Origin of the sequence: Streptomyces ochraceiscleroticus, from assembly GCF_000720485.1 — a bacterium.
GTDB lineage: Bacteria > Actinomycetota > Actinomycetes > Streptomycetales > Streptomycetaceae > Streptomyces > Streptomyces ochraceiscleroticus.
The window spans coordinates 1-114,152 of the sequence record NZ_JOAX01000016.1 but is presented as its reverse complement, the minus strand read 5'-3'; the positions used below and the strand labels follow the sequence as shown (position 1 = coordinate 114,152).

The 114,152-nt window shown below is 71.7% G+C and carries 104 protein-coding genes and 1 riboswitch (1 of these 105 running past the window's edge); of the genes, 49 read left to right on the top strand and 55 right to left on the bottom strand.

Annotated elements, in window-relative coordinates:
* A protein-coding gene (locus tag IG84_RS0120895; protein ID WP_031059330.1) for a DUF6421 family protein crosses the window boundary here: on the bottom strand, nt 1-863 show its 5' portion. 535 nt of this gene lie to the left of the window's left edge; 863 of the gene's 1,398 nt are visible here — the first part of the coding sequence; it begins with the start codon at nt 861-863; the stop codon falls past the left edge of the window.
* A gap of 370 nt (nt 864-1,233) precedes the next feature.
* On the opposite strand from IG84_RS0120895, the gene IG84_RS0120890 reads away from it, so the two are divergent.
* Both IG84_RS0120890 and IG84_RS0120885 read left to right on the top strand, forming a co-directional pair.
* Nucleotides 1,234-1,788, top strand: a complete 555-nt coding sequence (locus IG84_RS0120890; RefSeq protein ID WP_031059327.1) for a helix-turn-helix transcriptional regulator — start codon at nt 1,234-1,236, stop codon at nt 1,786-1,788.
* 190 nt (nt 1,789-1,978) lie between these two features.
* Complete coding sequence (locus IG84_RS0120885) at nt 1,979-2,662, top strand: glycerophosphodiester phosphodiesterase (RefSeq protein ID WP_031059325.1); 684 nt, start codon at nt 1,979-1,981, stop codon at nt 2,660-2,662.
* A 51-nt stretch (nt 2,663-2,713) separates the two neighbouring features.
* Here the strand turns inward: IG84_RS0120885 and IG84_RS0120880 are convergent, their stop codons facing one another.
* Nucleotides 2,714-3,250 carry a GNAT family N-acetyltransferase gene (locus IG84_RS0120880; RefSeq protein WP_031059323.1) on the bottom strand — a complete coding sequence of 179 codons (537 nt, stop codon included), beginning with the start codon at nt 3,248-3,250 and terminating at the stop codon, nt 2,714-2,716.
* Nucleotides 3,251-3,362: 112 nt separating this feature from the next.
* On the opposite strand from IG84_RS0120880, the gene IG84_RS0120875 reads away from it, so the two are divergent.
* The 8 genes from IG84_RS0120875 (at nt 3,363) to IG84_RS0120835 (ending at nt 11,707) form a co-directional block, all read left to right on the top strand.
* Nucleotides 3,363-3,755, top strand: a complete 393-nt coding sequence (locus IG84_RS0120875) for a VOC family protein (RefSeq protein WP_031059322.1) — start codon at nt 3,363-3,365, stop codon at nt 3,753-3,755.
* 162 nt (nt 3,756-3,917) lie between these two features.
* Entirely contained in the window at nt 3,918-4,475 is a 558-nt protein-coding gene (locus tag IG84_RS0120870) for a DUF5134 domain-containing protein (RefSeq protein WP_031059320.1), read from the top strand.
* A gap of 141 nt (nt 4,476-4,616) precedes the next feature.
* Entirely contained in the window at nt 4,617-5,552 is a 936-nt protein-coding gene (locus tag IG84_RS0120865) for a M56 family metallopeptidase (protein WP_031059318.1), read from the top strand.
* 93 nt (nt 5,553-5,645) lie between these two features.
* A complete protein-coding gene (locus IG84_RS0120860) occupies nt 5,646-6,449 on the top strand; it encodes a phosphatase PAP2 family protein (protein ID WP_063761824.1) in 804 nt (267 codons plus the stop codon).
* 82 nt (nt 6,450-6,531) lie between these two features.
* Complete coding sequence (locus IG84_RS0120855) at nt 6,532-7,227, top strand: HAD family hydrolase (RefSeq protein ID WP_031059315.1); 696 nt, start codon at nt 6,532-6,534, stop codon at nt 7,225-7,227.
* A 782-nt stretch (nt 7,228-8,009) separates the two neighbouring features.
* Nucleotides 8,010-9,020 (top strand): chitinase, encoded by a 1,011-nt coding sequence (locus tag IG84_RS0120845; RefSeq protein WP_245659463.1) that lies wholly within the window; start codon nt 8,010-8,012, stop codon nt 9,018-9,020.
* A 144-nt stretch (nt 9,021-9,164) separates the two neighbouring features.
* The gene (locus IG84_RS0120840; protein ID WP_031059310.1) at nt 9,165-9,380 is read left to right on the top strand and encodes a hypothetical protein; all 216 of its coding nucleotides are present in this window, start codon (nt 9,165-9,167) and stop codon (nt 9,378-9,380) included.
* A 119-nt stretch (nt 9,381-9,499) separates the two neighbouring features.
* Nucleotides 9,500-11,707, top strand: a complete 2,208-nt coding sequence (locus tag IG84_RS0120835) for a bifunctional polysaccharide deacetylase/glycosyltransferase family 2 protein (protein WP_078649136.1) — start codon at nt 9,500-9,502, stop codon at nt 11,705-11,707.
* Between the two features lie 307 nt (nt 11,708-12,014).
* Here the strand turns inward: IG84_RS0120835 and IG84_RS0120830 are convergent, their stop codons facing one another.
* The gene (locus IG84_RS0120830) at nt 12,015-13,691 is read right to left on the bottom strand and encodes an MFS transporter (RefSeq protein WP_031059307.1); all 1,677 of its coding nucleotides are present in this window, start codon (nt 13,689-13,691) and stop codon (nt 12,015-12,017) included.
* Nucleotides 13,692-13,921: 230 nt separating this feature from the next.
* Here IG84_RS0120830 and IG84_RS0120825 point away from each other — a divergent pair, with 230 nt between their 5' ends.
* Complete coding sequence (locus IG84_RS0120825) at nt 13,922-14,521, top strand: TetR/AcrR family transcriptional regulator (protein WP_031059305.1); 600 nt, start codon at nt 13,922-13,924, stop codon at nt 14,519-14,521.
* Here the strand turns inward: IG84_RS0120825 and IG84_RS38120 are convergent.
* Nucleotides 14,510-14,710 (bottom strand): hypothetical protein, encoded by a 201-nt coding sequence (locus IG84_RS38120; RefSeq protein ID WP_037800672.1) that lies wholly within the window; start codon nt 14,708-14,710, stop codon nt 14,510-14,512. The genes IG84_RS0120825 and IG84_RS38120 overlap by 12 nt on opposite strands.
* 390 nt (nt 14,711-15,100) lie before the next feature.
* Here IG84_RS38120 and IG84_RS0120815 point away from each other — a divergent pair, with 390 nt between their 5' ends.
* Nucleotides 15,101-15,541, top strand: coding sequence for an ATP-binding protein (locus IG84_RS0120815; RefSeq protein WP_031059303.1), 441 nt, complete (start codon nt 15,101-15,103; stop codon nt 15,539-15,541).
* 40 nt (nt 15,542-15,581) lie between these two features.
* Here the strand turns inward: IG84_RS0120815 and IG84_RS0120810 are convergent, their stop codons facing one another.
* The 3 genes from IG84_RS0120810 to IG84_RS0120800 form a co-directional block, all read right to left on the bottom strand.
* Nucleotides 15,582-16,475, bottom strand: coding sequence for an RNA polymerase sigma factor SigF (locus IG84_RS0120810; protein ID WP_031059300.1), 894 nt, complete (start codon nt 16,473-16,475; stop codon nt 15,582-15,584).
* 122 nt (nt 16,476-16,597) lie between these two features.
* Nucleotides 16,598-17,692, bottom strand: a complete 1,095-nt coding sequence (locus tag IG84_RS0120805; protein WP_031059298.1) for a sugar ABC transporter substrate-binding protein — start codon at nt 17,690-17,692, stop codon at nt 16,598-16,600.
* Between the two features lie 305 nt (nt 17,693-17,997).
* Nucleotides 17,998-20,616 (bottom strand): MGH1-like glycoside hydrolase domain-containing protein, encoded by a 2,619-nt coding sequence (locus IG84_RS0120800; protein WP_169749889.1) that lies wholly within the window; start codon nt 20,614-20,616, stop codon nt 17,998-18,000.
* Between the two features lie 303 nt (nt 20,617-20,919).
* Between IG84_RS0120800 and IG84_RS0120795 the strand changes: the two genes are divergently transcribed.
* Entirely contained in the window at nt 20,920-22,146 is a 1,227-nt protein-coding gene (locus IG84_RS0120795; protein WP_157848922.1) for an ROK family transcriptional regulator, read from the top strand.
* A 41-nt stretch (nt 22,147-22,187) separates the two neighbouring features.
* On the opposite strand, the gene IG84_RS0120790 is transcribed toward IG84_RS0120795, so the two are convergent.
* On the bottom strand, nt 22,188-22,712 hold the full coding sequence (locus tag IG84_RS0120790; protein ID WP_031059292.1) for a hypothetical protein: 525 nt from the start codon (nt 22,710-22,712) through the stop codon (nt 22,188-22,190).
* A 315-nt stretch (nt 22,713-23,027) separates the two neighbouring features.
* On the opposite strand from IG84_RS0120790, the gene IG84_RS0120785 reads away from it, so the two are divergent.
* The 3 genes from IG84_RS0120785 (at nt 23,028) to IG84_RS0120775 (ending at nt 25,355) form a co-directional block, all read left to right on the top strand.
* Nucleotides 23,028-23,900 (top strand): MEDS domain-containing protein, encoded by an 873-nt coding sequence (locus tag IG84_RS0120785; RefSeq protein WP_031059289.1) that lies wholly within the window; start codon nt 23,028-23,030, stop codon nt 23,898-23,900.
* Between the two features lie 190 nt (nt 23,901-24,090).
* Complete coding sequence (locus tag IG84_RS0120780) at nt 24,091-24,699, top strand: sigma-70 family RNA polymerase sigma factor (protein ID WP_245659461.1); 609 nt, start codon at nt 24,091-24,093, stop codon at nt 24,697-24,699.
* Entirely contained in the window at nt 24,684-25,355 is a 672-nt protein-coding gene (locus tag IG84_RS0120775) for a hypothetical protein (protein ID WP_157848921.1), read from the top strand. Before IG84_RS0120780 ends, IG84_RS0120775 begins: the two co-directional genes overlap by 16 nt.
* A 61-nt stretch (nt 25,356-25,416) precedes the next feature.
* On the opposite strand, the gene IG84_RS0120770 is transcribed toward IG84_RS0120775, so the two are convergent.
* Nucleotides 25,417-26,337 (bottom strand): dihydrodipicolinate synthase family protein, encoded by a 921-nt coding sequence (locus tag IG84_RS0120770; RefSeq protein WP_031059281.1) that lies wholly within the window; start codon nt 26,335-26,337, stop codon nt 25,417-25,419.
* Nucleotides 26,338-26,607: 270 nt separating this feature from the next.
* On the opposite strand from IG84_RS0120770, the gene IG84_RS0120765 reads away from it, so the two are divergent.
* The 3 genes from IG84_RS0120765 to IG84_RS0120755 all read left to right on the top strand — a co-directional run bounded on the left by IG84_RS0120765 (nt 26,608) and on the right by IG84_RS0120755 (nt 30,394).
* The gene (locus tag IG84_RS0120765) at nt 26,608-28,146 is read left to right on the top strand and encodes a UxaA family hydrolase (protein ID WP_031059279.1); all 1,539 of its coding nucleotides are present in this window, start codon (nt 26,608-26,610) and stop codon (nt 28,144-28,146) included.
* A gap of 180 nt (nt 28,147-28,326) precedes the next feature.
* Entirely contained in the window at nt 28,327-29,799 is a 1,473-nt protein-coding gene (locus tag IG84_RS0120760; protein WP_031059276.1) for an amino acid permease, read from the top strand.
* Between the two features lie 49 nt (nt 29,800-29,848).
* Nucleotides 29,849-30,394, top strand: a complete 546-nt coding sequence (locus tag IG84_RS0120755) for a DinB family protein (RefSeq protein ID WP_245659459.1) — start codon at nt 29,849-29,851, stop codon at nt 30,392-30,394.
* 11 nt (nt 30,395-30,405) lie between these two features.
* Here the strand turns inward: IG84_RS0120755 and IG84_RS0120750 are convergent, their stop codons facing one another.
* The 5 genes from IG84_RS0120750 to IG84_RS0120730 form a co-directional block, all read right to left on the bottom strand.
* Nucleotides 30,406-31,464 (bottom strand): LLM class flavin-dependent oxidoreductase, encoded by a 1,059-nt coding sequence (locus tag IG84_RS0120750; RefSeq protein ID WP_031059272.1) that lies wholly within the window; start codon nt 31,462-31,464, stop codon nt 30,406-30,408.
* Nucleotides 31,464-32,003 (bottom strand): SRPBCC family protein, encoded by a 540-nt coding sequence (locus IG84_RS0120745; RefSeq protein ID WP_031059271.1) that lies wholly within the window; start codon nt 32,001-32,003, stop codon nt 31,464-31,466. Before IG84_RS0120745 ends, IG84_RS0120750 begins: the two co-directional genes overlap by 1 nt.
* 104 nt (nt 32,004-32,107) lie before the next feature.
* Nucleotides 32,108-32,605, bottom strand: a complete 498-nt coding sequence (locus IG84_RS0120740) for a winged helix-turn-helix transcriptional regulator (RefSeq protein ID WP_031059268.1) — start codon at nt 32,603-32,605, stop codon at nt 32,108-32,110.
* 74 nt (nt 32,606-32,679) lie between these two features.
* A complete protein-coding gene (locus tag IG84_RS0120735) occupies nt 32,680-33,078 on the bottom strand; it encodes a hypothetical protein (protein WP_031059266.1) in 399 nt (132 codons plus the stop codon).
* 117 nt (nt 33,079-33,195) lie between these two features.
* Nucleotides 33,196-34,746, bottom strand: coding sequence for a long-chain-fatty-acid--CoA ligase (locus IG84_RS0120730; protein WP_031059264.1), 1,551 nt, complete (start codon nt 34,744-34,746; stop codon nt 33,196-33,198).
* Between the two features lie 184 nt (nt 34,747-34,930).
* On the opposite strand from IG84_RS0120730, the gene IG84_RS0120725 reads away from it, so the two are divergent.
* Nucleotides 34,931-35,593, top strand: a complete 663-nt coding sequence (locus tag IG84_RS0120725; protein ID WP_031059262.1) for a TetR/AcrR family transcriptional regulator — start codon at nt 34,931-34,933, stop codon at nt 35,591-35,593.
* A gap of 15 nt (nt 35,594-35,608) precedes the next feature.
* Nucleotides 35,609-36,343, top strand: a complete 735-nt coding sequence (locus tag IG84_RS0120720) for a Mut7-C RNAse domain-containing protein (RefSeq protein ID WP_031059260.1) — start codon at nt 35,609-35,611, stop codon at nt 36,341-36,343.
* Nucleotides 36,344-36,390: 47 nt separating this feature from the next.
* On the opposite strand, the gene xylB is transcribed toward IG84_RS0120720, so the two are convergent.
* Nucleotides 36,391-37,869 carry a xylulokinase gene (xylB, locus tag IG84_RS0120715; protein ID WP_031059257.1) on the bottom strand — a complete coding sequence of 493 codons (1,479 nt, stop codon included), beginning with the start codon at nt 37,867-37,869 and terminating at the stop codon, nt 36,391-36,393.
* Between the two features lie 116 nt (nt 37,870-37,985).
* Between xylB and xylA the strand changes: the two genes are divergently transcribed.
* Entirely contained in the window at nt 37,986-39,149 is a 1,164-nt protein-coding gene (xylA, locus tag IG84_RS0120710) for a xylose isomerase (RefSeq protein WP_031059255.1), read from the top strand.
* 9 nt (nt 39,150-39,158) lie between these two features.
* Here the strand turns inward: xylA and IG84_RS0120705 are convergent, their stop codons facing one another.
* Complete coding sequence (locus IG84_RS0120705) at nt 39,159-40,400, bottom strand: ROK family transcriptional regulator (RefSeq protein ID WP_031059253.1); 1,242 nt, start codon at nt 40,398-40,400, stop codon at nt 39,159-39,161.
* Nucleotides 40,401-40,481: 81 nt separating this feature from the next.
* Between IG84_RS0120705 and IG84_RS0120700 the strand changes: the two genes are divergently transcribed.
* From IG84_RS0120700 to IG84_RS0120685, 4 genes are all read left to right on the top strand, one after another.
* Nucleotides 40,482-40,985: a metallophosphoesterase family protein gene (locus IG84_RS0120700; RefSeq protein WP_031059251.1), complete on the top strand. Its 504-nt coding sequence runs from the start codon at nt 40,482-40,484 to the stop codon at nt 40,983-40,985.
* Between the two features lie 63 nt (nt 40,986-41,048).
* Complete coding sequence (locus IG84_RS0120695) at nt 41,049-41,825, top strand: 2OG-Fe dioxygenase family protein (protein ID WP_031059250.1); 777 nt, start codon at nt 41,049-41,051, stop codon at nt 41,823-41,825.
* 74 nt (nt 41,826-41,899) lie between these two features.
* On the top strand, nt 41,900-42,094 hold the full coding sequence (locus IG84_RS0120690) for a DUF2795 domain-containing protein (protein ID WP_031059248.1): 195 nt from the start codon (nt 41,900-41,902) through the stop codon (nt 42,092-42,094).
* Between the two features lie 215 nt (nt 42,095-42,309).
* On the top strand, nt 42,310-44,079 hold the full coding sequence (locus IG84_RS0120685; protein ID WP_031059246.1) for a hypothetical protein: 1,770 nt from the start codon (nt 42,310-42,312) through the stop codon (nt 44,077-44,079).
* A 19-nt stretch (nt 44,080-44,098) separates the two neighbouring features.
* On the opposite strand, the gene IG84_RS0120680 is transcribed toward IG84_RS0120685, so the two are convergent.
* From IG84_RS0120680 to IG84_RS0120665, 4 genes are all read right to left on the bottom strand, one after another.
* On the bottom strand, nt 44,099-44,326 hold the full coding sequence (locus IG84_RS0120680; protein WP_031059244.1) for a DUF6480 family protein: 228 nt from the start codon (nt 44,324-44,326) through the stop codon (nt 44,099-44,101).
* Nucleotides 44,327-44,406: 80 nt separating this feature from the next.
* Nucleotides 44,407-44,634, bottom strand: coding sequence for a DUF5133 domain-containing protein (locus IG84_RS0120675; RefSeq protein ID WP_030251405.1), 228 nt, complete (start codon nt 44,632-44,634; stop codon nt 44,407-44,409).
* 142 nt (nt 44,635-44,776) lie between these two features.
* Nucleotides 44,777-46,255 (bottom strand): FGGY-family carbohydrate kinase, encoded by a 1,479-nt coding sequence (locus tag IG84_RS0120670; RefSeq protein WP_031059242.1) that lies wholly within the window; start codon nt 46,253-46,255, stop codon nt 44,777-44,779.
* 48 nt (nt 46,256-46,303) lie between these two features.
* Nucleotides 46,304-47,839 carry an MFS transporter gene (locus tag IG84_RS0120665; protein WP_051862099.1) on the bottom strand — a complete coding sequence of 512 codons (1,536 nt, stop codon included), beginning with the start codon at nt 47,837-47,839 and terminating at the stop codon, nt 46,304-46,306.
* Nucleotides 47,840-48,206: 367 nt separating this feature from the next.
* Between IG84_RS0120665 and IG84_RS0120660 the strand changes: the two genes are divergently transcribed.
* The gene (locus tag IG84_RS0120660; RefSeq protein WP_031059237.1) at nt 48,207-48,968 is read left to right on the top strand and encodes a GntR family transcriptional regulator; all 762 of its coding nucleotides are present in this window, start codon (nt 48,207-48,209) and stop codon (nt 48,966-48,968) included.
* A gap of 162 nt (nt 48,969-49,130) precedes the next feature.
* Entirely contained in the window at nt 49,131-50,306 is a 1,176-nt protein-coding gene (locus IG84_RS0120655) for an adenosine deaminase (RefSeq protein WP_031059235.1), read from the top strand.
* A 139-nt stretch (nt 50,307-50,445) separates the two neighbouring features.
* On the opposite strand, the gene IG84_RS0120650 is transcribed toward IG84_RS0120655, so the two are convergent.
* A complete protein-coding gene (locus tag IG84_RS0120650; RefSeq protein WP_051862112.1) occupies nt 50,446-51,318 on the bottom strand; it encodes a D-alanyl-D-alanine carboxypeptidase family protein in 873 nt (290 codons plus the stop codon).
* Between the two features lie 249 nt (nt 51,319-51,567).
* Between IG84_RS0120650 and IG84_RS0120645 the strand changes: the two genes are divergently transcribed.
* From IG84_RS0120645 to IG84_RS0120635, 3 genes are all read left to right on the top strand, one after another.
* Nucleotides 51,568-51,786: a hypothetical protein gene (locus tag IG84_RS0120645; protein WP_245659457.1), complete on the top strand. Its 219-nt coding sequence runs from the start codon at nt 51,568-51,570 to the stop codon at nt 51,784-51,786.
* Between the two features lie 109 nt (nt 51,787-51,895).
* The gene (locus IG84_RS0120640) at nt 51,896-52,252 is read left to right on the top strand and encodes an effector-associated constant component EACC1 (RefSeq protein WP_031059230.1); all 357 of its coding nucleotides are present in this window, start codon (nt 51,896-51,898) and stop codon (nt 52,250-52,252) included.
* On the top strand, nt 52,249-57,261 hold the full coding sequence (locus IG84_RS0120635) for a caspase family protein (protein WP_031059229.1): 5,013 nt from the start codon (nt 52,249-52,251) through the stop codon (nt 57,259-57,261). The genes IG84_RS0120640 and IG84_RS0120635 overlap by 4 nt, the downstream gene beginning before the upstream one ends.
* A gap of 22 nt (nt 57,262-57,283) precedes the next feature.
* Here the strand turns inward: IG84_RS0120635 and IG84_RS0120630 are convergent, their stop codons facing one another.
* Nucleotides 57,284-58,204 (bottom strand): LysR family transcriptional regulator, encoded by a 921-nt coding sequence (locus IG84_RS0120630; protein WP_031059228.1) that lies wholly within the window; start codon nt 58,202-58,204, stop codon nt 57,284-57,286.
* A 66-nt stretch (nt 58,205-58,270) separates the two neighbouring features.
* Here IG84_RS0120630 and IG84_RS0120625 point away from each other — a divergent pair, with 66 nt between their 5' ends.
* Together IG84_RS0120625 and IG84_RS0120620 are read left to right on the top strand one after the other, a co-directional pair.
* Nucleotides 58,271-59,485 carry an MFS transporter gene (locus tag IG84_RS0120625; RefSeq protein WP_211266497.1) on the top strand — a complete coding sequence of 405 codons (1,215 nt, stop codon included), beginning with the start codon at nt 58,271-58,273 and terminating at the stop codon, nt 59,483-59,485.
* A gap of 65 nt (nt 59,486-59,550) precedes the next feature.
* Nucleotides 59,551-60,975: an MFS transporter gene (locus tag IG84_RS0120620; protein ID WP_037800670.1), complete on the top strand. Its 1,425-nt coding sequence runs from the start codon at nt 59,551-59,553 to the stop codon at nt 60,973-60,975.
* 502 nt (nt 60,976-61,477) lie between these two features.
* Here IG84_RS0120620 and IG84_RS0120615 read toward each other — a convergent pair.
* Nucleotides 61,478-62,014, bottom strand: a complete 537-nt coding sequence (locus IG84_RS0120615; RefSeq protein ID WP_031059223.1) for a SixA phosphatase family protein — start codon at nt 62,012-62,014, stop codon at nt 61,478-61,480.
* A gap of 301 nt (nt 62,015-62,315) precedes the next feature.
* On the opposite strand from IG84_RS0120615, the gene IG84_RS42330 reads away from it, so the two are divergent.
* Both IG84_RS42330 and IG84_RS0120600 read left to right on the top strand, forming a co-directional pair.
* Nucleotides 62,316-63,419, top strand: a complete 1,104-nt coding sequence (locus IG84_RS42330; protein WP_245659455.1) for a DUF1269 domain-containing protein — start codon at nt 62,316-62,318, stop codon at nt 63,417-63,419.
* Nucleotides 63,420-63,506: 87 nt separating this feature from the next.
* Nucleotides 63,507-64,472: a S8 family serine peptidase gene (locus tag IG84_RS0120600; protein WP_031059221.1), complete on the top strand. Its 966-nt coding sequence runs from the start codon at nt 63,507-63,509 to the stop codon at nt 64,470-64,472.
* 72 nt (nt 64,473-64,544) lie between these two features.
* On the opposite strand, the gene IG84_RS0120595 is transcribed toward IG84_RS0120600, so the two are convergent.
* On the bottom strand, nt 64,545-65,903 hold the full coding sequence (locus IG84_RS0120595) for a diacylglycerol/lipid kinase family protein (RefSeq protein WP_051862098.1): 1,359 nt from the start codon (nt 65,901-65,903) through the stop codon (nt 64,545-64,547).
* A 295-nt stretch (nt 65,904-66,198) separates the two neighbouring features.
* Here IG84_RS0120595 and IG84_RS0120590 point away from each other — a divergent pair, with 295 nt between their 5' ends.
* Both IG84_RS0120590 and IG84_RS0120585 read left to right on the top strand, forming a co-directional pair.
* On the top strand, nt 66,199-66,618 hold the full coding sequence (locus tag IG84_RS0120590) for an SHOCT domain-containing protein (RefSeq protein WP_031059217.1): 420 nt from the start codon (nt 66,199-66,201) through the stop codon (nt 66,616-66,618).
* Between the two features lie 63 nt (nt 66,619-66,681).
* Nucleotides 66,682-68,406: an alpha/beta hydrolase gene (locus tag IG84_RS0120585; protein ID WP_211266496.1), complete on the top strand. Its 1,725-nt coding sequence runs from the start codon at nt 66,682-66,684 to the stop codon at nt 68,404-68,406.
* 61 nt (nt 68,407-68,467) lie between these two features.
* Here IG84_RS0120585 and IG84_RS0120580 read toward each other — a convergent pair whose 3' ends face one another.
* On the bottom strand, nt 68,468-69,223 hold the full coding sequence (locus IG84_RS0120580; protein WP_245659453.1) for a CPBP family intramembrane glutamic endopeptidase: 756 nt from the start codon (nt 69,221-69,223) through the stop codon (nt 68,468-68,470).
* Between the two features lie 174 nt (nt 69,224-69,397).
* On the opposite strand from IG84_RS0120580, the gene IG84_RS0120575 reads away from it, so the two are divergent.
* Entirely contained in the window at nt 69,398-69,877 is a 480-nt protein-coding gene (locus IG84_RS0120575) for a DUF7144 family membrane protein (protein WP_031059211.1), read from the top strand.
* Nucleotides 69,878-70,100: 223 nt separating this feature from the next.
* Here the strand turns inward: IG84_RS0120575 and IG84_RS0120570 are convergent, their stop codons facing one another.
* Entirely contained in the window at nt 70,101-71,486 is a 1,386-nt protein-coding gene (locus IG84_RS0120570) for a peptidase C39 family protein (RefSeq protein ID WP_031059209.1), read from the bottom strand.
* Between the two features lie 145 nt (nt 71,487-71,631).
* On the opposite strand from IG84_RS0120570, the gene IG84_RS0120565 reads away from it, so the two are divergent.
* A complete protein-coding gene (locus IG84_RS0120565; protein WP_382467480.1) occupies nt 71,632-72,306 on the top strand; it encodes a uridine kinase family protein in 675 nt (224 codons plus the stop codon).
* 468 nt (nt 72,307-72,774) lie between these two features.
* Nucleotides 72,775-74,658 carry an AAA family ATPase gene (locus tag IG84_RS0120560; protein WP_031059204.1) on the top strand — a complete coding sequence of 628 codons (1,884 nt, stop codon included), beginning with the start codon at nt 72,775-72,777 and terminating at the stop codon, nt 74,656-74,658.
* Nucleotides 74,659-74,698: 40 nt separating this feature from the next.
* On the opposite strand, the gene IG84_RS0120555 is transcribed toward IG84_RS0120560, so the two are convergent.
* The 10 genes from IG84_RS0120555 to ribD form a co-directional block, all read right to left on the bottom strand.
* The gene (locus IG84_RS0120555) at nt 74,699-75,805 is read right to left on the bottom strand and encodes a hemolysin family protein (RefSeq protein WP_031059202.1); all 1,107 of its coding nucleotides are present in this window, start codon (nt 75,803-75,805) and stop codon (nt 74,699-74,701) included.
* Nucleotides 75,802-77,157, bottom strand: coding sequence for a hemolysin family protein (locus IG84_RS0120550; protein WP_031059200.1), 1,356 nt, complete (start codon nt 77,155-77,157; stop codon nt 75,802-75,804). Before IG84_RS0120550 ends, IG84_RS0120555 begins: the two co-directional genes overlap by 4 nt.
* Before the next feature lie 257 nt (nt 77,158-77,414).
* Nucleotides 77,415-77,864, bottom strand: coding sequence for a PH domain-containing protein (locus IG84_RS0120545; RefSeq protein ID WP_031059198.1), 450 nt, complete (start codon nt 77,862-77,864; stop codon nt 77,415-77,417).
* 79 nt (nt 77,865-77,943) lie between these two features.
* Nucleotides 77,944-78,792: an ATP phosphoribosyltransferase gene (gene hisG / locus IG84_RS0120540; RefSeq protein WP_031059197.1), complete on the bottom strand. Its 849-nt coding sequence runs from the start codon at nt 78,790-78,792 to the stop codon at nt 77,944-77,946.
* A 50-nt stretch (nt 78,793-78,842) separates the two neighbouring features.
* Complete coding sequence (locus IG84_RS0120535; protein WP_030251465.1) at nt 78,843-79,115, bottom strand: phosphoribosyl-ATP diphosphatase; 273 nt, start codon at nt 79,113-79,115, stop codon at nt 78,843-78,845.
* 34 nt (nt 79,116-79,149) lie between these two features.
* Complete coding sequence (gene ribH, locus IG84_RS0120530) at nt 79,150-79,635, bottom strand: 6,7-dimethyl-8-ribityllumazine synthase (RefSeq protein ID WP_031059195.1); 486 nt, start codon at nt 79,633-79,635, stop codon at nt 79,150-79,152.
* Between the two features lie 57 nt (nt 79,636-79,692).
* Complete coding sequence (locus IG84_RS0120525; protein WP_031059193.1) at nt 79,693-80,985, bottom strand: bifunctional 3,4-dihydroxy-2-butanone-4-phosphate synthase/GTP cyclohydrolase II; 1,293 nt, start codon at nt 80,983-80,985, stop codon at nt 79,693-79,695.
* The gene (locus IG84_RS0120520; RefSeq protein WP_031059191.1) at nt 80,982-81,635 is read right to left on the bottom strand and encodes a nicotinamide mononucleotide transporter family protein; all 654 of its coding nucleotides are present in this window, start codon (nt 81,633-81,635) and stop codon (nt 80,982-80,984) included. Before IG84_RS0120520 ends, IG84_RS0120525 begins: the two co-directional genes overlap by 4 nt.
* Entirely contained in the window at nt 81,632-82,240 is a 609-nt protein-coding gene (locus IG84_RS0120515; protein ID WP_031059189.1) for a riboflavin synthase, read from the bottom strand. The genes IG84_RS0120520 and IG84_RS0120515 overlap by 4 nt, the downstream gene beginning before the upstream one ends.
* Nucleotide 82,241: 1 nt before the next feature.
* Entirely contained in the window at nt 82,242-83,318 is a 1,077-nt protein-coding gene (gene ribD, locus IG84_RS0120510; RefSeq protein ID WP_031059187.1) for a bifunctional diaminohydroxyphosphoribosylaminopyrimidine deaminase/5-amino-6-(5-phosphoribosylamino)uracil reductase RibD, read from the bottom strand.
* Nucleotides 83,319-83,498: 180 nt separating this feature from the next.
* Nucleotides 83,499-83,629, bottom strand: a riboswitch (FMN riboswitch).
* Between the two features lie 200 nt (nt 83,630-83,829).
* Here ribD and IG84_RS0120505 point away from each other — a divergent pair.
* Nucleotides 83,830-84,642: an SDR family oxidoreductase gene (locus IG84_RS0120505; RefSeq protein ID WP_051862093.1), complete on the top strand. Its 813-nt coding sequence runs from the start codon at nt 83,830-83,832 to the stop codon at nt 84,640-84,642.
* Nucleotides 84,643-84,662: 20 nt separating this feature from the next.
* Here IG84_RS0120505 and IG84_RS0120500 read toward each other — a convergent pair whose 3' ends face one another.
* The gene (locus IG84_RS0120500) at nt 84,663-85,451 is read right to left on the bottom strand and encodes a GAF and ANTAR domain-containing protein (protein ID WP_078649116.1); all 789 of its coding nucleotides are present in this window, start codon (nt 85,449-85,451) and stop codon (nt 84,663-84,665) included.
* Nucleotides 85,452-85,784: 333 nt separating this feature from the next.
* Here IG84_RS0120500 and IG84_RS0120495 point away from each other — a divergent pair, with 333 nt between their 5' ends.
* Nucleotides 85,785-86,489: a response regulator transcription factor gene (locus IG84_RS0120495; RefSeq protein ID WP_031059179.1), complete on the top strand. Its 705-nt coding sequence runs from the start codon at nt 85,785-85,787 to the stop codon at nt 86,487-86,489.
* Nucleotides 86,490-86,534: 45 nt separating this feature from the next.
* The gene (locus IG84_RS0120490) at nt 86,535-88,319 is read left to right on the top strand and encodes an ATP-binding protein (protein WP_051862091.1); all 1,785 of its coding nucleotides are present in this window, start codon (nt 86,535-86,537) and stop codon (nt 88,317-88,319) included.
* A gap of 63 nt (nt 88,320-88,382) precedes the next feature.
* On the opposite strand, the gene IG84_RS0120485 is transcribed toward IG84_RS0120490, so the two are convergent.
* Complete coding sequence (locus tag IG84_RS0120485) at nt 88,383-89,618, bottom strand: ROK family transcriptional regulator (RefSeq protein WP_031059177.1); 1,236 nt, start codon at nt 89,616-89,618, stop codon at nt 88,383-88,385.
* A 76-nt stretch (nt 89,619-89,694) separates the two neighbouring features.
* On the opposite strand from IG84_RS0120485, the gene IG84_RS0120480 reads away from it, so the two are divergent.
* Nucleotides 89,695-90,912 (top strand): MFS transporter, encoded by a 1,218-nt coding sequence (locus IG84_RS0120480; RefSeq protein ID WP_031059176.1) that lies wholly within the window; start codon nt 89,695-89,697, stop codon nt 90,910-90,912.
* Nucleotides 90,913-90,963: 51 nt separating this feature from the next.
* Here the strand turns inward: IG84_RS0120480 and IG84_RS0120475 are convergent, their stop codons facing one another.
* Nucleotides 90,964-91,440: an acyl-CoA thioesterase gene (locus IG84_RS0120475; RefSeq protein ID WP_031059175.1), complete on the bottom strand. Its 477-nt coding sequence runs from the start codon at nt 91,438-91,440 to the stop codon at nt 90,964-90,966.
* A gap of 266 nt (nt 91,441-91,706) precedes the next feature.
* On the opposite strand from IG84_RS0120475, the gene IG84_RS0120470 reads away from it, so the two are divergent.
* On the top strand, nt 91,707-93,113 hold the full coding sequence (locus IG84_RS0120470; protein WP_037800668.1) for a uracil-xanthine permease family protein: 1,407 nt from the start codon (nt 91,707-91,709) through the stop codon (nt 93,111-93,113).
* Between the two features lie 330 nt (nt 93,114-93,443).
* Here IG84_RS0120470 and IG84_RS0120465 read toward each other — a convergent pair whose 3' ends face one another.
* A complete protein-coding gene (locus IG84_RS0120465) occupies nt 93,444-94,136 on the bottom strand; it encodes a DUF5995 family protein (RefSeq protein ID WP_031059173.1) in 693 nt (230 codons plus the stop codon).
* Between the two features lie 186 nt (nt 94,137-94,322).
* Here IG84_RS0120465 and IG84_RS0120460 point away from each other — a divergent pair, with 186 nt between their 5' ends.
* The gene (locus IG84_RS0120460; RefSeq protein WP_031059172.1) at nt 94,323-95,252 is read left to right on the top strand and encodes an LLM class F420-dependent oxidoreductase; all 930 of its coding nucleotides are present in this window, start codon (nt 94,323-94,325) and stop codon (nt 95,250-95,252) included.
* Nucleotides 95,253-95,392: 140 nt separating this feature from the next.
* Here the strand turns inward: IG84_RS0120460 and IG84_RS0120455 are convergent, their stop codons facing one another.
* The 5 genes from IG84_RS0120455 to IG84_RS0120435 form a co-directional block, all read right to left on the bottom strand.
* On the bottom strand, nt 95,393-97,084 hold the full coding sequence (locus IG84_RS0120455; RefSeq protein ID WP_031059171.1) for a flavin monoamine oxidase family protein: 1,692 nt from the start codon (nt 97,082-97,084) through the stop codon (nt 95,393-95,395).
* A 115-nt stretch (nt 97,085-97,199) separates the two neighbouring features.
* The gene (locus IG84_RS0120450; protein ID WP_031059170.1) at nt 97,200-97,997 is read right to left on the bottom strand and encodes a carbon-nitrogen hydrolase family protein; all 798 of its coding nucleotides are present in this window, start codon (nt 97,995-97,997) and stop codon (nt 97,200-97,202) included.
* Between the two features lie 225 nt (nt 97,998-98,222).
* Entirely contained in the window at nt 98,223-98,678 is a 456-nt protein-coding gene (locus IG84_RS0120445; protein ID WP_030251514.1) for an Lrp/AsnC family transcriptional regulator, read from the bottom strand.
* A 10-nt stretch (nt 98,679-98,688) separates the two neighbouring features.
* On the bottom strand, nt 98,689-100,170 hold the full coding sequence (locus IG84_RS0120440; protein WP_031059169.1) for an amino acid permease: 1,482 nt from the start codon (nt 100,168-100,170) through the stop codon (nt 98,689-98,691).
* A gap of 423 nt (nt 100,171-100,593) precedes the next feature.
* The gene (locus tag IG84_RS0120435; protein ID WP_031059168.1) at nt 100,594-102,030 is read right to left on the bottom strand and encodes a GuaB1 family IMP dehydrogenase-related protein; all 1,437 of its coding nucleotides are present in this window, start codon (nt 102,028-102,030) and stop codon (nt 100,594-100,596) included.
* Nucleotides 102,031-102,315: 285 nt separating this feature from the next.
* Here IG84_RS0120435 and IG84_RS0120430 point away from each other — a divergent pair, with 285 nt between their 5' ends.
* Nucleotides 102,316-103,299, top strand: a complete 984-nt coding sequence (locus IG84_RS0120430; protein WP_157848920.1) for a hypothetical protein — start codon at nt 102,316-102,318, stop codon at nt 103,297-103,299.
* Nucleotides 103,300-103,432: 133 nt separating this feature from the next.
* Here the strand turns inward: IG84_RS0120430 and IG84_RS0120425 are convergent, their stop codons facing one another.
* Nucleotides 103,433-103,849: a hypothetical protein gene (locus tag IG84_RS0120425; RefSeq protein WP_031059162.1), complete on the bottom strand. Its 417-nt coding sequence runs from the start codon at nt 103,847-103,849 to the stop codon at nt 103,433-103,435.
* Nucleotides 103,850-103,952: 103 nt separating this feature from the next.
* Between IG84_RS0120425 and IG84_RS0120420 the strand changes: the two genes are divergently transcribed.
* Nucleotides 103,953-104,402: a GNAT family N-acetyltransferase gene (locus tag IG84_RS0120420; RefSeq protein WP_031059160.1), complete on the top strand. Its 450-nt coding sequence runs from the start codon at nt 103,953-103,955 to the stop codon at nt 104,400-104,402.
* Nucleotides 104,403-104,434: 32 nt separating this feature from the next.
* Here IG84_RS0120420 and IG84_RS0120415 read toward each other — a convergent pair whose 3' ends face one another.
* The 9 genes from IG84_RS0120415 to fmt form a co-directional block, all read right to left on the bottom strand.
* A complete protein-coding gene (locus IG84_RS0120415) occupies nt 104,435-104,956 on the bottom strand; it encodes a barstar family protein (RefSeq protein ID WP_078649113.1) in 522 nt (173 codons plus the stop codon).
* A gap of 77 nt (nt 104,957-105,033) precedes the next feature.
* Nucleotides 105,034-106,017: a sugar-binding transcriptional regulator gene (locus IG84_RS0120410; protein ID WP_030251537.1), complete on the bottom strand. Its 984-nt coding sequence runs from the start codon at nt 106,015-106,017 to the stop codon at nt 105,034-105,036.
* A 235-nt stretch (nt 106,018-106,252) separates the two neighbouring features.
* The gene (rpe, locus tag IG84_RS0120405) at nt 106,253-106,936 is read right to left on the bottom strand and encodes a ribulose-phosphate 3-epimerase (protein ID WP_030251539.1); all 684 of its coding nucleotides are present in this window, start codon (nt 106,934-106,936) and stop codon (nt 106,253-106,255) included.
* Between the two features lie 41 nt (nt 106,937-106,977).
* On the bottom strand, nt 106,978-108,189 hold the full coding sequence (locus IG84_RS0120400) for a M20 family metallopeptidase (RefSeq protein WP_037800666.1): 1,212 nt from the start codon (nt 108,187-108,189) through the stop codon (nt 106,978-106,980).
* Nucleotides 108,186-109,613 carry an MFS transporter gene (locus tag IG84_RS0120395; protein ID WP_078649111.1) on the bottom strand — a complete coding sequence of 476 codons (1,428 nt, stop codon included), beginning with the start codon at nt 109,611-109,613 and terminating at the stop codon, nt 108,186-108,188. Before IG84_RS0120395 ends, IG84_RS0120400 begins: the two co-directional genes overlap by 4 nt.
* 99 nt (nt 109,614-109,712) lie before the next feature.
* Entirely contained in the window at nt 109,713-110,345 is a 633-nt protein-coding gene (locus tag IG84_RS0120390; RefSeq protein WP_051862083.1) for a TetR/AcrR family transcriptional regulator, read from the bottom strand.
* A gap of 198 nt (nt 110,346-110,543) precedes the next feature.
* Nucleotides 110,544-111,971, bottom strand: a complete 1,428-nt coding sequence (locus IG84_RS0120385) for an RsmB/NOP family class I SAM-dependent RNA methyltransferase (RefSeq protein ID WP_031059149.1) — start codon at nt 111,969-111,971, stop codon at nt 110,544-110,546.
* 43 nt (nt 111,972-112,014) lie between these two features.
* On the bottom strand, nt 112,015-112,455 hold the full coding sequence (locus IG84_RS0120380; RefSeq protein ID WP_031059146.1) for a hypothetical protein: 441 nt from the start codon (nt 112,453-112,455) through the stop codon (nt 112,015-112,017).
* A 91-nt stretch (nt 112,456-112,546) separates the two neighbouring features.
* A complete protein-coding gene (gene fmt / locus IG84_RS0120375; RefSeq protein ID WP_031059144.1) occupies nt 112,547-113,485 on the bottom strand; it encodes a methionyl-tRNA formyltransferase in 939 nt (312 codons plus the stop codon).
* A gap of 230 nt (nt 113,486-113,715) precedes the next feature.
* On the opposite strand from fmt, the gene IG84_RS0120370 reads away from it, so the two are divergent.
* Nucleotides 113,716-114,152 (top strand): hypothetical protein (locus IG84_RS0120370; RefSeq protein ID WP_031059142.1); only part of this gene is annotated, 437 nt, incomplete at its 3' end.

Below are 114,152 nucleotides of genomic sequence, written 5' to 3'. Positions count from 1 at the left end.
GTGAGGTCGCAGCGCAGCTCCTCCAGGCCGTACATCCAGAACGGCTGCCGCTGCTTGATCATGAACGGGTCGAAGGGCAGGTCACCGTGGCTGTGCGTACGGTCGTGCACCATGTCCCACAGGACGAACGCCTGCTGGCAGCGGTCCTGGTCGGCGAGCATCGCGCGCACGTCGTCCGGGAGGTCGATGCCGAGGACGTCCACGGCGGCCTCGCTGACCCGGCGGAAGCGCGCGGCCTCGCGGTCGCAGAAGATGCCGCCCCAGCTGAAGCGCTCGGGGGCCTCGCGCACGGCGATGGTCTCGGGGAAGAGCACCGCGGAGTTCGTGTCGTAGCCGGCGGTGAAGTCCTCGAAGGTGATGCCGCAGAACAGCGGGTTGTCGTAGCGGGTGCGCTCCAGCTCCGCGAGCCACTCGGGCCAGACCATGCGCAGCACGACCGCTTCGAAGTTGCGGTCCGGGTTCCCGTTCTGCGTGTACATCGGGAAGACGACCAGGTGCTGCAGGCCGTCCGCGCGGTCCCGGGCCGGCTGGAAGGCGAGCAGCGAGTCCAGGAAGTCCGGCACGGCGAAGCCGCCGTCGGCCCAGCGGCGCAGGTCGGCGACGAGCGTGCGGTGGTACGCGGCGTCGTGCGGCAGCAGCGGGGAGAGCGCCTCGACCGCGGATATCGCGCGGTCCACCGCGCCCCGGACCGTGGCGGCGTCGGGCGCGCCCTCGGCGTCCAGGTCGATGGAGCCGTCCGCGGACTGCCAGGGCCTGATGGCCTCGATGGCGTCCTTCAGTACGGGCCAGGCCGCGTGCTCGACCACGCGCTCTGCGGTCGAGGTGCCCGCCTGGACACTCACAGGCGAAAGAATTTCCGTCATGACTGCCCTCCGGCAGGAGATCGTTCGGTGGGTACACCGTAACCGGCAGGCCCCCGTCCCTCAAGAGGGATCAACGTAAATCATCCTGCTCAACCCCCATCAACGAAGATGTTTTTCCTGCGGACGTAGCGGGAATCGGCGTTTTCTGCCGCACCGGCCATACGAGTGGCGTACCTACGGTGACCGACCGAATCCGGTCACCAGCCGGCGTTCGTACGATCACCGACCGATCAGGAACGTCCCGGATCGCGAGATGTTCGGGCACCGTGACCGCGCTCCCCTGCCGCGCCCCGAAGATGGCCGGGCAAGCACGCCGTACCGCCGCCAGGGGGCCATCACGTACCCGCGACTCCCCGTCACCGCCTGGGCCGTGCTCGGGCTGCTCTCCTTCCGTGACGGCCGCACCGGCTACGACCTCAAGAAGTGGGCCGACGCCTCGCTCCGCTTCTTCTACTGGTCACCGGCCATCAGCCAGATCTACGCCGAGCTGCGCCGCCTGGAGGAGCTGGGCCTGGTCACCTCGCGGCGCTCGGGCCCGGACGAGCCACGGGCCAAGCGCCGCTACACGATCACCGAGGACGGGCGCGCCGCGCTGGCCGCCTGGGCGGACGGCACACAGGACTGCGGCCCGGCGGTCCTCAAGCACCCGCTCCTGCTGCGCGTCTGGCTGGGACACCTCGCCGTACCGGACACGCTGCGCGCCCTCGTGGAGCGGCACCGGGAGCGCACCCGGGCCGGGCTGCGGGAGGTACGGGAGGCGCTGGCCGACGCCGGCGCGGAGCCGGAGTGGGACTTCCCGCGCGTCGCGCTGGGCTGGAGCGAACGGCAGCACCTGGCGGAGCTGGAGCTGGCCGAGGCGATGCTCGCCGACCTGGAGCGGCTGGGCGGCCGTCAGCACGCGCAGGACGCGCCCACGCACGGGTGAGCGGATTCGGGTACCCGTGCCCCGCACGGGTCGCGAGCGCCCGCACAGGGCACGCCGCGACGACATCCGGCGTTCCCTTCGTGGTCAGCGTGGCCCGTTAGGCTGGCCGCCGTTTCCGGCAGCCGTGCCACAGCCGGTGGCCGGTGCCGCAACGCCAGCCACAGCCGACAGCCACAGAAGCGAGGCAGCCTTGTCCTTCCTGACCATCGGACACCGCGGGGTCATGGGTGTGGAGCCGGAGAACACCCTGCGTTCCTTCCGCCGCGCCGAACACGAAGGGCTCGACCTCATCGAGCTGGACCTGCACCTCAGCAAGGACGGCGCGCTCGTCGTCATGCACGACGCGGAGGTGGACCGCACGACCGACGGACACGGGCCGATCGCCGACCACACCCTCGCCGCGCTGCGCGAGATGGACGCGGGCAAGGGCGAGCGCATCCCGGTCTTCGAAGAGGTCGTCGAGGCGGTGCGGGCGCCGCTGCAGGCCGAGATCAAGGACGTGGCGGCGGCCCGCGCGCTGGCCGACGTGCTGCGCGAGCGCGACCTCGTCGACCGGGTCGACGTGATCTCCTTCCACGACGACGCGCTGGCGGCCGTCCGCACGCTGCTGCCGGGCGTCCGCACGGGCCTGGTGGCGAGCCGGTACGGCGCGGACGTGGTGGACCGGGCGCGCACCGTGGGAGCGGAGTACCTCTCGCTGAACATCCGCCGGCTCACCCTGGAGCTGGTCGAACGCGCGCACGCGGCCGACCTGCGGGTGCTCGCCTGGACCGTGAACACCCACGACCAGCTCCGGATCGCCCGCGGGATGGGCCTGGACGGCGTGGTCACCGACTTCCCCGAGATCCGCCGGGCGACGCGGTTCACGGCGTAGCCGCCGCGCTGGGCCCCGTACCGAGCACCCGGTTTTTCAGGCCGGTCGGCTTCAGGCCAGCTTCTTGACCAGCAGCTCGAATTCCAGGTCGTCGCGCTGCGGGATGCCGAAGCGCTCGTCGCCGTACGGGAAGGGCGTCATCCGGCCGGTGCGCGCGTAGCCGCGGCGCTCGTACCAGGCGATCAGCTCGGCGCGCTGCCGGATCACCGTCATGTGCATCTCGCGGGCGCCCCACTCGGCGCGTACGGTGCGCTCGGCCTCGGCGATGATCACCTTGCCCAGGCCGCCGCCCTGCAGCGTGGGGCGCACCGCGAACATGCCGAAGTAGGCGTGCTCACCGCGGTGTTCGAGCTGGCAGCAGGCGACCGGCTCGCCGTCCCGCTCGGCCACCACGAGCCGGCTGCCCTCGGCGGCGACCACCGCGGCGACGCCTTCGGGGTCCGTGCGCTGCCCCGCCAGCAGGTCCGCCTCCGTGGTCCAGCCCGCGCGGCTGACGTCCCCCCGGTACGCCGACTCGATGAGCTCGACGAGCGCGGGGACGTCGGCGTCGGTGGCGGCGCGGAAGGTCAGCTCGGGCGTGGTGGCCATGGCGGGCGGGGGTCCTCTCGGGCGGGCGGGGCCGGCGAGCACGAGGCTAACAAGGGCGCGGGGCCGCACGTCGCGGTGTTCCGGAAGCCGGGCAGCCCGTAGGGTCCATGGCATGGTGCAGGTACTGAGCAGCAGAGTTCTGGTGCGGCCGGCCGATCCCGAGCGGTCGCGGGAGTTCTACGGAAAGGCACTGGGCCTCCCGGTGTACCGGGAGTTCGGCACGGGGCCCGAGCGCGGCGTCGTGTACTTCCTGGGCGGCGGCTTCCTGGAGGTCTCGGGCCGCTCCGAGCAGCCGCCCACCGCGACGCTCCAGCTCTGGCTCCAGGTCGCGGACGCGGCGGCGGCGCACGAGGAACTGGCGGCGCACGGCGTGGAGATCCTGCGGCCGCCGGTCAAGGAGCCGTGGGGGCTGATCGAGATGTGGATCGCCGACCCGGACGGCCACCGGATCGTCCTCACGGAGGTCCCGGCGGACCATCCGCTGCGGTACCGGCCGGGGATCTGAGAGGCGGATCCGAGAGGCCGCCGCACGGGAATCGGACGGTATCGCGCGGTAATCGCACACGCGCTCCCTAGTGCGCCTGTGCGCTCCCGTGAAGCGGGGCCCCGGCGGGCATCCTGCGAGCGGAAGAGATCGTTTCGCGTCGGAGCACCGGGGAGGTCCGCCGTGCACGGACCGACGATGGTCGGCTGGCTGCTGGTCACGCTGTGCTCAGCGGCGAGCGCGTACTGCCTCATGCGCTCGCGCGCGGGGGCGGAGCGGGACCCGGCCCGCCGCGGGCAGGCCCGCGGCGAGGGGCTGATGGCGCTGGGCATGGCGGCGATGGCGCTGCCGGCCGCCGTCGTGCCGATGCCCGGCTGGTCGGCGTGGGCCTTCGTGGCGGTCTTCGGCGCGACCGGCCTGTGGGCCCTCGCGGCGCGCCACCGGCATCACGCGGTGGGCTCGCTCGCCATGGTGTACATGGCGCTGGTGATGACGACGGCGCAGGCCGGTGCCGGGCCCGCGGGCCATGCGGGGCACGGCGGCGCGGGCGGGATACCCGTACTGACGGGCCTGCTGCTCGCGTACTTCGCGGTGCACGCCGTCGCATCCGGCATACGCCTGATACCGGCCCCCGCCGTGGTCCCCGCCGGCGGCCTGCCCGCCGTGCCGCGGCCCGAGTTGCTGAGCGCCTGCCGCACGGCGATGAGCGTCGGCATGTTCACGATGCTGCTGACGGTGTGAGAACCAGGAAGCCGAGGAGCCGGCGTCCGGACATGGGTGGGGAGCGCTTCTGAGCGCCCCACACCTCGTCCGTCGGTGTCATGCGTCACTTCCGTGGCAAGACCGTACCTCTCAGTAGCCTCCCGCCATAAGGTGACGGCCATGATGGTCCCCTTCGCGCTGATCCTCCTCGGCGCGCTGGCGGCGGCAATGGCGCCGCGCCTGATGGCCCGCGCCGACTGGCCCGACCGCGAGCCGGTGCTCGCCCTGTGGGTCTGGCAGTGCGTGGTCGCCGGTGTGTTGCTGTGTTGTGTGCTGGCCATGTCCCTGAGCGCCGCAGCGGCCTGGGAGGCGGTACGGGGCAACGTCTTCGCGCTGGCCCCGCACGACGTCATCGAGGCGTACGCGCTCGGCGCCTACGGCTTCTGGGCGGCCCCGCTGGCCGTCCTCCTCGCGTGCGGTGGCGCGTGGACCGCCGTCGTGCTGACGCGGGAGGTACGGAGTTCTCGGGCGCGCCGCAAGCAGCGCCGCGCCGACGTGGCGCTGCGCTCTCCGCTGCTGCCCGGCGAGGAGCGGACCGACGATTCGCTCTTGGTACTGGAGGGCGACCGCGCCGAGGCGTGGTGGCTGCCCGGCCTGTCGCCCCAGCTCGTCGTCACCACGGCCGCGCTGCGCCGGCTGAACGGGGATCAGCTCGACGCGGTGATCGCGCACGAGAAGGGCCACGCCCGGGCGCGCCACCATCTGCTGCTGCACTGCGCGACGGCGCTGGCCGTGGGGTTTCCGCAGGTGCCGGTCTTCGCGGCATTCCAGGACCAGGTGCACCGGCTCGTCGAACTGTGCGCCGACGACATGGCGTCGCGCCGCTTCGGGCGGCTGACGACCGCCCTGGCGCTGGTGGAACTGAACGAGGACCGCGGGGTCTTCGGCCCCTGCCCGGCGCAGTGCGCGCAGGTTCCGGCGCGGGTCGACCGGCTGCTCGCCCCGGCCGCCCGCCTCACGCCGGTCCGCCGGCTCGGCATGACCGCCGTGGCCGCGCTGGTACCGGTCGTCCCCCTGCTGATCACCTTCGTACCGGGGCTGAGCGCCCTCGCCTGACGGCGGCGCGGTCCCCACGCGGCCGGTCCGGCGCGCGACATGGGCGTGGCTGCGAGGTGGCCGGGGCCGGGGTCGTTCGGCCAGGATCAAGGCATGGGTACTCCGTCCTCCTCCGGCACCGGCAGCGCACCCGGGACGGCCACGCCGCCCGGCACCACGGCAGGCGCGCGGGCGCTGTGCACGGCGGGGTGGCTCGCCGTCGCGGCCGTGGCGCTCGGTCTCCTCGTGGCCGTCCGCTGGCCACCACTGGTGCACACGGACCGGACCGTCGCCGGGGACCTGCACCGGATGGCGCGCGCGTCGCCGGACTGGACCGAGGCGAACCGCATCCTCACCGACTGGGCCTGGGACCCCTGGACGATGCGTGCGGTGCTGGTGGTGTTCGTGGGGTGGCTGGTGTGGCGCGGGGTGCGCGTGCTCGCCGCGTGGGTGGCGGCCACGTCCGTCGTCGGCACGCTGCTCCAGCAGGGCCTCAAGGCGCTGCTGGACCGGCCGCGCCCGGTCTGGCCGGACCCGGTCGACTCCGCGCACTACGCCTCGTTCCCCTCGGGCCACGCGATGACCGCCACGGTCGCGGGCGGGCTGGCGCTGTGGGTACTGGCCGAGCGCGGCGCGCCCGTGGTGTGGCGCCGGGTGGTGGCCACCCTGGCCGTGGTGTCCGTGCTCGGCGTCGGCTGCACCCGCCTCTATCTCGGCGTGCACTGGCTCTCCGACGTACTGGCCGGCTGGCTGCTGGGCGCGGCGCTGGTGGCCGCCGCGGCCGGCCTCTACACCCGCCTCGCCTCGGCCGCGGCCACCACGCCGCCCGACGCCGAGAAGCCCTCCGGCCCGGCCACCGCACCGCCGGAGGCCGGAAAGCCCGCGGGCCCGGCCTCCACGCCACCCAACGCCGAATGAGTGCCCCTGGCCCCGGCCGCCACGCCCGCCCCTCCCCCGCATGCCCTTGGCCCGCACCGCCGTACAGGACAGGATGGTGACCATGGCGTACAAGGGCGTGCTCTTCGACTTCTCCGGGACGCTGCTGCGGATCGAGCCGGTCGCCACCTGGCTGCGCGCGGCGCTCGACGCGACCGGGACCACCATGACCGAGGCCGAATTCGACCACGCGGCACGGGAGTTGGACCGCGCCGGCGCGCTGCCCGGCGGCTCCTCGCCCGAGCGGCTGCCCGCCGGCCTGGAGGAGCTGTGGCGGATCCGGGACCGCACGGCCGAGCACCACCGCGAGCTGTACACCTCGCTCGCCCGCCAAGTACCGCTCCCCAGCGAGGAGTTGTACGACGCGCTGTACGTCCGCCACAAGTCGCCGGCCGCGTGGGCGCCGTATCCGGACGCCACCGAGGTACTGGGCGCGCTGCGCGACCGCGGCGTGGCGACCGGCGTGGTCAGCAACATCGGCTGGGACCTGCGCCCCGTGCTGCGGGAACACGGCCTGGACCCGCTGATCAGCACGTATGCCCTGTCCTTCGAGCACGGCATCCAGAAGCCGGACCCGCGGATCTTCGAACTGGCCTGCCGCGAGCTGGGGCTGCCCCCGCAGGACGTCCTGATGGTCGGCGACGACCAGCGCGCGGACGGCGGCGCGCAGGCCCTCGGCTGCGGCTACTTCCCCGTCGACCATCTCCCGGCCACCGACCGCCCGAACGGCCTCGGCCCGGTGCTCACCCTGGTCGACTGAGGGGCCCGTACTGCTGTGCGCGCGGTTTTCACCGGACTGCACCCGGGACGCAACCGCCACCGCCAGGGCGCGAGGGGGCGCTGGCCGAACCGGTCGAGCAGCGCGTCCAGCACGGCCGTCAGCCCTTCCGGGCCGCCCCGGTCGGCCGTCGGCTGGGTGATCCCCTTCGGGACCTTCTGGTCGTGGTGTGGGTTCTACCGCTCGTAGCGGCACCGCGCTGACCAGCCGCTTTGCACCAGCGGGTGGGACTCGACGGAGCAGAACGAGAAAAACTTGAGGCTCATGCTTGAGACCCCTGTAAAAGGTGTATAACGGGAGAAAGTAGTCGAGTCCGAATGGGCCAGTCGTAGGAAGAGGCTGATCGTGACCTCTGTCCAGAACAGCCGGGCGCCAATACCCGCGCCGCACCCACTGCGGCGCGCAACCGACTGGCCGGCCGCGGGCCCCAGGCGCCGTTCGGGCGGCATGCTGCGCGGCCCCGACTCTCACCTCAGGCGGCGGGCATCCGACCGCGTGACCACTACCGCACCCGTGCGCCGCGCCACCGTGCGCAGGATCGCCGCCCCGCGGAGCAGGCGGACCCGCTCGACGTCATCGCGCGCCACGGCCGGACGTCGAACAGCGGACTCCGAAGGCGGCCCAGGCGGCCCAGGCAGCGACACCCCCCGGCCCTCGCGGGCCACATCTTCCGCATGCCCTGCGCGGCCCCAGCACCTGGGGCCGCGCAGGGCATGCCGTGCATCCGGGGGAGGTGGCTCATGATGCGCCGCGGGCTCGCAGGTGTGACCACACGACTGACGCTGGCGCTGGGCGTCGCGGCGCTGCTCGCCTGGCTGATCCCGGCCTACCTGAACAACGGGCGGGACGGCCGTGCCGCATCCGCGCAGCCCTCCTTCGCGCCGTACGCCCTCACCTCCATCGACTCGACGTCGGATGTACTCCGTGCCGCGACGAAGATGGGGGTCAAGCAGTTCAATCTCGGCTTCGTGATCGCCGACGGTGGCCGCTGCGGACCGGAGTGGGGCGCCGACGAGAAGCTGCGGTCCGCCGCCATTGCCCAGCGGATCGATGACCTGCGCGACGGGGGCGGAGACGTCCGGGTCTCCTTCGGCGGCCAGGCGGGCACGGAACTGGCCCTCGCCTGCCCATCGGCAACCGCGCTGGAGAAGGCGTACGCGAAGGTGGTCGACGCCTATGGGCTGACCAAGGTCGACTTCGACCTGGAGGGGGCTGCGGCGGCGAACACGGAAGTCAATGCGCGGCGCGCCCAGGCCGTCGCCCGACTGCAGAAGGCCCACCCGGATCTCGACGTATCCATCACGCTCGCGGTGGAACCGCAAGGAATGGCCCAGAAGGAAGTGAGGCTGCTGACCGATGCGAGGAAGCGCGGCGTTGACATCTCCGCGGTGAACATCCTGGCGATGCACTACGGCAACTCGTACAACGGTGACATGGGGGAATACGCCATCCAGGCCGCCACCGCGTCCCAGCGGCAGATCAAAAAGGCGCTGGCGATCGAGGATGACGCCACGGCGTGGCGGACACTCGCCGTCACCCCGATGGTCGGCGTCAATGACGCAAAGACCGAGGTGTTCACGGTCGAGGACGCCAAGCAGTTGAAGCGATTCGCCGACAGCAAGGGGCTCGCCTGGCTGTCGATGTGGTCGTCCGACCGTGACCAGCAGTGCGCCGAGGGAGCGACGAAGAAACCCCGGCCCACCTGTTCCGGAATCCTCCAGGACGAGCTGGCCTTTACGCGCATGTTCGCGCCCGAATCTGACGCAAACTCATAATTCAAACCCGAATTCCTCCACCGAATTCTGCGATGCGCTGAGGAAATCGGGCTGGTGAGCCAGTGTGTCCCGATAGAAGGTCAAAAGAGCTGTTTCCCGGTATCACATCCGGGAGGCCCGGACGATGTGAATGGAAACTCTGTGATGAATCTGCAGCTCAAGCAGGGCGACGAACACCCGGTATTCGTCGCCTCCTCCGGCCGCCGGGCTCACCTCCTCTGGGCCCTCGGAATTTTCGTAGCCCTCGCTTGCCTTGCCTATGCCGTTCTGATCGGCATTTCCTTCATGGGTGATTCCGGCCGCGCCCCGGATCCGGTGTCCGCGTCGTCCGCCGCATACCGGAGTGTGAGCGTCCCGTGATCGCACGACACCGTTTTCCAAGGGCGCTGCGCCGTGTCGGCAGCGTCGTGCGGCGCACCCTGCCCCGTCCCCGGGTCTTGCTCGCCGTCCTCGGCCTGCTCGCTCTTGCCTGCCTGCTGATGCTCAACGGTCATATGCACGCGCACCTGAAGATTGACCCGAAGGCGAACAAGGCCGGAGCCTGGGACCTGGTGCCCACGTCGATCCGCCAGGGCGGCCCGGTCATCGACCAGGAGCACGGGAAGCTGGCCAGCCGCTCCCTTCCGCCGAAGACCGTCGTGCTCTCCTTCGACGACGGTCCGGACCCCTCCTGGACGCCCAAGGTGCTTGAGGTGCTGCGCCGACACCACGTTCGCGCCGATTTCTTCCTGATCGGCCAGAACATCGCCCGCCACCCATCCGTGGTGCGCACGATGGTGGACCAAGGCCACGAGGTCGGCGTGCACACCTTCAGCCACGCCAACCTCGGATTCACGAGCCACGCGAGCATCGATCAGGAGCTGTCCACGACGCAGTCAGCGCTGGCCGGGGCCGCGGGCGTCACCACCTCGCTGATCCGCACGCCTTACTCCAGCGGTCCTGACGCCATCGACAACAGGTCCTTCCCGGTCCTGAAATACCTCTCTTCCAAGGGCTACACCACCGCCTACGTCGACGCCAACAGCAACGACTGGAAGAAGCCCGGCGTCGAGAAGATCGTCCGCAACGCCACCCCGCAGGGCAACAAGGGCGCCCTGACGCTGTTCCACGACGCGGGCGGCGACCGCTCGGAGTCCGTCAAGGGCGTGGACGCCTACATCACCCATATGAAGGCCAAGGGCTACCGGTTCACCACGATCAGCGCGGCCATGGGGTCCGGGAGCGCCATGCACGACGCCACGGGGATGACCTCCTGGAAGGGCCGGGCGATGCTGACCGTGACAGCGGTGGCGATATGGACTGCTCCCTGGCTGGCGTACCTCTTCTACGTCGTCGGAGGCATGGTCGTCCTCCGCTTCGTCATGATGTTGGTCCTGGCCGGCCGGCACCACCGTCAGCGCAACCCCAAGCGCTCCCGGGGGGAGTTCTCCTGGGGGCCGCCGGTAACCGAACCGGTGTCGGTCCTGGTGCCCGCGTACAACGAGAAGGAGTGCATCGCCCATACCGTGCGATCGCTGACCGCCAGTACGCATCCCATCGAAGTCATCGTGATCGACGACGGGTCCACCGATGGCACAGCGGACATCGTCGAGGCCCTCGGGCTTCCGAATGTCCGCGTCCTGCGACAGCGGAACGCCGGCAAGTCCGCAGCTCTCAACAACGGCATCGTCCACGCTCGTCACGACATCATCGTGATGATGGACGGCGACACCGTCTTCGAACCGTCCACCGTCTCCGAACTTGTCCAGCCCTTCGCCAACGCGCACATCGGCGCGGTCTCAGGTAACGCCAAGGTCGGCAACCGCAGGTCACTCATCGGCGCCTGGCAGCACATCGAGTACGTGATGAGCTTCAACCTCGACCGCCGGATGTACGACGTTCTGGACTGCATACCGACCATCCCCGGCGCGGTCGGAGCCTTCCGTCGCCGGGCGCTGGAGGAGGTGGGCGGCATGAGCGGGGACACCCTCGCCGAGGACACCGACGTCACCATCGCCATGCACCGCGCGGGCTGGCGTGTCGTCTATCAGGAGCACGCCGTCGCCTGGACCGAGGCACCGAGCAGTTTCCGCCTGCTGTGGCGGCAGCGTTACCGCTGGAGTTACGGCACCATGCAGGCGCTGTGGAAGCACCGCCGCTCGGTCGTCGAGCACGGGGCCTCGGGCCGCTTCGGCAGGGTCGGCATGCCGCTCGTGGGAATCTTCCACGTCGGTGCCCCACTGCTGTCGCCGGTCATCGACGTCTTCACCCTCTACGGGATGATCTTCCTCTCCCCGTGGAAGTCGCTGGCGGTCTGGTGCCTGTTGCTCCTCTTCCAGCTCCTGTGCGCCGCCTATGCCTTCCGCCTCGACCGGGAGCGCTACCGCTGCCTCGTGATGCTCCCCCTCCAGCAGGTCGTCTATCGGCAATTGATGTACATGGTGCTCATCCACTCCTGCATCACGGCGGCCACCGGTGCGCGACTGCGCTGGCAGAAGATCCGCCGCACCGGCGAAGTGGTCGCCCCGTCTCCGAATTCGTCGGCCGTTGTGTCTGCCGGCGGACGCCGAGCTGCGCGCGCTGCGACCCCTGGAGCAGTTCCACGCTCTCAGAGCGTGACTCCCGGCCATGGTCAAGAGCCGCCCGTGGCCCCACCTGTGACCATAGGGCGATGCGTACCGAGGACAACCCCCGAGATCGGTGAGTAGGCGCACCAGCGTTCCTCCATGCGGTGCCGGGATGCCGGTCCTGGTGGCCGAGCCAGACGGGGGCGGCCCGACGCATCGCGGGCGAGATGAATCCTGCTGGTCAAGCCACCTTGAGAGCGTCCGATCCCGGGGCTGCCCGCGCAGCGTGTACGACGAGGCCAAGCGGTACGCGGAGGCGCTGTCCATGGCGTACCGGCCTGCGGAAGCGGTTCGGCACCGACCCGGGGAAGGCCGACTGCTTCAGCCACACCGTCGGCACCCCGCCGCCGATCGGCGCCGCCCGCCCTCACGCGGACTGAGCAGGGGCCTACACGTGGACGCCCTCGCCCGCGCGCACTTCGGTGCCGTCGGGCGCCGTGGCGTCCCCCGGCGTCCCCGGCCGTTCCTTGCGCGGCAGCAGTGCCGCCACCAGGACCGTTCCCACGGCCAGGACCGCCGCGCCGATGACACTCGTGTGGGCGACCGCGTCCGAGAAGGCGGAGCCGACCGCGTCGGACATCTGCCTTGCGCCGTCGCCGAGTTGACCGGCCTGCGCCTTGAGCTGCGCGGCCTGCTCGGGGCTGCCGGCGTGTGCGGCCTGTTCGGCGAGCTTGTGGGCCTTGTCGCCGATGCCCTGGGCCACGGCGTAGCCCGCGCCCACGGAGTCCTGCGCGGTGGCGAGAGCACCGCCGGGGAGGCGGGTGCCGGCGGCCGCGTCGGCCAGGTGGGAGGAGTACGAGCTCGCGAGCACCGAGCCGAGGAGGGCGATGCCGAGGGAGCCGCCCAGTTCGAGGGAGGTGTCGTTGACGGCGCCGCCGACGCCCAGTTCGGCCTCGGGGAACGAGCCCATGATCGCGTCGGTGCACGGTGACAGGGCCAGGCCGATCGCGAGGCCGAGGATGACCAGCGGCAGGACGAAGTCGCCGTACGTGGAGCCGGAGTCCACCCGTGTGAGCAGGGCGAGGGCCGCGGTGCCGCCGACCATCCCAGCCGTCACGGTGACCTTCATGCCGACGCGCGGGGTGAGGTAACCGGTCATTGCGGAGCCGACGAAGACCGCTCCGGCCAGCGGCAGCATCCGCACGCCGGTGGCGAGCGCGTCGTAGCCGAGGACGAACTGGAGGTGCTGGGTCAGGTAGTAGAAGGCGCCGAAGACGGCGAGGAAGAAGAGGGCGACCGCGAGGTTCGAGCCCGAGAAGCGGCGGTCGGCGAAGCGGCGTACGTCCAGGACCGGGCGCGGGTGGCGCAGCTCCCACAGGACGAAGGTGACAAGGGCCACGCCCGCGACGACCGCGGCGGTGACCGCCTTCGCGCCCCACCCGAAGTGCGGCCCCTGGATGATCATGTAGACGAGGGCGCCGACCCATATGACGGAGAGCGCGCCGCCGACATAGTCGATGCGGTGCTGGTGCGCGGCCCTGGACGGCGGCACGAGGACCAGCGCGCCGACGAGGGCGACGGCCGCCACCGGGACGTTGATCAGGAACGTCGACGCCCAGCCGTGGTCGCGCAGGAGCGCGCCGGCGACGAGCGGTCCCGCCGCGATGGCCAGGCCCGCGGTGGCGGTCCACAGCGTGATCGCCTTGGCCCGCTCGGCGCGCGGGAAGGTGGCGGCGAGCAGCGAGAGCGTGGCGGGCATGATCATGGCCGCGCCGACGCCCATCACCGCGCGGGCCGCGATGACCCCGGCCGCGCTGTCGACGAGTGAGCCCGCCACGGCGCCGCCGCCGAAGACGAGGAGGCCGAGGACGAGCGCCCCGCGCCGGCTGTACTTGTCGCCGATCGCGCCGAGCAGCAGCATCAGCGCGGCGTACGGGACGGTGTAACCGTCGATGACCCACTGGAGGTCGGCGCTGGAGAGGCCGAGGTCCTGGGTCATGTCGGGCGCCGCGACCGTGAGCGCGGTGTTGGCCATCACGATGATCAACAGGCTGAGACAGAGCACGAGCAGCGCCCACCAGCGGCGGGCGTACGGCCGGTCCATCCGCTCGACCGGCTCGTTCATGACGAGACGCGTGCGCCGCGTCCGCGCGTTTTCCCTTGGCACCTTGCCGCCCTTCGACCCTGCACGGGCCCGCAGTTCCTTGCCTTGCACAGTGCCACGTAAATGCACAGCGGTGTGCAAGTGCACAACAATGTGCAACTTAAGCGATTGCACAGTGTTGTGCAAATGGGCGGGTGAGGGGCGGGCGAGGGCACGACGGAGAGGGATTCACGAGGAGGCACAATGGGGCCGTGACTTCCGGACGAGCCGACGCCAACCGCCGCCGCATCCTGGATGTCGCGCTCGCCGAGCTGCTGCGCGACCCGGACGCCTCCATGGACCAGATCGCCCGCGCGGCGGGCGTCGTACGCCGCACCGTCTACGGGCACTTCCCCAGCCGCGAGGCGCTGATCGGTGCGCTGATCGACAATGCGGTGGAGGCGGTCGCGGCCGCGCACGCCGAGGGCCGCGAGGGCGTGACCGACCCCGCCGAGGCGGTCGCCCGCTCGATCCTCGGGGTGTGGCCCATCGCGGACCGCTACCGCCTGCTCGTCTCGCTCGCACAGCGCAGCGTCGCGATGGAGGGCATCCGCACCCGCCTCGCCCCGGTCCGCGAAGCCTGCGCCGAGCTGCTGCGGCAGGGCCTGGAGCAGGGCGACTTCAGCTCACCCCTGCCGCCGGCGGCCCTCGCGTACGCCCATGAGCAAGTCCTGTTCGGACTCATGGAGGCGGTCAACGACGGCCTCCTCACCCCGCAGGAGGCCGGCCGCTCCGCCGCGGTCACGGTCCTGGCCTCGTCGGGCGTACCGGCCGCACGCGCCACCGCGCTGGTGGCGGAACTACGGATGTGACCCAGGGGGCGGCGGCTGAGTGGAGCCGTGGGGGCGCCGGAGGCGCGGCAGGCCCCGGTGACCGTGCGGGCGGTGGCCGTGCGGGTGTGCCGCCATCCGGCCGGCCTGCTGGCCGTTCAGGCGGTGGATCAGCAGCGCCCCCAGGACGACCATCGCGAGGATGACCGCGATGGTGATACCGGTGTCCATGGCGGCCTCACCGCCTCTCTCACGGAAAAGACCAAGGCCACGGCGGGCGTCGCCGTCGGATACCCAGGTGATTTCAGCGTACTCCTGCTGCTCGTCGGCTCCACCGGCCCTTTAAGGAACGCCGCACTGGCACGGAATGTTCGATGGCGTGACGGAGCGTTACCGGGGTACAAGGAGGGAGCGGCCGGGGCAGGCGCGCGGCGGCGGTCACCTTCGCGCGCCTACCCCGGCCCGCCAATCCTTAACAGCTGATTCCTTGAACAGTTGACAGGAAGCGGCTTCTCGATTCGGCGTCGGAGAAGCCGGCGAACTCTCGTGGTTAGCCGCTTGGTTATCGGGCACGCTCCCCGGCCTGAAGGCATCACGGACGACGCAAAATGAGGTGAGCTGATGAGCAGCGCGACCGTGCCGCTTCCCCTCCCTGCACCAGCGACGTTTCACGTCAGGCTGGACTGCCGTCCTGAAGCGGTGGCGAAAGCGCGGGACCTTACCGTCACCTTTCTCCAGGGACTGAATCCGTCTTTGCCGCAGGACGCGGCCGACTCGGTGGAGCTGGTCGTCTCCGAACTCGTCACGAATGCCGTACGGCATGCCGGCAGCCGTTCCTGCTCCCTGAAATTGTCAGCCGACTCGGACAGCATTACCGTCGCCGTTCGCGATACGAGCACTCTCCCACCCCGGCTCCGCGAACCTGATTTCTCCGGAGAACGCGGCGGATTCGGCTGGGGACTGGTGCGCGGCCTGGCGAAAACCACCTCTGTCACCGTGGAGCCGAACGGCAAGGTCGTCACCGCGGCCCTGCCCCGGCGAGGAGTGCTGGTGCACGCGTGAGCTCCGGCACGGCCGGCCTGGCTCCGGCCGTGCCGAACGGTTACGACTCGGCGAGCATGCCCTTGCGCAGGCGTTCGAGGATGCGGGTCAGCAGCCGGGAGACATGCATCTGCGAGACACCCAGCTCCTCGCCGATCTGGGACTGGGTCATCTCCCGTGCGAAACGCATCTCGACGATCCGGCGATCGCGCTCCCCCAGGTCGTTCAGGAGCGGTGCCAGCGCGTGCAGGTCCTCCACCAGCTCCATCGCCGGGTCCGCCGCGCCGACGGCATCCGCGATGGAGCGGCCGTCGCCGGCGGCCTCGGCGCTGTCGCTGGGGGCGTCCAGGGAGCTGGTGGTGTAACCGTTGCTCGCGACGATGCCCTCGATGACCTCTTCCTCGCTGATCTTCAGGTCGCCGGCGAGCTCCGCCACTGTGGGCTCCCGGTCCAGCGTGGCGGCAAGACGCTCCTTGGCCTGAGCCAGCTCGACACGCAATTCCTGCAAACGCCGCGGCACATGGACGGCCCATGTGCTGTCCCGGAAGAACCGCTTGATCTCACCGATGATGTAAGGCACGGCAAAAGTCGGAAACTCGACCTCGCGCGAGAGATCGAAACGGTCGATCGCCTTGATCAGACCGATCGTGCCCACCTGCACGATGTCTTCCATCTGCCCCGGGTCACCACCACGGTTACGGAACCGGGAAGCGGCGAAGCGCACCAACGCGAGGTTCATCTCGATAACGGTGTTGCGGGCGTACTGATATTCGTGGGTGCCCTCGTCCAGCACCGCCAGCCGCTCGAAGAACAGCTTGGTCAGCGCCTTCGCGTCCTTGGGAGCGACCTTGGCGGCGTTCTCGACCCATGGAAGCTCCCCGCCACCGGCCCCCACCCGAGGTGTGCCCGGGGCCGGCGTGTGCTCCTCGGCAGCATGGACCGAAAGCGTCGTCATGTCTTCACCCTCTCAAGCGCGAACACTGAGTAGCTTCACCTGCCCCCATCCGAGCGATTCAACCCACGGTCACCGCCGGGCGGTTCGCTCTCAGGACCGCTACACGTCCGTATGTACCGGCTCTACTCGGTGAGTCCGGCCCTCTCGCAAGCGGACCGGTACTTCGGGGTACAGATCTGATCGACCGTGTACGTGCCGTCCTTGACGACGGTGGACTTGATGTTGTGCACGGTCAAGGAGACCGGAGTGAGCAGGACAGCCGGGATGTCTTTCGCAGTCGCGCTGTTCACCCGGTCCTTGGGCACGTTGCCGAGGCCCTGACCACGCCCCAGGGCGATGGCCATCGTTGCGGCGGCGTCCGCTTCGGGCTTGTAGGGCTTGTAGACGCTCATGTACATCTCGCCGCTGACGATGCGCTGCACGGCCGCGAGTTCGGCGTCCTGGCCGACGACGGGCGGCAGCGGCTCGATATGAGCGTCCTTGAGGGCCGAGATGGCACCTGCGGCGATGACGTCGTTGCCGGCCCAGACGCCTTTGATGGTGTCGGCGCCCTGAGCGGCGATGGCGCCGGACATCGCGGCATGGGCGTTCTCGGCGTTCCATGCTGCGGCGGTGTATGGCTTGGTGATTTTCACCTTGCCCTCGAGGACGGACAGCGCGCCTTCTTCGGACGAGTCGCGCGCACCGCTCGTGGGGCCCTCCACCCTGACGATCCGGCCGCCGCCCGCATTGTTTCCCACGGCCTTGAGAAGCGCCTCGCCCTGGGCCTTACCGATTGCCGTGAGGTCATAGGAGACGAACGCGCTGACCGGGCCTTCGACGAGCCGGTCGTAGGAAACGACCGGGATATCCGCGTTCTTCGCCGCCGTTACCGCGGAACGGAGGGACTTGGAATCGACGCTGTCGAGGATCAGGACGTCGACATCCTTGCTGATCATGGCGTTCGCCTGCTGCTGGGTGGACACATTGTCCTGGGCGTTGGCGTACTCGACCGTGCAGCGGCCGCACAGCTCCTTGACCTTCTTCTCGATGAGCGGTCTGTCGAAGGTCTCGTAGCGGGCGGTCTGGTTTTCCGGGAGCAGAAGGCCGATCCTCAGGCCGGCGGAGGTGCCGGTGTGCGAGCCGCCGGACTCGCCGGCCTGCCCACAGGCCCCGAGGCCGACGGCCAGCGACACCGCAACCCCGACGAGAACAGCCCGGCGCAGACCCTTGCTCATCCGAGGGACCTCCCTGCCTGTCCCTGGACACGGCGAGCGACCGCGTCGGCGGCCGACCGCTCACGTGGTCACAGCGGCTCCGCACATGGAAGCGCTGTCTCTCCCACGATACGGCGGGTGCACGGGTGACGGAATTCGGCGTGCTTCGGTGCTGCCTCGGCCGATCGGGCCCGCTGCCGATGACCGCGAAGAGGTCCTGCCCCGGCTCCAGGAATGGGCCGGGACAGGACCGAGGAAGAGGGGCGGCGGGGATCACCGCAGGCCGCTCGGTGCCGGTTGCTGGGGACTGCGATGGTGCGGGCCGGTTACTCCGCGGTCGCGGTGTCCTGCTTCTTCAGCAGTGCCTTGATGGCGAAGACGTTGCTGTTGTTGGTCGGGCCGCCGCGGGTGTCCTTGTACAGCGCGTTGTGCTGGAAGTAGCCCATGTTGACGGCGAGCCGGTCCTGGGCGAGTTCGATCCGGTACTTCTTGCCCCGGGTCAGCTTCGCCTTGGCGAAGGTGGAGCCTCGTACCGTTGTCCAGCTGCCGGTGTTGGGCATGGCGATGACGTGTTCGGTGACGAGTTCGCCGGTGGCGTCGTCGTACACGCGCAGCATCTTCATGCCGCTGGAGACGCCGGTGTTGAGGGGGCCGCCGACCGCGGCGTCGGCCTGCAGGAGGTAGTCGCCGGTGGCCTTGGGGGTGATGCGGGCGGTGATCTTGTCGCCCGGCGCGGTGCCCCAGTCGGAGTAGTACACGCCGTTCTCGTCGCTGGTCTTCTTCCCGCCGGTCACTTCGAAGTCCTCGCCGGTGACCTTCTGGACGCGCGAGTCGTCCTTGCCCCAGTAGCACTCGGGCTTGGCGTGCTGGGAGGTGTTCCCGCTGGAGGTGTGGGTCAGACGGACGCTGTAGCAGGGGGAGACGTCCTCGGGCCGCGCGTACTTGTCGGTCCACGCCTGCTCGCCGGCGTTCACCTCGACGTTCTCGGCGATCACCTTTCCGTCGCGCAGGACGTCCATGGTGACGTTGGAGGGGTCTTCCTCACCGATGTCGACGGACAGGCGCAGTCCGCCGTCCTGGGAGGCGACGCTCCGCACATCCGGAGTGGTGGGCCCGTACAGGGACTCCTTGGCCGAGACGTCCACGGGCTTCCGGGCCTGCTGCCCCGAGCCCGCCTCCGGCTGGGCAAGCTTCACCGTCACCGTGGACGTGCCGTCGCCGAGCTGGTCCTCGCTGATCGCCGTGCCGGCCGGAATCTCCTTGCCGTTCAGCGCCAAGGACTGCACCCGGTAGGCGCCGTCCTCCGGCCGGCCCTCCGGGATGTCGAGTGCGACGTTCACCTTGTGGCCGCGGTAGTTCAGGCCGTTGAGCACGGCACGCTTGCTGCCGGGGAAGTACGTGTCCCGCAGCTGCGCGGGCAGGAACGGCTTGATGCGCAGGCCGTCCTCGCCGGCGTCGAGGCCGAAGATGCTCTGCTGGACCATGGACATCATCCCGGCGACACTCCACAGCTGACGGTCGGAGTTGATGACCGTCTTGGTGCTGCCGTCGAGGATGTTGACGTTCTCCTTGTTGGTACCGAACAGCGCCGCTCCCCGGACCAGGGACCGTGCCTGCTGCGTGGCCACGCCGTCGTTCCCCGTACGAGCGGCCGCCCGCATCATGTAGGCGGTCACGAACGGCCACACCGAGTTGTTGTGGTACGACGGCACACCCTGCTGCTGCGGCCAGAGCACCGACGGCCCGTAGGCCGTCTGCGGGTAGTTGCGTACCGCCTGCTCGGCCTGCTCCGGCGTGGCGACGCCGGTGAGCACGGCCAGTGAAGTGCCCAGCGCGTCGTACCGGTTCACCGGGGAGGTGTCGTGCTCGGTGGAGAGCATCTGCGAGAACTGGCCCTTCTTCGGCAGCCAGAACTTCTCGCGGATGGCCTGCGCGAGATCGTCCGCCCACCCGCGGTACTTGGCGGCGGCCGCCTTGTCCCCGGCGCCGTCCGCGAGGCGGGACGCGGCATCGATGGCTGCCCAGTGGGCGACGTTCGTCGACAGTGACCGGGAGGTGGCGATGGTGGCCACGTCGTCCTTCGTCCAGTCCGCGTAGCTCTGCTCGCGCCAGTCGAGGAAGGAGTGCTCACCGCGGTAGAGACCGTCGCCATGGTCGAAGACGACCTTCCGGTCGTGCTCAATGGTGTTGCGGATGGCGTCGTACGCCTTGGCCGCGAATGCCTGGCGCTCGCCGTCCGGCAGCCAGTTGATGGTCTCGCTCGCCCCGAGCGCCCACACGACCCGGTCGGTGGAGTTCGGGTAGCTGCCGCCGGTACCGGTGTCCTGGATGATCTGGGTGTCCCCGGAGCCGTCGCGCCGCTCGCTCAGCTTGAACGCGAGGGTGTTGCGCATCCGCTCGGGGTCGGCGGCGGTCAGGCCGAGGTTCGCGGAGTAGGACACGTCCCGGGTCCAGACGTACGTCCACTCCTTACCGGTGGTGTAGCAGCCTCCGGGGCAGTCGATGGGCTTGCCGTCGTTATAGGAACCGTCGCTGACCTTGTCGGCCTCGTTCAGCCGCGCGTCGTCGTGGGCCATGGCGTACAGGCCGTCCAGCAGCACCGAGCCGGACCGCAGCGTTGGCTTGCCCGGCGCCTCCTTGAAGACGCGCTCACCGGAGACCGAGCTGACCAGCTTGTATGTGCGCAGGCAGTCCTCACTGACATCCGTCACCGTGACCGTGGCCGAACCGGTGCCGTCCTTGAAACGGCCCGGCTCGTCGGGGACAGCGCACCGCGCGTCAGCCGCGGCCGCCGTGGCAACGGACGTCCGGGAGGGCACGGCCGACGCAGACGGCAGGGTGGCCGCCAGGACCGTGGCCACGGACATCGCCAGGAGGGCCTTTTTTGCCGCCGGCCCGCCGAGGGCAAGGGTGGACCGCCTGATGCGGCTCGGAGGAGTGCTCACAACGTGCTCCTTGGAGTGAGGTCGGTCCCTCGGCGCCCGCCGGGGAGGTACGGGGCCGAGGAGGGAGGGCGCGTCATGGACTCCGTCCTGAGTCGTGACGCACCGTTGTCGGCGGGGATCACGGCGGCGGAGATCGTCCGCCTGGCGATGTGGTGGCTCCTTGTGGTGTGCCTGACGGAGGCGGTCCCGCGCCCGGGGAGGCGTCCTTCGCCGCCTCCGCCCACCTTCCATCAGCGTTTAAATATAGTCACTAGATTTAAACGCTGGATGTAAGCTAGGTGGGCGATCCAGGGAGGTCAAGGGTTGGCTGACGAAAAGTTGCGCCCCTCGGCGCGGCACATCCGGGAGGTGAACCTGCGGACCGTCCTGCATCACATGTGGGACTCGGGCCCGGTCACGGGATCGGACCTGATGGCCTCGACCGGCCTGACCAGGGCCACCGTTCACGACGTCTGCGAGGAGCTCGTGCACCGGGGCTGGATCCAGGAGGTGGAGAACCAGCGCGAGCACGGTGACTACCGCATGGGCCGCCCGGCACGGCGCTATTCCTTCCGGCCCACGGCCGGCGTGCTCGTGGGTGTCGACTGCGGCCTGCACAGCACCACAGCCACGGTCACGGACCTGCGAGGACGAAGCCTCACCCGGCACAGTCGGCCGTTCTCCAGCGACCGGCACTCGGCCGAGGAGCGCCTCGACGTTCTCAGCCGGACGATCCTCGAAGCGCTCGAGGCGACATCGCCGGCGGTCTCACAGGTACTGACCGTTGCGGTGGGCATCCCGGCGCCCGTGGATGCACACGGGCGCACGGTGGGCACCGCCAACGACTACTGGGAGCGGATGAACCCCAACATCGCCGGGCACCTGGCTCATCGCCACGGCTGGACCGCTCTCGTCGACAACGACGCCAACCTCGCAGCGCTCGCGGAGGGCTGGCAGGGTGCCGGCCGCGGGCTCGAGAACTACGTGACTCTGATAGCCGGCGAGCTTCTGGGCGCAGGCATCGTGGAGGGGGGCCGCTTCCTGCGGGGCGCGCGCGGAGGCGCCGGCGAGATGCACTTCCTCAACCTGGTGGAAGGCGTCGGCTCTCCGTTCGGCCCCGCCAGCCTGCTCCGGGACTGGGTCCGGGAAGCGGTACGTGACCCCGAGGCCCACCCCACGTCGAGCCTTCGCGAGCTCCCCCTGGAGGACATCGAGGCGGAGGCCGTCTTCGCGGCGGCGGACGCCGCCGACCCCCTGGCCACCGAGGCCGTCGAACGCCTCGGTGCACGGTTCGCCAGGATCGTGACCGCCCTCGTAGTACTGCTCGACACCGAACGGGTCGTGCTCGCCGGTTCCCTGGCGCCGTCCTGTACCAGGATCCTGCGGATCATCGAACGCGACCTGCCCCAGTACGTGCACCCTCCCCTGCCGGACGTCGTCGCATCGGAGCTCGGGAAGGACGTCGTCTCGATCGGAGCCGTCCGGCGGGCCCTGGACCACGTCCGGGAGCGGGCACTGGAGATCGACCTCCTGGCACCACGTTCACGCTGACGACCTGCTCGGCAACGGGGTTCCCGTCGCGGCGAGGTCTGTCAGGGCCGCTTCACGTCCGTATGGATGGCCAGTTTGAACTGGGCGTGGGTGATCGGCGCTGCGACCTTCGTGTCACCGCTGCCGCGGGCCGAGATCTTCAGGCCGACCGGGGTGCCGGGGTGGACGAAGATCTGCCACATATAGGTCTTGTACTGGCCGCCGCCGGTCTTCCAGGTGTCCGTCGTGGCCGTGGAGTCATAGCCGCCGGCGCTGTTCAGCGGGTCGCGGACGAAGCGGGCGCGATACTCGTTGGGGCGGGAGTCGGCGGCCCAGAAGACCATCGCGGAGAGGACGCCCCAGCCCTCGTGGCTGGGCCATATCAGTCCCGAGCGGGCGTCGGGGAAGGCCGAGGGCTCGCCGCCCCCGTTGGCCGGGTCGTGCATGCGCCACGGGTCGTAGCTCTCGTCCGACGTGCCGTAGGGGAAGCGGACGAGGTGGTAGCCGTCGGAGTCGTAGGAGATCTTCTGAGTGCGTGCGCCGTGTCGTTTCGCGTCCCACAGCAGGGAACAGATGGTGACGGACACCTGGGCCTCCTTCGGAAAGCCGGCGGTGCGCGTTCCGTGCCACGCGCCGGAGGGTGAACGTAAGGGGCCGGCGGGTTGGGGTCAATGCCGCGGGGCGGTGGACACGAACTGATGGCTTTCGTTCGAGATCTGCACCGGTTCGTTCGGGTGGAGGGCTGGAGTAAGCGGTTTTCCTTGCACAGTCGTGCAGTTGGTGCACGACTCGGCGCGGCACGCACGCGGTCGTTTACGTTCTGCTGAGGTTGGCCTACGGCACGGTCCGGACGGTGGTGCGGTCGGACATCGGACGGTGGTGCGGTCGGGAGGCGGCGGACGATGGCCGGGGAGGCGATGCAGCGCGGCACACTGCCCGTACAGCGGCTGCGGCCCGGCGACCACGCGTTCTGCCGGTACACGGAGCGGCCCAGGTGGGACCTGGTGGCCGCGTACGCCTGGACGGGGCTGGCACGCGGCGAGAAGGTCATCATCTGCCCCGCGCCGCAGGCCGACCGCGACACGGTGCGCGAACGGCTGGAGGAACACGGCCCCGCGCTCGACCACGTCTGCGCCAGCGGCCAGTTGGTGTTCGCCAGCATGCGCATGCTGCTCCACCCCGACGGCCGCTTCATCCCCGCCCGCGAGTGGCAGCGCATCCAGGAGGAGATCACCGACGCGCTCGCCAAGCGTTACGCCGGGCTGCGCGCGTACATCGACATGCGCTGGGTCGCCGACCTCGGCGCGGATGTGGAGGAGGTGATGGCCTGCGAGAAGAACGCGGCGCATCTTTTCGCCACTCGCGTCTACAGCGAGGTCTGTGCGTACGACACGAGCGCCTTCGAGCCCGCGGTGCTCGACGCCATGCACGCGGCCCACCCGCACGACCTGCTCGACGGGCCGGGTGACCTGCATGTGCTGCACGCGGCGGGCCTCGTCCGGCTGATCGGCGAGGCGGACATGGCCACCCAGATCGAGTGGATCTCCGCGCTGCGCGAGGCGTTCAAGCGCTCGGCGCACGACGGCCATCTGGTCGTGGACCTCTCCCGGCTGCACTTCCTCAGCGTCGGCTGCGCCTCGGACCTGCTGAGCCTCGCCACCGACGCGCATCGCCACGGCCGTATCGACGTACGCCTGGACCGCGCCAAGGCCACCTTGCTCATCGGCCTCGGGAGCCGCTACCTCAAGCACGTCGTCCTGATCGAGGATTCCTGACCTGGTCGAGAGTGCGTGATCGAGGCTTCGGGAAATTTCCCCGACGGACTTCAACGCCATCGGCCCGCGGCACGTATCCCTCTCGACGGTGATCACCCTCGACGGTGATCACAGATGATCGGCTCTCGGCGTTGGAGGAGGACGGGCGCATGCGTGTGCGGTGGGCGGGACTTCCGGGGCGGAGCCGGTAGTGGGCGGGCTGCTCCGGCGCGTGCGCCGCCGCGGGACGGCCGACGCGCCCGGCGCGAAGCCGGCAGCCGGGAACGGGCACGCGCCTGCGGAGGAGACGCTGGCCGGGGAGGCGGACGTACGGATCGCCTACCACCGGTACGGCGGCGAGCTGTACGGCTTCGCGCTCAACGCGCTGGGCGATCACCAGCTCGCCGAGGACGTGGTCCAGGAGACCTTCATCCGTGCCTGGCGCGCGGCGGACGGCTTCGACGCGGCCCGCGCCACGCTGCGCACCTGGCTCTTCGCCATCGCCCGCAACGCGGTGGTGGACGCCGTGCGCCGCCGGTCCGTGCGCGACCGCGCCGACCGCCGGGAGCAGCGGGAGCCGGAGCCGGTCCGCACCGACGTCTTCGACCACCTGCTGACCCGCATCGAGCTGGACGAGGCGCTGCTGCGGCTCTCCGACGATCAGCGGCAGGCCGTCGTGGAGGTCTACTTCCTCGGCCGGACCTGCGCGGACCTCGCCGCCGAGCTCGGTATCCCGGCGGCCACCATGCGCAGCAGGCTGTATTACGGTGTCCGCGCGCTACGGAGCATCCTGGAGGAGAACGGATGGCTGGCCCCATGAGTGCCCTGTGCCAGGCGGTCCGTTCGCAGGCGACCGAACTCCTGCTGCTGGGCCGCCCGCTGCCGGCGGCCCTGACCCGGCATCTGGCCGGGTGCGAGGAGTGCGCGGCCGAGTGCGAAGGCGTGCGCCGGGTGGTGCGGACGTTCGAGCGCGCGGAGGGTGCGCCGGCGCGGCTGCCCGCGCCCGGACTCCTTCCGCTCCCCTCGGCTGTACCGGCCCCCGCACCCCGTCCCCGGCCCCGGCGTGCGCGCCGGGTCGCCCTCTTGGCGGCCGCCGCCGTGCTGGCCGTCCTCGCGGTCCTCGTACCGGTGGCCGTGCACGACCGGGACAGCGGCCCGGTGGACGTCGTCACGGTGGCCCGCGAGGGGCTGATGATCCCGCACCCGTGGGGCACCGAGGTACCGGTGTCCCTGTCCGGGCTCACGCCCGGCCGGACGTACCGGATGATGACGGCCGATGCCGACGGGCACCGGATGCCCGCCGGCAGCCTCACCGCGCCCGGTCCCGGCGCCCGTACCCGCATGATGACCGCGATGGCCCGCGACGCCATCAAGTCGCTGCTGGTGGAGGACCAGGACGGCCGGCTGGTCGCCGACCTCCCGGTACGGCCGCTGCGGTCGCCCGGCCCCACGGCCGACGGCACCGCGACCGGCTGAGCACGGGCACCGGCTGCGGCCCCTCACTGCGCCCAGCGCAGTACCAACGGGTCCCGGCCCCTCAGCGCGCCCAGCGCAGTACCAACGGGTCGTGGCGCCGCGCCAGTTCGAGGAGGCCGGCGCGGGTCGCAGGCGGTACCGGACCGAAGGGGGCGCGGGTGCGGTCGGAGGCGATGATGCCGCCCTCGGCCATGAGGATCTTCTGCGCGCGCAGCCCGCACTGGCGGTTCTCGTAGTGGATCAGCGGCAGCAGCTCCTCCCAGTCCGCGACCGCGCCGTCCCGGTCCCCCGCGTGGTACTGCCGCACGATCCGGCCGAGCCGGTCGGGCACGGTCGAGCTGGACATCGTGCCGACCGCGCCGGCGTCCAGGTCCGGGATGAGCGTGACCGCCTCCTCGCCGTCGAACGGGCCCTCCAGCCGGTCGCCGACCGCGGCGATGAGGGTACGGAGCTTGTCGGCGGCGCCCGGCGTCTCGATCTTGGCGTACCGCAACTGCGGCACTTCCTTGATCAGGTGGACGAGGACGCCGACGGGCAGCGGCGTGGTGGACATGGGGGCGTCCTGGACCATGAGCGGGAGGTCGGTGGCGGCGGCCACGGTGGTGAAGTAATCGGTCAGTGCCGCCTCGGGGACCGCCATCGTGGCGCCGAAGAACGGCGGCATCAGCATGATCATGTCGGCGCCCATCGCCTGCGCCTCGCGGCTGCGGCGGGCGGCGACGCGGGCGCTGTAGTGGCTGGTCGTCACGACCGTCGGGACGCGCCCCGCGGTGCGTTCGAGGACGGTACGGCACACCTGGTCGCGTTCCTCGTCCGTCAGCGAGAACTGCTCGGAGTAGTTGGCGAGGACGCACAGCGCGTCGGCGCCGCCGTCGATGAGGTAGTCGACGACCCGGGCCAGCCCGGCGAGGTCCAGCTCCTCCTCGTCGTCGAAGACCGTCGGGACGACGGGGATCACACCGCTCAGGGGCGTCGTCAGCATGGGAGCCTCTCTGATCGCGTTCGAGATATCGAACGTTGTCCGACCTACTGAGCGGGAGCGTAAAGCCGCCTTCTGAGCGGCGTCAATGAGCGGGCGGACCGGCACACCTGAGGGCACGTCAGGAGCAGGTCAGGGACGGAGGCGTCATTGACACCCCCACGGCCCGGTTCTAGCGTGCTCCGGATATCAATCACTGGTCGATATCCCGAACACGCCCCGAGCAGAAAGCCCGAACCCCTCCGGCCGCCCCGCCCACGTATCGAGGTGCTCATGGTCCCGCCCGCAGCCCGTGCCCTCCGCCTCCAGCCCCAGGACGACGTCGCGGTCGCGACGGCCGGCATCCCGGCGGGCACCACCGTCGACGCGGGCGGCGAGACCGTACTGCTGCGGGACGACGTGGCACGCGGGCACAAGATCGCGCTGCGTGCCGTCCGTCGGGGCGCGCCCGTCCTGCGGTACGGCCAGGTCATCGGCTTCGCCGCGGCGGACATCGCGCCCGGCGACCATGTCCACCTGCACAACCTGGAGTACCGGGAGTTCGAGCGCGCCTACGAGTTCTCCGTGGACGCCCGGCCGGTGCACCTGCTCCCCGAGTCCGAGCGCGCCACCTTCCGGGGCTACGTGCGCGCCGACGGCTCGGTCGGCACCCGGAACTACCTGGGGATCCTCACCAGCGTCAACTGCTCGGCCACCGCCGCCAAACAGATCGCCGCCCGGATGCGGTACTCCGGCATCCTGGACGACTACGACCACATCGACGGCGTCGTGGCGCTCACCCACGGGCAGGGCTGCGGACTCGCCGCGGACGGCGAGGGCATCGAGGTACTGCGGCGCGTCATGCGCGGCTATCTGACGCACCCGAACTTCGCCGGCTTCCTGCTCCTCGGGCTGGGCTGCGAGGACAACCAGATCGCGGCGCTGACCGACGGGCTGCCGCTCCGTGCGGACCTGCGGGTGTCCGCGAGCACGATCCAGGAGCTCGGCGGTACGAAGAAGACCGTGGCGGCGGGCGTCGAGCGGCTGACCGCCATGCTGCCGGCCGCCGACCGCGCCCGCCGGACGACCGTGCCGGCGAGCGAGCTGATCCTCGGCACCAACTGCGGCGGCTCCGACTCGTATTCCGGGATCACCGCCAACCCCGCACTCGGCAACGCGGTCGACCGGCTGGTCGAGCACGGCGGCACCGGCGTCGTCGGCGAGACCCCGGAGATCTACGGCACGGAGCACCTGCTGGTGCGACGCGCCGCCAGCAAGGAGGTCGGCGAGAAGCTGCTGGAGCGGATCGCGTGGTGGCGCGAGTACACCGCGAAGAACGGCGGGTCGATGGACAACAACCCCTCCCCCGGCAACAAGGCGGGCGGCCTCACCACCATCCTGGAGAAGTCGCTCGGCGCGGTCGCCAAGGGCGGCACGACGGCCCTCGCCGACGTCGTCGACTACGCGGCGCCCGTCACCAGCAAGGGCTTCGTCTTCATGGACACCCCCGGCTACGACCCGGTCTCAGTGACCGGCATCGTCGCCGGCGGCGCGAACCTCGTGTGCTTCACCACCGGACGCGGCTCGGCCTTCGGCTGCGCCCCCGTACCGAGCCTGAAACTCGCCACCAATACCCCGCTGTTCGAGCACATGGCCGACGACATGGACATCAATGCAGGCGGCATCATCGACGGCACCTCCACCGTCGAGGAAACGGGGCAGGCCATTTTTGAACGCGTTCTCGCGGTCGCCTCGGGCGAGCCGACGAAGAGCGAATCGATGGAATACGGCGAGGAGGAATTCGTGCCGTGGCATATCGGCACGGTCATGTGAGTGAGGTGACCGGGGAAATACCGGCACGGACGAGACGTATCACGATGTGAGACACCGGGGCGTCGCGTTGCGGTGAGCTGCGCGGTTGTCCGACACTCCCTGGTCGGGAACACCACCCTTTGTTCCCGGGTAACCCAGAGAGTTCGGATAAACACCGTGAGTCTGCTACGAAAAAAGCCCCTGGAACGCGCGCTGAAGGAGGCTCGCGGAGAAGGCGAACAGCGCCTTCGTCGTGATCTTTCCGCGTTGGATCTCACGATCCTCGGGGTGGGTGTCATTCTCGGCACCGGAATCTTCGTACTGACCGGCACGGTGGCCCGGAACATGGCGGGCCCCGCCGTGGCGCTCTCCTTCATCGTCGCCGCCGCGGTCTGCGCCTGCGCCGCGCTGTGTTACGCGGAATTCGCGTCCTCGGTGCCGGTCGCCGGGTCCGCGTACTCCTACTCCTACACCTCGCTCGGTGAGCTGCCCGCCTGGATCATCGGCTGGGCGCTGAGCCTGGAACTGACGCTGGCCACTTCGGTGGTCGCGGTCGGCTGGTCCGGCTATCTGAGCTCCATGCTCAACGGCATCGGCGTGCACCTGCCCGCGGCGGTGAGCGGCGGCGACGGCTCGGTGATGAACCTGCCGGCCGCGCTGCTCATCCTCGTACTGACCGGCGTACTGATCGCGGGCGGCAAGCTGTCCAAGGGCGTCACCAACGTGCTCGTCGCGGTCAAGCTCGCCATCGTGCTGCTGGTGATCATCGCGGGCGCGTTCCTCATCGACACCGCGAACTACCACCCCTTCGTGCCCGACGCCCAGCCGACCGGCAAGGTCTCCGGGCTGCAGGCGCCGCTGCTGCAGGTGCTCACCGGCATCACCCCGACCGCGTTCGGCGTGGCCGGCATCCTGAGCGCCGCCGCGATGGTCTTCTTCGCGTACATCGGCTTCGACATGGTCGCGACGACCGCGGAGGAGACCCGCAAGCCGCAGCGCGACCTGCCGATCGGCATCATCGCCTCGCTGATCATCGTCACCGTGCTGTACGTCGCGGTGTGCCTGGTGGTCACCGGCATGCAGCACTACTCGAAGCTGTCGGTGCAGGCACCGCTCGCGGACGCCTTCACGGCCAAGGGGCACCCGGGCTTCGCCACGGTCATCAGCGTGGGCGCGGTGGTCGGCCTGACCGCCGTGAGCCTGATCTGCTTCCGCTCCCAGAGCCGGGTCGTCTTCGCGATGGCCCGCGACGGGCTGCTGCCGAAGGCGCTGTGCAAGGTCGACCCCCAGCACGGCACGCCGAAGATCAACCTGTGGGTGCTGGGCGTCATCATGGCGTGCCTGGCCGCGTTCCTGAAGTTCGACCTGCTCGCCGAGATGGTCAACATCGGCACGCTGTTCGCATTCGCCGCGGTCTCCGCGAGCGTGCTCATCCTCCGGCGCACGGCCCCCGACCTGCCCCGCGCGTTCCGTACGCCCTGGGTGCCCGTCATCCCCCTGGTCTCGCTCCTCTGCTGCCTCTACCTGATGCTCAACCTCCAGGTCATCACCTGGATCGGCTTCCTGGTCTGGCTCGCGGCCGGCCTCGCGCTGTACTTCGGCTACGGCCGCCGGCACAGCGCGCTGGGCAAGCGGGCCGAGGAAACCCCGGCGGTGAAGACCGAAGCGGGCTAACCTCACGCCGGGGCCGCCGCACGGGCGCGCCACGGGGAGGAGACCGCCAGTGACCAGCGAGCAGTCGGCGACCACCGGACATTTGCCGCTCAAGGACGACCGGGTGACGCCGCCGCTGCGGGGTGGGGAGCGGGAGACGCTCCGCGCCTTCCTCGACTTCCACCGCGGCACGCTCGCGATGAAGTGCGCGGGCCTGACCGACGAGGAGCTTCGCCGCCACTCCATGCCGCCGTCCACACTGACCCTGCTCGGCCTGGTACGGCACATGGCGGAGGTGGAGCGCACCTGGTTCCGCCAGGTGATCAACGCCGAGGACGTCCCCCTCGTCTGGTCGCCCGAGGGCGACCGCCAGGTCGCGTACGACGCGAGCGGCGCCACCCGTTCCGAGGCGTTCGCGGCCTGGGAGGCGGAGGTCGCGCACGCCCGGCGCATCGAAGCGGCGGCGCCCTCGCTCGACGTGACCGGCCACTTCGCGCGCTGGGGCGAGGACGTCTCGCTCCGCCTCGTCATGCTGCACCTCATCCACGAGTACGCCCGCCACAACGGCCACGCCGACTTCCTGCGCGAGGGCATCGACGGAACGGTGGGCTTCTGACGGCCTGACGGCTACCCGGCCTCGGCCGTCACCTCCCGTACGAGGTCCAGGGCGCGGCCGAGGGTGGCCAGCCGGGCGTCGAGGGTGTCGCCCGCGGGGTACAGCCGTACGGTGTCGACGCCCGCCGCCTGCCAGACCCGCAGCCGGGTGCGGACCATGTCCTCCGTCCCGATGAGCGTGGTGCCGAGCACCATCTCATCGGTGACCAGCCCAGCGGCGCCGTCCCGGTCGCCGGCCTGCCAGCGCTCCCGCACCTCGGCCGCGACCTCGGCCCAGCCCTGGCGGCTGTAGGCGCGGTTGTAGAAGTTCGTGCTCGCCGAACCCATGCCGCCGAGGCTGAAGGCCAGCTCCTTCTTCCGCCCGGCCACCATCGTGCGCAGCGCGTCCTCGTCCTCGGCGAACGCCACTTCGGCGCCCTGGCAGATGTCGAGCGCCGCCCGCGTACGGCCCGCGGCGGTCAACCCCGCGTCCAGGTGGTCGAAGTACGCCTCCTTGGCGCCTTCGGGGACGAAGGACGTACCGAGCCAGCCGTCGGCGACCTCGCCGGTCAGCCGGAGCATCTTCGGCGAGAGGGTGGCCAGGTAGACCGGGATGTCGTGCTCGGCACGCATCGAGAGCCGCATCGGCTTGGCCTCGCCGCCCGGCAGCGGGATCGTGAACTCCCGCCCGGCATGAGCGATCTTCTCGCCGGACGCGGCCTGCCGCACGATCTCGACGGTCTCCCGCATGCGGGTGAGCGGCCGGGCGAACGGCACGCCGTGCAGCCCCTCGATCACCTGCGGCCCGGACGGGCCGAGCCCGAGCAGGAAGCGGCCTCCGGAAATCTGCGACAGGGTGATCGCCGCGCGGGCGATGGCCATCGGCGTGCGGGTGCCGAGCTGGATGATGCCCGAGCCGAGCAGCATGCGCTCGGTGCGCGCGGCGAGGTAGCCCAGCGGGGACGGAGCCTCCGCGCCCCATGCCTCGGCCACCCAGCAGATGTCCACGCCCAGCTTCTCGGCCTCGGTGACGTAGTCCACCAGCTCCGGCCAGGGACCGCCGGACGCCTCGATCGTCGTCGCGGTGCGCATCAGGCATCCGCCTTCCGGGAGCCGGTGTGCTCGGCCCGCTCGGCCCGCTCCTTCAGCGCGCCGAGCGTGGCGGTGATGTTCCGCTCGAACTCCCGCAGCCGTACGTGGACGATCTTCTGCTCCTTCTCCGGCATCCGCTCGATGGCCAGCGAGAGCCCCGACCGGCCGGGGCCCAGCCGGACCCACTGCCGCAGCCGGGTGCCGCCGTCCTCGAGGGTGAGGGTGAACCGCCAGGTGGCGGTGGGGTGTTCGGGGTCCCCGACGGCCCAGGCGAAGGCGCGCGGCGGGTCGCACTCCACAACGTACGAGGTGGTCTGCCACTCCCCCAGTGCCTCATGGGCGCTGTGGCCGACGAAGCGGGCACCGAGGGCCGGCCCCGGCGCGCCGTCCAGCCACTGCGCCGACCGCAGTTCGGCGCTCAGCTCCGGCATCAGCTCGACGTCGGACACCAGCTCCCACACCCGTTCCGGCGCGGCCCCGACCCAGGCGTCCACCTCGACCGTCGGTCCGTCCGCATACCGCGCGCCCGTCCACTCCATACCCGGCAATCCTCCTCAGCACCACCCCTGGCGGGGCCCTGACCTCCAAAGTTGCGTAGATAGACTCACCTGTCAAGACGTAGCGCCGCCGATGGGCGGGGGGCTCAGCGCCCGAACCGCTCCCGTACGTCCGGCCGTTCGGCCAGCTTCGGCGGATAGCCGGGGCCCGGCCGGGCGCGGGTGTTCTCCGCCGTCATCGGCTCGCCGCAGTCGGCGCAGACCACCTCGGCGTGACTGTCGTGCCCGCACGTGTCGTGCCGGAAGACGATCGGCGGCCCCTGCTCACCGGCCAGCCAGCGGTCGCCCCACCGGTTCATGGCCAGCAGCACGGTGTAGAAGTCGCGCCCCTTCTCGGTGAGGACGTAGTCGTACCGCACGGGCTCTGTCTGGTACGGCCGCTTCTCCAGCAGCCCCTCGTCCACCAGCCGGCGCAGCCGGTCCGTCAGCGTGTTGCGGGCGATCCCCAGCGACTCCTGGAACGCGTCGAACCGCCGGATCCCGTAGAACGCCTCGCGCAGCACCAACGGCGTCCACCAGTCGCCCAGCAGATCCATCGTGCGGGCGATCGAGCAGGGCCAGTGGGCAAAGGATGTCCGCCTCATGCGGCCAGGATACGGATGGTCTCGTGAAAAGACCCAGCAGGCGGACGCCGTGCGAAGGCCGCCCGGAGGGTGCGCTACGCCCGGCCGGGCACGCCCCGCGGCCGCCGCGCGGCGGGCGCGAGCAGCCCCGCCAGCGAGAGGGCGCCCCAGCCGACGGACACCGCGACGGCCATCCGGCGCGCGGACCGGTCCGGGAGCGTGGCGCCGAGCAGGGCCGCGTCCCCGAAGTCGGCGGCGATCCGGACCAGAGCGGCCGTCCGCAGCGCCGGGCCCTCGGGCGCGAGGACCAGCGCGGCGCCGCTCGCCGCGTCGCGCCAGGCCAGCGGCCGCAGCGAGACGCGCGTCGCCCCGGCCACCCGGCCGTCCGCGTCCGCCAGCCCCGAGGGCCGGGCGAGCAGCTCGGGCCGGGCCGTCACCGCCAGGCCGTACACGGCGGTCGCCGCGCCCACCATCCGTAGCAGCCCTGTCCGCATCGCTCGCCCCGCAGTCCGTCGACGGCCGTGTGCCGCCGCCATTCTCCCTCTGCGGGCGGCGCGGTACGGCAGGACACGGGTCCCGGCCGCCGGCGGCCGGGCGTGGACGGAGACGCCCTAGGCGGGCCGGTCCGTGAACTGCCTGCGGAGTTCGCGCTTGAGGACCTTGTGGCTGGGGCCGAGGGGGTAGGCGTCGACGAACTCGACGCGGCGCGGGTACTTGTACTTGGCCAGCCGCTCCTTGGACCAGTCGATGATCTCCTCGGCGGTGGGCGCCGCGGCCGCGTGCCTGTCGCGGATGAGCACGGCACAGACCTCCTCGCCGTGCGTGGGGTGCGGCAGGCCGATGACCGCGGCCTCGGCGATGCCGGGGTGGCGCAGCAGCGCCTCCTCGACCTCGCGCGGGTAGACGTTGAAGCCGCCCCGGATGATCAGGTCCTTCTTGCGGTCGACGATGCGGAGGAACCCGTCGGCGTCCTTCGTACCGAGGTCACCGGTGCGGAACCATCCCTCGACCAGGGCCGCCGCGGTCTCCTCCGGGCGGCCGAGGTAGCCCGCGAAGACGTTGTGGCCGCGCACGACGACCTCGCCGAGCTCGCCGGCGGGCAGCAGGTCGATGCGGTCGGCGGGCTCGGGCGCGGCGATCTCCACGTCGACGCCCCAGATCGCGTGGCCGACCGTGCCCGCGCGGGTGCCGAAGGCCGGCTGGTTGACGGCCGCGGTCGGCGAGGTCTCGGAGAGGCCGTACCCCTCGTAGACCGGCGCGTCGAAGACCTCGGTGAACTTCTCCAGCACCGGTACCGGGAGGGAGGCGCCGCCCGAGACGCACCGCCGGAGTTGCGGCAGTTCGGACGCCGTGGCCGCGGCCTCCAGCAGCCGGACGTACATCGTCGGCACGCCCTGGAAGGTGGTGACGCGCTCGCGCACCATCAGGTCCAGGGCCGCCGCGGCGTCGAAGCGCGGCTGCAGGACGAGCGTCGCGCCGCGCCGCCAGGAGGAGTTCATGCTCGCCGTCTGCCCGAAGGTGTGGTACAGCGGCAGCGCGCCCAGGGTGATGTCGTCAGGGCGCACCTCGTGGGAGTCGAAGGCGTTGGTGGTCGCGTTCATGACCAGGCTGAGGTGGGTGAGCACGGCGCCCTTCGGGACGCCCGTCGTGCCGCTGGTGTAGAAGACCACGGCCGGGTCCTCGGCCTCGCGGGTGGCGTACGTCGGCAGCGGCTCGACGGTCTCGGCGAGGTCCTCCAGCCGGCCGTCCGCGCCGGGCACCCGCACCTCGGGCCCGATGGTGACCATCCGCGCGTCCGTGGCGGCCGCGGCCTCGCCGCCGGTCGCCGCCTGGTCCGCGTGGCAGAGCAGCAGCTTCGCGCCGCTGTCGCGGAGGACATGCGCCACCTCGCCCGCGGAGAGCAGCAGATGTACGGGGACGACGACGGCACCCGCGGCGAGGATCGCGTAGTAGGCGCGCGGGAATTCGGCGGTGTTCGGCGCCATCAGGGCGACCTTGTCGCCGGGCCGTACGCCGAGCGCGCCCAGCGCCGCCGCCTGGGTCCTGGCCTGCCGCCACAGCTCCGCGAAGGTGATCCGCCGCTCGCCCTCGACGAGCGCGAGATGGTCGGGGCGGCGCCGGGCGGCCTCGGCGAGGATGGTGGCCAGGGACAGGGTGGTCATGTGCGGATGCTCCTGTTCGCCGTGTACGACGCTGTGTACGACGCGCCCGCTACCCGTAAACTAGCGGTGCAAGTTTTTGGCACCCTACTCCGCCGTAACGCCGCTGAAAAGAGGTGCTCCGCGCCCGTCCGGGCACCCAGCGTGTAAGGTCCACGTCTCGCCGACCCCTCCGAGGAGACGTGCCGTGGCCCGCCCGCGCCAACCACTGCTCAGCCGCGACCGCATCGTGGAAGCGGCCCTGCGGATCGTGGACGAGGAAGGGCTCGAGGCCCTCTCCACCCGGCGGCTCGCCGCCGTCCTCGGTGTGACCGGGCCCTCGCTCTACAACCACTTCCGGACGATGGACGAGCTGGTGGACGCGCTGGTGGACCAGGTCGTCGGCCAGGTCGATCTGTCGATGTTCGGCCGCCTGGACTGGCGTACGGCGCTGCGCGACTGGGCCCGCTCCTACCGCGCGGCCCTCGCCGGCCACCCCAACCTCGTCCCGGCCCTGATGCGCCCCTCCGCCCACCGCCCGAACTCCCTGCGGCTGGCCGACGCCGTCTTCGGCGGCCTGGTCGCGGCCGGCTGGCCGCGCGCGCACGCCACGCACATCGGTGCCTCGATGCGGTACTTCATCACCGGCTCGGCCCTCGGCTCGTTCGCCGCCGGCTTCCCCACCGACGCGGACCTCTACGCCGGTACGTACCCCCACCTCGACCAGGCCCATCTGCTGGCCCAGCACCAGCGCTCGGTCGACGAGGGCGCCTTCGAGACCGGCCTGCAGGCGCTGCTGGAGGGGCTGGAAGCCCAGTACGCGCGCGTCGTCGGCACGGCGGAAAATCCCCGGTCCGACGCGTCGCGGTGATGGCATGCTGTGGGGGTGAACGGTCCGGAGATCTCCATCAGTTTCGCCCCTGAGCTGCAAGTTCTCGCCGCGCCCGCCCGGCGAGGGGGCGCCACCGCCTTTGTCACCGACGGGTCGTCCACGCTCGGCCACATCGTCGAATCGCTCGGCGTGCCGCTCACCGAGGTGGGCGCGCTGCTCGTCGACGGCCGCGCGCAGCCGGTCTCGTACGTGCCCCGGGAGCGGGAGAGCGTCGAGGTGCGGCCGGTCGAGCGGCCGCAGCGGGTGCCGGGCGCGCCGCTGCGCTTCCTGCTCGACGTCCATCTCGGCACGCTCGCGCGGCGACTGCGGCTGCTGGGCGTGGACGCGGCGTACGAGAGCGAGGACATCGGCGACCCGGAGCTGGCCTCCCGCTCCGCCGCGCAGCGCCGCGTGCTGCTCTCCCGGGACCGCGGGCTGCTGCGCCGCCGTGAGCTGTGGGCCGGCGGCTTCGTCTACAGCGACCGGCCGGAGGAACAACTCCGGGACGTACTGGGCCGGTTCGCGCCCCGGCTGGCCCCGTGGACGCGCTGCACGGCGTGCAATGGCGAGCTGAAGGACGCGGACAAGGAGTCGGTGCGGGAGCGGCTGGAGCACGGCACGCGGCGCACGTACGACGTGTTCGCGCAGTGCACCGCCTGCGGCCGGGTGTACTGGCGCGGGGCGCACCACGCCCAGTTGCAGACCATCGTGGACGACGCCGTGCGGGAGTTCGGGGACGCGGTGGCCTGACGGGCCCGGGGCCCAACGGCCCCGCGCCCGCCCCCGGCCCAGCTCGATCAGCTCAGCAGTGTCGGCGCCGCCCGGTCCAGTACGCCCTCGATGCGGTCCCAGGCCGCCCGATCGCGCGGCAGGGCCGGCAGCGGTTCGCCCTCCCCCGTGTCCCAACCGGCCGCGATCCCCACGGGATCGGCACCGGTCGCCGCGCCCGCGGCCAGCGCGGCGGCGCCGAGCGCGACCAGTTCGGTGTGGTGCGGCACGATCACCGGGCGGCCGGAGAGCCGACGGACGGTGTCCCGCCAGACCCGGCCCTGCGCACCGCCGCCGGTCAGCCGCAACGGACGGTCGCGCACCTCCGGTGCCGCGGGGTCCAGGCCGCAGGCGCGCAGCAGTTCGTCCAGGGCGCGCAGCACGGTGAAGGCGGCGCCTTCGTAGGCCGCGCCGAGGAGCTGCCGCGGCGTCGTGTCGTGGCGGACGCCGGTGAGCAGGCCGGAGGCGTGCGGCAGGTCGGGGGTGCGCTCGCCGTCGAGGTAGGGCAGGAGGACTGCCGCGCCGCCCGGCTCGGCGTCCTCGCGGTCCAGCCCGAGCAGGGCCGCGACCTTGTCGACGGCGAGCGTGCAGTTCAGGGTGCAGCCGAGCGGGAGGTACGTGCCGTCGGCGGCCGCGAATCCGGCGATGCCGGGGGCGGCGGGCCGGGTGCGGCTGGCGGCGAAGACGGTGCCGGAGGTGCCGAGGCTGACCACGGGATGGTCGAGCAGGCCGGCGCCGCCGAGGCCGAGGCCGACGGCGGCGGCCATGTTGTCACCGGTGCCCGCCGCGACGGCGATGCCCACGGGCAGCCCGAGCGCGTCGGCGGCCGCCGGGGTCAGCGACCCGACGCGGGTGGCGCCGGTCGGCGCGACCTCGGGCAGCAGCCGCGCTTCCATGCCGACGAGATCGAGGAGTTCCGGGTCGTAGGCGCCGGTCGTGGTGGCGTACCAGAGGGTGCCCGAGGCGTCGCCGGGGTCGGTCACGGCCGTACCGGCCAGGCGCTCGGTGAGGAAGTCGTGCGGCAGCCGGACGGCGGCAGCGGCCTCGGCGGTGGCCGGCTCGTGCTCCCGCAGCCACTGCCACTTGGTGGCCGTCATGGAGGCGACCGGCTCCGATCCGGTACGGGCGAGCCAGGCTTCCGGGCCGCCGAGCGCGGCGGTCAGGGCCGCAGCCTGCGGCGCCGAGCGGGTGTCGTTCCACAGCAGCGCATCCCGCAGCGGCCGCCCGGCCGCGTTCAGGACGACGAGCCCGTGCTGCTGGCCCGCGACGGCGATACCGGCCACGTCGGACGGATCGGCGCCGGCCTCCTTCAGCCCGGCGGCGACGGCCTCGCCGAGCGCGCTCCACCACGCCTCCGGGTCGCTCTCCCGGGCCCCGTCGCTGCCGGTGACGGTGTGCGGGGCGCGCCCCTGCCCCCGAATGCGGCCGGTCTCTGCGTCGACGACGACGGCCTTGGTGGCCTGGGTCGAGCTGTCCACCCCGATGACCACGCGCTGCTGTCCGCGCACGTTTCCTCCTTGACGGATTTTCCGGTCGGTCCGCCGTGGGGGCTTCCCCGCGACTGCGCCGCATACTAATTTGTTTTCTGCCTTTACTAATAGGTGCGACGCAAGAGAGGTGCCCCATGAGCTACACCCCCACCCCCGAGGACCGGTTCACCTTCGGCCTGTGGACCGTCGGCTGGACCGGCATCGACCCGTTCGGCGTGGCCACCCGGCCCGCGCTGGACCCGGTGGAGTCCGTCGAGCGGCTGGCGGAGCTGGGCGCGTACGGCGTCACCTTCCACGACGACGACCTGATCCCCTTCGGGACGGCGGACGCCGAGCGTGACGCGATCATCAAGCGGTTCCGCGCCGCGCTGGACGCCACCGGCATGAAGGTCCCGATGGCGACCACCAACCTCTTCACCCAGCCGGTCTTCAAGGACGGCGGCTTCACCGCCAACGACCGCGACGTGCGCCGCTACGCACTGCGCAAGACCATGCGCAACATCGACCTCGCGGCCGAGCTGGGCGCCGAGACGTACGTGGCGTGGGGCGGCCGGGAGGGCGCGGAGTCCGGCGGCGCCAAGGACGTCCGGCACGCGCTGGACCGCATGAAGGAAGCCTTCGACCTGCTCGCCGAGTACGTCACCGAGCAGGGTTACGGGCTGCGCTTCGCCATCGAGCCGAAGCCGAACGAGCCGCGCGGCGACATCCTGCTGCCCACCGTCGGCCACGCGCTGGCCTTCATCGAACGGCTGGAGAAGCCCGAGCTGTTCGGCGTGAACCCGGAGGTCGGCCACGAGCAGATGGCCGGGCTGAACTTCCCGCACGGCATCGCGCAGGCCCTGTGGGCGGGCAAGCTCTTCCACCTCGACCTCAATGGCCAGAACGGCATCAAGTACGACCAGGACCTGCGCTTCGGCGCGGGCGACCTGCGGCAGGCGTTCTGGCTGGTGGACCTGTTGGAGACCGCCGGGTACGCGGGCCCGCGCCACTTCGACTTCAAGCCGGTGCGCACCGACGGATTCGACGGCGTCTGGGAGTCCGCGAAGAACTGCATGCGCAACTACCTGATCCTGCGCGAGCGGGCCGCCGCCTTCCGCGCCGACCCCGAGGTGCAGCAGGCGCTGCGCGACTCGCGCCTGGACGAGCTCGCGCAGCCCACCGCCGCCGACGGCCTCGCCGCGCTGCGGGCCGACCGCACCGCGTACGAGGAGTTCGACGTGAGCGCCGCCGCCGGCCGCTCGATGGCCTTCGAGCGCCTCGACCAGCTCGCAATGGAGCACCTGCTCGCGGTGGGCTGACGAGGCTCCTCAGCCCGGCTGGGCCTCCGTGTACGCCAGCGGGTCCGCCAGTACCTCCCGTACGACCTGGGCGGCGGCGCCCCGCGCGGCGTCGCCCGAGGAGGACGAGGCACGCAGCCGCCCGCCGTCCGCGCTCCACAGGCCCGACACGACCCGCCGGGCCAGCTCCGCGTGGGTGGCGGGCGCCAGCCACGGCATCAGCAGCCGGTAGCTGCCGCCGAGCACCACGGCGTCCGGGTCGAAGAGGTTCACCGCGCCGGACAGCACCAGCCCGAGCTGCCGCCCGGCCTGCTCGATCGCCGCCAGCGCGCGCGGCTCGCCCTGCCGGGCCCGCCGCTCCAGCTCGGTCACGGCCGGCGCCCCGCCCTGCGCCGGCTCCAGCCCGGCGTTGCGCAGCAGGGCCGCCTGGCCCGCGTACTGCTCCAAGCAGCCGCGCGCGCCGCAGCGGCACTCGGGCCCGTCCGGGTCCACCACCACGTGCCCGATCTCGCCGGCGAAGCCGTGCGCCCCGCGCAGCAGTTCGCCGTCCAGGACGAGCGCGCCGCCGACGCCGGTCTCCCCCGTCAGGTACAGGAAGCTGCGCACCCGGTCCAGGCCGCCGAACCACAGCTCGGCGAGGGCCGCGCTGTTCGCCTCGTTGTCCGAGCCGACCGGCAGCGGGCGCTCGGCGGGCCGCAGCCGGGACAGGGCCCGGCCGAACATCTCCTCCACCGCCACGCCGTGCCAGCCGAGGTTCGGCGCCTGGCGCACGGTGCCGCCGGAGAGCAGGCCCGGCACCGCGAGCCGCACCCCCGCCGGGCGCAGCTCCTGCTCGGCGGCCGACTCCAGCGTGCGCGCGGCGATCCGGGCCGCCCGGTCCAGTACCTCCTCCGGGGGCGCGCCCCGGTTGTCGAGGTGGGTGGTCAGCCGTACCCGGTCGGTGCCCGCGAGATCCACGACGCACACCGAGACGTAGTCGATGTTGATCTCCACGCCGAGCCCGGCCGGGCCCGTGCCCGCGACCTTCAGGACGGTGCCGGGGCGACCCGCCTGGCCGCTGAACGTCTTGCCCGACTCGACCAGGAACCCGCCCGCCAGCAACTGCTCCACCAGCGAGGACACCGCCGCCCTGGTCAGCCCCACCCGCGCGGCCACCGCGGCGCGGGTGACCTCGCCCTCGTCGTGCACCACCCGCAGCACCAGGCTGAGGTTGTGCCGCCGCACGGTCGACCTGTCCGCCTTGGCAGCCGGCGGCACCTGAGTGTTCTTCATCGCCCGGTGAGCCTATGCGACCGTGCCGCGGAGGGGACCAGGAGTACCGTGACGAGCCCGTACGACCAGGGAGGCCGCCCGGTGCGTCTGCTGCTGACCGCCGACACCCATCTGCCCAAGCGCGCCAAGGTCCTGCCGGACCAGCTCCTCGCGGAGATCGAGCGCGCCGACGCCGTGCTGCACGCGGGCGACTGGGTGGACACGGCCACGCTGGACCTGCTGGAGGCGCGGGCCCGCCGGGTGATCGGCGTGTACGGCAACAACGACGGGCCGGAGCTGCGGGCCCGGCTGCCGGAGGTGGCACGCGCCGAGCTGGGCGGGCTGCGCTTCGGTGTCGTGCACGAGACGGGCGGGGCGCAGGGCCGCGAGCGTCGGTGCGCCGAGCGCTACCCCGACCTCGACGTGCTGGTCTTCGGGCACAGCCACATCCCCTGGGACACGGTCGCTCCGGGCGGCCTGCGGCTCCTCAACCCCGGCTCCCCCACGGACCGGCGCCGCCAGCCGTACTGCACGTACATGACGGCGACGGCGGCGGACAGACGGCTGAGCGAGGTGGAGCTGCACCGGCTGCCTCCGCGCCGCTGAGCGCCGGCTCAGCACACGGGGCATCGACGTGCAGCCACCGGAAGAGCCGCCCATCATGGGCCCATGGACCGCATCACCGACAGCACCGGAACAGCGGACGGTGCCGCCGACCCTGCGGGCGCGGGCGCGGCCCCCGGCATCGAGGCCGCCCGTACCGCACTGGCCGTCACCGGCGCCCACCTCATGCCCCCGGCCACCGTGCGGGCCGCGCTGCCGGGCGGGCCCAACGGCTGGGCGCGGTTCGCCGCGCACTGGGAGGACCTGTCACCGGACCCGTACGCGGCGGCCCACGGCACCCGCAGGCTGCGCCGGTACGGCCATTTCACCGTCGATCCGGAAACCGGCGAAGGGACACTGCAGCCCCACACGCCTTTCCTGCAGCCGGAGGGCACCAATCACCTCTACGAAACACAGGACCGCCATTTCGACCCGCTGACCGACGCATTCCTTGCCGACCCGGTACTGCATTCGCTGCTGGAATTGCTGGGAAAGGCGGCGGACGCGCTGGCGAGACCGGAGCGGTGGCAGGTCAAAGTGCATCCCTTCCGGGTGAGCGCCGCCGCCGACGGCGAGGGGCAGCCCACTCCCGAGGGCCGCCACCGGGACGGTGTGACGCTGGTGACCTCGCTGCTCATCGGCCGGGAGAACGCCACCGGCGGGCAGAGCACGGTGTACGCGACCGACGGCCGCGAAGTGCTGTCGACGACCCTGCGGGAGCCGGCCGCCCTGCTGCTCTCCGACGACCGCAGCACCCTGCACGGAGTCTCGCCCATTCGGCCGGTGGACGCCGGCCGGCCCGCCCGCCGCGATGTTCTCGTCATCACGTATACAGCGGCCTGAATTCCTTGCTCCATCGGGGCGAATAATGGCGTCCGCACGCCGTGGGAAGCCGGCCGCCGGGGTACCCCCAGCGCATGGAGAACAACGTGAACCCCATCGAAATGCAGAAGTGCCTCGGCGGCGTCAACTACCCGGCCTCCAAGGACGAGATCATGCGGCAGGCCGAGCAGCACGGCGCGAGCAAGGACATCATGGGCGCGCTGAAGAAGCTGCCCGAGTCCGACTACGACTCGCCCGCCGCCGTGAGCAGGGAGGTGGGCAAGGAGTAGCACCGCACCGTTCGCGCAGACGGAGCCGGCCGCCCCACAGCGGCCGGCTCCGTCGCGTCTTCGACCTACGAACGGCACAGCCGCCAATCTCCTCCGCACACGGGCGAGTTGGTCCGTACCTCTTGACGGTGTGTCCTCACGTACTGAACATTCGTCGGGCAAGAGAGCGCTCCCAGGAAACCCCACCGTTCAGTTCCTGAAGCAGGAGAGTCGCCATGCCCGCACGCCGCTCCGTCCTGGCCGCCATGGCCGCCGCACTCCCCGCGGCCGGCCTCCCGGCCCTCACCACCGCCGCCTCCGCCGCCCCGGCCGCACCCGCGGGACGCGCAGCCGACCCGCTCCCCGGCGGCGGCGACCTCGGCCCGAACGTCCTCGTCTTCGACCCGTCCACGCCCGACATCCAGGGCAAGCTGGACGAGATCTTCCGGCAGCAGGAGCGCGCGCAGTTCGGCACCGGCCGGTACGCGCTGCTGTTCAAGCCGGGCACGTACCACGGCCTCAACGCGCAGCTCGGCTTCTACACCTCCATAGCGGGCCTCGGCCTCTCCCCCGACGACACGTCCATCAACGGCGATGTGACCGTGGACGCGGGCTGGTTCGACGGCAACGCGACGCAGAACTTCTGGCGCTCGGCGGAGAACCTCGCCCTCACCCCGGTCAGCGGCACCAACCGGTGGGCGGTCGCGCAGGCCGCGCCGTTCCGCCGGATGCACATCCGCGGCGGGCTGAACCTCGCGCCCGACGGCTACGGCTGGGCCAGCGGCGGCTATATCGCCGACAGCCGCGTCGACGGCACCGTGGGACCGTACTCGCAACAGCAGTGGTACACCCGCGACAGTGCGGTGGGCGGCTGGACCAACGCGGTCTGGAACATGGTCTTCTCCGGCGTCGAGGGCGCTCCGGCCCAGGGCTTCCCCGACCCGCCGTACACCACCCTGGACACCACCCCGGTCTCCCGCGAGAAGCCCTTCCTCTACCTGGACGGCGACGCGTACCGGGTCTTCCTTCCCGAGAAGCGCACGAACGCGCGCGGCATCACCTGGGGCAGCGGCACACCGCGCGGCACGTCCCTGCCGCTGAGCCAGTTCTACGTGGTCAGGCCCGGGACCAGCGCGACGACCATGAACCAGGCGCTGGACCAGGGCCTCCATCTGCTGCTCACGCCCGGCATCCACCACGTCGACCGGGCCGTCGAGGTCAAGCGCGCGAACACGGTGGTACTGGGCCTGGGCTACGCCACCCTCATTCCGGACGGCGGCGTGACGGCCCTGAAGGTCGCCGATGTGGACGGCGTGCGGCTGGCCGGCTTCCTCATCGACGCCGGCTCCGTCAACTCCGCCACCCTGCTGGAGGTCGGCCCCGAGGGCGCCTCGGTGGACCACGCCGCCAACCCGATCACCGTCCAGGACGTGTTCCTCCGGATCGGCGGCGCGGGCGCCGGCAAGGCCACCACCAGCATGGTGATCAACAGCAACCACACCATCGTCGACCACACCTGGGTCTGGCGCGCCGACCACGGTGACGGCGTGGGCTGGGAGACCAACCGCGCCGACTACGGCGTCCGCGTCAACGGCGCCGACGTCCTCGCCACCGGCCTCTTCGTCGAACATTTCAACAAGTACGACGTGGAGTGGCGGGGTGAGCGCGGCCGCACGATCTTCTTCCAGAACGAGAAGGCGTACGACGCGCCGAACCAGGCGGCGGTGCAGGACGGCACCACGAAGGGCTACGCCGCATACAAGGTCGCCGACTCGGTCACCACGCACGAGGGCTGGGGCCTGGGCAGCTACTGCTACTACAACGTGGACCCCACCATCCGGCAGGACCACGCCTTCGCGGCGCCGCGCACGCCCGGCGTGAAGTTCCACGACCTGCTCGTCGTCTCGCTGAGCGGCCACGGCCAGTTCGAGCACATCATCAATGACACGGGGGCGGCCACCTCGGGCACCGACACGGTGCCGTCGACGGTGGTCTCCTACCCCTGAGCGAGCGCGCCCACGATCATCACACCAGGAACGCGAAGGCCAGGAAGAAGACGACGCAGAGCAGCACCACGATCCCGATGGCGATCAGCGGGCCCTTGGACCAGCCCTTCGGGGGGTTGTACGTCTCCTGCGGGCCGGCCCAGGGCGTGCTGCCCTCGGCGGGCGGCGTCTCGCCCGGCGGCACACCGCCGCCGGGCTCCAGGCCCGGCGTACGCCGCGGGTCCGGGTCCGGATTCTGCTCGGTCATACGCCTCTCCTGTCCACGGCGCGGGGCACGCAACATCTACCACGGCCGTACCGCGCCCGCGGGGCACCGCCCCGCCGGGATCACGCGGTGAGCAGGGAGTCGTCCTCCATACGGGCGCCGGGCAGCCGGTGCCGGGCGGCGACCAGCGCGCTGTCCACGTCGGCCGTGCCGGTGCTGATGCACAGCAGGTACGCGAGGTCGTCCATCCGCTGGCGCACCTCGTCGGTGCCGCGTTCCGCATTCAGCACGGCCAGCGCCTCGTACTGGTCGATGAGATTGCGCAGCATCGCGGAGTGGGCCATGAGCATGACGGACTCCTTCCCTCCCGCTGGGGGAGCACATTCGCGGTCGTACCGTTCGTCACCCCCTGGCTACCCGGCACATGCCTTCCCATGCCCGGCGATTTTTCCGCACGGCATGATGCGGGGGCGGGTGCCCGCCGATCACGGTTCAGCGGGTCTGGTGCGCCGCCAGGGCGTGGACGATGTCCGCCGAGGCCGGGTAGAGGTCGCGGTAGAGGCGGTACAGCTCCTCGTACCGGGCCGCGGCGCCGGGCTCCGGCACGACGGTTTCCTGTACCGGGTTCCAGGCGTCGACCGAGGCGTCGCCGATGAGCTGGGCGGCGAGCAGCGCGCCGCCGTAGCTCGCGCCGATGGAGGTGGTGCGCACCTCCTGCGGCCGGCCGGTGACGTCGGAGACGATCCGGGTCCACAGCCGGCCCTGGGTGCCGCCGCCGACCGCGACGACCCGCCGGATGTCGCCGCCGACCGCCTCGATGGCCTCGATGTTGTGCCGGACGCCGTACGCGGTGGCCTCCAGCGCGGCGCGGTAGAGGTCGCCGCGAGTGTGGGAGAGGGTGAGGCCGGCGATGACGCCGCGGGCCTGCGGGTCCATGACCGGGGTGCGCTCGCCCGCGAAGTACGGCAGCATCAGCAGGCCGTTGGCGCCGGTGCCTGATTTCTCGGCCTCGTGCAGCAGGTCGGCGTAGTCGGGCGCGCCGCAGAGGTCGCGCAGCCAGGCGGTGACGGCGCCGGAGGTGGCCATGCCGCCGGCGAGGTTGCGGGTGCCGGGCAGGGCGCCGACCGTGCTCCACAGCGCGGGCGCGGTCAGCAGGTCGGGCACGGTGTGGACGAGGAACATCGTCGTGCCGTACATGAGCATCAGATCCCCGACGGTGTGCGCGCCGACGCTGAGGGCCTCGGCCCAGGCGTCGACGGTGCCGGTGATGACGGGGATGCCCGCGGGCAGTCCGGTCAGCCGGGCAGCCTCGGCGGTGACCGTGCCGGCGGCCTCGCCGGACCAGCGCAGCGGCGGGAGTTCGAGGTCCGGGCAGATCAGTCCGGCCCACGGGTCGTACCAGGAGCGGGCGACGGTGTCGTACAGCGGCGTGGTCTGGCTCGCGGAGTGGTGGTCCAGGACATAGCTGCCAGTGAGCTTGCGGACCAGCCAGGAGCTGGGCATGTAGAGGCGGCGGGCGCGGGCGAAGAGCTCCGGTTCCTCGTCGGCGACCCAGGCGATCTTCGCGCCGGCGGCCTGGCTGCTGAGGCCGGAGCCGCAGCGGGCCCTGATCTGCTCGGCACCGAGGCGGTGTTCGAGCCGGGTGATCTGCTCGGTGGCGCGGGTGTCGACGCCGTAGAGGATCGCGGGGCGCAGCGGTACGTCGTCGGCGTCGGTGAGCAGGACGCACGGGCCCATGCCGCTGACGCCGACGGCGCGCACGTCCGCTGCGCCGTCCGCGGTCAGCTCGCGGACGAGCGAGACGAACTCCGTCCACCAGACGTCGGCGGCCATCTCGACGTGTCCGGGTGCCGGCCGGTCGACGGTGTGTGCACGGACCGCCGAGCGCAGCAGTGTGCCGTCCAGGGCGACCAGGACGCCCTTGCTGCTGGAGGTGCCGATGTCGACACCGATGACTGCATTGAGTGCCATGGGCACACATTCGCAGAACGCCCGGCGGGACCGCGTCCGGGGACGGCCTCACACGTGGGCGGCGGGCGCGCGCTCCGTACGGCCGGCCTCTTCATCCGCCGGTACGGGCCGGACGGCCAGGGCGGTCACCATGGCGAGGGCCAGCAGGGCGAGCGCGGCGACGAAGGCACCGGTGTAGGCGGCGGCGCCGGTGGCCCCGTCGGTACCGGCCGAGGTGATCAGCCCGGAGGCCAGGGCGGTGCCGAGGGAGGCGCCGACGCCGAAGCAGGCGCCGGTCAGACCGGTGAGGGCGCCCTGCTGGTCCTTGGGCGCGGAGACGACGGCGAGCCCGTTGAGCGCGGTGATGCTGATGCCGTTGTACGTCAGGCCCAGCACGGCGAGCGCGGCGAAGAGCACCCAGGGCTCGCTCCGGAACGGCACCGCGACGGCGAAGGCGAGCAGCGAACCGGCCGAGCCGACCAGGGCGGTACGGCGCCAGCCGACGCGCGGCCCGAAGTACCCGGCGAGCGGGGCGCCGATCACACCGATCGCCGAGGCAGGCGTCGCGTACAGCAGCGCGGACCGGGTGGCGGACAGCCCGTAACCGGCGTGCGCGTCCTGCGTGAAGAGCGGGATCGTCAGCGCGAGCGCGCCGAAGGCGCCCGCGAGGGTGAGGGTCACGGTCAGCAGCAGCGGCCAGGCCCGGCGCGAGGCGAGCAGCCGGATGTCGATGACGGCGGTGGTGCGGGGACGGACGGTGGTGGCGTTGTCGGCGGCGGGCGTACGGGAGTCCGTGCCGGCGCCGGTACCGGAGACCGAGTTGCTGCCCGCCGAACGGGACCGCTGTACGAGGACGAACGCCACCAGCGCGGCCAGTCCGCCCACTACGCAGCCGAGCGTGGCCGGCGAGGTCCAGCCCCAGCCGGCGCCCTGCGCCAGGCCGATGAGGACGCCGGACAGGCCCAGCGCGAGGAGCCCCGCGCCCAGCCAGTCCATGCTGCCCGCGGCCTTCGGCGGCACGGCCGGTACGTACCGGGCCACCGCCAGGGTTCCCACCACCGACAGCACCAGGCCGCCGAGGAAGATCGCGCGGAAGCCGACCGTGTCGGCGAGCCGCCCGCCGACGATGGCGTCCACCCCCGCGAAACCGCCGTTGACGGCGCTGATGATGCCGGCGGCGCGGCCGAAAGCGGCGGGCGGCAGCAGATCGTTGAGGGTCAGGAAGGAGAGCGAGAACATCGCGGCCGAGACGCCCTGGAGGATCCGCCCGGCGAGGTAGACGGAGATGTCGGGCGCCAGGGCGCAGGCGAGGTTGCCGATGATCAGCAGCACGCCGCACAGCAGCATCACCGGTTTGCGCCCGCGGTAGTCGCTGAGGCGCGCCAGCGTGACCTGTCCGACGGCGGCGAGCAGGAAGAACAGCGTCTGCGACAGGCCGACCAGGCTGCTGGAGGTGTCCAGCCGGCGGGCGATGTCGGGCAGCGCGGGGCTGAGCATGGTGGCGTTGATCTGGTAGCCGAGCACGGCCAGCACGAGCGAGGGCAGCAGCAGCCGCGGGACGGCGGGCGGCGCTGGGCGCGTGCGCTCGCGGAAGTTGAGGGGCATGACGGCTCCTGGGGCTGAGGGGGCGGGGCTTTCGTGCGGGCGCCGGACACCGGCGCGGCCGGATTGCGGCGCGCTGCAGGGGGCGCCCGTCACGAGATGTACCGGCGTCGTCGACGCTCGTTCTGCGTCACTTGTCAGACAGGAACGCGTCGTGCGCTCTGGTCTATCGCGCGGTTCCAGGGGTGTCAAGAGATCACGGACGATTGCTTCGCGCCGCGCACGAGGATTGCTTTGCGCTGCGTACAGCGATTGCTTCGCCTGCATACGGCGCCGTCCAGCGGTGCGAAACTGGGGTCCGCGCGGCCACGCGAGCGCGCGGAGCGCCACCCCATGACGGGTGACGACGTCGGACCACGGCCCCAGGGAGATGAACATGGCCGGCAGACAACCCATGCCGCCACGACGGCGGCCGGTCGTCGCGCTGTACGAGCGGATGGTCGAGGCCATCCGGGACGGCACCTACCCCCCGGGCTCCACGCTGCCGACCGAACCGCGGCTCGCCGCCGAGCTGGGAGTGAGCCGCCCGGCCCTGCGCGAGGCGCTGATCCTGCTGCAGGAGGACGGCGCCATCACCGTACGGCGCGGGGTGGGCCGCACGGTCAGCCCGCACCTCCCGCCGCGCGGCTTCGAGTACCTCAAGCCGGTGGAGCAGCTCCTCAGCGAGGGCGGACAGGCGGTGACCACGGCCCTGGCCCGCGCCTACGAGGAGCCGACCGACTTCTCCACCCAGCACCTGCTGCTGCCGGGGACCAGCCGGGTGCGCTTCTGGGAGAGCCTGATCGAGGTCGGCGGCCTGCCGGCCTGCCTCACCCAGGAGTGGGCCGCCCGGGACGAGACCCTGGCCGAGCTGCTGCCGGAGGCGGCGGAGGCGTTCGACGGGCCCGCCGGGAAGAGCTCCTCCATGCTGCGGCTGCTGCTGGAGGCCGGGCGCGCGCTGCCGCTGACGGGCAGCAGCACGATCGTGGCCACCACGCTCGGCCGCCAGCGCGGCGAGCAGCTCAGCCGCCCCGCCGACTCACCCGCCGTCCTGGTGATCCAGGTCGTACGGCTGGACCGCACCCCGCTGCTCGCGGCCAAGCACATGCTGCCGCCGGGCGCACCGGCCCTCCCGGTGTGGCAGGCCCGCTGAGGCCGAAGCGACGGACGAACCGCACAGACCCACAGACCGGCCCGGGGCCACGCGCCCCGGGCCGGCGCCGTTGCTGCGCGCCCGCCGCGCACACGACCGTCAGGCCCCCGCCCATGAGACGCGGTCGCCCTCACTCAGAAAGCCATGTCATACTCCGACCCCATGACGCTGTCTGACAAGTACACCCACGCACTGCCCCCCGTACCCACGCACCCCCTCGACGAGGACCTGGTCCGCCAGGCGCCCAAGATCCTGCTGCACGACCACCTCGACGGCGGCCTGCGCCCGCAGACCGTCGTGGAACTGGCCGCGGAGGCCGGATACGACGCGCTGCCCACCACCGACCCCGCCGCACTGGGCGAGTGGTTCCGGGACGCCGCGGACTCCGGTTCGCTGGAGCGCTACCTGGAGACGTTCGCGCACACCTGCGCCGTGATGCAGACCGCGCCCGCGCTCTTCCGCATCGCCGCCGAGTGCGCCGAGGACCTGGCCGCCGACGGCGTGGTCTACGCCGAGGTCCGCTTCGCGCCCGAGCAGCACCTCGCCGCGGGCCTCACCCTGGACGAGGTCGTCGACGCGGTCACCGCGGGCTTCCGCGAGGGCGAGCGCCGGGCCGCGGCCGCCGGCCGCCGGATCCGCGTCGGCACGCTGCTCTGCGCCATGCGGCACGCCGATCGCGCACTGGAGATCGCCGAGCTGGCCGTCGCCCATCGCGACCGCGGCGTGGCCGGCTTCGACATCGCGGGCGGCGAGATCGGCAATCCGGCGAGCCGCCATGCCGAGGCGTTCGACCACCTCCGCAGCGAGGGCGCCCGGGTGACCGTGCACGCCGGTGAAGCCGTCGGCATGGAGTCCATCCGGGAGGCCGTCCTGCGCTGCGGCGCCCACCGCATCGGCCACGGCGTCCGCATCACCGACGACATCGAGATCGCCGCCGACGGCTCCGTCCGCCTCGGCCGCCTCGCCTCCTACGTACGCGACATGCGGATCGCCCTGGAGGTCTGCCCGACCTCCAACCTGCAGACCGGCGCCGCGACGAGCTACCCCGGGCACCCCATCGACCTGCTCCGCCGGCTCGGCTTCCGCGTCTGCCTCAACACGGACAACCGGCTGGTCAGCGGCACCACGATGACCCAGGAGTTCCAGCATCTGGCCACCGCGTTCGGCTACGGCCCGGCGGAGCTGGAGGAGTTCACGGTCAACGCGGCCAAGGCGGCCTTCCTGCCCTTCGACGAGCGTGCAGCCCTCATCAACGAGGTCATCCGCCCCGGCTACGCCCGCCTGCGCACTCGTACCCTCGGCCACGTCCCGGTCCGCGACGGCGCCGCCGCAGCCTGACGCGAGGCCCCGCACAGCGAGGACCTGCACAGCGAGGACCTGCACAGCGGCGCCCCGCACAGCGCCGGGCCGGCGCCGGGGACTCCCCGACGCCGGCCCGACCGCTGTCCGCGTACGCCGCGGCCACTTCTTGAAGCGGCTACTTCTTGAACCCGTAATCCATCAGCTTCTTCGCGTCCGCGGTGCGGTTGGCCACCGAGGAGGACGCGAGGACGGTGCCGATGACCGTCTTGCCACTGCGGGTGGCGGCGAAGACCAGGCAGTACTTGGCCTCCGGGCCCGAGCCGGTCTTGACGCCGATGGTGCCCGAGTAACTGCCGAGCAGGTTATTGGTGTTGGACCAGTTCATGTAGCGGTAGCCACCGCTCTTGGTCGTGACCTTCTGCTTGGTGGACTTGGTCTTCACGACCGTGCGGAACGTCGAGTACTTCATCGCGCTGCTGGCGATCCTGGTCAGATCGCGCGGCGTGGAGTAGTTCGCGCCCTTGCCGATGCCGTCGAACGAATCGAAGTGCGTGTTCTTCAGCCCGAGGCTCTGCGCCGTCGAGTTCATCTTGCCGATGAAGGACTTCACGCGCGCGGACCGCGTGGAGCCGCTGCCGAACTTGTCGGCGAGCGCGTACGCGGCGTCGCAGCCGGACGGCAGCATCAGCCCGTACAGGAGCTGACGGACCGTGACCTTGTCGCCGACGATCAGCCGGGCCGACGAGGCCCAGTTGTTGTCGACGATGTAGTCGCTGTACGCCTTCTGGATCGTGACCTTGGAATCCAGGTTGAGGTTCGGCTGCGCGAGCACCACCCGGGCGGTCATGATCTTCGTAGTGGACCCGGTGGAGAGCCGGGTGTCCGCGGCCTTGGTGAACAGGCTCTTGCCCGTGCCGTTGTTCATCACGAAACCGCCCTTGGCGGTGATCGTGGGCGTCTTGAGCGTGGCGGCCTGCGCCGGAGCGGCGAGCGCTCCGGTCGTCAGGACGGCTCCCGCGGTGAGAAGGACCGCGGACACGCGACGCATGCCGTTGATGCCGTTTTTCAAGTCGAGTACTCCATACCTGCCGTGCGGTCACATGAGAGTGCCGCTCCCTCACAAGACGCACGAGCCGCAGCGATGGATGCACGCACCGGAAGACCGTCACCCTTCGCACACGCGTCGGGAACCGGCCGTGGCTGATTGCGAGCGCTGTGCCGACCAGGCAGGCTGTGCGCCATGTCCTACGTGCGGCTTGAAGCGTGGATCGGGGGTGCATGGCTGGAGGTGAACTGCGTGAGCGTCACCGTCATGGAGTCTGCACTGACCCTGTCCTTCGAACACCAGCGGAGCGAGTCCGGCTACCAGAGCCTCATCTGGGAGCCGCTGGAACGATTCCTGAAGGAGTACCGCGACGAACCGCTCGTCGTGGTACCGCAGGGTCACGACCTGCCGGTGATGTACGGCCCCGGCGCGGCCGGCCCCTTCCGGCTGGCGAGAATCAACGAGCACTGAGCCGCGGCTTCCGCATACTCCGCGAGGCGATCTCTTTTGGTTGAACTGGCGTTAAAGTAGGTCCCCTTGACGGTTGGTGCCCGTCAGGCACTGGTTCTCGGGGGGACACATGGACATCGTGGTGAACATCGAGGGTGGCCGGGCGGATGAGCTCGGGAGCCTCGAGCGGGCGGTGAAGGCCAAGCTGAAGGCGCAGGGCGTCCGGACGGTGCGCACCGTCCGCGAGCCGGAGCGGGGCGCGCTCGGCGCCGTCGAGGTGCTCCAGTTCATGGGGGAGAACGTGCTGCTCCCCGTCTTCCTCCAGGCCCTGTACGAGTACGCCTCGCAGCGCCTGGGGCAGCCGAAGCGCGCGGACCTCAAGGTCCACGCCATCCGGACCGACCTCCCCGATGGCACGCGCCGTACCGAGATCGTCTTCGAGGGGAAGGCGAAGGACGTAGCTGCGGCTCTCAAGGAACTGCAGTGACCGGCCGGCCGAACCCGGACGTGGAGCGGGTCGATCCGTCCCGCTCCACCGTCCTGCTGCTCGGCGGCACCGAATATCCGGGGACCCAGCTCGCACCCGTGCCCGCCGCCGGGACGAACCTGGACAAGCTCGCGGAAGCGTTCGAAAACCCTGATCTGTGGGGCGTCGAAACGCTGTACCAGCACCTGAACCTGACGCGCCGCCGGATGCTGACGACAATCGGCAAGATCTACCGGACGTCCGAACCGGACGGCCTGTTCGTCCTCTACTTCGTGGGGCATGCGCAGCAGGACGACAGGTCCGGCACGCTCTACCTCGCGCCGCACGACGCCGGAAGCCCGCTGGCCCCGCAGGACTCCATGGTGTCGGTCGCCGACATCTTCCGGGCGGTGGCCGACCAGGAAGACCTGCACGCCAGGCGCAAGCTGCTCATCCTCGACTGCTGTTTCTCCGGCAGTGCCATCAAGGCCACGCCGGCGGAGGCATCGACGATCACCAGTGAGAACGGCTGGCACGTCATCACCGCGTGCGCGGAGGAGGAGTTCGCCCGCGCCGATTCCGACCGCGAGACCACCTTCTTCACCGGGGCCCTGCTCGAGTCGTTCGAGGGCGTCGCGGCCACGCAGCCGAGCCTCTCCGTGCAGTGGGTCTTCGAGGCCGTGAGTGACATCATCAGCCGCACGCCGGGCGGCAGCGAGCTCCTGCCGCACCACGTCCCGGCCGCCTGGGCGAACCGGCCCTGGCTGCGCAACAGGAAACACGTCAGGCCGGCCCCCACTCCGTACAACTACGCCCGGGTCCCGGCCCCCCAGCCGGCCGGCATCCAGCAGGCGCTCCCGTACGGCTTCGCCGCCTGGCCGGTCGTCGATTCCCTCTTCACCGGCCGCGACGCGGAGCTGGCGGCGGCGCTCGGCCGTTTCCGGCAGCGCACGGTCCTCCCGGTCTGCGGGCCGCGCTACGCCGGCAAGTCCGCGTTCGTCCGGCAGTTGCTGGCCACGCCCGAGGTGAAGGAGGCCGAGCCGGCGGAGCAGCCCTGGCTGCTGCTGGAGCTGACGATCATCAACGCCAGCGCCGAGTCCCCGGTCATGGAGGCCCTGGCCTCCGCGCTGGAAGTCGGCCTCCAGGACGTCGCCCAGCACGCCGAGGCCGACGGCGACTCCCGCCGCGATCTGGTCATCGAGCGGCTCCGCGAGCACGCGCGCGGACGCACACTGCTGCTCGTCGTCGACTGCGGGCGCCTCGGGTACGACTCCCACCGCATCAGCGCCGAGCTGGACGAACTGCTCGCGCACCCGTACTTCCGGGACACGGCCAACATCGTCATCTCCCGCGTCGAGCTCGACGAACCGGTCCACAGCGAAGAGCAGCTCGACCACCAGATCCCCGTCCTGCTGGCGGAGCTGGGGCAGGGCGAGGCCGCCGACCTGCTCACCGCCCTCATGGCACACGAACGCGTGACGGTCGACGGCAAGGACGTCCTGCGCTGCATCCAGGACCGCCGGCTGCGCCTCCCGGGCGTACTGAACCAGAGCGCCAAGGGATACCTCCGCCGCCGGGACCGCGGCACGGGCTCCCCCGATCCGGCGGCCGTGGCCGCGGCCCTGGTCGAGGGCACCACCCCCAGCATGATCAGGACCCTGCGGGAACTCGGCTGCTGCCTCGCCGCCGGGCCCGGCGCGCCCGCCGGTCCGGAGCCGTTCGCGGTCCTCGCGGTCTGGGCCCTCGCCGACCGACTGCCGCTCTCCCCGCACGTCCTGGAGGACCCGGCCGTCGGCTTTCCGCGCGACACCCTGGACCGGCTGGTGGACGCGCGCGTCCTCTCCCGGACCGATGAGGGAGCGCTCCTGCTGGGGCAGGCCAGCGAACAGGCGCTGCGCAATCTGGTGGCCGCCGCGCTGAGTCGCGCCGAGGAGAACCGCCCGGCCCGGCCGCTCGTCGATCCCCAACTCCTGCAGACCCTGGTGCCCAAGGAGCTGGACCTCCCCGAGCTGGACCGGCGCCTGGCCGCGGCCGCGCTCCCGCTGTTCACGGCCGGTGCGCCGAAGGACGACGAGGCGGACGCGGTCTACCGGATCCGGCTGCGCTCGGCGCTCGGCTGGATCGAGGACGAGGGCGACCGGCGGCTGCCGGCACTGCACGACGCCATCCGCCCGCTCGTCCTGGCGCCCTCCGGCGACGCCAGTTACCGCCCGACGTCGGATGCTCCCCTGGCGCCCCCGGCCGAGGCGGAGGAGCAGGTCGTGAGCGGCCCCGAACCGCTTCCGGTGGAGGAGCCGACGGCCGCGGAAGAGGGGGTCACCTCGCTGGCGGCGCTCTACCGCCTGTACCACGCCGTGGCGTCGCTGACCCTCGCTGCCCGTGCCGAGGGCCCGGCCGAACGGACGGGCGCGCGGTTCACCACCGCCGCCGAGGAGGTCGCCGCCGCCCTCGCCGGCTGTGACGCCGAGCAGGTACCGCACACCCTGCTGCGCTCGGCGGACGCGTCGCTGGCGTTCACCGGCAACCGGCTCGGCCTGCGGGCGCGGCTGCTCGACGTCCGGCTGGCCGCGGTCGACGTCCTGCTGCTCGGGGCGCACCGCCGCGGCCCCGGACAGGCCGGGCGCATCACCCTGGCGGTGTCCTGGCTGCTCAACACGGCCGACGCGCTGATCGACGCGGACCGGCTGGAGGAGGCCGGGGCGCTCGTCGACCAGGTCGGCGGCCTGGTGACGGACCTGCTCCCGCAGGACGACGCGCCCCGCAGCGTCTCCTCGCGGCTCCAGCTCACCAGCCGTATCGCCCGGGTGCGCGGCCGTCTCCTGAGCGACACCGGGGAGAGCCGCCGGGTGCTGCTCGACGGCGCGCGCAGCGTCGCCGCCGGTCTGCGGCTCGCGCACGCGGAGGGCGAACCGCTGTCGCTGTGGACCTCGCGGCTGTTCGACGCGACGCTGCTGGTCATCCAGCAGAGCCGGACCGACGAGGAGCTGGCCGAGGCCCGGTCGCTCGTCATGGACGCCCTGGAGGAGTGCTGGGGCGACCGGTCGTCGTGGCCGGCGGCCGTCTGCGTCCCCGCGGCGCGCTTCCTGCGGAAGCTCTACGTACGCTGCGTCGACGCCGCGCTGCGGCAGAACGGCGCCAAGGAGGCCGTGGATTTGCTGGAACGGCTGCCGGAGGCCCGGCGCGCGGAGGCCGAGGGCGCTCCGCCCGCGGACGCCAAGGAGGTCGCGAAGGTCCTCAGCGCCCTGGCCCAGGCGTACGGCTTCCACTCCTACACCCTCCGGGAGAACCAGCGGATCGGCGTGGCGCGCTCCCGGCTGGAGCGGGCGGCGGACTGCGCCCACGCCGCGGTGGAGCTCGCCCCGAGTACGTTCTCGCACTCGGTCTGGCTCCGGCAGGTGCTCGACATCCGGCGGATGACTCCGCGCACCGGCCCGGCCGGCGACGCCGCGTCGAAGCGGCGGCGGGCCTGTGTGAAGGAGGTCCGCGGCTGGCTGGCCCAGCAGGACAGTCACTCGCACGCCCATGCCGTGCTCGACATCACCTGTCTCGACTCCGACTGGGCGGAGGAGGGCAGTCTGCGGGGCGCCGCCCAGAAGCGGGTGCCCGGCGAGGACTTCCTCCAGCTCAAGGCCCGGCGGCAGCGGGTGCCCATCGACGCGCTCTACCGCGAGCGCCGGCAGAAGCTGAAGGCCCATCTGCACCGGTACGGCCCCTCGATCGAACTGTGCGCCCTGGAGTCCCGGCTGGAGCGCGAGTACCGCCGCTGGACGGGCGTCCTGGACTTCAAGCAGGCCAAGCAGGACTGGAAGGACGGCCTCGGCCCGCGCCCCATGACCAAGGTCCCGCAGGTCGACAACGAGCCACTGTTCGCGCTCTACCGCGACGCCGCGATCCGCTGGCCCGGCGACGCCCGGCGGATCGCCGCCGAGGCCGCCCTCCACCGTTACGTGTGGAACTACGACAGAGCGATCGAGTTGTACGAGCGCCTCGCCCGGACCGCGCCGAACGGCGAGATCCGGCGCGGCGCGCACCTGTCCGCCGCCGAGGCGCTCCTCGCCGACCTGGAGTACGCGACCCACACCTACCGGGGCGACTGGCACGACCGGCTGCTCGCCGCACAGGACCATCTCGACGCCGTGTTCAGCCCCAACACCCGTGGCGGGCTGGCCATGGTGCTGCGGGAGCGGGTCGCGATCCGGCTGGGCCGGCCGGTGCGCTGGGACCCCGTCGACGAAGCCTTCGAGGCCGTCGTCGGCGGCGACTACGCGGGTACGGTCGGGCGCTTCCTGGACCGCCGCCGCTACGGCCGGTACCGCGACTCCGACCGGCTCGGCGCCCGGGTCCGCATCACCGTCAAGGACAGCGCGGGCTCATCGGAACAGCACCGGCTCAGCGAGCTGTTCGGCGATCACGGCGAGCTCATCGAGCGGACCGGGCCGGCCGACGGCCGGCAGGCTGCCGCGGTGCCCCAGCAGAACAGCGGGCAGGAGGGCCGGTCGCCGTCCGGTGCGGCGGCGGCGCTCGTCGGGGGCGAGGACCTGGGGCAGTTCGCCTCCGAGCTGCTCGGGGAGCTGCTGCTGACGGAGTTCACCAGCGTGAAACTGCTGAGCGGCCTCGGGAAGCTCTACCTCCACCGGGCGGACGACCTGATCGCCGGCCATCAGGAGGCGCACGGCAGCGAACCGGAACCGGGCTCCGCCACCGCGCGCGAGGCCGCCGGCCATGCCCGGCGGGCCTACGACTGCTTCGACGCCTGCCGCGTGCTGCAGGAAGCACACGGCAACGAATCCATCGTGACGAAGTTCGAACGCGGGCGCGCGATCACGCTGGCCGCGAAGTACCTGCACGACCCGAACCCGATCTCGCGGCCGCTCCCCCACGAGCGGGACGCCCAGCTCCGCCAGGCGTTCTGGCTGCTGAACGCGGCCCGGGAGCACAGTGTCGGCGGCTTCAACAAGGTGTGTTCGTGGGCCGCTTCCGAGAACAACGAGGTACAGAAGCGCCTCGGCCTCCGAAAGCCCCAGGAGTGAGATCCGTAGCCGAAGTCCATGGCTATGGGTGCCCGGCCGGGACCAGCTCGGCGGCGGTGGTCCGGAGGAGTTCGAGGGCCTGGGCGACGACCGGATGGCGCGCCGCGCCCTTGCGGGTGGCCGCGAGGATCGTCCGGGCGGGCGCGGGCTCGCCCGACAACCGGATGCGGGTCACGGGCCACTCCGTGTTGATGCGGGCGAGGCGCGGCACGAGGATCACGCCGAACCCCTGGGCGACCATCGCCTGCCCGGTGTCCCACTCATCGGCTTGATGGGCCATGTCCGGTGTGAAGCCCGCTGCCATGCAGGAGGTCACCACCAGTTGGTGGTAGGTGCTGCCCGGGGTGCCGAGGATCCACGGTTCGCGGGCCGCGTCCGCGAGGGAGACCCTCTTCCGCGCCGTCAGCGGGTGGTCGACCGGCACGATCAGGTCCAGCGGATCGTCCAGGATCGGCTGCTGGTCGAAGCGGTCGTCGTTCAGCGGCGGTGAGTCGGGCGTCACCACCACGAGTCCCAGATCCGCTTCCTCCGCCAGCAGCAGTTCGAAGCAGCGGACCGGCTCGGCCTCCACCAGCCGGACCGCGAGCCGGGAATGGCGGTCGCGCAGCGCTGCCGCGGCGGGCGGCAGCAGGTACGTCGCGGCGGTGGAGAAGCCGCAGAGGGTGAAGGGGCCCGAGGGCTCCCCGGCCGTTGCCGCCAGCTCGCTGCGCGCCTGTTCCCACTGCGCCTGCAGGATCGCGGTGTGGCGCAGCAGTGTGCGGGCCGCGGCAGTGAGCTGGATGCCCCGGCCGGCGGGCTCGATCAGTTTTGCGTCGAGCTGCTCGGCGAGCTGGCGGAGCTGGTAGGAGACCGCCGACGGCGAAAGGCGCATGGCCTCCGCGGCAGCCGTCACGCCCCCGTAGCGGTCGACCATCTGCAGGATCTTGAGCTTGGGATCGATCATGCAAATAGTTTGCACGATCATCTTCAAATCCGTGCGATTGTGCCTACTGATCGTCGGTGCCACGCTGTGCGCGTGTTGTCCGCAAGTCCGACGACTGGGCTCTATGTCCTGGTCGTACTCACCTTCGGGGCCTATCTGCCCAGCTCGCTGTCGCCCGGCTATCAGCACGCCTTCGGTGCCGATGACCTGACCATGACGCTGATCCACGCCGTCTTCGCGCTGGTCAGTGCCCCTGCGCTGCTGCTGCTCGGCTCCGTGTCGGACAGGTTCGGAGCGCGGCCGGTGCTGCGTGCGGGCATCGTGCTGGCGGCGCTGGGCTCTGCCTGTTTCGCGCTCGCCCCCGGAGTGGAATGGCTGCTCGTCGGGCGCGCCGCGCAGGGGCTGGCCCTCGGGGCGACCACCGGCGCGGCCGCCGCGCTCGTCAGCGAGGAGACAGCGGGTGGCAGCCGCCATCGGGGTGCCGTGCTTTCCGGTATCGCCTTCGTGGCAGGCACCGCGCTCGGCGCTGCCGCGGGCAGATTCCTCGCCCAGTACGCTCCGGCCCCCTACGTACTGCCTTTCCTTCTGCATCTCGTCCTGCTGGCGATCGCCTGGTACTGGGTTTCCGCCCTCGCGCCGGCCACTGGTCTCGCGGCCGGGCGAATTCGGCCCTGGCGGCCGACGGTCCCGCGGATTCCCAGCGGAATGCGGGCATTGTTCGCCACCGCCTCAGCGGTCGGTTTTCTCGCGTGGACAGCTGCCGGCCTGTTTCTCGCCATCATCCCGGCACTGCTGGCACGGTCCGGCCGGCCGAATACGGCGGTCACCGGCTGCATTCTGGGCGCCGTATTGATCTGTTCCGCGCTGACCCAGCCGCTGGTCGGACGGCTCGGCGCGCGCCGCGCGCAGCTCGCCGGCCTCACGGGCCTTCTGGTGAGCCTTTCCCTGCTGTCGCTCACCGCGGGCAGGTCGGTATCCCTCACCCTGGCCGCGGCCGTGGTGGCGGGCGCCGGGCACGGACTCGCGTACGCCGGAGCGGCCGCCGCGGTCGATGCGCGAGCCCCCGCGAAGGAACGCGGTGCCCTCACCGGCGCCCTCTATCTCTCCTTCTACCTCGGCTCCGGACTGCCGGCGCTGGCCGTCGGGCTGCTGACCATCCCGCTCTCCCTCACCGCAGCGACCTCCCTGGTGACTTCCGTCGCCGCGATCCTCGTCCTGCTGACGAGTATCGCGGTCGCCGAAGTCGACCGCCCCGTCCGCGTTCCGCCGAAGGGAAGGGTTATCTATATCCGATTGAAGTGAACGCGCGACGAGCTGAAGTGCGCCCCGGCCCCTACCGGCCGGGGCGAAAGTATGAAGGAGTTACCGTGCCGACGGCGCATGCCGACAATCGATCCGCGAACCGGAATCCGCTCACGCCCGGAGAAATAACGGTCACCGACCCTAAAGTAACGAGACGGGCAATCGGCGCGGCGGCCATCGGCAATATCACCGAGTGGTTCGATTTCGGCGTCTTCGCCAATCTGACCCCGGTCCTCACCGCGGTGTTCTTCACCGGCGCCAGTGAGACGGTCGGCACGATCGGCACCCTCGGCCTGTTCGCCGTCGCCTTCCTGGTGCGCCCGATCGGCGGCATGTTCTTCGGTCCGCTGGGAGACCGCATCGGGCGCACCAAGGTGCTCTCCCTCACCGTCATCATGATGGCCATCGGCACCTTCGCCATCGCCTTCATCCCCGGCTACGAGACCTGGGGCCCGGCCGCTCCCCTGCTGATGCTGCTCGCCCGCCTCGTCCAGGGCTTCTCCACCGGCGGCGAGTACGGCGGGGCGATGACCTTCATCGCCGAGTACGCGCCCGACAAGAAGCGCGGTTTCCTCGGCAGCTGGCTGGAGTTCGGCACGCTGACCGGCTATCTGCTCGGCGGCGTGGCCGGGCTGGTCATCCAGCTCCCCGGCGTGATGTCCCACGACGACCTGCTCTCCTGGGGCTGGCGGATCCCGTTCCTGATCTCCGGGCCGATCGGCATCATCGGGCTCTACCTCCGCCTGAAGCTGGAGGACACCCCCGCGTTCCAGGCCGTCGTCGCCGAGTCCGAGGGCCGGGAGGGCAATCAGACCCTCAGGGAGATCCGCAAGATCTTCGTGAAGTACTGGCGGCCGATGCTGATCTGCATGGGCCTGGTGCTGGTCTTCAACGTGGTCAACTACATGCTCACCACGTACATGCTGGAGTACATCGGCAAGTTCGCCCCCTCGGTGAGCGCCACCTGGGCACAGCTCCTGGAGATCGCCGTCCTGGCGCTGGGCATGGTGCTCATCACCTTCGCCGGCCGGCTCTCGGACCGCATCGGCCGCAAGCCGGTGATCTACTTCGGCTGCGCCATGCTGGTCGCACTCGGCGTCCCCTCGGTACTGCTGATCCAGCAGAACACCCTGACGTCCGTCTTCCTCGGCCTGGTCCTGATGTCGTTGATGCTGCTCTGCTTCAACAGCACCATCCCCTCCACGCTGCCCGCGCTCTTCCCCACCGAGATCCGCTACGGCGGCCTGTCGATCGCCTTCAACATCTCCGTCTCGCTCTTCGGCGGCACCACCGCCTTCTTCAACGCCCTGCTGGTGGAGGGCACCGGAGACATCAACGTGCCCGGCTACTACCTCATGGCCGCCGGCGCGATCGGCGCCGTCGCCTGCTGGTTCGCGGCAGAATCCGCGGGCCGTCCCCTGCCCGGCTCCGCACCCGCGGTGGAATCGAAGGAAGAGGCCCGGAAACCGGCCCGGCCTGCCCAGGGGTGATGACCTGCCCTCAGCTCAGCGGCCGGCGGCCATCCCGCTCCAGCCGGGTCGCCACGCGGTTATCCACACTGCGGCTGGGGCCGTAGCGGACATACTTGGCGGGTCCACTTCCTGTACGCCGTCGGTGACTCCATCAGGTCGGACACGACAGTCGCCCGTCTGCGGCAGCGGGTTCGTCGACCGAGAAGAGGGTCGCGGGCCGGCCCCGGTACACGAGGGGGACCGTTTCGCGGCGCCCGCAGCGGTTCGATGAACGCCTCGAGGCGTTCGGCCATCGTCTCGGCCGTCGTTCTGCCCCGCGCGCGTTCCCGGCGCACGGGCCTCGTCGACGGGAGGTCCCGTTGGTGCATGTCGCCTCACCTGCTGGCCATCCCGGACACGCGCCCGCAATGACACGAGCCGCCTGGGGCCGGGGCGGCAACTGCAGGACGAGCGTACGGCGGGCCATTGGCTTGAGGAACACCGTGTGACTGCGCCCGCCCGCAGGCACCGGCACCACCGTTCACGAGGGCCTCCGCCGGTCTCCCCGAGCGACGGCCAGCCCCGTCAGCAGCGCCGTGCGGAGACCGAGCTGCCCCCACGTTCCGTGCCAGGTCAGCTCAGCAATCGCGGCTGTCGGGAACTTCTCCTGGACTTGCGGGATTTCACTGCCGACTCCGTCGCCGGCCACCATCAGAATGGTGTCCCGCAGGCTCGGGTTGTGGCCCACCACGAGCAACGTCGACACATACGCGGGCACCGCATGCACGACTGCCAGAAGTTCCGGCACAGGCGGGTGATAGAGCCGCGGCTCAGCACGCACCGGTGGCAATCCCGCCAGTTCCGCCGCTGCCAACTCCCAGGTCTCCCCCGCACGGCGGGCCGTGGAGCACAACACCAGGTCCGGAAGCCAGTCCGTCTTTGCCAGCAGCCGCCCAGCGGCTTGTGCATCGCGGCGGCCACGCGCGGACAGTGGCCGCTCGTGGTCTGCCGTCCCTGGAGGCCGGGCCGATTTGGCGTGCCGCAACAGCAGCAAACGTCGTAGGGGTGAGGGCGTCACACTGAGACCCGTCGCGTCGAGAGTTCCGTAGTTTTGCTGGGACGCGTCCTGACGTGGGCCGGTGCGCGAAGGCACACACCGCTTGCATCAGGAGCGTGTTCGAGCGCGTGTTGGTGAAGTACACGGTACGGGCAGTCCAGGCGCGTCGATTCCGCCAGGGGAATTCCCTCGCCTCTTTCGGACACCGATCGATTCCCCGCGCGATGCCGCAACTCGCGCCGGGTGGTGCCCCCGACGGGGTTGCCGCCCGACCCGATCCGTTGCTGAATGACGTGCAGCGCCTACAGAAGGAGGCGGCACGATGACCGAGACCGGGCCCATACAGCTCTTGGCGGTCGTCTTCGGACCGTACGCGACGTTCGAGGGACGCATCGTCGAGGAGCTGGACGAACTGTCCGCCACGGGCCAGATACTCGTCCTGGACCTGTTGGCCGTACAGAAGCAAGTCGACGGTGACCTCGCCGCCGTCGGCTACCAGGCAGAAGGCATGGGCGACACGGTCAGCGCGCTGCTCGGTCTGCGCCCGGGCAGCATGCGGGGAGCGGAAGAGGTGTTCCCCTCCCTGGCACCGGGACGTGCCTTCGGCCTCGCTGCCGACGACATCCGGCAGCTCGCAGACGCCTTGGAGCCAGGTACCACAGTAGGTTTTCTCTTGCTCGAACACCGGTGGGCGAGGAAGCTGAGGAGCGCGGTCCGTGAGCAGGGAGGCGTGCCCCTGGCAGAGGGCTTCCTCACCGAAGAGGCGCTCGCTCCCATAGCCACAGAGCTGCTCGCAGCAGCCGCACGATTCGACGAAGAGACACCGGAAACAGCAGGGACAGCAGGAGGAGCCACCGAAGAAGCCTCCGGCGAACCGCGCAACGAAGCGACAGGTACGTCACGCAGGGCCGGCGACCGGCCCGATGCCCAGGAGGAACCCATGACCGAACTCGTGGTGCTCGGTTTTTCCGACAGGGAGCAGGCCGAAGCCGTCATGCGGCTCAGCGGCCAGCTCTCCCGTGAGGAACTGCTCGACCTGGAGGATGCCGCGCTGGCCTGGCGGAGCCAGGACGGCAGGGTGCACGTGCAGCAGGCTCACAACACCACCGGCACCGGAGCGGCCAAGGGCGCCCTGTGGGGGACGCTGTTCGGCATGCTCTTCCTGATGCCGGTCTTCGGCGCCGCGGCGGGTGCCGCGACCGGCGCCGCCGCCGGCAAGCTCAGGGACATCGGCCTCAACGACGCGTTCATCAAGGAGACGGCAGGCGCCCTGGAGCCGGGGCGTGCCGCGGTCTTCGCGCTCGTACGGCGCTCCACTCCCGACCGGGTGCGGGAAGCGCTGCGCCCCTTCCACCCCACGGTGCTGCACACCTCGCTCACCAAGGAGCGCGAAGACGAACTCATCGCCACTCTCCACGGCGTGTGACCGGAGACCTCGCAGGTACTGACGGGGTCCCTGCTTTCGCAGGGCCCTGGCGTCACGGGCCGGAGCCCGCACGTGTCGGAGGTGCCCATGAGCGGGTCGTTGTCCCGTCCCACCGCCGTACTGGCCTGCGTGGCTGTCGCCTCCGTCCTGGTCGCGGGCTGCGGTGACGACCACGAGCCGGACCCCAAGCGCGGGCAGCAGTGGGCACTGGGCGCGCTGAAGCTGCCGGAGGCGTGGCAGAGCGCGCGCGGGGACGACACCGTGATCGCCGTGGTGGACACCGGTGTCGACCTCGGCCACCCGGACCTCGAGAGCCGACTGGTGCGTGGCACCGACATCGTCGACGGTGACAGCGACCCGATGGACCACAACGGTCACGGTACCCACGTCGCCGGCATAGCGGCCGCGGCCACCGACAACGGCGTGGGCATCGCAGGCGGGGCACCCGGCGCCAAGATCATGCCGGTGCGGGTCCTGACGACGGCCGGATCCGGGACCAAGGAGGACATCACCCGCGGTGTCGTGTGGGCGGCGGAGCACGGCGCCGATGTCATCAACCTCTCGCTCGGCGAAACCGGACTCATGGCGAAGCTGCTGCGCGGCGGAACCCTCAACGGGGCCATCACCACCGCCCACGACGAAGGGGCGGTGGTGGTGGCTGCGGCGGGCAACGAGGGAGCCGAGACACAGCCGTACCGGCTGGCAACCCCCGTGCTCGTCGTCGGCGCCAGCGATCAGCACGGCAAGCCCGCGAGCTTCTCCAACTTCGGCGCGCAGGGAGCCGTCACCGCTCCCGGCGTGGACATCCTGTCCACTCTGCCCACGTACACCACGCCGCTGACGCGCGAAAACACCTCCGGGTACGGCGAGTTGGACGGCACGTCCATGGCCACGCCCTACGTCTCCGGCGTGGCGGCCCTCCTGCACCAGCAGGACCGTACTCCCGACCAGATCATCGCCGATCTCAAGGAGACCGCCCGCAACCCCGATCACCTGACCAAACTGGGGCTCGGCATCGTGGACGCGCAGGCAGCGGTCGCGCAGGGGAAGTAGCGCGGTGGACGGCGGAACCCTGGTCGCCGGCGGAAGGCAACTGCCCCGCCCGTCGGCCTCTCGTCGCCGCCGCTACGTCGCACCGCGGGTCTGCCGGGTCCGCCGGAAAGCGAGCCGGCAGACCCGCTGCCAGTCCAACGGCGGACGGGGCTTGGGCACACCGGGGCGCGCACGGGGCACGATCACACGGAGCGCCAAGGGGCGCACCTCGCAGGTGAGGGGAACGGGCAGCGTCAGTGCCTCGCCGTCGATGCCCACCGGTATGCGCGGGTGGTCGGCATCGACCGTCACGGTCTTCGCCGTGAACCGGGTCAGTCCGGCCGAACGCTGTCCTCGCAGCAGTGCGGCTGCCTGTGCCGCACTGGCGACCTTCACACCGATCACGCCGAGTGTGCCGCCGTTCAAGTACGGCCGACGGCCCAGGCCCGTGGCGTCCCCCATGCCGTACGGGTTGTTGCTGATGAGCACGGCCTGGGGACCCGCCATGGCGACGCCGGCAGCCCGGACCGTCAGGTGTGCGCCACTGTGTCCGGCCAGGAAGTCCGGCAGCATGTCCGCGATGGTGCGGGTCTTGCCGTCCCGGTAGGCCGGGCTCTGCACCACTGCGGCGTAGGCGCCGAACGACACGTTGTTCACGAAGGGCCGGCCGCCCGCCCGGCCGAGGTCGACGTGGAGTTCCACGCCGTCCCGCAGCGCGTCGAGGGCCTTCGAGGGATCGTCGCGGTCCAGGCCCAGGTCGAGGGCGAAGTGGTTGCGGGTTCCCGCCGGGATGACGAGCAGCGGTATGCCGTGCGCGGAGGCCACGTCGGCGACGACGGCCTGGGTGCCGTCCCCACCGGCCACGCCCAGCAGATCAGCGCCCTTGGCGACCGCCGCCCTCGCCAGTCCGGCCACGTCGACCGTGCCCGGTCCTTCCAGCAGCGCAACGTCCGCTCCCAGCGCCTCCGCCTTCTCCCGCAGTCCACAACGCCCGACCTTCCCGCCACCGGAATGCGGATTCATGATCACGAAAGGCTGTCGTGGCGGAAAGGCCGGGAACTCCGGCATCGCGGCCGGTCGGTCGACGCGCACCAGAGCGGCCCGGCCGGCGACGACGGCAAACAACCACAGGACGACGGACAGCGCGGCGATCCACGTCACGTGGTTCCGCACGTACTGCATCAGCACCAGGACCGGCGCGGCAACGGCCAGTACCAGGGCGAGAATGCGCGGAGCACCGTGGTGCGTGAGCGCCCACCACACAGCGGCGACCATCACCACCAGTCCGCTGGCCCCCACTCCGACCAGAGCAACTGCCCTCAGTCCCGCGAACAGGAGCAGCACAGTCACGGCCGCCGCTGCCGTCAGCAGCGACACGCGTGCCAGCCAGCGCTCCCCCTGTGGCGACCGGGCAGTGAACCCGTGCCGTGCGAGTCGGTGCCAAGCACTCATCAGCGCCTCCCACCTGCTCCGCCCAGCTTGGCACGGAGCCCGCTGCGCGACACCTTTCCGAAGATGTGAACGCCGCTGCCTTTTTGCCCGCCCGGCTATGGCCCCCTCCGCGCGGTCGCCCTACTGTCAACAACAGACGGACCCAGGGCCGCGGCCGTGAAGATCCTTACGTCGGCCGCTGCCATCGGAACGAGCCCACGCACGCTCTTCCGCACTGCATGTCCCGCTCGAGGCGCCGCCGCCGACCCGCCCGGCCACACCGTTCCGGCGAGACGGCGAGAGGGAGGAGAAGACCATGAGCGGTTCCGTCACCCTCGCGTACGACTATCCGCTGCTCGGCGTTTTCTGGACCACGTTCTGGCTGTTCATGTGGGTGATGTGGTTCTTCCTGCTCTTCCACGTCATCGGTGACGTCTTCCGCGACGACCGGCTGAACGGATGGGCCAAGGCGGGCTGGATCATCTTCGTGCTCGTGCTGCCTCTCGTCGGTGTCCTCATCTACGTCCTCGCCCGGGGCCGCGGCATGGGACGACGCGAAGTGGACAGGGCACAGTCCCAGCAGGAGGCGTTCGACGAATACGTTCGCCGGACCGCGGCGACGGGCCCGTCCCGCACCAGTCAGGCCGACGAGCTGGCGAAGCTGTCCCGGATCAAGGAGCGCGGAGACATCTCGGACGACGAGTTCCAGCGGGCGAAGAACAGGATCCTGCACTGACTTCAGTGGTGGCACTGGTCGTTGTGCTGTCCTGGTGATGCCTTCCGGACGGAGGGAGCCGTGGTGGGGGACGCATCGGAACCGCCGGCCGGCCCGTCGCCGGGCGCGGATGCCGCGGCAGCGGGCGAGGGCCCCCGGCCGGCACCGAGGCGCCGGAAGCACCGGCAGTGGCTGTCCGCCACCCTTCCAGGGTGCTGGGGTGCGCTCCTCTTCGCGTGCCTCTCCTTCACCCCGTCGCTGCTCCCGCGCGGCGGCATCCTGCAGGGCCTGATCTGCGGTATCAACGCGGCCCTCGGTTACGGGGCCGGCGTGCTCGCCGCGTGGGTATGGCGTGCGTTCGCCGATCGCGGTCCGCGGCCTGCGCAACGCAGGTCCTGGACCGTCTTCCTCCTGAGCGCGGTCATCCTGTTCGGCGTCTTCTTCGGCTTCGGGCAGTACTGGCAGCACGAGATCCGCCGGCTGATGGGCGTGGCCCACTACAACATCCCGCTCGCCGTGGTCTCGCCCCTCGTCGCGGCGCTGGTCTTCTGCCTCCTCGTGCTGACCGCGCGCGGCATCCGCCGGCTGTTCCGTCGGCTCGTACGCCTGCTCAAGCGCTGGATCGGGCCGCGCGCGGCGACCGCCGTCGGCTGGACCGCGGTTGCAGCCCTCGTCTGGACGCTCGTCACCGGCCTGCTGCTCAATGGCCTCGTCGGCCTCGCCAACGACGCGTTCTCGGTGCGCGACACGACGACCGAGGAGGGGGCACACCGGCCCACGACGACCCTGCGCTCGGGCGGTCCCGGCTCACTCGTGCCGTGGGACTCACTGGGACTGCAAGGGCGCAACTTCACCGGCACCGGCCCTTCGGCGGCCGACATCGAGAAGTTCACCGGCCGTCCGGCAAGGGCGCCGATCCGGTCCTACGCCGGACTGGAGTCGGCCGGCAGCGCGGAGTCCCGGGCCGCGAAGGCAGTTGACGACCTGACCCGCCAGGGCGGCTTCCGGCGCAAGGACCTGCTGGTGGTGACGACGACCGGGAGCGGCTGGGTCGATCCCGCTTCGGTGGACACGTTCGAGTACCTCAGTGGCGGCGACTCGGCCACCGTAGCGATGCAGTACTCCTACCTCCCGTCGTGGATTTCCTACCTGGTCGACCAGACGAAGGCCCGCGAGGCGGGCCGTGCCCTTTTCGACGCCGTCTATGACGACTGGTCGAAACTGCCACCGAGCGATCGTCCCCGGCTGTTCGTCGCCGGCGAGAGCCTGGGGTCGTTCGGCGGCGAGACCGCCTTCAGCGGGGAGTACGACCTGCGCAACCGCACCGCGGGCACGCTGTTCGCCGGGCCGCCCGCCTTCAATAGCTTGTTCCGGGAATTCAGCGACCACCGGGACGCCGGCAGTCCCGAGGTCCAACCCGTCTACAAGGACGGGCGGACCGTACGGTTCGCCGGCGATCCGGCAGCGGCGATTCCGCCGGCGGACCGGCCCTGGAAGGGCAGCCGCGTTCTCTACCTCATGCACTCGTCCGACCCGATCGTCTGGTGGAGCCCGCACCTGGTCCTCAGCAAGCCGGACTGGCTCGGCCAGCAGCCGGGCGACGACGTGCTCAAGCAGATGCTGTGGCTGCCGCTCGTGACCTTCTGGCAGGTCACCGCGGACCTTCCGTTCGCCACCGACGTCCCGAGCGGCCACGGTCACACATACATCACCGAATACGTCGACGCATGGAACGCCGTCATGCGGCCTCCGGACGTCACCGCCCAGGACCTCGACCGCCTCAAGGACATCATCGCGGCGGAGGAGTGACCGCTCGGGGCGCACGCTGCCGTACGATGTCGAGGCGCTACGCGTCCGCCGTACGGCCCGGTCACCCCAGCAGATGGCCGACCAGGTAGCCGAACGCGTTGATCGCCCAATGCAGGCCCATGGGCGCCAGCAGGCTCCCGCTGCGGCGGCGCAGCTCGCAGAACAGTACGCCCGCAGCCCCCGTGAACAGCACCGCGCCCACGACGGCAGCCATCGCCCCGAGCGCGGAACGGCCGAACAGCGGCGTCAGCGCGGGCTTCACGCTCGCCAGGGGCAGCGATGGCAGGACATGCCACAGCCCGAACAGCACGCTCGACACGGCTGTCGCCCACACCGCACCCCGAACCCGGCGCACCAGGCCGTACAGCACGCCCCGAAAGGCGACCTCCTCCAGCAGCACCGTGCCGACCGGCACCATCACCAGGACGCGCAGCGCCACCTGGCCGCCCGTCAGCCCGCTGTACCGCTCATCCGCAAACAGGCCCCGGGTCGCCGGCAGCAGCGCCGCCGCCGCACAGCCCACGCCGACCGACCCGATCAGCACCGCTGCCCAACGCACACCGCGCCCGAGCGTTGCGGGGTCCAGCCCCGCGTCCGCCCAGGTGCCTCCGGCCCGGCGGTGCGCTGCCAGCAACAGCGCGCTGACCACAACAGCGGTCAGCATTCCGTACGACGGAAGCCATCGGTTGTTGGCCAGGTTGGTGACCGTCAGCACGGCCACGGATATCCCCACGGCCGTGCCCGTACGCATCGACCGCGGCGCGCGCACGGTGTTTTCTGCCGCGCCCGTTCCCTTTCGGCGCATGAAACGCTCCATGAGGAGAGTGCCCGGAGAAGACCGGCGGCGTGGCGTCGGTGCCGGTCGCTGCGGTCAGCCTGCACCCGGCGACCGCCACGGTCCAACGGACAGCCTTGGCACACCCACCCCGAGGGGTGACGAGGAAGCCGCACGCCGTGGGATGCTTGTTGCCCGATCCAGGGGGTGTCGGACATGGCTGAAGATTCCCCGACCGAGCGGCGGCATCTGCAATCCCCACCGGCAGATGCGCCGGCTTCGGATCCGCGAGTCACCTCCCTCGCCATAGGGAGCGTTGTCTTCGCCGCCTGCGTGCTGCTCCTGATCGGCCTCTTCCACGCCATCGTCGGGCTGGCCGTCCTCATCGACGAGGACTTGTTGTCTCCGCCGGACAGCTACCTCATCTCATGGGGCACGCACGGATGGGGGTGGCTCCATCTCGGTTTCGGCGTCGCGGCGGTGGTGGCCGCGGTGAACCTGTTCAGCGCACGGCACTCCGCCCGCGTCATCGGCATCGTCGTGGCCTTGCTGAGCGTGGTGAAGAACTTCTTCTTCGCGCCCTACTCCGGCGTCTGGTCGGCGATCATCGTGGGCCTGGACGTGCTGGTCATCTGGGCCCTGACCCAGTACGGCCCCGAGCAGGCGAGGAAGGTGTACGGCGCCCGCCCGCGGTGATGCGGGTGCGGCGGCCGGTTGCTCGTCGTGATTCAGCTCGGGGCGACCGTGACCCTGACGAACGGGGTGTCCGTTCAGGAGGTGTCCCGATGGCTCGGGCACCGGTCGATCAGGATCACGGTCGACCGCTGCGGTCACCTCACCACCGACGGCCGGGAGCGCTGCCGTCCGGTGGTGGAGACGACCTTCGGGGACTGCCTGCCGCTGGAGCCGGGGTCACCGGCTACGGGCAGATCCCCAGCTCGCTCAGCACGCGGCGCTGGGTCGGCGTCGGCTTGGCCGGGAAGTAGAGGTAACACACGCCGCCGGTCCCCGACTTCACGGCACCGCTGGCGTCCTTGCGCTTGGTGCGGAGCCAGATGTTCTCCCACTGGCGGCGGTTGTAGACGTGGCGGACGGCGACGTTGGTCGGGGAGTTGGGGTCGTTGGCGATGATGTCGCCGGACTGGGTGAAGCCGATGACCGTCATCAGGTGGCCCGCCGTGCCGTAGCCCGCGCCGTCCAGTTCCGAGGCGATGAAGGACTGGGAGGTGATGACGGGGATGCCGACGTGGATGAGCTTCTCGACGTCCGTGAGGGAGTTCAGGCGCGTCACGACGCCCTGGAGGTCGTGGTACGTCGCGGCGTAGGCGGCATTGAAGGGCCAGTTGCCGCAGCCTTCGTACTGGTAGTCGAAGGTGTAGCGGGCCGCGTGGCAGACCTGGGGGTCGGTGTAGGCGGGGTTGACCCAGGCCAGGTCCTCGGGGGTGGGCCGGCGGCCCCAGGACTCGATGATCATCTGGGAGGAGGTCGGGCTGCACCACGCCTCTCCCCCGTTGTCGTACTCGGGGTACTGGCCCTTGTGGATCTCCTGGGAGTACCGCGGCACCGCGAGTTCCCGGCCCCTGGCGATGCCCGGCTTGGAGGCCGGGACCGTGAAGCGGTCGGGGATGTCGGAGCCCATGGCGCCCACACGCCACACCGTGGGAGAGAGGTCCGTACCGGGCTTGCGGTACAGGGTGAGGCGGAGCTCGTACGAGGCGATGCGGAGGCCGGACGCCGGGCTGTCGACGGAGAGCGTGTCGGTGTAGACCGTGCTCTTGTCGTCGGTCTGGTCGTCCACGGACGTACGGCGGATGTCCTGGTCGCCCGCGGCCCAGCGGCCCATGACGTACCACGGAGTACGGGTCTTGTCCGAGTACATGCCGCGCAGCTCGATGGCGATCCAGGTGCCGGCCGGGGTGTGCGCGTTCCAGGACGCGATGATCTCCGTGGCGGGGACCTTCGGCTTGTGGACCGGCGAGGTCCAGGTCGCGTACTCCCAGGTGGAGGTCTTCTTGGTGTGCGGGTCGCGGTAGTCGATGGTGCCGATCGGGACCGCGATCTGCACGCCGGGGCGGGCGGCGGGGTCGATGCGGGTGCCGTGCCCCGAGCCCGCGAGCCAGTCGCCCACGGAGGTCCAGCCGCGGTAGTCCACGAGCGAGGCGGCGGCGGGGTGGTCGGCTGTGGAGTCGTCGGGGTCGGGGGTCCCGGAGCGGCTCGCGGCGTGCGCGGGCAAGGGGGTCGCGGCGCCGGCGGCGACGGCGAGGGCGGCGGCCAGCACGGTGCGGCGGGGCGCGTATCTGGTCATGGGCTTCATGTCCCCCAGTCGGGTGCGGGATGAGCGTCACGGCAGTCGTGGCTCAACTATCTCCGCACGGGACGCCATTCGGCCAGCGGTTCGACGCGCGTCGCGCGCCGAATATTGGCCTGGACCACTGTCGTACGCTGGCGTGATGGAAGGCGCCATGGATCAGGACCTGACCGCGCTCGCCACGCGTCTGCGCGCACTGCCGCCGTCGTGCGGCCCGGTGCGGCTGGTCGCGGTGGACGGGCACGCGGGGTCGGGGAAGAGCACGTTCGCGGGGCGGCTGGCGGCGGCGCTGGGCGGCGGGACGACAACGGCGGGCCATGAGTCGGCGGCTGGCGGCGAGGCGGCGGGCGGCCCCTGCAATGACACCGGCCCCGCCGCCCCCGTCCTCCACCTCGACGACCTCGCGACGCACGACGAGCTCTTCGCGTGGACCGGGCGGCTGCAGGAACAGGTGATCGGGCCGCTCTCCGAAGGGAGGAACGCGCGGTACGGCGTGTACGACTGGGTGCGCCGGAGCTTCACAGGGGAGCGCACGCTGGCGCCCGCTCCCGTCGTGCTTCTGGAAGGCGTCGGAGCGGGCCGCAGCGCGCTCCGCCCGTATCTGGCGTGCCTGCTGTGGATGGAACTGCCCGGCGAGACCGCCTGGTCACGCGGGCGGCGGAGGGACGGGCCGGCACTCACCGCCTTCTGGGATGGCTGGATTCCGGCGGAGCGCGCGCACTTCGCGGCGGATCCCTCTCGGCCGTATGCGGACCTCCTGGTGACGCAGGGGCAGGTGGGCTACGAGTGGCATGAGGGACCGGTGGACGCGCGTTGACTCCCCCATTCCTTCACTCTCGGTGACGCATGGAGCCCGGTGCGCCGGGGACGGCCGACGGGCTCCCGCCGAGTGCCTCAACTCCGCTTGACCTGGGGGCCGTACAGGTCTTACGTTCTCAATGTGCGGTTCTGACGGACCGCCCGCAGTCGCGAAGCCCCCGGTTGTTCCCCCGTGATCGGGGGCTTCGTTCTGCCCTCAGCTCCTGATTTTCCGCGCTTCGCGCCGCATCTCCCTCACCCTCGGTCACCGGCCCCTTCGCGCCGCCGAGTCCCCGCTTCCCTCCTGCGCCCCTCTTCGGCCCGCCTCGCCACCGCAGGTACGATGCCAGTTCGTGCCACCCGAGGACACGAGCCGACGGGCGCGCGACGGCGTGCAGATCCCGTCCACAGCACGCTGCTTCGATCATGCCGCTGCCGGGTAGTCACCCGGCGGGCACGGCGCGGGGGATCATTTGTGGGGGACAGGATGGATTGTGGCGCGCAGGGCACGGCGGCCCCGGCCGAACTCGCCTGGCTGCGCGCGGTCGACGCGTACACCATGGGCGCGTACGCGCAGGCCGAGGAGGAGTTCCGGGCCGCGGTGCGGATCGACCCCTCGATGGCGGACGCCTGGCTCGGGCTGCACGCGCTGCGCGCCGACACCACCACAGCGCTGCTGCGGATGTACCGGCACCGCGACCGCTTCGGCGAGCAGCGCGCCCGCCACCGCCGCACCCTGAACTCCTGGTACTGGCTGGGCTGGTGGGTGCAGCCGGTGCTGGAGTCCGGCCGCGATCTGCTGCTCGCGCACGCCTCGCACTGGCTGGACGGCCGGCATGTCGCCGAGCTGGACCAGGCACTGGCCGGCTGCCCGCCGGTCGAGGCCGACCCGCAGGTGCGTTTCCTGCACGCCTGCCGCGCCTACCTGGTCAAGGACTGGGATCAGCTCGTGCGGCACACCGAGCCGCTGATCGACGACCCGCTGCTGGGCATCGAGGCGGGACTGTTCGGCGGCATGGCGCGGGTCCGGCTGGAGATGTACGGACAGGCCGAACCGCTGCTGTCGGCCGCCCTGATGCGCTGCCGCAGCGAGCAGCCACAGCGCAAGGAACTGCGGTACTGGCTGGCGCGCGCGCACGAGGGCACGGGCCGCAGCGCCGCGGCGCTCCCCCTGTATCGCGCCGTCCACCGCGTGGATCCGGCCTTCATGGACACCGCGGCCCGGCTCGCGGCCATCGCCGAGTGCGACGGCCTGGAGGAGGGCGCGGACCTGGCCACGGTGCCGGCCGGGCTCGGGCAGGAGAACGGCGGCGATCTGGACCCGCTGGCGCCGCTGGATCCGGTGGACGGCCGGGAGCTGCTGGCCACCGCCGATCCGGAGGGCCCGGAGGGGGACCTGCTCGGCTCGCAGTCCACCGGCGCTGCGGGTCCCGTCCGCGCCACGCGCGTGCCGGAGCAGCGCGGTGGCGACCAGCTTCCGGCCGGGCCCGCCGACCCCGTCCTGCTGGAGCAGGCGCTCCAGGAGCTGGAGCGGATGGTGGGCCTGGAGCCGGTGAAGCGGCAGGTGCGGGCGCTGTCGGCGCAGTTGCGGATGGCACGGCTGCGGGCGGGGCAGGGCCTGCCCGTACAGCCGCCGAAACGGCACTTCGTCTTCTCGGGCCCCTCGGGGACCGGCAAGACCACCGTGGCGCGGATACTCGGCCGGGTCTTCTACGCGCTGGGGCTGCTGGGCGGCGACCATCTCGTGGAGGCCCAACGGGCCGATCTGGTGGGCGAGTTCCTCGGCCAGACGGCGGTGAAGGCGAACGAGCTGATCGACTCGGCGCTGGGCGGCGTGCTCTTCGTCGACGAGGCGTACTCCCTCTCCAACTCCGGCTACACCAAGGGCGACGCGTACGGCGACGAGGCGCTGCAGGTGCTGCTCAAGCGTGCGGAGGACAACCGCGACCGGCTGGTGGTGATCCTCGCCGGGTATCCGGAGGGCATGGACCGGCTATTGGCCGCGAATCCCGGCCTTTCCTCGCGCTTCACCACCCGCGTGGACTTCCCCAGTTACCGCCCGCTGGAGCTGACGGCCATCGGCGAGGTGCTGGCGGCCGACAACGGCGACCGCTGGGACGAGGAGTCGCTGGACGAGCTGCGCAGCATCAGCGGGCACGTCGTGGACCAGGGATGGATCGACGAGCTGGGCAACGGCCGCTTCCTGCGCACGCTGTACGAGAAGAGCTGTGCCTACCGCGACCTGCGGCTCTCGACCTGGTCGGGCACGCCGGGGCGCGAGGATCTCTCGACGCTGCGGCTGCCGGATCTGATGCAGGCGTACGGCGAGGTGCTGTCGGGGCGGGGGCCGGCGCCGGACCTGGGGCCGTAGGGCCGCAGGCCCGGGCCGCCCCGCTCTCCCGTCAAGGCAGTCAGCCCGCCAGCGCCCGGTCTCCCGACTGGAGATCCCCGGCCCCGCGCGGCTCGGCGATGTGCGCCGGTGCGATCTCGCCGCGGTGGGCGGGGTCGCGTACCTCACCGACCAGCTTCTCCAGTACGTCCTCCAGCGCGACCAGGCCGAGCACCCGGCCCGCGCCGTCGGAGACCGCCGCGAGGTGCGAGGCGGCCCGGCGCATCGCGGTGAGCGCGTCGTCCAGCGGGAGTTCGGCGCGCAGCGTGGTCATCGGGTGCCAGATGTGCTGCGGCACCGCACGGTCCCGGTCCTCCAGGTCCAGTACGTCCTTGACGTGCAGATAGCCCATGTAGGCACCGCCCGGCGCGGACACCGGGAAGCGCGAGAAGCCCGTCTTCACGGTCAGCTCCTCGACCTGCCGGGGCGTGACGGACGGATCGACGGTGACCAGGGCCGCGCGGTCGATCAGTACATCGGTGACCGGGCGGCGGCCCAGCTCCAGGGCGTCGGAGAGGCGCTCCTGCTCCCCCGGGTCCAGCAGTCCGGCCTGGCCCGCGTCCGCCACGAGGTGGGTGAGCTGCTCGGTGGTGAACACCGCCTCGACCTCGTCCTTGGGCTCCACGCGGAAGAGCCGCAGAATGCCGCGGGCGCAGGCGCCCAGCAGGGCGGTCACCGGGCGGCACATCCGGGCGAAGACGACCAGGCCCGGGCTGAACCACAGGGCGGTCTTCTCCGGCGCGGCCATCGCGAGGTTCTTCGGCACCATCTCGCCGATGACCAGGTGCAGAAAGACCACGAGGGCCAGGGCGATGGCGTAACCCAGCGGGTGGATCAGCGCTTCGGGGAGGTGCACGGCGTGGAAGAGCGGCTCCAGCAGCCGGGCCACGGTCGGCTCGGCGACCGCGCCCAGCGTCAGCGAGCAGACGGTGATGCCGAACTGCGCGGCGGCCATCATCTGCGGGAGGTTCTCCAGCCCGTACAGCACCCGCTTCGCCCGCTTCGAGCCCTCGGAGGCGAGCGGCTCGATCTGGCTGCGGCGTACGGAGACCAGCGCGAACTCCGCGCCGACGAAGAAGCCGTTGGCGAGCACCAGCAGGGCGGCGACGAACAGTTGCAGCACGCTCATCGGACACCTGCCCGCTCGCCGGCCTGCGCGGCCACAGCGCCCTGCGGCGCCCCGGTCCGTATCAGGCGCACCCGGTCGGCACGGTGGTGGTCGACCAGCCGCACCCGCAGCCGCCAGCCGTCCAGCTCGGCGATGTCCCCGGAGGCGGGGATCCGGCCGAGCACGTGGGCGACCAGTCCGGCCACGGTCTCGTACGGGCCGTCCGGCGCGATCAGTCCGATGCGGCGGAGCGTGTCGACGCGGCAGCCGCCGTCGGCGTCCCAGGCGGAATGGCCGTCCTCGGCGGGCGCGAGTACCAGCTCCGGCAGGTCGGCGTGGTCGTGCTCGTCGCGGACCTCGCCGACCAGCTCCTCGATGATGTCCTCCAGGGTCACCACGCCGGCCGTGCCGCCGTACTCGTCGACGACCACGGCTATCGGCTGCTCGCTGCGCAGCCGCTCCAGCAGCGGCTGGACGGGCAGCGACTCCGGGACCAGCAGCGGGGCGACCGCTATCCGGCCGACGGGGGTACGCAGCCGTTCGGCCGCGGGTACGGCGAGCGCGTCCTTGAGGTGGACCATGCCCACGACCTCGTCGATCCGGGTGTGGTAGACGGGGAAACGGGAGAGGCCCGTGGCGCGGGTGAGGTTCAGGACGTCCTCGGCGGTCGCGGAGGACTGCAGCGCGGAGACCCGTACCCGCGGGGTCATCACGTTCTCCGCGGTCAGCTCGCCGAGCGCGAGGGTGCGGACGAACAGGTCGGCGGTGTCCTGCTCGATGGCGCCGGCCTGCGCGGAGTGCCGGGCCAGCGAGACCAGTTCGCCGGGCGTGCGGGCGGAGGCCAGCTCGTCGGTGGGCTCGACGCCGAGGGCCCGTACGAGGCGGTTGGCCACGGTGTTGAGCAGCGCGATGACCGGGCGGAAGAAGCGCGAGAAGGCGCCCTGCGGGCCCGCGACGAAGCGGGCCACCGTGAGCGGCTTGGAGACCGCCCAGTTCTTGGGGACCAGCTCGCCGATCACCATCTGGACGGCGGAGGCCAGCAGCATGCCGATGACCACGGCGATGCCGGGCACCGCGCCGGCGGGCAGCCCGGTGGCCGCCAGCGGCCCGCCGAGCAGGTCGGCGAGGGCCGGCTCGGCGAGCATGCCGACCACCAGCGAGGTGATGGTGATGCCCAGTTGGGTGCCGGAGAGCTGGAAGGACAGCTCGCGCAGCGCGGTGACGACCGTACGGGCGCGGCGGTCACCGGCCTCGGCGGCCCGCTCGGCGGCTGCCTTCTCCACGGTGACGAGGCCGAACTCCGCGGCCACGAAGAAGCCGTTCGCCAGGATCAGCACAAAGGCCGCGGCGAGCAGCAGCAGGGGGACTGTCATGCCGCCGCCTCCGTCGTGCACGGGACGGCCGCGGGGTGCGGGCGGCGTCCGGAAGGGGCGGCGCAGGTACTACAGGACGATCCGTCCATTGCTGGAAGGAGTCACTCCTCGGGTCGCAGGGTCCCACGAAGGGGGCGGGGCACGGCTCGGCCCTGGGCTACAGAGTAATCAGGCCGGGCACGGCGAGGGGAGAGCCGACGGACGTGCGGTACGCCGCACCGCGCGGCCCGGCCGGACCCGTGCGGGGGCGGAAGCGCTCAGCCGGCGTGGTCGCCGGTGCCGTGCGCCTCGGCCAGTGCCCGCAGCGTACGGGCGTCCTGCACGGCCTGCTCCTTGGCGATGCCGGGCTGGATGCCCATGGCGGGCAGACTGGTGCCGTCGGCGAGGTCGAGGTGGACCCAGGCGTCGCCGACGCGGAGGTTCACCCGCACGACTTCGGCCCAGGCCAGCTCGCGCTTGGTCGTGAGGTTGACGACGGTGACGCCGTGCCCGGTGGCGACGACCTTGGGCCGCGCGAGCAGCAGCAGGACGGCCAGCACGAGCAGCCCGGTGAAGACGAAGCTGATCCGCTCGCCGCCGCTGAGGGCCGGGAGCAGGAACGCGACGACTGTGAGGGCCACGAGCTGGGCGATGCCGACGACGTACAGGACGGCACGGGTGCGGGCGGGCCGGAAGGTCACCGGGAGATCGGGCAGAGGCGCGGACACGTCGTCGTCTTCCGTGGCGGGGATGGCTGGACGGGCCGTACGTACGCCGTATGGCGGTACGTACGGCCCGGTGGGCGATTCAGAGGCGGCAGGCGTGGATGCCGGTCGTCAGGATCGCGCGGGCACCGAGGTCGTAGAGCTCGTCCATGATGCGCTGGGCGTCCTTGGAGGGGACCATCGAGCGGACCGCGACCCAGCCTTCGTGGTGCAGCGGGGAGACGGTCGGCGACTCCAGGCCCGGGGTGAGGGCCACGGCCTTCTCGACCTGGTCGACGCGGATGTCGTAGTCCATCATCACGTACCGGCGGGCCACCAGGACGCCCTGCATACGGCGGAGGAACTGCTGCACCTTCGGGTCGTCGGCGGGGGCGCCCTTGCGGCGGATCACGACCGCCTCGGACTTGAGGATCGGCTCGCCGATGATCTCCAGGCCGGCGTTGCGCAGCGTCGTACCGGTCTCGACCACGTCCGCGATGATCTGGGCGACGCCGAGCTGGATGGCGGTCTCCACCGCGCCGTCGAGGTGGACGACCGAGGCTTCCACGCCGTTGTCCGCGAGGTGCTGCTTGACCAGACCGGAGAAGGAGGAGGCGATGGTCATGCCGCCGAACTCGCTGACGTCCTTGGCGGTACCCGGCAGGGTCGCGTAGCGGAACGTCGAGCCGGCGAAGCCGAGCTGCATGATCTCCTCGGCCTCCGACCCGGAGTCCAGCAGCAGGTCACGCCCGGTGATGCCGATGTCGAGCTTGCCGGAGCCCACGTAGACCGCGATGTCGCGGGGGCGCAGGAAGAAGAACTCGACCTCGTTGTCGGCGTCGACCAGGACCAGCTCCCTGCGGTCCTTGCGCTGGCGGTAGCCGGCCTCATGGAGCATCGCCGACGCAGGCTCGGACAGTGAACCCTTGTTGGGGACGGCGATGCGCAGCATGAGAGAGCTTCCTTTGTACGAGGGAGAGGGTGAGCGGGGTGTGATGCGGATCAGAGGTGGGCGTAGACGTCGTCAAGGCTGATGCCCTTGGCGACCATCATCACCTGGAGGTGGTAGAGGAGCTGGGAGATCTCCTCGGCGGCGGCGTCGTGGGATTCGTACTCCGCGGCCATCCACACCTCGGCGGCCTCTTCGACGACCTTCTTGCCGATCGCATGGACGCCGGACTGGACCAGCTCGGCGGTGCGCGAGGTGGCGGGGTCGCCGGTGGCGGCCTTCTGCTGGAGCTCGGCGAAGAGCTCCTCGAACGTCTTCTTGGACATGGTGATACCCACCCTAGCGGTCGCCCGGCCCCGGTCAGCGCCAGGGTTCGGATACTGAACGGAGCGTGGCGGCGGTGGCGACGGCGGCGGTGACCGCCTCGTGGCCCTTGTCCTCGTTGGAGCCCTCGAGGCCCGCGCGGTCCAGCGCCTGCTGCTCGTCGTCACAGGTCAGCACGCCGAAGCCGATGGGCACTCCGGTGTCGATGGAGACCTGGGTCAGGCCCTGGGTGACGCCCTGGCAGACGTACTCGAAGTGCGGGGTGCCGCCGCGGATGACCACGCCGAGCGCGACCACCGCGTCGTACCCGCGGCCCGCGAGCACCTTGGCGACGACCGGGAGCTCGAAGCTGCCCGGGACGCGCAGCAGGGTCGGCTCGTCGATGCCCAGCTCGGTCAGCGCGCGCAGCGCGCCGTTCACCAGGCCGTCCATGACCTGGGTGTGCCACTGGGCCGCGATGACGGCCACCCGGAGGTCGCCACAGTTCTTCACGGACAGTTCGGGTGCGCCCTTGCCGCTCACGTTGCTCCTCGTGCTACTTGCTGTCGTTGTCGGGGGTACGTCGGGGTACGGAGTTTCTTACTGGGTGCTGCAGGCCGAGGCGCGGTCCGCCGGGTCCAGCCACGGCAGGTCGTGGCCCATCCGGTCGCGCTTGGTACGCAGGTACCGCAGGTTGTGCTCGCCGGCCTGGACCGGCATCGGCTCCCGGCCGGTGACGTACAGACCGTGCTCGACCAGGGCCGCGGTCTTCTCGGGGTTGTTGGTCAGCAGGCGCAGCGAGCGCACGCCGAGGTCGTTGAGGATCTGCGCGCCGGCCGCGTAGTCCCGGGCATCGGCGGGCAGCCCCAGCTCCAGGTTGGCGTCCAGGGTGTCCCGGCCGCGCTCCTGGAGCTCGTAGGCGCGCAGCTTGGACAGCAGCCCGATGCCGCGCCCCTCGTGGCCGCGCAGGTAGATCACCACGCCGCGGCCCGCCTCGCTGATCCGCTTGAGGGACTCCTCGAGCTGGGGGCCGCAGTCGCAGCGCAGCGAGTGGAAGATGTCGCCGGTCAGGCACTCGGAGTGGACCCGGACGAGGACGTCCTCGCCGTCGCCGAGGTCGCCCGCGACCAGCGCGATGTGCTCGACGCCGTCGACGGTGGAGCGGTAGCCGTAGGCGGTGAAGTCGCCGAAGGCGGTGGGCAGCTTCGTCTCGGCCTCGCGGCGGACGGTCGGCTCGGAGCTGCGGCGGTAGGCGATCAGGTCCTCGATGGAGATGATCGCGAGGCCGTGCTTGCGGGCGAACGGGATCAGCTCGGGCAGCCGCAGCATCGTGCCGTCCTCGCCGGCGATCTCCACGATCGCGGCGGCGGGGCGCAGCCCGGCGAGCCGGGCGAGGTCCACGCCGGCCTCGGTGTGGCCGTTGCGGACGAGCACGCCGCCGGGCTTGGCGCGCAGCGGGAAGATGTGGCCGGGGCGGACGAAGTCGCCGGGGGTGGTCTCGCCGGAGGCCAGCAGGCGCAGGGTGGTGGCGCGGTCGGCGGCGGAGATGCCGGTGGACACGCCGTGCTCGGCGGTGGCGTCCACGGAGACGGTGAAGGCCGTCTGCATCGACTCGGTGTTGTTCTGGACCATCTGCGGCAGTTCGAGCCGGTCCAGCTCCGGGCCCTCCATGGGCGCGCAGATCAGGCCGCGGCACTCGCTCATCATGAACGCGATGATCTCGGGGGTGGCCTTCTCGGCGGCCAGGACGAGGTCGCCCTCGTTCTCCCGGCTCTCGTCGTCGACGACCACGACGGGGCGGCCGGCGGCGATGTCCGCGATGGCCCGCTCGACGGGGTCGAGCGTGAGGTCGATCGCGTCGGGACCTTCGTACCAGTTCTGCTGTGCGGTCATGCCGCCGCTCCTTCCAGGACGGGCTGCGTACTCGTACGGGAGCGCAGCCACCAGTCGCGCAGGCCCCACAGGACGAGACCGAAGTAGACGACGTAGACCAGGCCCGAGAAGGCCAGGCCGCTGCTGAAGGCCAGCGGGACGCCGACCACGTCGACCAGCAGCCATGCGAACCAGAACTCGACCAGGCCGCGGGCCTGGGCCACCATCGCGGCGAGCGTGCCGACGAAGATGTAGGCGTCCGGCCAGGGGTTCCAGGACAGCTGGGGGATCTGGGTGAAGAGGAAGCCGACGGCGAGGGTGCCGACGGCGGTGCCCGCGATCAGGGCGCCGCGCTCGCGCCAGGAGGCGAAGCGGACGGCGATCGTGCCGTCCTGGGCCTGCTGCCGGCCGCGCTGCCACTGCCGCCAGCCCCACAGGGCGACGCCGATGACCAGCACCTGCTTGCCGACGCCGCCGGCGAGCTGCGCGGAGGCGTACGCGGCGACGAGGATGACGCCGGAGAGGAACTGCGCGGGCCAGGTCCATATGGACCGCCGCCAGCCGAGGGCCAGGGCTATCAGGCCGACGGTGTTGCCGATCATGTCGGTCCAGATGACGTGCTGGCCGAAGGCGGTGAACGCCTCGCCGTTCAGCCAGGTCAGTGCGGTCATCGCGCGGCCCCCGCACCGTCGTGGCCGAGCAGCCGCTCGACGTACTTGGCAAGGACGTCGACCTCCAGGTTCACCGGGTCGCCGACCTGCTTGATGCCGAGCGTGGTGAGGTCCAGGGTGGTCGGGATGAGGCTGATGGTGAAGTAGTCCGCGCCCGCCTCGACGACGGTGAGCGAGACCCCGTCGACGGTGATCGAGCCCTTCTCGACGACGTAGCGGGCCATGCCGTCCGGGAGCGCGATCTTCACGATCTCCCAGTGCTCACCGGGGGTGCGCTCGGCGACCGTGCCGGTGCCGTCCACATGTCCCTGGACGAGGTGCCCGCCGAGCCGCCCGCCGAGCGCCATCGGGCGCTCCAGGTTGACCCGGGAGCCCTTCTCCAGCGCGCCCAGGCTGGAACGCTTGAGCGTCTCGGCCATCACATCGGCGGTGAATTCACCGTTCTCGGTCGTCACGACGGTCAGACACACGCCGTTGACCGCGATGGAGTCGCCGTGCTTCGCGCCCTCGGTGACGAGCGGCCCGCGCAGTCGGAAACGGGAGGCATCGGTCAGCTCCTCGACGGAGACGACCTCACCCAGTTCTTCGACGATTCCGGTGAACACTTCAGTTCTCCTCGTGGAGGGCGGGGGTGGCGGTGATGCGCAGGTCGGGGCCGAGCCGTTCGGTGTCGGTCACGTCGAGGCGCAACGCCCGGGCGATGGTGGTGATTCCGGCGTCGCCCAGCGCGGCCGGGCCGGCGCCGAGCAGTGTGGGGGCGAGATAGCCGACGACCTTGTCGACGACGCGGGCGGCGACGAAGGCCCCGGCGAGGGTCGGGCCGCCTTCGAGCAGCACGGAGCGGACGCCGCGCTCGTACAGCGCGCCGAGCAGGGCCGGTACGTCCAGGCCCGGGCCGTCCGCGGCGCGAGGCAGCCGGACGATGGGCGCGAGCCCTTCGAGGTGGGTCGCGTCGGCGTCCTCGGCGACCGCGATCAGGGTCGGGGCCGTACCGTCCAGGATCCGGGCGCCGGGCTTGACGGCCGTGGCGGAGGAGTCGACGACGACCCGCAGCGGCTGGGTGACCTCGGTGTCCGGCAGCCGCGCGCCGAGCTGCGGGTCGTCCGCGCGTGCGGTGCCGGAGCCGACGATCACGGCGTCGGCCAGGGCGCGCAGCCGGTGCACGTCGGCGCGGGACTGCGGCGAGGTGATCCACCGGCTGGTGCCGTCGGCGGCCGCGATCCGGCCGTCCAGCGTGGCCGCGTACTTCCACAGCACGAAGGGGCGGCGGCGCAGTACGGAGGTCAGCCAGGCTTCGTTCCCGGCGGCGGCCTCGTCGGCCAGCAGCCCGCCCTCGACGTCGACGCCGGCCGCGCGGAGCGTGACGGCGCCGCCGGTCGCGGTGGGGTTCGGGTCCGGTACGGCGTAGACGACGCGGGCGATCCCGGCGTCGATGAGGGCCTGGGCGCAGGGGCCGGTACGGCCGGTGTGGTTGCAGGGCTCCAGGGTGACCAGCGCGGTACCGCCGCGGGCCCGCCCACCGGCCGCTTCCAGTGCGTGGACCTCTGCGTGCGGGCCGCCGGCCCGCTGGTGCCAGCCCTCCCCGACGAGCTGCCCGGAGGCGTCGAGGACGACACAGCCGACGGCGGGATTGGGGCTCGTGTGCCCGAGGCCGCGGGCGGCGAGCTCGATGGCTCGGCGCATCGCCGTGGTCTCAGCGGGGGCTGTCGCGGCCACCGGGTCCTCCTGCCTCTTCAGGCACGGACTCCGGGGCTGTCGCGAGCGACAGAAGCGGTACGGAACAACACGATCACCGGGCCGGACAGAAGATCCCGCCCCTCAGGACGGGACCGCCGACGGCGGTGCACCGATGCTGCTCGCCCGCCGCGCACTGCCTCCCATCCGGACTTTAACCGTCGGTGCAGGAATTTCACCTGCTCAACCGGCCGCTGGCTGCGGACGGGTCGCGGACTATTACCGCCGGTTCGGACTTTCACCGACCCCGGAGTGCGCTGCGTATGTCAGTACCCCTCCAGTCTGCCACGTCTGATCGTCTGCCATGCGGGCGCGCACCTGTGGGCTGACTCACACTGGGTGGCGGGATGTGTACGCACGGCCCACCCGGAGTTCTCCGCGCGTTCCTGGGGAGTTCTTACGGTGACAGACCGCGCCCGGCGCGGTCGCATGACAGGACAGTCTCCGGGAGGAGCGGGCGATGACGACGTTTCTGGTGACCGGCGGCACGGGGACCCTCGGGCGAGTGGTGGTGGACCGGCTGCTGGCCGACGGGCACACCGTGCGGGTACTCAGCCGCCGGCCGCACACCCGCACGGAAAACCCGCGGCTGCACTCGTACGCCGTCGATCTGCGCAACGGCGTGGGGCTCGCCGCCGCGGTGTCCGGCGTGGAGGTGATCGTGCACTGCGCCTCGACGCCGTCCGGCGGCGACCTGGATTCGGCGGGCCAATTGGTGGATGCGGCGCGGACGGCCGGCGTAGGCCATCTCGTCTATATCTCCATCGTCGGCGTGGACCGTGTGCCCCTGCGCTACTACCGCACCAAGCACGAGGTCGAGCGGCTGCTGGCGGAGTCGGACGTGCCGTGGACCGTACTGCGCACGACGCAGTTCCACGATCTGGTGCTGCAACTGGTGAAGGCCGGCGCGCGGTCGCCGGTGCTGCCGGTCCCGGCGGGCATACGGATCCAGCCCGTCGACGTCCGTGAGGTGGGCGCGCGGCTGGTGGAGCTGGCGTACGGCGAGCCGGCCGGGCAGGTCCCGGACATGGGCGGCCCGGAGATCCTCACCGCCCGCGAACTGGTCGACCGCACCCTGCAGGCCGGCGAGCGCCGCCGCCTCACGCTGCCGGTGCGCGTGCCCGGCGCCACGTACCGGGCCCTCCGGGCGGGCGGCAACCTCGCCCCGGACCAGGCGACCGGCAAGCTCCGCTATACGGACTTCCTGGCGGAGCGCGGCGGCCGGGTCCCGGGCGTCCGGGTGGTACGGAGCGGCGACACCACGGGCGGCTGAGGGGCCGGCCGCCCGCCGGTTCACGGCCGATGCCCGTTCGGCGGCGGCCAGGGCCCGGTGGGGTCGTCGACGAGGACGCGGGCGAGGTCGTGCACGCGCATCTGGTGTGCGCGGGCATGGGTGCGCAGCATCTCGAAGGCGGCGTCCGGCGAGAGCGCGAGCCGGCCGGCGAGGATGCCCTTGGCCTGTTCGATCGGGATACGCGTGGAGAGGGCCTGCTGGAGTTGGTCGATCCGTAGCCGGCGGTCGTCGAGCTTCCGTTGCAGCAGCAGGCCGGTGGTGGCCGCCCGGGCCAGGGCCCGGGCGCGCTCCTGGTCCCGCGGATCCAGCGCCCCGGTAGCCCGGCGGTAGAGGTTGAGAACCCCGACGGCATGATCATCGTGGTGCAGAGGTTCGGCCCACATGGCCCGGTAGCCGGCGGCCGTCGCCCGCAGGGCGAGTCCGGGCCAGCGGGAGCGGTGGGCGGTGAAGTCCGCGACGTGGTGCGGACGGCCGGTGCGCAGGGCCTCGATGCACGGGCCCTGCGCGGTGCCGATCTGGTACGCCTCCATGCCCCGGAGCGTCTCGTGGGAGCTGGCGGCCACTTCGATGGCACCGCCGGTACCGCTGCGCTTGCGGCCCTTCGGGGCCGCGGGGGCGATGAGCAGGACGCCCGCGGAATCGACGGGCAGCAGCGCGAGGCAGTGCGCGACCAGGCGTCGGGGCAGCGCGCCGGGCACGGTGTCGGCGTGCACCTGCATCAGGCTCAGCAGGCCCCGGACGAAGGCGTGTTCGTGCTCACCGTACGGCGCTCCCATGGGGTCAGACATCGGAGGTCCTTGGCAGGGGCGGTGTCCGGGAGGGCGGTGTCCGAGGTGGTGGTGGCAGCACGCCACCAGCAGTCGGCCCGGCCCGCGCCCGTCCGAATCGACGCTTCACGGTGCCCCCTTTCTCCTCGTCGTGGGATGCTGCGATGGACAGCACTTTCGCGTCCGGTGTTCCAGTGATATCGCGGCCGGCTGGCCGCCTCCTGCACGCCGGCTCAACGCCCTATCAACTCTGTCGACCTCGCGGGACCACCGTTGCCGTCACTTTTCGGACCTCCCCGGGACAGCGGCGCCGCCGGCGCCGCAGCGGCCCGCGCCCCGACCGAACGACGGCCGGTGATCGCGCTCATCGAGGACGAGCCCGACCTCGTCGCGATGGAGCGGGCACACCTGGAACGCGAGGGCTTCGCCGTGGTGAGCGCGCCCGACGCCCGGTCGGGGCGGGCGGTGCTGCGCGCCGAACCGGTCGATCTGGTGGTACTGGACCTGGGGCTGCCGGACGGCAACGGCCTGGACCTGCTGCGCGGTGCGCACGACGCCGGCGGCCCACCGGTGATCATCGTTACCGCGCGCGGTGAGGAGACCGACCGGATACTCGGACTGGAGCTGGGCGCCGACGACTACATGGTCAAGCCGTTCTCGCAGCGGGAACTGGCCGCCCGCATCCGGGCCGTGCTGCGCCGGGCGGCGGCTCCTCGGGACCGGCGGAGCGCCGGGAGACGGCCGGTCCTCCGGCTGGGCGACCTCATCGTGGACACCGGCGCCCGGCAGGTGCGCAGCGTGGGCGGCCCGATCGCCTTTACGCCGCGCGAGTACGCGTTGCTGGAGTTCCTCGCGGCCTCCCCCGGACAGACCTTCTCCTCCGGCCATCTGATGGGCCGGCTGTGGGACGGCGCCGACTGGCAGGACCCGGCGACCGTCACCGAACACGTCTACCGCGTACGGCGCAAGCTCATGGCCGCCGGTGTCGGGGCGCCAAGGATCACGACGGTGCGCGGCTTCGGCTACCGCCTGGACCTGGCGACCGAACCGTACGACTGACTCCTCCGCACCCACGATCCCGCACCCACGACGAGGTGAAGTGCCATGACCCCGGGCCCGAACCAGGACGGCACCGCGCGCCGCTCCGGCACCGCACCCGACTACCACGCACTGTTCGACGCGGCGCCGTCGCCGTACCTGGTCCTGGACCCCGAGCTGCGCATCGTCGAGGTCAACCGGGCGTATCTGGCGGCCACTCACACCGAGCGGCAGGCCATCCTCGGCCGCCCGGTGTTCGAGGTCTTCCCCGACAACCCGGGCAACCCGGCGGCGGACGGCGTCCGGAACCTGGCCCACTCCCTGCGCACCGTGCTGGCCACCGGCCGGCCCGACACCATGGCACTGCAGCGCTACGACATCCCGGACGGCACGGACGGCGCCTTCGAGGAGCGGTACTGGAGTCCGGTCAACTCCCCCGTCCTGGACGGCGACGGCAGGCTCACGCACATCGTCCACCGGGTCGAGGACGTCACCGAGTTCGTGCGGCTGCGGCGCGCGGGGCAGCGGGAGCGGCGGGCCGCCGCCGCACAACAGGAGCGCGCCGAACGGATGGAGAGCGAACTGTTCGCCCGCAGCCGCGAGGTCCAGGAGGCGAACCAGCGGCTGCGGCAGGCCAACGAGGCGCTGACCACGGCGGGTGTGGCGCTGCGCGAGCAGCAGGAGGCCAAGGACCGCTTCATCGCCACCCTCTCGCACGAACTGCGCAACCCCCTGGCCGCGCTCCGGGCCGCCGGTGAACTGCTCGCCCTGGACGCCCCCGACGCCGCGCACCCGGCACTGGCCGTTCTGGAACGGCAGATCACGCACATGGCGCGGATGACGGACGACCTGCTGGACGCGACCAGGGCGCTGACCGGCCGGCTGCACCTGGCCAGCGAGCGGCTCGACCTGTGCTCCGTGGTCACCACCGCCGCCGAGGACATGCTGTCCGAGTACGCCCGGACGCGGCGCAGGCTGCTGGTCGTCGTGCCGTCCGGTCCGGTGCCCGTCGAGGGGGACCGGGTACGGCTCGCGCAGATGACCGCCAACCTGCTCAGCAACGGCTGCAAGTACACCCGGCCGAACGGCACGGTGGAACTGGAGCTGGAGACGGTGGCCGGCTCCGGTGCCGCCGAGGCCGGCCACGCGGTGCTGACCGTGCGCGACGACGGCATCGGGTTCGACCCGGCCACCGCCGACGCCCTCTTCGGCGCCTTCGTCCGCGCCGCCCCGGCCGCCGACACCACCTCCGGCGGGCTCGGGCTCGGCCTGCCGATCGTCCGCGGCATCGCCGAACTGCACGGCGGTACCGTACGGGCGCACAGCGACGGCCCCGGCAGCGGCGCGCACTTCCGCATCCGGCTGCCGCTGGCCTCCCCCGCGCCCGTCCCCCGGTCCGGTGCGCCGGCCGCGGCCGTCAGCCGCCCGCCGCTGCGCGTGCTGGTCATCGAGGACAACGCCGACCTGGCGGCCACCTACCGCACCCTGCTGGAGCGGTGCGGCGATCATGTGACGGTCTGCCACACCGGGCGCGAGGGCCTGGCCGCAGCCCACGCCGCCCCCTTCGACCTGGTCCTGAGCGATCTGGCGCTCCCCGACATCCACGGCCATGACCTCGCCGGCCGGCTGCGCGCGGAGTTCCCGGCCGACCGCACCCGGCTGATCGCCGTCTCCGGCTTCAGCCGGCGGGCCGACCGCGACCGGTCGGCCGGCTCCGGATTCGACGCCCATCTGGCCAAGCCGCTGTCCCTCACGGTGCTGAACCGCCTGCTGGCCCGGTGGGCCGGCGACGCGTCTCCGTGGCCGCAGGCTCCGTGGCCGGGGGACGCGTCGGACCCGCCGACGCGGTGACCGTCCCTGCGTCCCGCCGTTCGTCAGCGCGTCCCGCCGTTCGCCGGTGCGCCGCGTCGTCCGTCAGTGCGCCGCGTCGTCCGGGGTGAAGAGGTCGTCCTGGGCCGCGTCCTTGGCGGCGAGCACGGCACCGCGGAGCACGGCGCCGCCGCCCACCGTGCCCGCGCGGACCTCGGTGTACAGGGGCGACATGCGGGCCGTGTACGTGGCCACCCGGGTGGCCAGCGCCTCGCCGCCGGCCCGGCCGATCTCGCCGCCGAGCACGACACAGCCGGGGTCGAGCACGGCGGCCACCGCGGCCACGCCGACGGTGACGCGCCGCGCGAGCGCGTCGAGGAAGCCGGCGCCGGCCGGTCCGGCGGCCACGGCCGCGCGGACGACGTGTTCGGCGGGCGGGGCGTCCGTACCGCCTTCGGTGTGCGCGGGGGCGAAGCCGTACTCCGCCGCGAGTTCCACGATCGCCGGGGAGGCGGCGAGGGCGTGGAAGCCGCCGTCGCAGCCCGCGGCGGTGGGCAGCGCCGGCGTGCCGGGCACGGGCAGGAAGCCGATCTCGCCGGTGCCGCCGGAGGCGCCGCGGCGGAGCCGGCCGTCCAGGAACACCGCGGCGCCCACGCCGTGGCCCAGCCACAGGAGGACGAAGGTGTCGCGGTCGCGGGCCGCGCCGTCCCGGCATTCGGCGATGGCCGCGAGGTTGACCTCGTTCTCCAGGAGCAGCGGCGCTTCGAGGCGCTCGCGCAGCCCGGCGACCAGCGCGCCGTGCCAGGAGGGCAGCGTTCCGGTGCCGGTCAGCCGTCCGGTGGCGGGGTCGACGAGGCCGGGGGCGCCGACCGCGACGGTGTGCGGACGGACCCCGCCGGCGCGCGCCAGCGCCCGGTCCAGCGCGGCGTACACGCCGGTCACCGCGTCCTCCGGGGCCGCGCCCTCGGCGACCGGTACGGACTCCTGCGCGCGGACGGTGCCGAGCAGGTCGGCGACGGCGACGGTGACGCCGTGCGTGCGGACGTCGATGCCGGCGAGGTGGGCGCGGTCGGCGACGATGCCGTAGAGCCGGGCGTTGGGGCCGCGGCGGTCGGCGCCCGTCTCGCCGACGACCGTGATCAGCCCGGCGGCCCGCAGCCGGTCGACGAGGTCGGCCACCGTGGGCCGGGACAGCCCGGTCCGCACCTTGAGCTGATGGGCCGTCAGCGGGCCCTCGGCTTCCAGAAGTTGAAGGGCGATGCGGTCATTGATGGCCCGCGCGGTGCGCGGCGACGCGGTACGGGATGCCGTACGGCCGGTGCGCGCGGAGGTGTCAGGCATGGCCGAATCCTTCCAGAGCACACGCGCCGCGAATAATCGGAGATTAATAGGCAGGGTCCCTGCTAGTTTGACGGCCATGCCCGCCAACGGTGATTCCGACCCGTCCGCGCTCCCCCGCCAACTGCGCCGCGCCCGCTGGTCGGTGGCGCTGGTCTTCCTCGTACACGGCTCGGTGACCGGCAACTTCGCCACCCGCGTCCCCTGGATCCAGGAGCACACCGGCGTCAGCGCCGGACAGCTCGGACTCGCGCTCGCGTTCCCGGCGATCGGCGCGTCCCTGGCGATGCCGCTGGCCGGGCGGATCAGCCACCGCTTCGGCGCCCGTACGGCGCTGCGCGGCCTGCTCGCCCTGTGGACGCTGGCCCTGACGCTGCCCGCCCTCTCCCCGAACCTGTACACGCTCTGCGGCGCGCTGCTGGTCTACGGCGCGACGGCCGGGATGTCGGACGTGGCGATGAACGCGCTCGGTGTGGAGACCGAGAACCGCCTGGACCGGCCGATCATGTCCGGGCTGCACGGCATGTGGAGCGTGGGCGCGCTGCTCGGCTCGGCGGCCGGCACGGTCGCGGCGCACACCGGTACCGACGCCCGCCTCCATCTCGCGCTCGCCGCGGGCGTGCTGACCGTGCTGGGCGCGGTCTTCTGCCAGGGCGTACTGGACCTGCGCAGCGCCCCCGACGAGCACCCGCCGCCGCGGTTCGCGCTGCCCCCGAAGTCCGCGCTGATCATCGGCGCGGTCGGGTTCTGCGCGGTGTTCGCCGAGGGCGCGAGCCTGGACTGGTCGGCGGTGTACCTGCGGGACGTGCTGGGCACGTCGGCGGGGCTCGCGGCCGGCTCGACGACCGCGTTCGCCTGCACGATGGCGGCCGCCCGGCTGGCCGGCGACCACGTGGTGGCACGCTTCGGAGCGGTGCGCACGGTACGGACGAGCGGCGTGCTGGCCACGGCGGGCGGGCTGCTGATCATCGCGGCGCAGCACCCGGCCATGGCGGTGGCGGGCTTCGCACTGATCGGGCTGGGCATCGCGGTGGTCGTGCCGCTGGCGTTCGCGGCGGCGGGCCGCAGCGGCCCGGCGCCGAGCCAGGCCATCGCGGGCGTCGCGACGATCACGTACACCTCGGGCCTGATCGCGCCCTCCGCGATCGGCTCGATCGCCCAGGCCACCTCGCTGACCGGCTCCTTCGTGCTGGTCACGGTGCTGGCTCTGGGGCTGATACTGGGCGCGGGCGTACTCCGCGTACCGGAGCGCCGCGCGTCCGTGAGCTCGGCGACCTTCGATCTGAAGGGCTCGTGACCGCGGGCGATGCAGGGCTCGCAACCCGGCACTCCGGGCAGCGGCCGGCGGTCAGCTCGCGTCCGGCAGCGCCTCCGGGCGGGCGAGCTTGCGGGCTATCGCGCGGGCCTCGTCGGTCCAGGGCGTGGGCCGCAGGGTCTGCGCGTCCACGCGGACCAGGATGCGGTGGCCCTGCGCGTACGTGGTGCCGCCGTCCGCCGAGCAGACCCGGAAGCCGTAGGTGAGGCTGGTCCGGCCCAGCTTCTCGACCCACAGGTGCGCGGCGTAGGTGCCGGGACGGGTGATCGGCGCCTCGTAGGAGACGCGCATCTCCTTGATGACGTTGGCCATGTCGCCGGCGGTCGCCCAGTCGCCCGTGAAGCCGAAGCCGTGACCGTGCCAGTAGTCGCCCCAGGCGCGCTCGACGAGCAGCGGGAAGCGCGAGTTGTGGAGCATCCCGAGCGCGTCGAGGTCGTCGAAGTGGACCGTCACGGGGACCAGGTCCCCGAAGGGGAGGGACTCGGCGGTATACGGGGCGGGGGCGCTCACGGTCGTGCTCCTGATGGTGCGGTACGGAAGGGACATCTGCGGTACGGCTGCGGTACAGCGGTACCGATGCGGTGAAGATGTGTTCAAAAGTTGAACCATCCCATCGTAAGCATGTGCTTAGACTGCTTCCGCGCCGGGCCGAGTGACCGAGACCATGCGCCGCCAATCCGCCCACAGCCGGAGGAAGCGGACTCGGCCCGCACTAACATTGGCCGGTCACCGCCGGTCGGTGACCTGATGACGACTTGACGAGAACGGGAGCATTCATGGGCCTCGGCGTGCGCTGGACCCTCCACGGAGACGGGCGCACCCCGGCGCCGGGAGCCGTGGTCAGGCCCGACGAGCGGCTGACCTGGCCGCGTACCGCGGGCCTCGGCGCGCAGCACGTGGTGGCGATGTTCGGGGCGAGTTTTGTGGCGCCGGTCCTCATGGGCCTGGACCCGAACCTCGCGATCATGATGTCCGGCGTCGCGACGATGATCTTCCTGCTGGCGACCCGCGGCCGGGTGCCCTCCTACTTGGGCTGCAGTCTCTCCTTCGTGGGCGTCGCGGCGGTCATCCGGGCGCAGGGCGGTACGAGTGCCACGGTGACCGGCGCGGTCCTCGTGGTCGGCGCGGTGCTCTTCGCCATCGGGCTCGCCGTCCAGAGGTTCGGCGCGCGGATCATCCACGCGGCGATGCCGCCGGTCGTCACCGGCGCCGTCGTCATGCTGATCGGCTTCAACCTCGCGCCGGTGACCGCGAGCACGTACTGGCCGCAGGACCAGTGGGTGGCGCTGCTGACCATGCTCGTCACCGGGCTGGCCGTGGTCTGTCTGCGCGGCTTCTGGTCGCGCATCGCGATCTTCCTGGGGCTCGTCTTCGGGTACCTGATCTCCTGGGTCTTCGACGCCGTGTTCGGGATGATCCACTCGCAGAACGCCGCCGGGAAGGTCACCGACCACTGGCGGCTGGACTTCTCGGCCGTCGCCCGGGCCGACTGGGTGGGCCTGCCGTCCTTCCACGGGCCCAGCTTCAGCTGGTCGGCGATCCTGGTCGCGCTGCCGGTGGTGATCGCGCTGGTCGCCGAGAACGCCGGGCACGTCAAGGCGGTCGGCGAGATGACCGGCGACCCGCTGGACGACAAGCTCGGCACCGCGATCTCCGCCGACGGCGCCGCCTCCGTGCTCTCCACCGCGCTCGGCGGCCCGCCCAACACCACGTACTCCGAGAACATCGGCGTCATGGCGGCCACCCGCGTCTACTCCACCGCCGCCTACTGGGCCGCCGCCTGCTTCGCGCTGCTCTTCGGGCTCTGCCCGAAGTTCGGCGCGGTGGTCGCCGCGATCCCGGGCGGGGTGCTCGGCGGCATCACGGTCATCCTGTACGGCATGATCGGGCTGCTCGGCGCGCAGATCTGGGTCCACAACAAGGTCGATCTCCGCAATCCGCTGAACCTCGTCCCGGTCGCCGCGGGCGTCATCATCGGCGTCGGCGGCGTCAGCCTGAAGATCTCCGACAACTTCGAGCTGAGCGGCATCGCCCTGGGCACGATCGTCGTCCTCTCCGGCTACCACGTCCTGCGCGCCCTGGCCCCCGCCCACCTCAAGACGCAGGAACCACTGCTGGACGAGGGGACGTCGGCGTACGACGAGGAGTCGGGCGAGGAGAAGGGCGGGGGCGCGGCTTCGTAGCGCGCCCTGCCGGGTGACGGGCGGCGTCGTCACGCCGTTGGGTGACGGGCGGCGTCGTCACGCCGTTGGGTAGCGGCTGCGTCGTCACGCCGTGACGCACGCGCGGAGCGGTGCGCATACACGCGGAGCAGTGCGCATACACGCGGAGCGCTGCGCATACAGGTGCAGACCTGGAGGCCCCCACCTGGGGGTTACCCAGCGGAGCCGGAGGTTACTCAGCGGAGCCGGGGTCAGCCGACGGGGTTAGCCGACGGAGCGGCGCGCATACAGGTGCACACCCGGGGTCCCCCACCTGGGGGTTACCCGAGTGGGCGGCCGGCGAACCGCCCGTCAGCCGCGCAGCGGCGTCAGGAGCATCTGGCCGACCAGGCCCACGCCCGCGTCCAGCCGTTGCGCGAACTCCTCCCCCACGTCCGGGAGTCCGCGCAGGCTCCACAGCACCCGGGCCGCCGCCCACGCGCCGTCCCGGGCAGCCTCCAGGCTCCACGAGCCGGCCAGGTGGGTCAGCGGGTCCGCGATGTCCAGCAGGTCGGGGCCCGGCATCAGCCGCTCGCGCACCCGCTCCTCCAGACCGGCCAGCACCCGCCCCACCCGGTCGAAGTCGGCCTCCAGCGCAGCCGGTTCGCACTCCAGTACCCGGCAGGTGTCCACCAGGGCGAGCGCCAGATCGTGCCCGATGTGCGCGTTGATCCCTGCCAGCGCGAACTGCAGCGGCTTGACGCCGGGATGGCAGCGGAGCTGGAACAGCGGACGCCAGCAGGCCGGCGGCCGCAGCCCGGCCGTGCCGGAGTCCACCGCGCTCAAGTATCGCAGCGCAAACCGCACGTCCAGCTCGGCCGCCGCGCCCGCGTCCCGGAAGCCGCCCGCGCCGATCTGCCGCCCGACCTCCTCGGTGACCTGCAAGTACACCCGGTTGAACACCGCGACGCCGTCGCGCGGGGGCAGCGCCGCGTCCAGCGCGCGCAGCCGCGCCACGATCTTCGCCACGCCTGCCGTCGCATCCGTCGGCTGCATCGTCGTCATGCGGTCAGCGTGGCAGGGCCGGGGGCCGGGCAGGGACGGCGCGGCGACGCGTGACCGGATCGGGCTAACGATCAGCGCGCGCCGGGGTCGCGCGCCTTTGCGCCCCCGGCAGCCGGAACTCCCGCGGTCCCGGCGGGCGTTGATCGCATGTACACCGCCGGCGAACGGATCCGAAGGAGCACAGACATGGCTGTCCGACTCGGGCTGGGCCTTCCGCAGATGCGGCAGTACGACCTCGGGCGCGACGTGCCGGACGTGGCGCGCGCCGCCGAGCAGACCGGTTACGAAAGCCTCTGGGTCTTCGAGCGCGTGCTCTTCCCCGAGCCCGCGACCCAGGGGTTGTACGGCATACCGGGTCTGCCCTGGCCCGATCAGTACCGCTCGGTGGCCGACCCGCTGGTGACGCTGACGCTGGCCGCCGCGGTGACGGAGCGGGCGCGGCTGGGCACGAGCGTGCTGGTCGCCCCGCTGCACGTGCCCTTCCAGCTCGCCCGCAGCCTCGCCTCGCTGGACGCGGCCAGCGGCGGCCGGGTGATCGCCGGCCTCGGCACGGGCTGGTCCCTGGACGAGTACGCGGCCGCCGCGGTGGCCCCGTTCGAGCGGCGCGGCAAGGTCCTGGACGAGTTGCTGGACGTGTGCCGGGCGGTGTGGGGCCCGGACCCGGTGGCGTACGAGGGCGAGCTGACGACGATCACGCCGTCCGAGGTCGGCCCCAAGCCGGCCCGGCCGATCCCGGTGCTGCTGCCCGCCAGCAGCCCGCGGGCGCTGCGCCGCCTGGTGGACCGCGCGGACGGCTGGATGCCGGTGGGCATGGGCGCCGGGAAGCTGGCCGAGCAGTGGCGGGAGATACAGGAGTTGGCCGGTGAGCGCGGCCGCACGGCCCCGTTCCAGAACGTCCTGCGAGTGAACACCCAGCACACGCCCAAGGCGTACGAGGGCCAGGACCGCGCCCCCTTCCAGGGCAGCGTCGCGCAGATCGTCGACGACCTTGCGGCCCACGCCGAGGTGGGCATCGAGGAGATCCTGCTCGACCTCCAGGGCCGGGCCCGGGACGCGGAGGAGCTGAAGGACCTGGCGGCGGAGGTGTACGAAGCGGCGCGGGCGGCGGGGATATGACGCACGGCCGGGAGGCAAGGGGTCGGCGGACGGGCGGCTGAGTTCTGCGGGGGAGCCGCGCGGCGGCGGCTCCCCCCCGTACCCTCCGTCCCCGAGGCCCGGCCCCGGCCGGCCCCCGTCGGCCGGCCGGGAGGGCGGGCTCAGTCCTCCGGCAGTTCGACCGGGGCGATCTCGTCGTACAGGTCGCCGGGGCCCGGGTTGGTGGCGTCCGTGCCGCCGCCGAAGTGGTGCATCACGCCCCACACGGCATTCAGCGCGGTCTGCACGGCGCCCTCGGCCCAGCCGGCGGTCCAGGAGATGTCATCACCGGCGAGGAAGATGCCGCGCTTGTCCTCGGGAAGGAGGTCCTGCATGAAGTGCGTGAACAGCCGGCGCTGGTAGCGGTAGTGGCCCGGCAGGTTGGCCTTGAACGCGCCCATGAAGTACGGCTCGTTCTCCCAGGACACGGTCACGGGGTTGCCGATGATGTGCTTGCGGATGTCGACCTTCGGATAGATCTCCGAGAGCGACTTCAGCATGACCTCCATGCGCTCGTTGGCGTCCAGCGGCAGCCACTTCAGGCTGTCGTCGCACCAGGTGTAGGAGAGGCAGATGACGGCGGGCTCGTCGGGCCCGTTGTCGAGGAGGTAGGTGCCGCGGGTCATCCGGTCCGTCAGCGTCATCGACATGACGTCCCGCCCGGTGTCCTCGTCCTTGTCCAGCCAGAAGGGCCGGTCGACCGGCACGAAGAGCTTGGAGGACTCCATGTAGTGCGTACGCTCCATCGCCGTCCAGTGGTCGATGGGGAACAGCGCGTCGTCGCACTCGATCTTTGACAACAGCATCCAGGACTGCGCGGTGAAGACGGCCGCCTGGTAGGTGCGGATGTCGCCGGAGGCGTCGGTGACGGTGATCCGGTTGCCGGCGGTGCGGTTCAGCCGGGTCACGGCCGGGCGCGGCGCGCCGTCGTGCAGCGAGGAGAGGGACGTGCCCTGGGCCCAGTGCACGATCTTCGCCGGCTCGCGCTCCCACAGGCGCAGCGGGAGCTGCTGGCTGCCGCCGACGATGCCGCGGTGGTGGTCGTCGGCCTCGGTGTAGACGACGCGGAGGATCTCCAGGATGGAGTTGGGGAAGTCGGTGTCCCAGCCGCCGGTGCCGAAGCCGACCTGCCCGAAGATCTCCCGGTGCCGGAAGGACTTGAAGGCGCTGGAGTCGCAGAGGAAGCCGTAGAAGGTCTGGTTGTCGAGCTTCTCGACCAGCTTGGACCAGATCTCGCGGATGCGCGGGACATCACGCTCGCGAAGGGCGCGGTTCATGTCGGAGAAGTCCGCGCCCTCCTCCAGGCAGGCGTTCCAGGCGTTCATGACCTGGTGGTAGACCTCCGGCAGGTCGTCCACGGTGCGGGCGTAGTGCGACTCGCCCTTGAGGTCGACGACGGTGGAGGGGGTGTCGGGCGCGAGCGGGTTGGGGAACGGCTTGGTCGTAAGGCCGACCAGGTCGATGTAGTGCTGCAGCGCCGTGGAGGACGGCGGGAAGCGCATCGCGCCCATCTCGGCGGTGAGCGAGGAGTCGCAGCCCTCGAAGCCGACGGTGCGCAGCCGGCCGCCGATCTGATCCGCCTCGTAGACGACGGGCTTGAGGCCCATCTTCATCAGCTCGTAGGCGGTGACGATGCCGGAGAGGCCGCCGCCGATGACCGCGACCTCGGTGCCGTGCTCGGTCGCGGGTATCTGGCCCAGGCCCGCCGGGTGGGCGAGGAAGTCGTCGTACGCGAAGGGGAAGTCCGGTCCGAACATGGTGATCGGCGGCTGCGCGTCGGTGTGCTGGACGGCGGTGGGCACCGTGGACGTCATGGGGGCGAGACTCCTTGCGAAACAGCGCAAAAGCGACAGGGAAAGGGCAGGCGGGACCGGGCCGGGCACGGTCGGTACGTGCCGGCCGGGAGGGGCCGGCCGGCACGGGGTGGGGTCAGCTCAGCGAGCCGTACAGCTCCGGGCGGCGGTCGGCGAGGTAGGTGTTGGCCGTGCGGGAGGCCGCGAGGAAGCCGGGGTCGACGTCCCCGTAGACCACTTCCTCGCCGCGTCCGGCGCGGGCCCGTACGACTCCGTCGGGCCCGGCCAGCGTGGAGAGTCCGACGAACTCGAACTCGCCCTCGGGGCCGGTGCGGTTGACGTACGCGATGTAGAGCTGGCTTTCGAAGGCCCGTACGGGGATGACCGACTCGGCGACGAACTGGTAGGGGTGCATCTGCGCGGTGGGCACCACCAGGAAGTCGGTACCGGCCAGCGCGTGCGCCCGGACGTTCTCCGGGAACTCCACGTCGTAGCAGATCAGCAGGCCGATCCGGACGCCGTTCAGCTCGGCCTGCACGACGGGCTGGTCGCCGGGGGTGAACCACTCCTGCTCGAAGCAGCCGAAGAGGTGCGTCTTGCGGTAGTTCGCGAGCCGGGTGCCGTCCGGGCCGATGAGCTGGACGGCGTTGTGGACCACCGCACCGTCGCGCTCCGGATAGGCGTAGGCGACGGCGATGCCGTGCTCGGCGGCGATCCGGGCCACCTCGTCGGCGCTCTCGCCGTCGGCGGGCTCGGCCAGCCGGTGCACATCCGCGCCGATCGCGTACCCGGTCAGGTACATCTCCGAGGTCACCAGCAGCCCGGCGCCGGATGCCGCGGCGTCCGCCGCGGCCCGCTCCAGTGCCTTGAGGTTGTACGCCACGTCTCCGGGCCGTCCCGAACTCTGGAGCAGGGCGGTGCGCAGCGAAGACATGGGACCCCTCGGATGGTGCGTACGGCACGGACGGTGCGTACGGGCTTTCGGAAGACGTCTAGACGGTACGGTCCGCGGCGCAAGTGGTACAAGGCTGCACCATTGCGCCTCACGTACCGATTCGTTGCGCCTTCCGAGCCGCTTCCGGCGATTCGTTGCGCCCGGGAGCCCGAAGGGCGGCGCGCCGGACCGGGGACCGAAAGATCGGGCCGGGGAGCCGGAGGATCAGACCGGGGAGCCGGAGGAGAAGCGCCGCAGGAGGGGCGAGAGGACGAGGACGGACTTGGTCCGCTCGACGAAGTGCTCGCCGGCGATGCGCTCCAGGACGCGCTCGAAATGGCGCATGTCCGAGGCGAAGACCTGCACGATGGCGTCCGCCTCACCGGTCACGGTGGAGGCGGACGCCACTTCGGGGTAGCGCGCGAGGCCGCGGTGGATGGCCTCGGGCGAGGTGTTGCGACGGCAGTACAGCTCGACGAAGCCTTCGGTCTCCCAGCCGAGCGCCGCCGGGTCCACCCGTACGGTGAACCCGGTGATGGCGCCCTCGTTCCGCAGCCGGTCCACCCGGCGTTTGACGGCCGGGGCCGAGAGCCCGACCTCCTGACCGATGTCGGCGTAGGAGCGGCGGGCGTCCTCAGCCAGGGCGTGGACGATGCGTTCGTCGAGGTCGTTCAGTCGCACGGGCGGTGGTTCACTTCTCTGCTGTGGCCAATCGGGAGCGGCGCATGCCGTAAGCGAAGTAGAACACGAGACCCGCCGCCATCCAGACTCCGAAGACCATCCACGTGACGGCGTCGAGGCTGCCCATCATCCAGATGCAGAGCAGGAAGCCGACCGCGGGGAAGAGCGGCGCCAGCGGCGTACGGAAGGTGCGCGGCATGTCCGGGCGGGTCTTGCGCAGCACGATGACCGCGATGTTGACCAGCGCGAACGCGAAGAGCGTGCCGATGCTGGTGGCGTCGGCGAGCTGGCCGAGCGGCACGGCGGCGGCCAGGATGCCGCAGAAGAGCGAGACGATCACGGTGTTGGCGCGGGGCGCGCCGGTCTTCGGGTGGACCTTGGAGAAGACCTTGGGCACCAGGCCGTCGCGGGACATCGCGAAGAGGATGCGGGTCTGGCCGTAGAGCACGGTCAGCACGACGGACGCGATGGCGACGACCGCGCCGAGGGCGAGCAGCACGGCCCAGAAACCCTGGCCGGTGACGTCCTTCATGATCCCGGCGAGCGCGGCCTCGGCACCGTCGAACTGCTTCCAGGGCAGCGCGCCCACGGCGACCGCCGCGACCAGGCAGTACAGCGCGGTGACGATCACCAGCGAGAGCATGATGGCGCGCGGCAGGTCGCGCTGCGGGTTCTTGGCCTCCTCGCCGGCCGTGGAGGCGGCGTCGAAGCCGATGTAGGAGAAGAAGAGCGTGGCGCCGGCGGCGCTGACGCCCGCCATGCCGAGCGGCATGAAGGGGGCGTAGTTCCCGGCGCGGATGCCCTGGAAGGCGACGCCGCAGAAGAGCAGCAGCGCGGCGATCTTCACCGCGACCATGATCGTGTTGGCCCGGGCGCTCTCCTTCGCGCCGCCCAGCAGGAAGGCCATGGCGAGCAGCACGACCAGGAGCGCGGGCAGGTTGAAGATGCCGCCGTCACCGGGCGGCGCGGCGATCGCCTCGGGGATGGTGAAGCCGAAGGTGCCGGACAGCAACTCGTTGAGGTACTGCCCCCAGCCCACCGCGACCGCGGCCACGGACACGCCGTACTCCAGGATCAGGCACCAGCCGCAGATCCAGGCGACCAGCTCACCGAGCGTGGCGTACGCGTAGGAGTACGAGGAGCCTGAGACCGGGATGGTGCCTGCCAGCTCGGCGTAGGACAGCGCCGAGAAGAGCGCCGTGATGCCGGCGATCACGAACGAGATGATGACCGCGGGGCCCGCGTCCGGCACCGCCTCGCCCAGCACGACGAAGATGCCGGTGCCGAGCGTGGCGCCGATGCTGATCATCGTGAGCTGCCACATGCCCAGGGAGCGGCGCAGCGTACCGCCCTCCCCCTGGCCGCCTTCGGCCACCAGGCGTTCGACGGGCTTGCGCCGCATCAGCGTGCCGAGCGGCCCGGGGCGGGACGGAGGCTGCTGCGGCTGGGGGTCGCTGCCCTCGGTGGGAGGGGCTGCGCCGTGGTCCAACACTGGGGTGGCTCCTTTATCGCTGCCGTTCCGGCGGCGGTGACCGGGGCGGCCCGTGCACGGGCAGCATGAAGCAACCCGCACGGGACCCGCCGAGCGGACGGTCCCCGCCACTCCACGTAATTAACTTGCCTGACCTTAAGGCCCACGTGTGACCTGCCGTAATGCGGGTTCTTTGCGCATACGCGCATGATCCTTGCGCACGAATCGCCACGGCGGCCATTTGTTGCGCGCCCGGGGCGTGTTGAGGCCATGGATTCGAAGGAGCGACATTTCGGCCGGACGGGCGACCGCGGCCGGAAGTAATCGATCTCACGCGTCGGCGCGGCCGGGAGAGGGCGCTCGGCGCCTCGGAACGCGGACGGGCCCGGTCCCGCACGTATGACGTGCGGGACCGGGCCCGTCAGGAACGCTGAAGCGCGTCGCCTACCAGCTGTTGTGCAGCGGCTTGCCCTCGGCGTAGCCGGCCGCGCTCTGCACGCCGACGACGGCCTTGTCGGCGAACTCCGCGAGGTTCGAGGCACCCGCGTAGGTGCAGGAGGACCGCACGCCCGCGATGATCGAGTCGATCACGTCCTCGACGCCGGGGCGGGCCGGGTCGATGAACATCCGCGAGGTGGAGATGCCCTCCTCGAAGAGGCCCTTGCGGGCCCGGTCGTACGCCGACTCCTCGCTCGTGCGGTTGCGCACCGCGCGCGCCGAGGCCATGCCGAAGCTCTCCTTGTAGAGCCGGCCGTCGGCGGTCTGCTGGAGGTCGCCGGGCGACTCGTACGTACCGGCGAACCACGAGCCGATCATGACGTTGGACGCGCCGGCGGCCAGCGCCATGGCGACGTCGCGCGGGTGCCGCACGCCGCCGTCCGCCCAGACGTGCTTGCCGTACTTCTTGGCCTCGGCGGCGCACTCCAGGACGGCGGAGAACTGCGGGCGGCCCACGCCGGTCATCATGCGGGTGGTGCACATGGCGCCCGGGCCGACGCCGACCTTGATGATGTCCGCGCCGGCCTCGATGAGGTCGCGCACGCCGTCGGCGGCGACGATGTTGCCCGCGACGATCGGGACCTGCGGGTCCAGCGCCCGGACCGCCTTGACCGCGCTGATCATGGACTCCTGGTGGCCGTGCGCGGTGTCCACGACGAGCGTGTCCACGCCCGCGGCCAGCAGCGCCTTGGCCTTGCCCGCCACGTCGCCGTTGATGCCGACGGCGGCGGCGATGCGCAGCTTGCCGTCGGCGTCGGTCGCCGGGGTGTAGAGCGTCGCGCGCAGGGCGGCCTTGCGGGTGAGGATGCCGACGAGCTGGCCGTCCGCGCCGACCGCGGGGGCGAGCTTGCGGTTGGCGGCGTCGAGCTGGTTGAACGCCTCGCGGGGGTCGATATCGGCGTCCAGGACCAGCAGGTCCCGGGACATGACCTCGGCGACCTGGGTGAAGCGGTCCACGCCGGCCAGGTCGTGCTCGGTGACGATGCCGATGGGGCGGCCGCCCTCGACGACGATGCCCGCGCCGTGCGCCCGCTTGGGCAGCAGGGACAGCGCGTCGGCGACGGTCGCGATCGGCGACAGCACGATCGGGGTGTCGAGGACGAGGTGGCGCCGCTTGACCCAGCTCACGACGTCGGTGACGACGTCGATCGGGATGTCCTGGGGGATGACGACGAGACCGCCGCGGCGGGCGACCGTCTCGGCCATCCGGCGTCCGGCGATCGCGGTCATGTTCGCCACGACCAGCGGGATGGTGGTGCCCGTGCCGTCCGGCGAGGAAAGGTCCACGGCCTGCCGGGAGCCGACCGCGGAGCGGTTCGGCACCATGAACACGTCGTCGTACGTCAGGTCGTACGGCGGCTTCGAATCGTTCAGAAATCGCATGCTAACTCTCTCACCTGCGGTTTTGCTTGGGTAGCGGGCGGGGAGTCAGCACCGGTCCGACAGCGGATACAGATCGGCCAACAGCGGATCAGGCATCAAGCTCCTAGTACATCATCGCTGATCCGGTGCCGGAATGACGAGCTTCGGGCGCCGATGGGCCAGGTTCTGTGGCTTCACCCGAGCGGCCCCGCCGACGGCTGTCGCTTCCGCCGAAATCGGGTCCTTACGGCGGACGATACGGACCCGGTCATCGCGCGTAGACGGTTCGGCCCCTAACGTTCCGCCATGGCCAAGAAACGAATTGTTGCAACGGGCGCCGCGGGCGTGTGTGCCTGCGCCGTCCTGGTCACCACCGGCGCCCTGAGCGCCCACGGCGCCGAGGAAGGCACGTGGCAGAAGGTCGGTGACGGGATGACCGGCGGCGTCAGCGGGATGGTCGTGACCAAGGCCGCGGGCGACCGCCTCGACCTGCTCGTGGCCCGCGACAACAAGGACCCCGGTCAGCCGCGGCTCTCGGCCGTACGGCTGGCGCCCGGCCACGCTCCCGCCGTCCGGGACCTGAAGTGGGCCGGGAGCGAGGTGCCCAAGGACCTGGAGTCGCTGGACGCCGTGCCCGGGCGGCCCGGCGAGTACACCACCATGAGCAGCGGGGACAGCGGAAAGTTCCGCCCGACGGTGTACGACGTGACGGTGAGCGGCGGTACGGCGACGGTCCGCTGGTCGGCGCCGCTGCCGGGCACCGAGAAGTACGCGGGCGACGACACGCAGAACTACGAGGCGTTCGCCGTGCACCAGGACCCGGCCACCAAAAAGTACGTGGCGGTCTGGGCCACCCGCGGCAGCAACGGCACCGCCTCCCAGGTGCGGAGCGCCGCCTTCGACCCGGCCGCGGCCGCCCCGGACAAGGTGTTCGGCCACGTCAGCGGGCCGGTGGCGTTCCGCGCGCCGTGGCCGGCGCAGGACGAGGTGCGGCACATCAGCGACCTGAAGATCGCGCCGGACGGGACCGTGGTGCTCTCCTCGGCCCAGGACCCGAACAAGAACTCCGGCCCGTTCAGCTCCGCGGTGTACGAGGCGGGCCGGCTCGGGGTCGACAAGGGACGCCCCGCGCTGAAGCTGAGCAAGCCGGAAGAGGTACGCCGCTACACCACGGCGGACAACCGCAAGATCGAGGCGGTCGCCCTCCTCCCCGACGGCGACCACGCACTGTGGGGCACGGACGACGAGGACTTCGGCGGCTCGGTACTGCAGGACCGCCTGGACGACTGACCCTCGCCACAGCGCAGCACCCGGGCCGGCCGGACTGGTGTGGGCAGGCGCTCTCCCCAGCGCCCACACCAGCCGGCTCCGCCCGTGATCGATCGGATCACAGCGGGAAATGGCCGGGAGTGTCCAGTCAGAACTATGAACTGGCGATCTCCTGCCGGAGTTGGTGGGTGAAGCGGCGGAGGAGGTCCAGCGTCTCCCCGTGCTCGGCCCTGCGGTCCTCCCTGCCTTCGCTGGGCCGGGAGATCCAGACCCGGCGCGCGAGGGCATCGGCGAGGTCGACGGTGTCGTCGGTGCACAGGAGGTAGAGGGCGGAGCGCGCTTCCTGCATGCGGCCCGTCAGCTCGTTGGCCCCGGCACCGTCGTCACTGAGCTGGGTGGCCCGGAGATGGTCGATCAGCTGCACCACAGCCGTGTTGAAGCCGACCCCGGCTTTGAGCTTCTGTTCGCGGAGCCACATGCGGTCCTGCCGGCGCGCGGTGAACCAGGAACCGAACACTGCCCCTATCAGGCCCAGACTGGCACCGATGGCCACGGACAGGACGTTCTCCACAGTCGGCTCCCCCCGGCACACAGACCACGCCAGGCTAATCGACAGCCAGATGGCGGGCCGCCGCGTTACCTGTCCGAAACGGGGTCTCGGCAGAATCCCGGTCATGAAGATCGAACAGGTGGCCTGGGACGACCCGGACGCCGCCGTCCTGCGGGCACAGCAGCGGAGCGAGATCGCCGAGATCTACGGGACCCCGGACAGCGAGCCCGGGGCCCCGCCCTCGGCGGCGGACATCACGGCGTTCTTCGTGGCGTACGAGGACGACGGCATACCGGTGGGCTGCGGCGGCCTGCGCGACCTCGGCGACGGGATCGGCGAGGTCAAGCGGATGTACGTACTGCCGGACCGGCGCGGCTCGGGCGCCGCGGCCGCCGTGCTGCGTGCCCTGGAGGACTGGGCGCGCGCCCGGGGCTGGACCCGCCTCCGGCTGGAGACGGGCGACCGGCAGCACGCCGCGGTCCGCTTCTACACGCGCTCCGGATACACCCGCATCCCGAACTTCGGGGCGTACGCGGGCGTCGCGGCCTCATGGTGCTTCGAGCGGGCGCTGTAGGCGTGCGGTAGACGTGCTACCGGCGCGGGCTCCTACCGGCGGGCCCGCGCCGCGCCGCCCGCGTCACGGGTGAGCAGTACGGCCAGCCCGGTGTCCGTGTCGCGCCAGTGCGCCACCGCGTCGGCGAGGACCGACTCGGCCGCCCGCCACTCCTCCGGCTCGGCCGCGGCATAGCCCTGCCAGGCCCGTACGACCAGCAGCCGGCCGCCGTGCTCCGCCGGCCACCAGGAGAGGTCGCCCAGGCAGTCGGCGAGCGCGTCCCAGTTCCGCCCGAACCATGAGGGCAGGTGCAACGCCGCGGCGGCCCGCGTCATGAACTCCGCCTTGTCGGTGACCCCTTCGAGGTCGAGGACGGTGCCCTGCCAGCCCGCGCTCAGCGCGGCGTCCAGCGCTTCCTGCACGGGCCGCCCCGCGGGCCAGGACAGTACGCCGGGCAGCGTCCGCCCGTCGAGCACCGCGGCCAGCGGCCTGGGCACGCCGTCCGGCGCGGGGCCGGGGGCGCCTGCACGCCGGCCGGCACCCGCCTGGCCGGGGACTCCGGGGGAATCTGGCATGCCGCGATGCTGTCACAGCCCCTGCCGCCGCGCCGGGCGAACGGCCTCCGTACGGCGGACACCGGGCGCAGGTGGCGTCAGGAGTCCGGGTCCGCGCGGTCCAGCGCCGGGCGCGGGCCCGGAGCGGACTCCAGGAGGAGGTAATCGGCCGCTGCGGTGTCCGTGACCAGGCTCGTGACCAGGCCGGACTTCAGGACCGCGCCGATCGCGTGCGCCTTGCGCTGCCCGCCCGCGATGGCGACCACCTCGGGGATCCGGCGCAGCCGGTCGGCCTCGACCGTGATGCAGCGCTCCCCCAGGTCACGGCCGATGCGCCGGCCCTCGGCGTCGAAGAGGTGCGCGGACATCTCCGCGGCGGCGCCGAGCGAGGCGTAGTGCTCGCGCTCGTCCTCCGAGAGCATGTCGTACACCGTCGAGATGCCGGGCGCCCAGGAGCCGATGGACACGCACGCGACGGTGACCTTGTCGAAGTAATCGAACGCCCGCGCGATACCCGTCTGGCCCCGCAGCGCCGCCGCTGTGGCCGAATCCGGCAGCAGCATCGGCGCGTAAATGGGGTGCGCCTCGCCGCCGGAGACGTCGGCGGCGCGGCGGACCGCCTCCACCGAGCCGCTGTCGGCGGTCCCCGCGTCGTACACACCGGTCAGCTGGACCACCGTGCACGGCGGCAGCCGGTGCAGGGCCGACGCCATGTGGATCGTCGAGCGGCCCCAGGCGATGCCGAGCACGTCGCCCTCGGCGACCAGCTCACCGAGCAGGTCGGCGGCGACGTCTCCGAGGTTCTCCGGATCCGGCGCGTCGTCGGAGTCGGCTGCCGACTCCACGACGACGGCGTGCCGCAGGCCGTACCGGGCCCGCAGCGCGTCCGAGCGCTCGGCGTCCAGCTCGGCCGGGACGCGGATCTCGATCCGTACGAGGTCACGCTCCAGTGCCGTCTCCAGCACCCGCGCGACCTTGAAGCGGCTGACGCCGAACTCCTCGGCGATCTGGATCTTGGATTTGCCCTCGAGATAGAACCGGCGGGCCATGGCCGCAGCCTGCACCAGCTCGGCGGGGCCCATCCCGGAATGTGGGCGGCTGGCAACCACGAAAATCTCCCCTACTGCGCACCTGATCGACTCTGCGGTCATCCTTCCAGAAACCCGAGGTCGCCGTGGGCCATGACCCTTCGGCCCGCGATGAACGCTACGTGGCCACGAGGTCAATCCCCGCCGCCCCGGGTGGGGGCCGCACCTGCGCGCGACCCCGGCCGCACCTTCGCACGGCCCGGCCGCGCCTTCGCGCGACCCCGCCGCGTCAGTGCGCGCAGCCCCAGCCCGCCGCCGCGGTCGCGGCGTCGGCCTTGTCCCGCAGCGTACGCACGGCCTTCGCCGGGTCCTCGGCGCCGTACACCGCGGAGCCCGCGACGAAGACGTCGGCGCCCGCCTCGGCGCAGCGCTCGATCGTCTTGTCGGACACGCCGCCGTCCACCTGCAGCCACATCTCCAGACCGTGCTTGGCGATCAGCGCGCGGGTGCGGCGGATCTTCGGAAGCATGATGTCCAGGAACGCCTGCCCGCCGAAGCCCGGCTCAACCGTCATGATCAGCAGCATGTCCAGCTCGGGGAGCAGGTCCTCGTACTGCTCGATGGGCGTGGCGGGCTTCAGCGCCATCGAGGCCCGCGCGCCCTTGGCCCGGATCTCCCGCGCGAGGCGGACCGGCGCGGCCGCGGCCTCGGCGTGGAAGGTGACCGAACCGGCACCGGCCTCGACGTACTGCGGCGCCCAGCGGTCCGGGTCCTCGATCATCAGGTGGCAGTCGAGGGGGGTGTCCGTCGCCTTCCGCAGCGACTCCACGACGGGGACGCCGAGCGTCAGATTGGGCACGAAGTGGTTGTCCATGACATCGACATGGAGCCAGTCAGCGCCCTCGACGGCCTTCGCCTCCTCGGCGAGCCGGGCGAAGTCGGCGGACAGAATGCTGGGGTTGATCAAGGCCATGCCACCAGTATGTCGTGACCGCGCCGACAACCATAAGCGGGTCAGGGGCGCGGGCTCACCGCGTCCTCCTGCGCGCGCTCCCGGGCGGCGGCGCGGCGGTCCGCCTCGGCGAGCAGCCGCGCGCGGTGTCCGGGGACGGCGGCCAGCGAGACGCCCGTCCAGGCCATGGCGACGGCGCCGTCCAGGACCGCGCGGTCGGCGCCCTCGGAGGTGCCGGCGGCGGCGAACTCGGGCGTGTGCTGCCGGGCGCCGCCGGTGTCGTAGCCGATCATCGGGTGGATCGTCGGGAGCAGGTGCGAGACGTTCCCCATGTCGGTGGAGCCGGTGCGCTGCGGCGCGCGCCCGACGGTACGCCCGAGGGCCTCGGCGGCATCCGCGTACAGCTCGGCCACTGTTGTGTCCTGCCGCAGGTCGGCGAAGTCGTGCCCGTGCGGTTCCATCCGGAGTTCCGTACCGGTCGCCAGCGCGCCCGCCTCGAAGCAGGCCCGTACCCGCTCCTGGAGGGTGCGCAGCGACTCAAGGGTGGGCGAGCGCACTTCGTACCGGGCGGCGGTCCGGGCGGGGATGACGTTGGCGGCCTGGCCGCCGTCCGTGATGATGCCGTGCACGACGCTCTCCGGGGGCAGTTGCTGGCGCAGCAGGCCGAGCCCGGTCTGGGCCACGGTGAGCGCGTCCAGGGCGTTGCGGCCCTCCCAGGGAGCTGCGGCGGCGTGCGCCGGGCGTCCGGTGTAGGCGATGTTCCAGGAGCCGATGGCCAGCGAGCCGTTGCCCACGGTGTCGGCGTCGTTCGCGTGCACCATCATCGCGACGGCCACGTCGTCGAAGAGCCCGTCCTCGATCATGTGCACCTTGCCGCCGCCGTCCTCCTCCGCCGGGGTGCCGAGCAGCTTGACGGTGATGCCGAGGTCGTCGGCGACCTCGCCGAGGGCGAGGGCCGCGCCGAGCGCCGCCGCCCCGTTGACGTTGTGCCCGCAGGCATGGCCCATCCCGGGCAGCGCGTCGTACTCCGCGCACAGGCCGACGACCAGCTCGCCGCTGCCGCGGACCGCGGTGAAGGCGGTGGGCAGCCCGGCCACGCCGCGCTCGACGGCGAATCCGGCCCGCTCGGCGAGCCCGGCCAGCGCGGCCGCCGAGCGGTGCTCCTCGAAGGAGAGCTCGGGGTCGGCGTGCAGTTGGTGGCTGAGGCCGAGCAGCGCCGGCCGCCAGGACTCGGCGGCGTCGCGCGCGGTGCGGTGGTGGGCGGTGAGCTTCACCGGTGTGCTCCTTCGGGGACGGTGGCGTACGGGGCGGCGGACGCGGCGGGGCGCAGCTTCAGGACGGCCAGCGCGGCGGCCAGCCCGGCTGCGGCGCACAGCGCCCAGCCGGTGGTGTAGCCGCCGAGGGCGACCCGGCCGCCGTCGGTGGCGTACGCGGCGAGCGCGGCGCCGAGTACCGCGGACCCGACGGCGGAGCCCAGGGACAGCACGAGTTCGTTGACGCCGGCCGCGGTCGCGGTGTCCTCCGGCGCGACGGCCTCGACGGTCAGGGTGCGGGTGGCGGACTCGAAGAGCCCCAGCGCGGCGCCGATGAACAGGGACGCGATCAGGTAGTGGGCCAGGCTGGTGTGGCACACGAAGAGGAAGCCGAAGCCGAGCAGTGTCGTGGCTCCGGCCGCGGCCACGGTGACGCGTTCCCCCAGCCTCCGCAGCAGTACCGGGGTGAGGGCAGAGGTGGCCACGCTGGCGAGGGTCATCGGGAGCAGCGCCCAGCCGATGGCGGTCGCGTGCAGCCCGATGCCGTAGCCCAGCGCCCGCGGCGAGGCGCCGAGGAACGTCGCGTTGACGGCGATCGAGCCGATCGTGGCCGCCGAGACGAAGAAGGTCACCACGCTCAGCACGGCCACCCGCGGATTGCGGAACATCCGTACGTCCACGAGCGGTTGCGCCACCCGCAGTTCCAGCGCCCACCAGCCGGCCAGCGCCACGATCCCCACGAGCCCGCAGCCCACGGTCGCGGCCGACGTCCAGCCCCAGGTGGCGCCCTGCGCCAGCGCGACCACCACGCCGACCAGTCCGGCGGTGAGCAGCACGAAGCCCGGTACGTCGAAGCGCCGGGCTTCGGCCGCCGGTGTCGCGCCGTCCGGCAGCAGGAACCCGGCGGCCAGCCCCAGTACGCCCGCGCCCACGCCGATCCACAGGCCGAGCCGGGCGTCGTGCGCGCCGACCGCGCCGGAGACGATGCCCGCGCAGCCGACGGCCAGCAGCAGCGCGCCGACCAGTACGCCGATGCCGCGCCGCGAGGCGGCCTCGCCCTGCTGGTGGCGGAGTACCCCGATCATCAGCGGCATGAAGCCGACCACGCCGCCCTGCAGGGCCGCGCCGAGCGTCAGGAAGGGGAGCGTGGGGCGCACCGCCATGACCAGCGAGCCGAGTACGACCATGACGATCGAGGCCCGGAGGAGCCGCCGGTAGCCGAAGCCGTCGCCGAGCCGGGAGAGGACCGGGGTGAGCACGGCGCAGCTCGCCATCTGTACCACGATGATCCAGTTCTGCTGCGCGGTGCCGAAGCCGGCCTGTGCGCCCAGCCCGGGCAGGATCGGCGGCAGGTACTGCTGGGTGGCGCCGCTGGCGACCTCGACGAGGGCCATGGAGGCGAGCATGGCGCGGGGGCCGAGCGGGGACGTGGTTGATCTGCTCATGACAGATACCTCGGTTCGGAAGGATGCGGTACGCGTACGAGGGCAGGCCGGAGGGGCGGCCCGCCTGCGGAGGCGTACCGAGAAGGGGAATGCCGTGGGTTACGGAGTGGGCTCGGGGGCGTCCGGCGCCGGCAGGCGCGGTACGCACCCGGACATCGCCAGCTCGACCATGGCGTCGGCCTGCGAGTCGAGCAGCGCGTCCGAGCGGACCTCGGTACGGAACATCACCGTGCCCGACCACATGTCGATCAGCAGGTCCACGTCGATGTCCGCCGGCAGATCGCCGCGGGCCACCCCGCGCTGGACCGCGGCGCGCGCGAACTGCCGCCGCGGGCCCAGCACTTCGGTACGGAAGCGGTGCAGCACGGCCGGGTCGCCGATGGTCGCCCACAGGGAGGACAACAGCCTGCCGCGGCTCTCCCCCACGTCCCGCACGATCTGCGCGAAGAGCTCCCGCATCTCGGCGCGGGTGTCCCCGAGGTCGGGGATGTGCTCCACGCCGGCGTTCCGGATGAGCAGCTCGCCGACGAGCGCGGACTTGTTGGCCCAGCGGTTGTAGACCGTCTTACGGGTGACGCCGGCCCGGGCCGCGACCTTCTCGATCGTCAGCTCCTGATAGCCCAGCTCCTCGAGGAGCCCGGCAGCGGCGTCCAGGACCTTGCCGTCCAGCTCGGGGTCTTTGGGACGGCCGCCGCGGGCTGCTTCGGTCTTCGGGGTACGACGCGAACTCATGGTGCACTCCGCAGCGGCAAGGGGAGAGAGGCCGGCGGATCCCCGCCGGCAGGGCAACAACGTACGACGGGCCACCCACCCGGTCAATACTTCAACGGAAACACTCTGTCCCCGATCATCCACCGCACCAAGCCGCACAGGGCCGTACGGCTCCCCGAGTTAGGGCTCAGAGCGTCCCCTAACCAAGGCGCCGCCTTCTCACGCCGTGCGGCGCAGCAGCGCCAGGTACATCGCGTCCGTACCGTGCAGATGCGGCCAGAGCTGGACGTCCGGGCCGTCGCCGAGGGCCGGCACGCCGGGCATCAGCGGCCGGGTGTCCACGAACTCGGCGGCCACGCCCTGCTCCTTCAGCACGTCGTCGACGACCGCGCGGGTCTCCGCCGGGTGCGGCGAGCACGTCGCGTACCCGACGACCCCGCCGACCCGTACGGCCCTCAGCGCCTGCCGCAGCAGGTCGCGCTGGAGCGGCGCGAAGCCGTCCAGGTCCTCGGGGCGGCGGCGCCAGCGTGCCTCCGGGCGGCGGCGCAGCGCACCCAGGCCCGTACAGGGCACGTCCACCAGGACACGGTCGAAGGAGCCGGGGCGCCAGACCGGACGCGTACCGTCGGCGGCGATCACCTCGTACGGCCCGGGATTGCCCGCCAGCGCCCGCGCGACCAGCCGCGCGCGGTGCGGCTGCTTCTCCGCGGCCAGCAGCGCGGCACCGCGCTCGGCGGCCAGCGCACCCAGCAGCGCCGCCTTGCCGCCGGGTCCCGCGCAGGCATCCAGCCAGCGCGCGTCGGGCCCGTCCACCGGCGCACCGGCCAGGGCGAGGGCCACGAGCTGACTGCCCTCGTCCTGCACACCCGCACGGCCCTCCCGTACGGCGTCCAGCGCGCCCGGCTCGCCGCCCTCGGTGAGCCGCACGGCGTACGGCGACCAGCGCCCCGGCAGCCCGTTCTCCTCGCCGACCGCGTCGAGCAGCTCCTCGGGGGTGGACCGGCCGGGCCGGGCGACCAGCGTCACCTCGGGCCGCTCGTTGTCCACCTCCAGCAGGTCCTCGATCCCGGCCCGGCCACCGCCCAGCGCGTCCCACAGCGCCGAGACGACCCACCGCGGATGCGAGTGCACGACCCCGAGGTGGTCCTCCGGATCCTCGTCGTACGGCGGCGCGACGCGCTCCAGCCAGCCGTCCAGATCATTCGCCGCGATCTTCCGCAGCACGGCGTTGACGAACTTGGCCCGCCCGTCCCCCAGCACGACCCGCGCCAGCTCCACACTGGCGCTGACCGCGGCATGCGTGGGAATGCGCGTACCGAGGAGCTGATGCGCCCCCAGGCTCAGCACGTCCAGCACGGGAGGGTCGACCTCCCGCAGCGGCCGGTCCACACACGCCGCGATGATCTCGTCGTACGTGCCCTGCCGGCGCAGCGTCCCGTAGACCAGCTCGGTCGCCAGCGCGGCGTCCCGCCCGTCGAAGTCCCCTTTCTCGCGCGCCTTGCGCAGCAGCGGCGGCAGGACGAGGTTCGCGTACGCGTCCCGCTCGTCGACCGCGCGCAGGGCCTCGAACGCGAGGATGCGTACGGGGTCCTTCTTCGGCCTCCGATGGGGCTTGCTGCCGGGACGACGACGAGGCTGGTCGCTCACGAGAAAGGTGCTCCGCTGCTGACGAGGACGAATCCCATCCAGCCTACCGTCGCAGCAGGTCACCCCAGCCGCCCTGGATCATGGTCTGGAACGCCCATGCCCCGTCCCGTTTCACCAGCACATCGGCATACCGCACCGCCTGCGACCGCCCGCCCACGGTGAACACGGCGTCCGTGAACACCACGGCGAGCGACGCACTCAGAAAATGCGGCGTCCGCGTCGACTCGAACGACACCTCCTCCTCACCACCCATCACCTCACGCATCGTCCGCACGAAGTCCGCCCGGCTCCACTGCCCGGCCCAGCCGTCCCCCTTCGAGTCATCAGTCACGAGATTGAGCGGAAAGACGGCCATGTCCGCCATCCTCTCGACGTCCACCACCGCACTCAGCGCGTCATACCGCGCGAACCACGCGTCCAGCTCCCGGCGGTCCTGCCCGGTCGGGCTGTACCCGGCGGCTTCGGGAACCACGTACTCAGCCATGCGGACCCCTTATTAATCAAGTTTGACTAGTGACTCCGATCCGATACCCGGACCTCGCACTACTCAAACTTGAATAATGGCGGGCCGGGGCTCAGACCCCGAGCCGCTCCCCGGCCTCGATCCGGACGCCGCGCGCCCAGTCCGCCGCGGCCATCGGCTTCTTGCCCTGCGGCTGCACCCACTGGAGCTGGACGGGATGGCTGCCGGTCCCCACGAAGACGGCCTTCTTGGTGGCCGCGATCTCGCCGGGCGCCAGCTCCAGGTCCGTACGGTCGGGCACCGGCGTCAGCGACATGACCTTCAGCCGCTCGTCCCGGAAGAGCGTCCAGGCACCGGGCGCGGGGGCGCAGCCGCGGACCACCCGGTCCACCCGCAGCGCGGGCGCCGACCAGTCGATCTTCGCGTCCTCGACCTCGATCTTCGGCGCGAGCGTGATGCCCTCGGCCGGCTGCGGCACCGCCTGCAGCGTGCCGTCCTCGATGCCGTCCATGGTCGCGGCCAACAGCCCGGCCCCGGCGAACGCGAGCCGGGTCAGCAGATCACCGCTGGTGTCCGTCGGCCGGACGTCCTCGGTCAGCACGCCATAAACGGGACCGGAGTCCAGCCCCTCCTCGATCCGGAACGTCGAAGCACCGGTCACCTCGTCACCCGCCAGCACCGCGTGCTGGACCGGCGCCGCGCCACGCCACGCGGGCAGCAAGGAGAAGTGCAGGTTCACCCACCCGTGCGCGGGAATGTCCAGCGCGGACTTCGGGAGCAGCGCGCCGTACGCCACGACCGGGCAGCAATCGGGCGCGATCTCGCGCAGCCGGGCCTGGAAGTCCTCGTCCCGCGGCCGGGCGGGCTTGAGCACCTCGATGCCGGCCTCCTCGGCGCGCTGCGCGACCGGGCTGGCGACGAGCCGGCGGCCGCGTCCGGCCGGGGCGTCCGGCCTGGTCACAACGGCCACCACCTCGTGCCGGTCCGACGCGATCAGGGCGTCAAGGGCGGGCAGGGCGACCTCGGGGGTGCCGGCGAAGACGAGCCTCATGGGTGGCGTACTACCTCTCAGCGCTACGGAAAGACACACCAGTCTATGGGGCGTCAGTACCGGGGGCGTACGGGTTACCGCGCGCCCCAGCTAAAAGCTCGTACGCCCCCATACCGTGACCCCACCCGGCGCTGTCGCGTTGGTCAAACGACATTGACCACAGCGGACCACTGACCCGGTCCACGTAATCCGTCTTCTTCCGCATCAACGCCGGTTCGAGAGGCTTGTTCATGGCCGACCACGCAACCCACGACGCCCAGGCACGCGCCAGTCTCCATCTACTGGTGCGGGACATCGAGCGGGTCCGCCGGCAGGTGGACGCACTGCGCACGCTCACCGCACAGCTCGGCAACGTCTACCGTCCGCGGCGCACCGGCCCGTCCACGGGCTTCGTCGTGTACGGGCGCGCCCCGGCACCCACGGTGCGCCTCGCCCAGGAGCTGCGGGACAGCGTCGAGACGCTCGTCACGGCCGCGGTCGACTTCGACCGTTCGCTCGGCTTCTCGTGGGACGCGGTCGGTTCGGCACTCGGCGTCACCAAGCAGGCGGTCCACCGCCGCTACGGCGCCCGCCGCGCCACCACCCAGCCCCCCACCGACGCCCAGGACACCCCGCGCGCCCCCGAGCCCACGGCCCCCCGCCCGGTCTCCGTGTCCCCGGCCCCCTC

Coding starts and splice junctions, on each gene's coding strand:
- IG84_RS0120880 (WP_031059323.1), bottom strand. CDS start 3,250: ATGGCCACCACGCCCGAGCTGACCTTCCGCGCCGCCACCGACGCCGAC.
- IG84_RS0120875 (WP_031059322.1), top strand. CDS start 3,363: ATGGTGCAGGTACTGAGCAGCAGAGTTCTGGTGCGGCCGGCCGATCCC.
- IG84_RS0120865 (WP_031059318.1), top strand. CDS start 4,617: ATGATGGTCCCCTTCGCGCTGATCCTCCTCGGCGCGCTGGCGGCGGCA.
- IG84_RS0120860 (WP_063761824.1), top strand. CDS start 5,646: ATGGGTACTCCGTCCTCCTCCGGCACCGGCAGCGCACCCGGGACGGCC.
- IG84_RS0120855 (WP_031059315.1), top strand. CDS start 6,532: ATGGCGTACAAGGGCGTGCTCTTCGACTTCTCCGGGACGCTGCTGCGG.
- IG84_RS0120840 (WP_031059310.1), top strand. CDS start 9,165: ATGAATCTGCAGCTCAAGCAGGGCGACGAACACCCGGTATTCGTCGCC.
- IG84_RS0120835 (WP_078649136.1), top strand. CDS start 9,500: ATGCTCAACGGTCATATGCACGCGCACCTGAAGATTGACCCGAAGGCG.
- IG84_RS0120830 (WP_031059307.1), bottom strand. CDS start 13,691: ATGAACGAGCCGGTCGAGCGGATGGACCGGCCGTACGCCCGCCGCTGG.
- IG84_RS38120 (WP_037800672.1), bottom strand. CDS start 14,710: ATGGACACCGGTATCACCATCGCGGTCATCCTCGCGATGGTCGTCCTG.
- IG84_RS0120815 (WP_031059303.1), top strand. CDS start 15,101: ATGAGCAGCGCGACCGTGCCGCTTCCCCTCCCTGCACCAGCGACGTTT.
- IG84_RS0120810 (WP_031059300.1), bottom strand. CDS start 16,475: ATGACGACGCTTTCGGTCCATGCTGCCGAGGAGCACACGCCGGCCCCG.
- IG84_RS0120805 (WP_031059298.1), bottom strand. CDS start 17,692: ATGAGCAAGGGTCTGCGCCGGGCTGTTCTCGTCGGGGTTGCGGTGTCG.
- IG84_RS0120785 (WP_031059289.1), top strand. CDS start 23,028: ATGGCCGGGGAGGCGATGCAGCGCGGCACACTGCCCGTACAGCGGCTG.
- IG84_RS0120775 (WP_157848921.1), top strand. CDS start 24,684: ATGGCTGGCCCCATGAGTGCCCTGTGCCAGGCGGTCCGTTCGCAGGCG.
- IG84_RS0120770 (WP_031059281.1), bottom strand. CDS start 26,337: ATGCTGACGACGCCCCTGAGCGGTGTGATCCCCGTCGTCCCGACGGTC.
- IG84_RS0120765 (WP_031059279.1), top strand. CDS start 26,608: ATGGTCCCGCCCGCAGCCCGTGCCCTCCGCCTCCAGCCCCAGGACGAC.
- IG84_RS0120750 (WP_031059272.1), bottom strand. CDS start 31,464: ATGCGCACCGCGACGACGATCGAGGCGTCCGGCGGTCCCTGGCCGGAG.
- IG84_RS0120745 (WP_031059271.1), bottom strand. CDS start 32,003: ATGGAGTGGACGGGCGCGCGGTATGCGGACGGACCGACGGTCGAGGTG.
- IG84_RS0120740 (WP_031059268.1), bottom strand. CDS start 32,605: ATGAGGCGGACATCCTTTGCCCACTGGCCCTGCTCGATCGCCCGCACG.
- IG84_RS0120735 (WP_031059266.1), bottom strand. CDS start 33,078: ATGCGGACAGGGCTGCTACGGATGGTGGGCGCGGCGACCGCCGTGTAC.
- IG84_RS0120730 (WP_031059264.1), bottom strand. CDS start 34,746: ATGACCACCCTGTCCCTGGCCACCATCCTCGCCGAGGCCGCCCGGCGC.
- xylA (WP_031059255.1), top strand. CDS start 37,986: ATGAGCTACACCCCCACCCCCGAGGACCGGTTCACCTTCGGCCTGTGG.
- IG84_RS0120705 (WP_031059253.1), bottom strand. CDS start 40,400: ATGAAGAACACTCAGGTGCCGCCGGCTGCCAAGGCGGACAGGTCGACC.
- IG84_RS0120695 (WP_031059250.1), top strand. CDS start 41,049: ATGGACCGCATCACCGACAGCACCGGAACAGCGGACGGTGCCGCCGAC.
- IG84_RS0120690 (WP_031059248.1), top strand. CDS start 41,900: ATGGAGAACAACGTGAACCCCATCGAAATGCAGAAGTGCCTCGGCGGC.
- IG84_RS0120685 (WP_031059246.1), top strand. CDS start 42,310: ATGCCCGCACGCCGCTCCGTCCTGGCCGCCATGGCCGCCGCACTCCCC.
- IG84_RS0120680 (WP_031059244.1), bottom strand. CDS start 44,326: ATGACCGAGCAGAATCCGGACCCGGACCCGCGGCGTACGCCGGGCCTG.
- IG84_RS0120675 (WP_030251405.1), bottom strand. CDS start 44,634: ATGCTCATGGCCCACTCCGCGATGCTGCGCAATCTCATCGACCAGTAC.
- IG84_RS0120670 (WP_031059242.1), bottom strand. CDS start 46,255: ATGGCACTCAATGCAGTCATCGGTGTCGACATCGGCACCTCCAGCAGC.
- IG84_RS0120665 (WP_051862099.1), bottom strand. CDS start 47,839: ATGCCCCTCAACTTCCGCGAGCGCACGCGCCCAGCGCCGCCCGCCGTC.
- IG84_RS0120660 (WP_031059237.1), top strand. CDS start 48,207: ATGAACATGGCCGGCAGACAACCCATGCCGCCACGACGGCGGCCGGTC.
- IG84_RS0120655 (WP_031059235.1), top strand. CDS start 49,131: ATGACGCTGTCTGACAAGTACACCCACGCACTGCCCCCCGTACCCACG.
- IG84_RS0120650 (WP_051862112.1), bottom strand. CDS start 51,318: ATGCGTCGCGTGTCCGCGGTCCTTCTCACCGCGGGAGCCGTCCTGACG.
- IG84_RS0120640 (WP_031059230.1), top strand. CDS start 51,896: ATGGACATCGTGGTGAACATCGAGGGTGGCCGGGCGGATGAGCTCGGG.
- IG84_RS0120630 (WP_031059228.1), bottom strand. CDS start 58,204: ATGATCGATCCCAAGCTCAAGATCCTGCAGATGGTCGACCGCTACGGG.
- IG84_RS42330 (WP_245659455.1), top strand. CDS start 62,316: ATGACCGAGACCGGGCCCATACAGCTCTTGGCGGTCGTCTTCGGACCG.
- IG84_RS0120600 (WP_031059221.1), top strand. CDS start 63,507: ATGAGCGGGTCGTTGTCCCGTCCCACCGCCGTACTGGCCTGCGTGGCT.
- IG84_RS0120595 (WP_051862098.1), bottom strand. CDS start 65,903: ATGAGTGCTTGGCACCGACTCGCACGGCACGGGTTCACTGCCCGGTCG.
- IG84_RS0120590 (WP_031059217.1), top strand. CDS start 66,199: ATGAGCGGTTCCGTCACCCTCGCGTACGACTATCCGCTGCTCGGCGTT.
- IG84_RS0120580 (WP_245659453.1), bottom strand. CDS start 69,223: ATGGAGCGTTTCATGCGCCGAAAGGGAACGGGCGCGGCAGAAAACACC.
- IG84_RS0120575 (WP_031059211.1), top strand. CDS start 69,398: ATGGCTGAAGATTCCCCGACCGAGCGGCGGCATCTGCAATCCCCACCG.
- IG84_RS0120570 (WP_031059209.1), bottom strand. CDS start 71,486: ATGACCAGATACGCGCCCCGCCGCACCGTGCTGGCCGCCGCCCTCGCC.
- IG84_RS0120565 (WP_382467480.1), top strand. CDS start 71,632: ATGGAAGGCGCCATGGATCAGGACCTGACCGCGCTCGCCACGCGTCTG.
- IG84_RS0120560 (WP_031059204.1), top strand. CDS start 72,775: ATGGATTGTGGCGCGCAGGGCACGGCGGCCCCGGCCGAACTCGCCTGG.
- IG84_RS0120555 (WP_031059202.1), bottom strand. CDS start 75,805: ATGAGCGTGCTGCAACTGTTCGTCGCCGCCCTGCTGGTGCTCGCCAAC.
- IG84_RS0120550 (WP_031059200.1), bottom strand. CDS start 77,157: ATGACAGTCCCCCTGCTGCTGCTCGCCGCGGCCTTTGTGCTGATCCTG.
- hisG (WP_031059197.1), bottom strand. CDS start 78,792: ATGCTGCGCATCGCCGTCCCCAACAAGGGTTCACTGTCCGAGCCTGCG.
- IG84_RS0120535 (WP_030251465.1), bottom strand. CDS start 79,115: ATGTCCAAGAAGACGTTCGAGGAGCTCTTCGCCGAGCTCCAGCAGAAG.
- IG84_RS0120525 (WP_031059193.1), bottom strand. CDS start 80,985: ATGACCGCACAGCAGAACTGGTACGAAGGTCCCGACGCGATCGACCTC.
- IG84_RS0120520 (WP_031059191.1), bottom strand. CDS start 81,635: ATGACCGCACTGACCTGGCTGAACGGCGAGGCGTTCACCGCCTTCGGC.
- ribD (WP_031059187.1), bottom strand. CDS start 83,318: ATGCGCCGAGCCATCGAGCTCGCCGCCCGCGGCCTCGGGCACACGAGC.
- IG84_RS0120505 (WP_051862093.1), top strand. CDS start 83,830: ATGACGACGTTTCTGGTGACCGGCGGCACGGGGACCCTCGGGCGAGTG.
- IG84_RS0120500 (WP_078649116.1), bottom strand. CDS start 85,451: ATGTCTGACCCCATGGGAGCGCCGTACGGTGAGCACGAACACGCCTTC.
- IG84_RS0120490 (WP_051862091.1), top strand. CDS start 86,535: ATGACCCCGGGCCCGAACCAGGACGGCACCGCGCGCCGCTCCGGCACC.
- IG84_RS0120485 (WP_031059177.1), bottom strand. CDS start 89,618: ATGCCTGACACCTCCGCGCGCACCGGCCGTACGGCATCCCGTACCGCG.
- IG84_RS0120480 (WP_031059176.1), top strand. CDS start 89,695: ATGCCCGCCAACGGTGATTCCGACCCGTCCGCGCTCCCCCGCCAACTG.
- IG84_RS0120470 (WP_037800668.1), top strand. CDS start 91,707: ATGGGCCTCGGCGTGCGCTGGACCCTCCACGGAGACGGGCGCACCCCG.
- IG84_RS0120465 (WP_031059173.1), bottom strand. CDS start 94,136: ATGACGACGATGCAGCCGACGGATGCGACGGCAGGCGTGGCGAAGATC.
- IG84_RS0120460 (WP_031059172.1), top strand. CDS start 94,323: ATGGCTGTCCGACTCGGGCTGGGCCTTCCGCAGATGCGGCAGTACGAC.
- IG84_RS0120455 (WP_031059171.1), bottom strand. CDS start 97,084: ATGACGTCCACGGTGCCCACCGCCGTCCAGCACACCGACGCGCAGCCG.
- IG84_RS0120450 (WP_031059170.1), bottom strand. CDS start 97,997: ATGTCTTCGCTGCGCACCGCCCTGCTCCAGAGTTCGGGACGGCCCGGA.
- IG84_RS0120435 (WP_031059168.1), bottom strand. CDS start 102,030: ATGCGATTTCTGAACGATTCGAAGCCGCCGTACGACCTGACGTACGAC.
- IG84_RS0120430 (WP_157848920.1), top strand. CDS start 102,316: ATGGCCAAGAAACGAATTGTTGCAACGGGCGCCGCGGGCGTGTGTGCC.
- IG84_RS0120420 (WP_031059160.1), top strand. CDS start 103,953: ATGAAGATCGAACAGGTGGCCTGGGACGACCCGGACGCCGCCGTCCTG.
- IG84_RS0120415 (WP_078649113.1), bottom strand. CDS start 104,956: ATGCCAGATTCCCCCGGAGTCCCCGGCCAGGCGGGTGCCGGCCGGCGT.
- IG84_RS0120410 (WP_030251537.1), bottom strand. CDS start 106,017: ATGGGCCCCGCCGAGCTGGTGCAGGCTGCGGCCATGGCCCGCCGGTTC.
- rpe (WP_030251539.1), bottom strand. CDS start 106,936: ATGGCCTTGATCAACCCCAGCATTCTGTCCGCCGACTTCGCCCGGCTC.
- IG84_RS0120395 (WP_078649111.1), bottom strand. CDS start 109,613: ATGAGCAGATCAACCACGTCCCCGCTCGGCCCCCGCGCCATGCTCGCC.
- IG84_RS0120390 (WP_051862083.1), bottom strand. CDS start 110,345: ATGAGTTCGCGTCGTACCCCGAAGACCGAAGCAGCCCGCGGCGGCCGT.
- IG84_RS0120380 (WP_031059146.1), bottom strand. CDS start 112,455: ATGGCTGAGTACGTGGTTCCCGAAGCCGCCGGGTACAGCCCGACCGGG.
- fmt (WP_031059144.1), bottom strand. CDS start 113,485: ATGAGGCTCGTCTTCGCCGGCACCCCCGAGGTCGCCCTGCCCGCCCTT.